Source organism: Lepagella muris (assembly GCF_004793975.1).
Taxonomy (GTDB): domain Bacteria; phylum Bacteroidota; class Bacteroidia; order Bacteroidales; family Muribaculaceae; genus Lepagella; species Lepagella muris.
Window position 1 is genome coordinate 1 of record NZ_SRYB01000013.1, and the last position, 115,343, is coordinate 115,343.

Sequence of the window (115,343 nt, forward strand, 5' to 3'; positions counted from 1 at the left end):
AGAGTACCAAGATCACGGAGAATGTTAGAAAATCTCTGTGCCCTTGGTGCTCTCAGCGGTTCAATATGCATGCAAGATAGATATTGATAGACTTTGTAGAATTGACTGTTTTTCTTGATATTATCATAATTATTTTAGTATAATAAAGTTTTTATAGACAAAATATAGGGTATGGTATTATTTTTTATTGTATCTTTGTTGAGAACAGCATATTTCGCATTGATGTAATATAATTGATGTAATATATGAGTAACGAAAAAACAGCACCACGATATTTTATACACAAATATTGGGGCAAGAAACCGGCTTCAGGTATTAGCCCTTTAATTGACAGATATTCTAATCCCGGAGACACTGTAATTGATCCATTTTCAGGGTATGGGGTGTTCTGTTGTGAAGCATATCTTAAAAATCGAAATGTAATAGTAAATGATCTTAATCCCATTGCAAATTTTATTGCCAGGAATTTATTTTCAAAAGATGTGAATCTTTCTAAAACAAAGAAGTTATGGGATGACATAAGAATAGAATTATCTTCGTATATAGAGGAATGGTACAGTATAACTATAGACAATGTGACTTATCTGCCGATTTCTGTTTTAAGAAGCAAGGAAGGATTGCCACTCCAATTTACATTTAAGGATGGGAGAAAGACATTAATTAAAGATATTCCGACAGATATTGCGCAGAAATTCTGTGAGTATGAAGATCACTATGAGGTGAAAGATTGGTATCCCGTAGTTACTCTGATTGAAAATTCAAGAATATCGGCGCATACTGACATGAAGGTTGAGGATCTTTTTACCAAGAGAACTCTTGCTTGTCATGCTAAACTGTTGTCTTTGATAGAAAAATATACTAATGGTTCGGTTAAAGACTTGTTCCTGATTGCATTTACAGCCAATTTAGCAAATTGTTCTAAGCTGGTGCCTCCAATAAAAAGTAGAGGTACTCTTTCACAAGGTGCATGGATGACAGGTTTCTATATAGGTGATACATATATTGAGAATAATGTTTTGCACTATTATGAAAATCGTATCAAAAAAGCAATTAAAGGGAAAGAGGATTATTTAAAAGCACTTTCAGGAGACTTGTTGACCGGGCATATACAATCAACTTACAGAATTACAAATTTTGATGCGAAAGATTTACATCTTCCGGATAATTCGGTAGACTATGTATTCACAGATCCTCCTTATGGTGATAGTGTGCCATATTTTGAGCAAAGTGTCATTTGGAATTCATGGCTTAGATTTTTGCCTGATTATAAGCAAGAGATAGTTATTTCGGATAGTAATCAACGTCAAAAAGATATTGATGCTTTTGAGAAAGATATAAATTCCGCTTTTTCGGAGATCCGAAGGATATTAAAAGATAACAAATTTTTCTCACTGACATTTCATTCTTTGTCCGGATTAGAATGGAAGGCAGTAAGCAATGCGTGTGTGTCTAATAATTTTAACGTTGTTGATTATGAGTGGTTGGAACAAAAAACGTATCCACCAAGACAACTCAATCGGGTTAAGTCGATAAAAGGGGATGTGCTTGTTACGTTTCGTAAGAATCCCGGTAAGGCACAACAGAATATTTGTGATGATAGGCAATTCACAAGTGTTGTCAGTGATTTTATAAAAGAGACGATTCAAAAAGGAATTACTGATACCAATGGAATAATGATGGCTATAATGGAATGGATACTGCGTAGGATGCTTGTCATTGGAAATGTAGATGTGTTTAAGATTTTAAATAAAGACTTCCAGCTTGAGGATAATGGTCAATGGGTAGTTAAACAAGTTTAATAGACTATAAATTTATTTGGAAATGACAAACTTTGAGAAGTGGGACAAGGAATTTCGTTCCCAAAATCTGTATGCCTTTAATAATAACGATAACGCGTTGTTATACCTGAAGGTTAGGGCGGTTTGCAGAGGTAAGCAAATCAAGCAATTTATTGATAGGAATGGTATTGTGCTGAACTCAACAAAAATTAATGATCAGTTTGTTGAATTGTTCTCAGTAATTGAGAGTATTCCAGATGGAATGGCTATGCTTGATGCCTATCTGCGTGACAGGAACAACGAGTGGTATCACACAATGGGTATTGATGAAGAAAAGTTGAAGAGCGGTTTGCGTCAGATAGATAGTTATGAATGGGGTGGTGATCAGGAAAATTCACTGGATCAATATCTCATAAGGAGATATGTCAAGGTAATAAGTGATTTTGATGAACTTAAATATAAGGCAGATGCGATTGCTGTAAATGCGTGGAAATTTGTTCAAACCAGTTGGTATAATAATTGGACATCATATCTGATTGAGTCAATGTTTAAAAGACACAATCGGGTTTTGTCAGCAGTTGGGGAGATTAAGAGTGTTGACTTTTTTATTGATAATAACCCTGTAGATTTGAAAGTCACCTATTTCCCGGAAGCATATATGCAGAATAAATTAAAGGAGATTTTAGGTAATTCGGAAATTACATGGCTTAAACGGCAAGCCAAGTCAGTCGGAATTATGCCGGATAAGAATCTTACGGATTCTAAGCAATATTCATTTCTCAAAGAGGAACTTGAAAATCATGGGCATTCGGAGATTGTAGGCTATTTGTCTGAAATAAGAAAGCAAATAGTTGATGATGCTCGAAAAAATCCTGAAAGTTTGGTAACATGGCTTTATGAGAATCAGAGTCCTCGGTTGTTTGGTGCAGAGAATCGCTTATTTGTTGTGCTCATTGATTTAATAAATATGAATCAGTCATGGAAAATGAAACGGGCTTTTTCATTGATAGAGCCAAGAATTAACCAATATCTTGATTCATTTAATGCTAAATCGTTGAAAAAGATAGATTTTACATTCAATAAAAAGAATTATGAAAGTCTGGCTGATATAATTTTTGTTGTAAAAGAATAATAATGAAGTTGTTTAAACTTGTTTCAACGATTGCTTAGAGTACCAAGATCACGGAGAATGTTAGAAAATCTCTGTGCCCTTGGTGCTCTCAGCGGTTCAATATGCATGAAGAAGTATAGCAGATGAATTGTGTGCATCGTGGTGGAATGTGGATAGGTTTAGGGTATATTGTCGGGAATTTATCATTATTTTATGCAGTTGGAGGGCGTTTTATATCAACATATTTTTGAAAGTTTGCTAACTTTGCAAAAGAAATAAGGAAAAATGAAAAATATACGCAATTTCTGCATTATCGCTCATATCGACCACGGCAAATCTACGCTTGCCGACCGACTTCTGGAGCGAACGAATACGGTAGCTTCCAAAGATATGGAGGCGCAGGTGCTTGACGACATGGATCTGGAGCGTGAGAGAGGTATCACTATCAAGAGTCATGCCATACAGATGGATTATGAACTCAATGGTGAGAAATACGTGCTTAACCTTATTGATACTCCGGGACACGTCGATTTCTCGTATGAGGTGTCGCGCTCTATCGCAGCTTGTGAAGGAGCACTGCTGATTGTGGACGCCTCACAAGGTATACAAGCGCAGACAATCTCCAACCTCTATATGGCTATCGACAACGATCTGGAGATCATTCCGGTGATCAATAAGTGTGACCTCGACAGTGCCAAGCCGGATGAGGTGGAAGATCAGATAGTGGATCTTCTTGGTTGCGACCGGGAGGAGATAATACGCGCCAGTGGCAAGACGGGCATGGGTATTGACGACGTACTGCAGGCTATCGTGGAGAGGGTGCCTGCACCCGAAGGTGATCCGGAGGCTCCCCTTCAGGCTCTGATCTTCGACTCGGTGTTCAACCCATTCCGCGGAATCATAGCATATTTCAAGATTGTCAACGGCACGTTGCGAACAAACGACTTCGTGAAGTTTGTGTCAACAGGTAAAGAGTATCATGCCGACGAAATCGGCGTGCTCAAACTCGATATGATGCCCAAGAAAGAATTGTCGGCAGGCAACGTGGGCTATATCATATCGGGAATAAAGACTTCGAAGGAGGTGAAGGTAGGCGATACCATTACCCATGTAAACCGTCCGTGCGAGTCAGCCATAGATGGTTTTGAGGAGGTGAAGCCTATGGTGTTTGCCGGAGTCTATCCCATTGAGACGGAAGATTTCGAGAATCTTCGTGCATCACTGGAGAAACTTCAGCTTAATGACGCGTCGCTCACGTTCCAGCCTGAATCATCGGCAGCTCTCGGATTCGGTTTCCGTTGCGGTTTCCTCGGGCTTCTTCACATGGAGATCATTCAGGAACGTCTCGGACGTGAGTTTGACATGGATGTCATCACTACGGTGCCCAACGTGTCGTATAAGGTATATGACAAGAAGGGGAACGTCACAGAGGTACACAATCCGTCGGGACTTCCGGAAGCTACCCTCATTGACCATATCGAGGAGCCATATATCCGCGCCACAATTATCACGCAGGCAGATTATATCGGTCCGATTATGACCCTGTGTCTTAGCAAGAGGGGAGAACTGGTGAAACAGGAATATATCTCCGGCAACCGTATGGAGATCACGTTTGACATGCCTCTCGGAGAGATTGTCATTGACTTCTACGATAAACTGAAGTCAATATCCAAGGGTTATGCTTCATTTGATTATCATCTGCATGATTTCCGTGAGTCAAAACTTGTGAAACTCGACATACTGTTGAATGGCGAGAGCGTGGATGCCTTGTCAACGCTCACTCATGCCGACAATGCTGTAAGGTTCGGGCGAAGGATGTGTGAGAAACTGAAGGAGCTGATACCGCGACAGCAGTTTGATATAGCCATACAGGCGGCAATCGGAGCAAAAATTATAGCGAGGGAGACAATCAAGGCAGTCCGTAAGGACGTGACAGCCAAGTGCTACGGAGGTGATATTTCCCGTAAGCGCAAACTGCTTGAGAAGCAGAAGGCGGGTAAGAAGCGCATGAAGCAGATCGGATCGGTGGAAGTGCCGCAGAAGGCATTTTTGGCAGTGCTTAAACTTGATTGAGGGTAGGAGTGTTTATAGTGTATAGTTTAAGGTTTATAGTTTATGGCTTAGGTTTATGGTTTAGGTTTTAAGGTTTATCAACCATCAACTATCAACCATAAACTATAAACCATATACCATCAACCATCAATAATCTGAAAATATGAATATAGGCGACAAGATGCCCGATCTTCTCGGGAAAGACAGCAACGGCAATGATGTGCGACTATCGTCGTTTCCTGCCGGAATGAAATTTATAATATATTTTTATCCGAAAGACAGCACTCCGGGGTGCACGGCAGAGGCTATCAACTTCCGCAACAATTACGATAATTTCCTACAGATGGGTTATCAGGTGATCGGCATAAGTAAGGATTCGGAGGCAAGTCATCAGCGTTTCGCTGAGAAACAGTGTCTGCCGTTCCCATTGGTTGCCGACACCGACACCTCGCTCTGTCAGGCTGCCGGAGTGTGGCGTCAGAAGAAGATGGCAGGTCGGGAATATATGGGCATTGTCCGAACCACGTTTGTGTGTGATCATGACGGCACAGTGACCGATGTCGTAGAGAAAGTCAAGACGAAACTTGCCGCCGAGCAGCTATTCGCTCTGCTTGACGGAAGGGGAGGCATCAATCCCGCGCCCTGATCCACCACTGCATTATCATCCCTGCCGGCACCCTTTATGAGACGGGGTCTTATTCCGGCGGGGATTTGCCATTTGAGAAACACACTCCGGGGAAACACCCCTTTCTTTAGGAACACACGTCTCCACGGAGATAAATTTATATCTGCTTATCTTAATCTTAATGGCGGCGGCGACGTCGCATGATTGCTATGTCAAACGTATTCTATACTGCGCGCAAAACAATAAAGAATCTTACGCAAGGGGGAAATGCCCTTCTCGTGGCGACCGGACTCGCGCTGCTGGTAGTCAATCTCCCATTCCTGCATGATTTCTATAATTCGCTCTGGACTCATGAACTTGCCCTTCAGGTGGGCAGTTTCAATCTCTTCAGTCATCATGGGCACCCTATGAGCATAATGGCGTTTATCAATGATGCACTTATGGCAGTATTTTTCTTCTCTGTCGGTCTTGAGATAAAGAGGGAGGTTCTGGTAGGCGAATTGTCGTCGTTCCGTCAGGCATTACTCCCGGTAGTGGCTGCTTTGGGTGGCATGGTGGTGCCTGTGGCAATATTTTTCCTTATCGGGCACGGCAGCGACTATATCGGAGGAGCCGCCATACCCATGGCGACCGATATAGCCTTCTCTCTTGGAGTGCTTGCTATGCTTGGCAACCGAGTGCCTATAAGCCTTAAGATATTTCTCACCACGCTTGCCGTAGTTGACGATATAGGGGGCATACTTGTCATTGCCATATTCTACAGCTCTGATATAAATTACTGGATGCTGCTTGGGGCTGGCGGTCTGCTTGCCATACTCGCCCTCGGTGGCAGAATGGCGATACAGAGCAAGGTGTTCTATCTCGGTATCGGTGCATTCATCTGGTTCCTTTTCCTTAATGCGGGTATTCATCCCACTATTGCCGGAGTTCTGATAGCTTTCTGTGTGCCGGCAAAGCCTGTGTATGCCCCCAAGAAATACGTTAAGACAATACGTAAGAATATCAGTCTGTTCAAGCAGGAGGATGAGGAGAAACTCACATCGCGCACCATACTGACGAAAGACCAGATGAACTGGCTGAAGGAGATAGAGTCGGCTTCCGATAAGGTTATATCCCCGCTTCAGGATATGGAGGATTCTCTGCATCCGGTGGTGAACTACATTATAGTACCGCTCTTTGCCTTTGCCAATGCCGGTATATATTTCGGCGACCTTAAGCTTTCCGCCCTGTTTGACGGTGTTGCGCCGGCCATCATCATAGGATTGGTGGTAGGCAAGTTCTTGGGCATATTCCTGTTTACGTGGTTTTGCATAAAATTGAAATGGGCACCGATGCCCGAGTCAAGCAATTTCCGTCAGCTTGCGGCAGTGTCTATGTTGGGCGGTATCGGTTTCACTGTGTCGCTCTTCATAGCCAACCTGTCGTTTGGCACGGGCGACCCATATATGAGCGCGATTCTTAACAATGCAAAACTGGGCATCCTTGTCGGCTCTTTTCTTGCCGGATTCCTTGGCTGGTTGCTTCTTTATCTCACTCTTCCAAAAGAGAATCGCACTCTGCCTGGAGATGGAGAGGAAGAAGATGATGGAAAATGACAGTCAAATGACGCCCGAGGGATAAAATTTTTCGCAAATATGCCAAATAATCAGAATTATTTCATAAATTTGCAAAAGAGAAAATGCAAATAAATTTCATAACTAACGACCTAACGATTTGAAACCATGATTGAATATCTGATGAATTTGGATACAGAGGTTTTTTTATTCCTGCATTCCGGGCAAAATGCGTTCTGGGATATTGCCATGAAAATGGCAAGCGGACGCCTCATCTGGGCAGGAATGTATCTTGTCATGATCTATGCTATGCTGCGCACGTTTGGCTGGCGCACAACGGTAGTCATGACCCTTATGGCAATTGTGGCGGTGGGTGCCGCCGACCAGATATGCGCGAGTGTGCTGCGTCCGATATTTGAGCGTCTTCGTCCATCAAATCTTGACAATCCACTTTCTGCGATGGTAAGGGTGGTTGATGGCTACAGGAGTGGAGCCTACGGATTTCCATCCTGTCATGCCGCCAATACGTTTGCCCTTGCCACTGTGATGTCGATGCTCTTTTTCCGCAGGCGGTTCACGTTCTTCATAATATTTTGGGCATTGCTCAATTGCTATTCGAGGATATATCTCGGTGTGCACTATCCGGGAGATCTTATGGCCGGCATAATAATAGGTATACTCTGCGGCATGATATTCTTCCTTGTCGGCAGACTGTGGATCAACTATTGGCCCGGATGCAAGATACCCGGAGCGCATGACCATGTGCGCAAGGTGGAGTTCAATGGAGGGTGGCCCATATATTATCGTCCGGTAGATCTTGTCATAATAGCCGGTGTGCTCACGATGATCTCGATTCTTATCTGCGCCGCTTCAATATTCGTCTGAAAAGATGCGATCTTCATAAGTGAAAAAATGGACGTCTGCCAATTGGCGGACGTCCTTCTTATTAACGGATCTGAATTAAAATGGAATGTTGTATGTGCTGAAGTTGCCGAAATTCAATGTGTCGGATATCCGGCAACTTCATTATTTAATCAGATTATGATTCTTTCAATAGAGATAGTCGCTGATCTGCTCGGGACGGAAGTTGCCGATGAAAGATGCGTGTTTCTCCACTTCTGCCTGACCGTACTTGACGTAAACTACGAGAGATTTGTGGAACTCCTCGTTTCTCTCGGCATCTTCAAGAAGGAGATAGCCCATGATGATATGTCCTGCCATCTCCACGAGGCGACGAGCCATGAAGTCGTGATACTTGGTGTCTTCCACGCCCATCACTGCCTGAACGGCATCAGCATACTGCTGAGTCATGAATACGAGAGTATTCTTGATTGCCTCATTTGCCGGACTAACCTCCTGTGCCTCAAATTCGCGAATCTTGTTGAGATAAGTGCCGGTGGTGACGTGGCGGATAGCCGCTACCACCTGAAGCTGAGTCGTGCCCTCATATATTGACGTGATACGTGCGTCGCGGTAGATGCGCTCGCAGGCATAATCCTTCATGAAACCTGAGCCACCGTGAATCTGGATACAGTCGTAGGCGTTCTGGTTGCAATATTCGGAAGTCATGCCCTTTGCAAGGGGAGTGAAGGCATCAGCCAGACGGCTGTAGTATTTCTGTTCCTTCTTCTCCTCAAGGGTAAGAGGACGCTCTTTTGCGATGTCGTCATAGATCTTATACATGTCGACAAAACGAGTGCAGGCATATAGAAGCGCACGCGAAGCGTCGAGCTTGGCTTTCATCACGGAGAGGATTTCAGCCACGGCGGGGAACTCGATGATTGCCTTGCCAAACTGCATACGCTCCTTGGCATATCCGAGAGCCTCACGATAGGCAGCTTCGCTGATACCGACCGACTGTGCGGCGATGCCGAGACGGGCACCGTTCATGAGTGCCATCACGTATTTGATAAGACCGAGACGGGTGCTGCCTACGAGTTCGGCAGGAGCATCCTTATATACGAGTTCGCAAGTGGGGCTACCCTTGATACCCATCTTGTTCTCGATACGGCGGACTGTGACGCCCCCGTTACGCTTGTCGTAGATGAACATGGAAAGACCGCGGCCATCCTTCGAGCCCTCCTCAGAGCGTGCAAGCACCAGGTGGATATCGCTGTCACCGTTGGTGATGAAGCGTTTCACGCCGTTGAGCACCCAAGAGCCGTCTTCCTTCTTGGAAGCCTTCAGCATTACCGACTGAAGGTCGGAGCCGGCATCAGGCTCGGTGAGGTCCATCGACATTGTCTCTCCCTCGCATACGCGGGTGATATATTTCATCTTCTGTTCCTCGTTGGCAAACTCATATATGGTCTCTGCGCAGTCCTGAAGACCCCAAAGGTTCTCAAATCCGGCATCAGCACGGCTCACCATGTCGGCAGCCATGATATAGGGGGTGATGGGGAAGTTGAGACCGCCGAGACGACGGGGCATCGACATGCCCATCAGCCCTGCCTTGCGGCAGGCATCGAGGTTGCGTGCAGTGCCGGAAGCATATTCCACGTGTCCGTTTTTCACTACCGGACCCTCATGGTCAACGTCCTCGGCATTCTCCGCGATAACGTTTGCACAGATGTCGCCCACGATTTCGAGCACACGGTCATAGCTGTCCATGGCATCCTCGAAATTCTGGGGAGCATAGTCATATTTGTCGGCGTCGGCAAAGTTTCTCTCTTTCAGATCCACGATCTTCTCCATCATCGGATGGTTGAGATAGTGTTTCAAAGAGTCGTTGTCATTATAGAAATTAGCCATTATTTTGAATTCTTTTTGTAATACTTGATAAGTTTAGGAAGAACGTCCTCAATCTTGCCTGTGATCACATAATCGGCGATTGTGTTGATCGGAGCGTTAGGATCGGAGTTGACGGAGATGATTATTGAGGAATCCTGCATTCCGGCTATGTGCTGGATCTGTCCGGATATGCCGCAAGCGATGTAGAGCTTCGGACGGACGGTGACGCCTGTCTGACCGATCTGACGGTCATGGTCAGCCCAGCCAGCATCCACGGCAGCACGGCTTGCGCCCACTTCTGCGCCGAGAGTGTCAGCGAGTTGCTGCAGGAGCTCGAAATTCTCCTTACTTCCCATGCCATAGCCGCCGGCAACGATGATGGGGCTTCCTTTGAGGTTCACCTTTGATTTCTCCACGTGGCGATCGATGATCTCAACCACGAAATCCTCAGGACGGGTGTAGGCGTTTACGTCCTTATTGATGATTTCTCCTTTATAGTTGGAGTCGACAGCCTCTTTCTTCATGACACCCTCACGGACAGTAGCCATCTGCGGACGGCAGTCAGGATTCACGATGGTGGCTACGATGTTGCCGCCGAAAGCCGGACGTATCTGATAAAGGAGATCCTTATATTCTTTGCCTGTCTTGACGTCGGTGTAGTCTCCGATCTCGAGAGAGGTGCAGTCAGCGGTCAGACCGCTGTGGAGAGCTGACGACACACGCGGACCGAGGTCACGACCGATTGAGGTCGCACCCATGAAAGCGATGCGCGGCTGTATCTCCTTGAAAAGGTTGATGAGGATAGATGAATGGGGGAGGGAGGTATATGGATAAAGACGAGAGTCTTCAAATTTGTAAACTGTGTCTACGCCGTATGGAAGGATCTGCTTTTCAATATCCTTCATATTGTCGCCGGCAACCACAGCCTCGAGTTTGATCCCGAGTTTGTTGGCGAGCTGACGTCCTTTGGTAAGAAGCTCCAAGCTAACGTCGGCGACTTTGCCGTCTTCATATTCGCAATAGACGATAAGATTATTTTTGTCTGCCATGAGTTCAGATGTTTTCTATTGTTGATTTTAGGAGAGCATAATCCGGAAATAATAAGGATCAGCCGATAGTGTGGTTAGCGATAAGGTCAACGATCAGAGCCTCCAGCTCCTCGTCGTTGTTTTCGATTCTGCGTGCTTCTTTAGCAGTGAACACTACATTCTCGATAGACTTCACCTTTGTGGGCGAGCCTGCGAGACCACACTGAGCGAGGTCAGCATCGACAGTGGCTGCATTCCATTCGCCGATTGAGAGATAAGGACGTTTCTCGATAAATTCCTTTTTAGCCTCATCGGCAGCCACTTCAGAAGGCACGGCTGCATATTTGAATTTCTGGAGTGCCTTAGCGTTGCGCGGACGGCAGTCAGGCGCAGAGTTGTTGACAGTAACTACGAGCGGCATCTTTGCCTTGACAGTCTCAACGCCGCTTTCAATGCGCCGCTTCACTACAACCTCGCCATTGTCGGCACTGATGATCTCCTCTGCGTAAGTGATCTGCGGGATTCCGAGTTTTTCGGCAATCTGCGGACCCACCTGTGCGGTGTCGCCGTCAATAGCCTGACGTCCGCCAATTATTATGTCGAAATTGCCGATCTTCCTTACTGCTGCGCTGAGAGCGTATGAAGTGGCGAGCGTGTCGCTTCCTGCGAATGCTCTGTCGGAAAGCACGACACCGCCGTCAGCACCACGGAACATTCCTTCGCGGATGATTTCAGCGGCACGTGCCGGACCCATTGTCAGGACAGTGACTTTACTTCCGGGGTAGAGGTCTTTCAATCTGAGTGCCTGCTCGAGAGCGTTGAGGTCTTCAGGATTGAAGATTGCCGGGAGGGCGGCACGATTGATGGTGCCGTCAGCCTTCATGGCGTCTTTCCCTACATTGCGGGTATCAGGTACTTGCTTTGCGAGTACAATGATATTTAAGCTCATATAGATGGAATTTATGGTTTGTTTTTGTTGTTTCGATATTAATTTACGTGGCAAAGTTACTAAAAAAAGTTTAAAAACACCTACAAACGGAGCTTTCTTGTTTGCAGATATGTTTGAAATATCATTAAATTTAACTAATTTTGTCGCGATAAAGCCACTTCGTGATGCGTGATTGATGGCTTTTTACAGACTAACCTTTTTAAGAAGTGAAAAAGATTTACCTATCATTGATGATGGCGTGTGCCTCTCTCGGCGTCTATGCCGACACGCTTGAAGATGCACGCAAATTCTTGGTCGAGGGGGATCATCAGCAGGCCAGGACTGTGCTCGACAAGGTTGTGGCTTCCAATCCTAAGAGTAAGAATTCCGCGCAATACATGTATATTCTCGGTGCTTGTGAGTTGGAGGATGGCAATTACGACAATGCCGAACGTCTTCTCACGGAAGCGAAGAAGAAGGGGGCGGCTGCCGCCAATCTGTATCTCGGGCGTCTCGCGTTTCTGAATTATGACTTCGAGACCGCCATGGATTTCTATGATGAGTTTAAGACCTACCAGGAGAAGACCAAGACTGTAGGCGCGGAGGCGGTCAAGGAGAGCGAACGTCAGCTCACTGCTGCCGAGAATGCCCTGGAGAGGGTGGAGCGTATTGTGGTGATTGACTCCATTGCGCTACCCGCAGATATATTCTTCAAATCGTATAAGCTTCCCCCCTCCGCCGGGAGATTGCTTCTTCCTTTCGAAATCCCATTTGAGGAGCATCAGGGGAAGGCGCGCATGGCGTTTGTCAACGAAGGGGGCGACTATATGATGTGGGGGGAGCCGGACAGTGTCGGCAACGTAAGGCTTGTGGAGAGTATACGCCTGCTTGACGGCACGTGGCATGAACCTGTTGAGACTCCCTCTTTGCTCAATAAGGGTGGATATGCAGATTTCCCTTTCATGATGTCGGACGGCGTGAGACTTTATTATGCCTCCACGGGATCTGACTCGATGGGGGGATATGATATATTCGTGGCATCACGCGACCCGCAGACCGGAGAGTATCTTCAGCCGCAGAACGTAGGCATGCCATTCAATTCCCCTTACGACGACTATATGCTTGCCATCGATGAGGAGAATGGAGTAGGCTGGTGGGCTACTGACCGCAACCGTCTTGGTGATAAGGTGACGGTATACGTCTACATACTCAATGACCTGCGAAAGAATTATGAGCCTGACAGCGAGAACCTCATAGAGATGGCGCGCCTGACCGATTATAAGGCAACGTGGAATGCTGAGGATGTGGCGCAGTATGAGGCTATCCTTGAGAAAATTTCAGCTATCGATCCCGACTATACGGAGAAAGAGGCGGATTTCAAGCTTCCGGTGGGGAATGGCAATTACTATACGCATTATTCCGATTTCAAGCACGGTGCGGCAAAGGATGCGATGAAGGCTTATCTTGCCGCCTCCCGCAATGTGGCTTCCACCGAGAGAAAGCTTGATGGGCTATACAAGCGTTATCCGGTGAACCATGCCGACAATGTGAAGCAGGAGATCCTGCGTCTTGAGTCGGAATTGGAAAAGCAGAGGAAAGATCTTATAAATAAAAGAAGCGACGTGTATCGTTTGGAAAAAATTACAAAATGATTTCGTTTATAATTGCATTGGGCGTCCTTGTGATCGGGTCGTATTTCTACGGTAGATTCGTAAGTAAGGTGTTTGGTGTCGATCCATCGAAACCGACACCGGTGAAAAGGATGGCAGACGGTGTGGACTATGTGGAATTGCCTACCTGGAAGATTTATCTGATTCAATTCCTGAACATAGCCGGACTCGGACCGATCTTTGGCGCAGTCATGGGCATTATGTTCGGACCTGCAGCTTTCCTTTGGATTGTATTCGGCACAATTTTCGGTGGTGCTGTCCATGATTTTCTCAGTGGGATGCTCTCCATCCGTCGCGACGGGGCATCACTGCCGGAACTGGTGGGTGAGCAGTTGGGCAACCGCATCAAGCAGGTGATGAGAGGTTTTGCCGTGCTGCTCATGATTCTTGTCGGTGCAGTCTTCGTCTACAATCCGGCAGACCTGCTTGCTATGCTCACTCCGGAGCATCTCGACAAGATGTTCTGGATAGTGGTGATATTTGCCTATTATATGGCAGCTACGCTGCTCCCTGTAGATAAACTTATCGGTAAGCTTTATCCATTGTTCGGTATCGCACTCCTCTTTATGGCAGTCGGCATATTGACGATGCTGTTTGTCAACGGGGGTGTGCCGGAGATGTGGGACGGATTCTATAACCACAAGCCGGATCCGGATTCAAACCCGATATTCCCCATGATGTTCGTCTCGATAGCTTGCGGCGCGATTTCCGGTTTCCATGCCACACAGTCGCCGATGATGGCTCGTTGCATCAGCAATGAAAAGCATGCGCGTATAGTGTTCTATGGTGCGATGGTGACGGAGGGAGTCGTTGCGCTGATATGGGCAGCCGCTGCGATAGCATGCACGGGAGGATACGATAATCTTCAGCAGACGCTTGCCGGCAGCACTCCGGCAGTGCTTGTCAACAATCTCTCCACCAGCTGGCTCGGCACGTTCGGCGGCATTCTCGCCATACTGGGAGTCATAGCAGCCCCCATCACATCGGGCGACACGGCATTGCGTAGCGCACGCCTGATGACGGCAGATTTCATGGGCGTGGAGCAGAAGAGCATAGTGAAACGTCTGATGGTGTCTATTCCTATATTCGTGCTGACGTTTATCATCATGCTGCTTCCCTACGAGGTGTTGTGGCGTTATTTCGCATGGTGCAATCAGGAGCTTTCAGTGTTCACGTTGTGGGCGTTGACTGTGTATCTTGCTGCAAGAAAGAAACTATATATTGTCACCCTTATCCCTGCGCTCTTCATGACCGCAGTCACCACCACCTATATATTCTTTGCTCCGGAGGGCTTCAGTGCGCTTACCACGGCGGCATGGGGTATGCCGGTGCCTTACGAGGTGGCGGTTGGAATAGGAGTTTTGGTCAGTGCGCTCTTCCTCGCCATATTCACTATGTGGCTGAGAGGGGCAGAGAGCCGTGAGCCGGTTATGGATTGAAAGATCTTTATTTATAGTTTATGGTTTATAGTTTAAGATTCATGGAAATCTATGAATCTTTCCACTCTATAAAAATTAAACGATAATACCCCATAAACCATAAACTATAACCAATAAACCGATTAAAGAAAAATATGCAGATAAGCATAAAGGATGTGGTTACTACCACAGACGCCTATAATTTTCACGCCCATTCGCAGTATTGCGATGGGCGTGACACTATGTCGGCGATAGCTGCCGCAGCGGCTGAAGCCGGCATGAAGTATTTCGCATTCACTCCACATTCCCCCGTGCCTATAGATTCTCCATGTAATATGGGAAAGGAGAAGATGGATGAATATATGGAGGAGGTGGATCGTCTGCACAGATTGTATTCTCCCGATATGGTGGTGCTCAAATCGCTTGAAATAGACTATCTTGGCGACGACTGGGGACCGCACATCGACTATTTCCAGCGGTTGCCCCTTGATTTCCGGTTGGGTTCGGTTCATTTCGTGCCCAATCAGGATGGAGTGCTTTTGGATTGCGACGGACGTTTCGAGCGGTTCGCACGTTATCTGAAGGAGGGTTATCGCGGCGACTTGCGCTACGTAGTGGAGAAATATTTCGAGCATGTGCTCCGTATGCTTGAACGCGGAGGTTTTGAATTGTTGGGACATTTCGACAAGATAGCCGGGAATGCGTCAATGGCAGACCCTGAGATAGAGCATCAGGGATGGTATGAGGCATTGGTGGATGATGTGATCAGCCATGCGAAGAGTTCAGACGTGGTTGTGGAGATCAACACCAAGGCATGGGACGACAAGGGACGTTTCTACCCGTCGGAACTATGGTGGCAGAAACTGAAAGACTCAGGCGTGGCGATAGCCATCGACAGCGATGCCCATTACGCCGAAAAAGTCACCGCCGGACGCCGTGACGCCTTCACCCGCTGGAACAACCTTAAATGACATCCGACTCCATTCAACCCCATGTCGCTGATTAAAAAATCCTTTGCAAGAGGAAAATAATTTGGTGGGATGGATTATTTTTATTAATTTTGCAGCGGTTTTCGCGGAATATGGTCTGAAATATTAGGATATTTGATGATTATATTGGTGAGGATCAAAACAATAACAATATATTAACAACGTAAAACGTATGAATACTTACGAAACCGTTTTCATTTTAACTCCCGTTTTGTCTGACGAACAGATGAAGGAAGCGGTAGAAAAGTTCAAAGACGTTCTTCAGCAGAATGGTGCTGAGGTAGTCAATGAAGAGGCATGGGGTCTCCGCAAACTTGCTTATCCCATCCAGAAGAAATCGACAGGCTTCTATTGCCTTCTTGAGTTTAACGGCGAGCCTACTATCGTCAAGAAACTTGAGACCGCATTCCGTCGCGATGAGCGCGTGATCCGTTTCCTTACATTCCGTCTTGACAAATATGCAAAGGAATACGCAGAGAAGCGTCGCAACTTGAGAGCAAAGAAAGCAAGTGAAACACCCGCTGAGGCAGTAGCAGCCGAGGCAGAAAATAAGGAGGCTTAATCATGGCAGCAAATAGCGAAATCCGTTATCTCACTCCCCTTTCAGTCGACACAAAGAAAAAGAAATATTGCCGTTTCAAACGCAGCGGTATCAAATATATCGACTATAAGGATCCCGAATTCCTTAAGAAATTCCTCAACGAGCAGGGCAAGATTCTTCCCCGTCGCATCACCGGCACATCTCTGAAGTTCCAGCGTCGTGTGGCACAGGCCGTAAAGCGTGCACGCCACCTCGCTCTTCTTCCCTACGTAGCCGACCTGATGAAATAATCATTCTTAAACCCGACAAAAATTACAAAGATGAAAGTCATACTTAAAGAAAACATAGCCGAACTCGGTTATAAGGACGATGTTGTCGAAGTGAAAGATGGTTATGGCCGCAATTACCTGATTCCGCAGGGGAAGGCTATCATCGCTTCCGCAGCAGCATTGAAACGTCTTGCAGAAGACCAGAAGCAGCGCGCTCACAAGATCGCTAAGATCAAGCAGGATGCCGAGGAGGCAGCAGCTGCTCTTGAGGGCGTTAAGCTCACTATCGGTGCTAAGACAAGTTCTACCGGCACTATCTTCGGTTCTGTCAACGCTCTTCAGATCGCTGAGGCTCTTGAGAAGCTCGGTCATAACGTTGACCGCAAGATCATCTTCCTCAAGGATCCTGTGAAAGAGGTTGGTGTTTACACCGCTACTATCAAGTTCCACAAGGAAGTTGTTAAGGAGATCGAGTTTGAGGTAGTATCTGAGTAATACTCCTGCCGCGCTCAAAAGCGAGGCGAAACAGATAACCGTCCGTCGCAATCATGCAAGCCGCATGTTTGCGACGGATTTTTTTTATGCGATTTTTGGAAAGTTGACGTAATTTTTATAACTTTACAATTGATAATATTTTATTAGTTAATGCTTAAAATAGGGGTCAATTGATAATATGATAGCAATTAATATATTCACGCCTCCGGAGATTGCGCAGCAGATATGTTCGCGTGTTAAGGCGCGTCGTCTTGAGATGAATCTGACGCAGGAGGGGTTGGCGTCAAGAGCCGGAGTTAAATATGCCACCTATCGGAGATTTGAACATACGGGGGAGATTTCATTGAAAGTGTTGCTGCGCATAGGATTTGCACTTGATGCGCTTTCCGATTTCGACGCGCTGTTCGCACGTCGTCAATATCAGTCGATAGATGAGGTTCTAAATGAAAGCAAGATTCGCAAACGCAAAAGAGGAAAAGAGAGATGAACAGTATAGGAAGGGTAGAGGTAATATACAAAGGAGCCCTCGTAGGCAGGCTTGCATTGTCAGATAAAGGTCAGTGTGTTTTTGAATATGATGGGAATTGGTTGAATTCCGGTTTTTCCATATCCCCATTTGAGCTGCCGTTGAAGACGGGAGCATTTCTTGGAAAACCATATACAGGATTCCGAGCATTGATTATTCCCATATATTCCGGGTGTGCTATGCATTGACTAAAGACATGGCGGATATGATGAAGGTGTATCGCCTGATGGTTTTTAATTATCTGATAGACAATAGAGATGATCATGCAAAGAACTTCTCTTTTGTCTATCATGGAGGGAAATGGCATTTTACGCCAGCCTACGACCTACTGCCCAGTGATGGCATCAACGGATACCGAACCACTTCCGTTAATAATAGTATCGATCCTACTGATGCGGATGTCATTATAGCCGCCGTGAAAGCCGGTATCGATAAAAACGAAGCAGAAAGAATATTCCGAGAGATGCAGACAATTGTCAGGAATGCCCGTATAACCGGAGACTGAAGCGGTATGCATTCGGCATGCGCGATTCTCAATACTAATGGTTCGGTAAACTTTCGCGTGAAGGTTCTACTAAATCTGGTCGGTGGAGTGTTATAAATAAAAAATTAACGAAGGCAAAAATGAAAACTGATAATATTGAATTGCTATTGTCAGAACTTGACAAGCAACAACTTGCAGACTTTATAAGGAAAGAGTGTGTAAATGATGTACAATTCCGGGAAAGATTCCTTGCTCTCGGAGCCGGAACATTGTTCAAGCCGAATCCGAATACATATACTTCCCGTGTGGAAGATTTGATAGAGGATTATGGCGGGCGAGACGGATATATAGAGTATCACGACACATTTGATTTCAATCGAGAAGTTTCCAGAATTTTTGATGAGGCTGACGAAGCGATAAAGAATCAACAATGGGAAGTGGTGATAGCTATTCTTACAGGAGTGGGAGCGGTAGGTGAAGATATTCTCAATTGTGGAGATGATAGTGCCGGTGAACTTGGGGCGATAGTAAGCGAATGCTTTGAAAAATGGCATCAACTTTGCGATAAGGAATCTTTGCCAAACGATATAAAAAATCAAATCTTTGAGTTGGCATTGCAGCGTTTCAACGAAAAGGATCTCAAAGGCTGGGACTGGTGGTGGGATTGGATTGAGATGGCTGTCCAGCTTGCCGATACCCCAGAAAAGAAAAGTCACGTTGTAAAAGCACTTGATGAAATCAAACCGGATGGAGACGACTGGAGTGCAAGATATAGTTCTCAGACTGCACAGAAATACAAACTTAAAATAATATCGAAGCAAAGCACTCCTGAAGAGCAACGTCAATTCATGTATGACAATGCAGGTAATCCGGATTTTCGCAAAAGGTTGTTACAGATGGCTTGGGATGAGGAGAACTATGATGAGGTGCTTCGTCTTGCAAATGAGGGTGTAAATCATGATGCCAAATGGACGGGACTTGTTTCTGACTGGCATAAATGGGAATATAAGGTTTACTGCAAGATTGGGAATAACGCCAATGCGATACAACTTGCCCGATATTTCTTCTTCAGAGGCTATGGATGGGAAGAAAAAGAATTTTCGAAGGAAAACATGTATTCTCAGATGAAAACTCTGACACCATGCGGTCAATGGGGAAAATACGTTGAAACTTTGATAAGCGAAGCCAACGGGAAGAAAGACTATATCCGTTTGTTATTCATTTACACGCAGGAGAAGATGTGGGACAAGTATATGGAATATCTTCGTAGGAATCCATACGTACGTAATATTGATGATGCGCCTGAGGAAGTGATTGCCTTGAATAAAGATGAGATAATCAGTATTTATACGGCTGCTGTCAGACATTATTTCAAGCAAGCATCCGATCGGAACTCATACAGGGAAGGAGTTGGTCTTTTGCGAAATTTGATCAAATATGGAGGAAAATCAGAGGCTGATAAAATAGTGATTGAGCAAAAATCCCGTACACCACGACGACCGGCATTAATAGATGAGCTTTCGAAGCTATGATTGCAAGATTCTCACAAGTTATTTTTTTGCGATTACTAAGGGGGAATGTCAAAAAAAATGACTAAATTTGCATTCAGCCTTTGGTGTGCCGTGTCGGGAAATTTCATTTTTCAGCTGTATGAGAAGAGAGGTCAATCCCGAGGATGGTGCCTAATGCAATAGAATAAGACAAAAACCACCTGTTTATAATAAAGATATATGAGGTTCAATATCGACGGAAAACTGTTTCAGCAGCAGCTTCAGGCAGTCAACAAAGTAATCAACGCAAAGAATGCACTCTCCATTCTCGACAACTTCTTGTTTGAACTTGAAGGAGACAAACTGACCATTACGGGTAGCGACCAGGAAAATATAGTGACAGCCCGAGTGGAGGTCATGGATTCCGACGGCGACGGCTCTGTGGCTGTCCCTGCAAAGAGCCTGCTTGAAATAACAAAAGAGATCAGCAACCAGCCGCTCACATTCAACTATAATGAATCTACAGGCGAGATTGAGGTGGAATTCCTCAACGGTAGCTTCCGGTTCATGGGAATCAATGCCGATGAATTTCCCAAGGGGGATGCGGCAGATGCCGATGCAATGGTGCTCACAATACCATCATCTGTGATACTGAAGGGTATTGAGAAAACTATCTATGCGGTGAGTACAGAGACAATCCGTCCGATGATGACCGGTATATATTGGGATATTCATGAAGGCGATATCACATTCGTGGCGAGCGACACCCACAAACTGGTGCGCTATATCAATATGGAGGTGAATCCCGGCATCGAGAGAGGTTTCATCATGCCTGCCAAACCCGCCAATATCCTTAAAGGTATCCTTGGTAAGGAGGAGAGCGACGTGGTGATGACCCTTGGCTCAAAAGGCGCGAAATTCGAGTTCGGTGCATATTCACTCACATGCCGATTCATAAAAGGTAACTATCCCAACTATAACCGCGTGATACCTACCTCCAATCCCTTCACTCTGACAATAGACCGTGAGGCATTCCTGAATGCCATGCGCCGTGTGGCAATCTTCGCAAGCAAGGCGTCGAACCTGGTAAAGATGGAGGTCAACCAGTCAGGCGTCAAGCTGGCTGCGCAGGATCTTGACTACGGCACGTCTGCACGTGAACAGATCATGTGTGAATATCAGGGCAATGATATGGTCATCGGCTTCAATGCACAGTTCACCGTGGAGATATTGAGTAACCTTGGTGGTGAATCTGTCGTGGTGCAGCTCTCTGATCCTGCACGTCCCGGCATTTTTGCCCCGCTTGAACAGGAGAAAAATCAGAATTTAGTGACAATCCAGATGCCTATGCAGGTGCTGGAATGAGAAACTATATATTGAAATGGAACAGACAAAAAAACTGAACCTTGAACGCCCGATAATATTCTTTGATCTTGAGACGACAGGCACCAATGTCACTCACGACAGAATCGTGGAAATGTCGTATATCAAGGTTTATCCCGACGGCACGAAAGAGGAACGCACCCGCCGCATCAATCCGGAGATGCCGATACCGGCGGCAAGCACCGCCATACATCATATCACGGATGCAGACGTGGCAGACGAGCCTACATTCCGTCAGATAGCAAAATCGCTGCTCACTATCTTCGAGGGTTGCGACATAGCGGGCTACAACAGTAATAAGTTTGATGTGCCTGTGCTTATGGAGGAATTCGGGCGTTGCGGCATAAACTTCGACATATCGGGTCGTCGGTTTATCGACGTCCAGAACATCTTCCACAAGATGGAGCAGCGCACTCTTGTCGCTGCCTATAAATTCTATTGCGGAGCCAACCTTGAGGATGCCCACAGTGCGCTTGCCGACACACAGGCAACGTATGAGGTGCTTCTCGGTCAGCTTGAACGCTATCCGGAGCTGGAGAACAACGTGGAATTTCTTGCAAAATTCTCCACGATAGGGAAGAACCTTGATCTTGCCGCACGCATAGTGCTTGACGACAACGACGTGCCCGTGTTCAACTTCGGTAAGCATAAGGGTAAGGCTGTGAAAGACGTGCTTCGTCGCGAACCGTCGTTCTTTGACTGGGTCATGCAGGGAGATTTCCCAAAGAATACGAAAGACGTGCTCATGCAGTTGAAATATAAATACACACAGGAACAACGCGAGAAGAATAAATAATGCTGAAAGGTAAACATATCGTTCTTGGCATATCGGGAGGTATAGCCGCCTATAAGTCGGCATATCTCCTGAGATTGCTCATAAAGAAAGGTGCGGAGGTGCAGGTGGTGATCACTCCCAATGGCAAGGAGTTTATCACGCCTGCCACGTTGGCAGCATTGAGCGGCAAACCGGTGGTGAGCGAATTTTTTGCCGCCAATACCGGCGAATGGCACAGTCATGTGGATCTCGGACTATGGGCGGATCTTATGATCGTTGCGCCTGCGACTGCCAGCACGATAGGCAAGATGGCCAACGGAATAGCCGACAATATGCTTATCACCACGTATCTTTCCGCAAAGGAGCAAGTGATGGTGGCTCCTGCTATGGATCTCGACATGTGGCGTCATCCGTCGACTCAGCGGAATGTCGCGGCATTGAAGAGAGACGGAGTGATAATCGTTGAGCCTGGAAGCGGAGAGCTGGCGAGCGGACTCTCCGGCAAAGGACGTATGGAGGAGCCGGAGATGATAGTGGAGGCAGCCGAACGCTATTTCAGTTCATGCCAAAGTCTGAAAGGGCAGAGGGTGCTTGTCACAGCCGGACCCACCTACGAGAATATTGATCCCGTGAGATTCATCGGTAATTATTCAAGTGGGAAGATGGGGTTTGCCATAGCCGAGGAATTTGCATCGCGTGGAGCGGAGGTCACTCTTGTAGCCGGTCCGGTAAGCCTGTCGCTGAAGGATGATAACGTCAGAAGAATCGACGTCACAAGTGCACGCGAGATGTGCGACGCATGTAAGAAGGTGGCGAAGGATGCAGACTACGTGGTGCTTGCAGCAGCTGTAGCCGACTATGCGCCTGAAACCGTGGCAGAGAAAAAGATAAAGCGCGAGGGCACCGACGGCATGATATTGCGTCTTGTGAAGAACCCCGATATCGCCGCCACCCTTGGGGAAGCGAAACACGAGGGACAGGTGCTTGTGGGCTTTGCCCTTGAGACTGACCATGAGGAGGAGAATGCGATTGGGAAACTGCGCAGAAAGAATCTTGACTGGATTGTGCTTAACTCGCTCCGCGACCCCGGGGCTGGTTTCATGAAAGATACTAATAAAGTGACGATACTCTCCTCGTCGGGAGAACGTATCTCATTCGGCACCAAGAGTAAGCGCGAAGTGGCTGCCGACATTGTAGACACAATCACTGCCAAGTCTTGACTATCCGATTATGAGGTTTATCAGTCAGTCGTTGAGGAGTGCAACTGTAATTGCAGCGTTCAGGAGAATGTTGGTGTCGGTAGTAATGATGATTGCCCTTGTGCCTTTCTGTGCAGCCCAGGAACTTAGATGCACTGTTGAGGTCAACAGCAGCGCGATCGAGGGCACAAGCAAAAGCGTATTCGAATCGCTACAGCAGAGCATTATCGAATATCTGAACGAGACGAAATGGACAAATGCCGTCTTCTCTCCAAATGAGAAGATAGAATGCAATTTCTTTCTTACCGTGAAGGAGTATGCCGACGACAAGATAAAAGGTGATATTCAGGTGCAGCTCATACGTCCGGTCTACAACAGCACCTATACCACGACGCTCCTCAATTTCAAGGATACGAAAGTGGAGTTTGACTATAGGGAGGGCGATCCGCTGATATTCAACGACAGCAGTTGGGAGAATAATCTCATCGGTCTGCTAAACTATTATGCCTATCTTTTTCTCGCACTTGACTTCGACAGCTTCTCTCCGAAAGGCGGACAGCCATACTTTGATAAGGCTGCGTCGGTGGTGCAGCTTGCGCAATCAAGCGGAGAGATAGGGTGGCGCACGTTTGAAGACACTAAGAACCGAAGTGCGGTACTAAGTTCATTCATGGATTCCAACACTTCGGCGATCCGCGACATGAGCTACCAATATTACCGCAAGGGGCTCGATGAGATGGCTACAAGTCCTGACAAGGGGCGGGCGGCAATCACTGAATCCCTTCAGGCAATAGCGGAGGTCTACAAGCATGCGCCTATGTCGGTGGCTCTCTCGATGTTTCGCGATGCTAAACTCGACGAGCTTGTCAATCTCTACTCCAAGGCACCCCAGTCGGAGCGGGAAAAGGTCTACGAATTGTTGCGGCCAATTTATCCCACCGATATGGAGCGGCTTGAAAAAATCAGGAAACCGGAGGAAAACAACTGATCCCCCATAAAGAATAGAAGATGCTTGAAAGTCTGATTATAAAGAATTACGCATTGATTGATGATCTGAATCTTAAGTTCACTCCCGGACTGACAATCGTGACGGGAGAGACGGGTGCGGGCAAATCAATCATGCTTGATGCCTTGTCGCTGCTTCTCGGAGAGAGGGCGGAGACAAAGGCTATATCCGACAAGAGCCGAAAATCAGTGATAGAGGCGACCTTCTCATCCCCCTCTCCGGAGTTGTCGAAACTTCTGACCGACAATGGTATCGAATGGAACAGTGCGGAATTGATAGCCCGACGGGAAATCTCTGCCTCCGGGCGTTCGCGTGCGTTTGTCAACGACACTCCTGTGACATTGCCCGTATTGTCGTCAATCACGTCGAATCTTATCGACATACATTCGCAACACAGCAACATGGTGTTGTCGCAATCCTCCAGCCATCTGTCGATAATAGATTCATTCGCCGGCGATGCTGAATTGCTGGGGCGTTACCGTAGGGAGTTTTCTGAATACGTCGCATTGCGCAGCAAGATAAAACGCATAAAGGAGCAGATAGCCAAGAATAAGGAGAATCGGGAGTTTATAGTCTTCCAGTTGGAGCAGCTTGACAAGCTCAAGCCCCGTAAGGGTGAGCTGCGGCAGGTGGAGCAGGAGTTTGATATGCTCAGCGATTCCGATCAGATCCGCGAGGATCTCGGCTACGCCTATAATTGCTTCGAGAGTGGCGACAGGAGTATAAACGCACTCCTTGCTGAAGCCACGGAGTCAATATTAAAGGTGAATCTCGACATATTCGGCGATAAAGTGGAGGAGGAGCTTGCGGAGCGTCTTGAAAATCTAAGGATAGAACTGAAGGATATCACCGAGACTGTCTATGACTATCTCGAGCGTGTGGATTCCGATCCGGGTCGTCTTGCGAAAGTGACGGCAAGGATGAACCAGATATACGATGCCATAAAGCGGTTCAAGGTGATGGATGAGGATGGTCTTGTGGCTCTCCATGCGGAGCTTAGGGGAAAACTTGACTCAATCGACAATGGCGATGGTGATCTCGAGGAGATGGAGAAGCAGGCACGCACGCTTGCCAAGGATCTGAAGACTCTTGCATTGGAACTTACCGGCATACGGCAGGAGGCATCCGTCCGGCTCAGCGAACTCATCACGGAGACTGCCCGTCCGCTCGGTCTGCAAAATCTGCGGTTCAGCGTCGCGCTGACGCAAGGGAAGCTGACTGCCGACGGTCAGGACACAGCCGATTTTATATGCAGCTTCAATAAGAACCATGAGATGCAGTCGATGGGGAAAGTGGCGTCCGGAGGTGAGCTGGCGCGTCTGATGCTTAGCCTTAAATCAATAATGGCAAAGTGCATGAACCTTCCGACGGTCATATTCGATGAGGTCGACACGGGAGTGTCGGGGGAGATCGCCGACAAGATGGGCGATATGATGCGCCGCATGGGAAGGGAGATGCAGGTGCTTGCGATAACGCATCTGCCGCAAGTGGCGTCAAAGGGCGACAGCCATTTCAAGGTGTATAAGACTGACAACGAGACGCGCACGGTGTCGCACGTCAGGATGCTCGACAAGGAGGAGCGTATCAGGGAACTCGCCGCTATGTTGTCGGGTAAGACAATCAACGATGCCGCACTCCTTAACGCACGCACTCTCCTTAAAAACGTAGGGAAAGAGCAAAAATAAAGAAAGATGGAAAAGAATGATTATATATTCGGCATACGTGCCATACTTGAGGCAATAGAATCAGGTAAAACCATTGACAAAGTATTGATCCGCCGGGATCTCGGAGGCGAACTTGCCAAGGAGCTCCTGGATAAGGTCAGGGAGTATGATATAGTCGTGCAGCGCGTTCCGCTTGAGCGACTCAACCGCATCACGATGAAGAATCATCAGGGAGCGATAGCACAGTTGTCGCCGGTGGGCTATCATCGTCTTGACAACATAATCCCGCAACTCTATGAGGATGGTAAGATTCCGTTTGCCCTCGTGCTCGACGGAGTGACCGATGCCCGCAATTTCGGAGCTATAGCGAGAAGCGCAGATTGTGCCGGAGTTGATTTCATAGTGGTGCCGGAGAGGGGTAGTGCCTCCGTGACGTCGGATGCAGTCAAGGCGTCGGCAGGGGCATTGTTCTATGTGCCGGTATGTCGTGAGCGCGACACGCTGACAGCAGTGAAGAAACTCAAGGAGAACGGCTATCTCGTGGTCGGAGCCTCGGAGAAGGGTGCGCAGAGCTATATAGATGCCGACTACACCGTGCCTGTGGCGATAGTCATGGGATCGGAAGATACCGGCATATCCCCGGAGGTGCTGCGCCAGTGCGACAGGCTTGCGGCAATACCTATCCTGGGTAACATCGGGTCGCTCAACGTGTCGGTGGCGGCAGGCGTGATTCTGTATGAGGCGGTGCGTCAGCGTTTGGCATCCGGATTTTCAAAACAATGACTATAAATTCGGAGATAATATAAACGGATTAAATATCAGAGAGATGTCGCGGATGGATGCGGATCGTAAGAAGGAATTTGGATAATAAATTTCAATTAAATTTGGTCAATCCATCCATTTAGGCTAATTTTGCAAAACGTAACGGCATATAATGTGTCGTCACCAAATAAATGAAAGAGCATAAAGAGTTATGATAAATCGTGTGTTGATAAGAATAAAGGTGGTGCAGCTGCTTTATTCCTACCTTTTGACAGATAACCGTTTCATGTTGGAATCACAGCCCACATCCCCGACCAAGGAGAAGAGATTCGCCTACAGTCTTTATCTGGATATGCTTGTGCTGATGATAAAGATTTCAGAAAGAATAGAGAAACGTGGCGGTTATTTACCGTTGCATGACACACGTTTCATAAAGAAACTGCTTGCAGACGATAAGATCAAATCCTTGCAGCAGAAATTCCGTAATGAGATATTCCCGTTTGAGCGTCTGGTGGAGCCGTTGGCTGAGCTTGTGAAAGAGAGCGGCATATATAAGAATTTCCAGAAGAAGGCAGACGATACGGAAGACGACACCGTATGGGAGAATATCTTCAATCTCATCATATCGGTCAATCCGGCGTTGAACAACGCTTTCACCACACGAGAGAATTTCACTCTGCGTGGCGTGGAGCGCATGAAGGGTATGATGGCTGAGACGTTTAAGAATTTCTACGCTTCACGCGACAATATCAGCGATGCCGTCAATACCCTTGCCTACAGCATGGACCGCGCCCGTGAGCTATATTTCCGTCTTCTCCTTCTCCCTGTGGAGCTTGTAAACCTGCGCGAGAATCAGATTGAGGATAACCGCAATAAGTTTGTGCCTACAGCTGAGGATCTTAATCCCAACATGCGTTTCGTGGAGAATGGTCTTGTGGCTGCCTTGCGTGAGGATCCCGACATGCTTGCCTACGTGGAGGAGAATGAACTGTCGTGGATGAAGGAAGATCCCCAGCTGCTTGAATCATTGCTGAAGGCTGTGATGCAGTCAGACATATACGATGAGTACATGCGTTTCCCTGCCACGGATTTCCATACCGATTGCGAGTTTTGGCGCGACATCATGAAGCATGTCATCCTCAATGATGAGAATTTCCTTGATGCACTTGAGACAAAATCGGTATTCTGGAACGATGACCTCGACATAATCAGCACGTTTGCGATAAAGACTATAAAGCGGTTCGAAGATGCACGTCCCGATGCCCATCCTGTCCTTCCGATGTATAAGGATGAGGAGGATGCCGCCTTTGGCAAGAAACTGTTTATGGATGTGGTTAAGAATAAGGACGTCTATCGCAGATATATCGATGACTCCGTGTCAAGCGATAAATGGGATACGGATCGTCTGGCATTCATGGATGTAGTCGTGACGATGACAGCCCTTTCGGAGATAATCAATTTCCCGAAGATTCCATTGGTGGTAAGTATCAACGAATATATCGAAATTGCCAAAAGCTACAGCACATCGAAGAGTGGCGCATTTGTCAACGGTCTGCTATATTCCATCACCAACAAACTGCGCGAGGAGGGTAAAATCCAGAAATAAGGGAGAGGCATAATAAAAATTCCCTTGTTGACTTGAAGTTTCGCCCCACTTCATTTGGAAAAGCGCGTAAAAGATGCTAACTTTGTAGCATTAACAAAACGTAACTAAAAGAAATAATAAAGAATGAATCTACTCAATTCTACACTTCTTCTTCAAGCACAGGCCCAAGGTGGAAGTCTCAGCGGAATCATCATGATTGTGGCGATGATAGCCATCTTCTATTTCTTCATGATCCGTCCGCAGTCAAAGAAGCAGAAAGAGATCAAGAAGGCCCGCGATGCCATGCAGAATGGCGACAAGGTAATCACAGCTGGTGGTATCCACGGGAAAATCAAAGATATTTCGGAAAACACGATCCTCATTGAGGTGGCTCCCGGCGTCAGCCTTAAGGTAGACAAGACATCTGTTTTTCCGGCATCAGAGAATTCCTCGGAAAAGAAGTGATAATAATCTGAAAAAGATAATGCCGGAGGCTGGGATTAAGCCGCCGGCAATTTTTTATATAGGGCGATGAGAATAAATCCGGAACAAATAAAGAATCGGTGGAGGCTCCTTAAGGCGTCGTCCGGGTTTCACAACGTGATGCTGTTTCTTGAGTTTGTTGCCGTCAGCGCGTTGTTCTGGCTTATCCTTGCGCTCAACGACAGCGCACAGAGCAATTTCAACGTAAGGCTCCAGTTGACCAACGTGCCCGACACGGTCACGTTCATATCGGATATCCCGGAGAAAGTCCATGTCAGCGTCCGCGACAAGGGCACGAACCTATGGCGCAACGGATTTATGCGTACACCCACGATGCAGATTAACTTCAAGGAATATGGCGACAACGGCGTGCTTCGTTTCACGAAAGGCGACGTGATGGCATCGTTGAAAAGCGTGTTCGGAGCGTCAGCGCAGATCACAGCCGTATCCCTCGACTCCCTCCGTCTGGTGTACACCACCAACCGGGGCAAACGTGTGCCGGTAGTGGTGGATGCCATTATTATGCCGGCATCGGGAAGCATCATGGAAGGGAATCTTAAGACGTCTCCAACTAACGTGCTTGTATATGGTGAGCAGTCGGTGCTCGATACGATACACAGGGTGGTGACGGAGAGACTTGATCTGAAGGATCTGTCGGAAACCACAACCATCGACGTTGATCTCAAGCGGGTGAAGGATGCACGTGTGCTCCCTTCGCAGGTGAAGGTCACGGTGCCTATAGAGCCGCTGGTCAAGAAAGAGGCATTGATAACGATCACTCCGGTCAACGTGCCGGAAGGGGAGAGTCTGTTGCTCTTCCCTTCAAAAGTGAAAGTGCAATACTATGTGGCTATGAGTCGGTTTAACGATGATGATGATCCTCTCATAGAACTTCAGACGGACTATAATGATATCCGCCAGACCGGTTCAACCCGATTGCCGGTAGAGATTGTCCGTCATCCCGACCGTTTTCTAAATATGTGTCTTCTCAGGGATAGTGTGGAATACACCATAGTCAAGAATTGATATTAAGGATCATGCGAGGCAAACGGCTTATAGGTATTACAGGCGGCATAGGCGCAGGAAAGAGTGTCGTGTCGCGGATATTGCGTCATAGAGGGTATCCCGTGTATGATTGCGATAGTGAGGCGAAACGCCTGATGGATACTGATGCGGAAGTCATTTCCGGATTGAAGTCGTTGCTCGGCGATTCGATATATTCTGCCGATGGGAAGCTCGACAGGGGTGAGATGTCGCGTAGGCTCTTCTCTGATGATGAGATAAGGCGTGGAGTTAATGGCATAGTTCATTCAGCTGTAAGAAGAGACCTTATGAGATGGACCGGGATGCAGCAGCGTTATCCGGCGTTTGTGGAATCTGCAATACTCTCCACCAGCCGGCTTGATGAGGATTGTGATGAGGTGTGGCTTGTAGATGCGCCGGAGGATGTCAGGATAAGACGGGTAAAGGAGAGGAATGGATTGGAAGAGGGTGCTATCCGCCGGAGAATTGCGAGTCAGTCGCAAGAGTTCGGTCAGCTCCCTAAGGAGCGTCTGTCGGTGCTTGACAATGGGGGAGAGGTGTCATTGCTCAGACAGATAGATTCATTGTTGGAGAAATATAAATAATATACAGCTCGCCGGATCCGATCTTTATGGATATGGCAACTGAAAATAAAGAATAGAAACAGATATGCTTAGAGAGATTTTAGCAATAACCGGAAAACCGGGCTTATTCCGTATTGTGTCGCACGGCAACAGAAATCTTATAGTGGAGGAACTGAAGTCAAAAAAACGTTTCGCCGCGCAGTCACGCGATAAGGTGGTGTCGCTCGGCGACATCGCAATGTATACAGATTCCGGCGACAAGCCGCTCGGAGAGATCCTTGATCTTGTATATGCTCGTAATGAAGGGAAGACAATCGATGTTAAGAAACTTATCTCAGATGGTGGTCTCCGTGCCGAATTTGAGGCAGTTATTCCGGATTTCGACAAGGAGCGTGTGTATGACAACGACATCAAGAAACTCTTCACATGGTATAATATCCTCGTAGAGGCAGGCATGACCAAATTCGCTGAAGAGGAGGAGAAAACTGAAGCAGCGGAGGATACCGAAAAGGCTGAGTAAACAGTATCGGAGTTATCCTACACCTCAAAATAAAAAAGTCAGAAGTCAGAGTGATTTTCTCTGCCTTCTGACTTTTTTAAGTTTATACAACTTTTATTAGTATCAATTGAATACTCCATAAATAAGCACAAGGATAATACCTATGGAAAGCATGACAGAAGATTCCATAGAGGCGAGACGTTGGCTTGCACGTAAAAACTTTATAGAGGCACTCCGGCAGCTGACCGGTTGCGGAGCCATTTCTCTGACTTCCTGATAATGGCTCAATTTTATCCATATCTTAATAATGGCTCCAATAATTAAGACGAGTAATCCGATTTCCAACATAATAAAAAACTTTTAAGAACGAAGTCATGCAACCTCAAACGAAGTCATACAACCTCAATTAAACAACATCATAAAATTGTAAGAAACCAATCCCCGACGAGTCAGCAATAATAGTGTAAGGATATACCAAAAACGCAAAATCCCCAAAATTTGTTCAAAACCTAACTTTTGCGCACATCCTGGCGAGATAGGAGCATTAGAGTTGTCCAAATTATCGTAAATATCCATATTTACACAAAAAGTATTGTTTTATGAGGATAAAATTCTTACATTTGCACATCCTCATCTACTATGCATATTTGCAAAATTGTAATGGAATAAAAGGGATCAACAATTAGTAAATCTGATTATGTATTCAATTTCAATAAAAGGATATAAGTCTTTTAAGGATATCACAGTACGCCTTAATCCAATCAATATTTTGATTGGATCGAATGGTGCGGGAAAGAGTAACTTTCTATCCCTATTTGAACTATTGGGTAATGCCTACGAAGGCTTTCTTGCAAGAAGCGTCGCTCAATCTGGAGGAGTGGACAAACTGCTTCATAATGGAAGGAAAGTTACTGACCGAATCTCTATTGAAACCAGGGATGGCAATACATCCTATGCCTTGGATTTGATGGAATCAGATGGCAAATTGATTGTGGAGAATGAAAGGTTGGGCTATGAGTTATCCCCGGAACAGTGGACCTATAATTGTATTGCGAATTATAAAAATGAGACTGCTTTAAGGGAATATCATGGAATGACAAGAGACGATTATATTAAGAAATATATGTCTCAGATTAAGAAATTTCATTTTCATGACACCGGACGTACATCTCCTTTTACGGGAGTATCAAATATAGTAAATGATTCCTACCTCTTATATTCCAAAGGTGATAACTTGGCAGCATTCCTGTATGGGATTATGAATAAGTATCCTATGGTTTATAAGCGTATAGTGCGTGTTATACAATCGGTTGCACCTTTCTTTCACGACTTTTATCTTATACCAAATGAAAGCGGAGACGTAAGGCTTCAATGGAGAGATAAATTTTCTGAGGTTATCTATGGACCAAATGATCTTTCTGATGGCACTATCAGATTTATAGCATTAACTGTGCTTTTCATGCAGCCAAATCTTCCCAAAGTAATTGTGATTGACGAACCCGAATTGGGATTGCATCCTGTTGCTATTGAGAAATTGGCAGGATTGATAAAGATGGCGGCAAACAGAGGTACGCAAGTGATTGCTGCTACTCAAAATGCCGAACTTATCAGTAATTTTCAACCATCAGATATACTTACAGTGGATCAGCGTGGTGGAATATCTCAAATAAAGCGTTTGGATGCCGACGAACTGAGCCAATGGCTTAACGACTATACTTTAGGCGATTTGTGGAAACAAAGAATCATGAAAGGAGGACAACCAATATGAAAAGATTGATTATAGTATGTGAGGGTCCTACGGAGAATGAATTTTGTTTGGAGATGCTTGCCCCGATATTGCTTAAATCGGATATATATGTGGAGGCTCCCCTAATAAAAAAATCCAATGGAGGAATTGTGCCATGGCAAGCCATAAAACGTCAGATTGAGACGCATCTTCATGAAGGAGATGCTAACGTCTCTATGCTTGTGGATTATTACGGAATCAAAGACAGTTACAATTTTCCTGGTTGGATAGAAAGTAAGGATATATTATCATTGACCGACAGATTTCAATTCTTATGCGACAGAATGAAAGCTGACATCTCCCCGGTTTTGGCTCCACGCTTTATCCCATATATGCAGATACATGAGTTTGAGAGTCTTCTATTTAGCGATATAAACGTATTCAAGGATAATTTTGATAAAAGCGAGATGAACTTCTCGATTCTTGAGGATGCCAATCGCGAATTTTCAAATCCCGAAGAAATTAATTCACGACCATCATTAGCTCCGTCAAAACGTCTGACCAAAGCAATACCGGGATATGATAAAGTGTTATATGGTAATTATATAGCAGTAGAAACCGGATTAAGCAGAATAATGGAGAAATGCCCATTATTCAGACAGTGGATTACATCTCTTACATCAATACAGAACTCCTGAGATTTAATATAAATTAAGTTCCAAAAATTGTAAATGTAATTGGAATATAAGAGACTATGATAAGCGATAGAGTAAAGAGAAACATATCGGCAATATGTATTGTAATAGGAACAGTATGTGTCATCAGCAGGGTATGGGAAGTCATAATCTCACCGAAATCCGGATCTGCATGGTTTGAACTAAGCGGCTCAATACTCATCCTATTCATTTGTATTGACAGCTACATCAATTACCGACGCCGCATTAAAAAAGAGAGCCACTGACTTTTACAGGGTCAGCGGCTCATCAATATCCCATATATTCACAATACGGTACAGCTATTAAGAGGGATTGTGTGGATGGGTTAGAGGCGGATGCGGCGGGGACCGTAGACGGAGTTGAAGAGTAGGTCGCCGTCGGGGAGGTATTGGATTATGGCGTGGGCTCCGTTGCCGAGATTGGTGTCGCCGAATATGACGCGGTGGCGCGTGGCTCCGCTTTCCCAGTCAAGTCCCGTGATTTCCCATCCGGTACCTTTGTTGTAGCTGTTGACGAATACCATGCCGGAGGCAGTGCTCATGCAAGGTATCATACTCGGTGAATTTATGTCGGCTCGTGTCCATAGTGTCTCCCAACGGTTGTTGGCGGTGTCCCATTGCAGCCGTTCCACACCGTATGCCGGCTCAAGTATCGGACCGACACTGAGCACTCCCGGAATCTTGTCGTTGATGGTCTCTTCCATCCTTCTGACGTTGTTCACGACGAATGCCCCGTAGCCGGCACAAACGACGGATTGCTCGGACTGTACCCATTCGGCACCATTCAGACCGCACGTGACTGTGCGGCTATCGGCAATACGGGGATTGGAGGGATCTGCCGGTTTTGAATCAGCCGGTATCTCATCACGCCAGAACGCCACTATCTTCATTTGCTTCGCGCCATCTGTAATGACCACCAACTTATCCTCATCATCACCGAACCCCATAAGTGTAGGGGTGGAACCGGTGCCATATCCCATTTTAATGGCAGGTGCCATCGGTCCGCCGTCATAGCTTGCCTGCCATGCTCCGTCGGCTTCATCACCGGAAAGTTTCGTGCCGGTCCATACGATTTTCTGCATCAAGCCTTTGCCGCTATCCTTTATGTTGTTGGTCGCTACGTATATGCCATTCTTATCATCCACGCATATTGAATTGCTAAGGTCTTGATCAGCAGGAAAGTCGTATGTGTCAATCACGTTTGTCAAGGTGCGGTCAACGATGCATATCGTGCGGCGACCTGCCACTACAAGGTAGCCGTCGTAAGTCATGCTTACTGCCATTAGTGTGAACGAGCCGTTGATCCATGGTGTCATGTCAAGTGACGCATCAATTTCAATACCCTCTTTGGGATTGGCGGCATTCTTCAGTTTAAAACGTAGGAGGGTGGTCACGGCATTTGCGTAGGCGTAGTTGTCTTTGTCGCACATCACGTAGTTGCCGCTCATCATGATTGTCTGTGGTACGGGACCGAGAATTGATTTCGCCACTTTCTCACATTCGTTGTATGAGGTGTATGGGGCAGTAAGGCGGTCAATCTCCTCAACGGTGCGCGGAGTCATTCCGGGAAGCGGACATTCAGCTACCTTTTCAAAGCCACCTCCGGCAATGTTGATATACGTCACCCTGTCGGTTGACATTCCCCACATGTAATTTGGATCCGGAGATGCGAGAGTCACAAGGTTGATCGGACCAGAGGCATATCCCGGAGCTTTTTTGAGGTCTACGGTTGTGGTTCCATCTTTGACGGCAAAGGGGAATACGTCAGTCTGTGCGGAATTGAAATGGGTCAGACTGTAATGTTCCTGTGCCAGCCACGGGTTACGAGCCGGAAGGGAATACTCCGGTGTTCTGTGGTTATCATCAGAAGTGTTGTCGTTTTTATCACAAGACTGCATGGTGACAACAACAGCACCAGCACACATTAATTTCCCGATATGATTTAACAACTCTGTCATGTAGGTTATGAAAAATATGAAATTTGAAATATGAAAGAAATGAATTGCAAATTTAGACATATTGTTTCATATATCATGTAAACAGGAGTCTATGGATGTGAATATCGGTCTGTCAGCGGTATGTAATCTCAAAAAAATATGTAACTTTGCGGGAGTAGTGCTTAGTAACTGAAGTTTCGCAAGCTGCACTTCAGTGGTTTAAAGTTTATAGTTTAAGGTTTAAGATTCACGAAAATCCACGAATCTTTTCATTATACAAAATTTAATGATTATAAACCATAAACCATAAACCATAAACCATAAACCATAAACTATAAACCTTAAATTAGTAATCTTTAAAAATAACAATAGATATGTTTAATGCGGTAAAATACAACGAGCGGACCTATGAAGGCTATCGAGGTGCAATTGAATTGCCACACTCTATAAGAACATATTTCGATGGTTTTGCTGACGAGTTCAATGATATCAGTAAGAAACAGAAACTCCTTGATCTCGGATATGTCCTTAAAAGAGGGTATGATCTTGCCGCTCAAATAAAGGCTTGTCTTTACGACCGCCCTCATATCGGAGAGTACGAGTTCAAGATGAGTCTTTTCGGACTTATAGAATATGTCGATAAAGACTATATGAAAGACAATGGCTATGACTACCTCATAGAGGACTACTGCATTGATTCACTCGTAGGAATCCTAAGCAATGTCCTTGATGACCATTACATTGAATATTCAGATTATACACACGAGCTGACATGAGAACAAACATTATTACCCTACAAGAACTGATGGCTAGAAGAAACGATGATTTCGATCGGGCTGTAGAATTGAACCGCGTAAAGATAGTATGACTATAAACAAACTAAACTATATTAAAATCTACTAATTAAGGAAATATGAGTAACGGATACTATTTATCTCAGCGAGACAAGCAACAGGCTCTTATCGGTTCGGATGTGTTCAGAAATGATAATGGTAATGGCAAGTTCATGGGAAAGAATTATCCTTTTGTTTTAGCAAAAGGGGAAAACAACTTGTTCCCGCCTGTAAACGAAGTAGAAAGATACTTTTCAGATAATCATATATCATGGTGGGGTGGTTACTCTCCGACAGGACACATTTTGTCTTCTCAGATGGCTTGCCTGAATCATTTATTCCCAATAATGAATGATAAGGATTCGGTTTTGGCAATCCTAAATGGGGTTCGGGATAATTTCAAGGAGGTGCTTCCAATAAGATGCGACAAAAATCCACAATATATAGCATTTGAAGTTGTAAGTTCAGCCGATCACTTGAATGAGGAGGCTTCAACCAGAGGTTCAAACTGCACATCTGTCGATGCGTTGATTCTTGCAGTTGATAAGAATGATAAAGTATGGCTGATTCCTATTGAATGGAAATACACTGAGCATTACGGCACTGAAGACAAGTCCGCAGGAAACAAGGGTGAGACACGTAAGGCAAGATACAATCAGTTAATTACTGATTCAAAGCAGTTGAAAACACTACCTGACTTTAAGATTTACTATCAAGAGCCTTTCTATCAATTAATGCGGCAGACCTTGTGGTCTGAACAGGTAGTGTTACATAAAGATATGGAGATACTTAAAGCTGATGACTATTTGCACATTCATGTGATACCGGATACTAATGTAGCATTGCTTCGTAATGATCATCGTTACCCATACAAAGTCTCTGGACTGGGTATGGAAGACACATGGCGTTATTGTCTGACAGATCAGTCTAAATATGAAATAATTGACCCGAAAAAGTTATTGTCTCCAATTATGTCGAAATATCCGGAACTTGCTGAATACCTTGAAACAAGATACTGGTGAATCGTAGTATATCTTATTGCCATAATATTATTTTGGAGGATGCAAGGGATTCCTGAATGTCGATGATCCGTTGGTTGGCGGAGCCGCGAAATAGGAGGTCGGGATCTTTTTGCGCCATGATGAAGGGACCTTCCACCACTACGTCAGCATTGCGGATTGTGTCGGTGAGGAGGGGAGTGGCAATTATCTCCTCCCATGTATAGCCGGTGTAGACCCATACGTTTCTGCCGTTTCTCTTTAGGGCGTCAATAAGAAATTTCGTTGATTTTGGATTACAAAGCGGGTCCCCACCCGATAAGGTAACGTTGAAATCCTCCTCCTCTACGATATCGAGAATCTTGGAAAGTGTTGTCGGTGTCCCTCCGGTTTTGTTCCAAGAGGATGGATTGTGGCAACCGGGGCAACGGTGATTGCATCCGGCAAGATAAATGGATGTGCGGAACCCCGGTCCGTCGACCGTGGTTCCGCGCATTATTGAGAGTACGTTGAAAACGATGTTGTCAGATTGTGGCATTTTGTCTGAGTTAGATTATTCATGCACCACACGGTCATTAAGCTCGGCAAGTTTGCCGGAGTTCCAACGGTCGGTAGTGCCGACGAGATAACCCGTGATACGCTGTATAGTCTCAAATTTCACTCCGCATTTCGGGCATACCGTCTGATTCTTGTCGGCATTCTCATAACCGCATTTCGGGCAATGGTTACGGTTGTGGTTGACAGAGCCGTATCCGATGTTATACTTATCCATCATATCGACGATCTGCATGATAGCCTCCTCATTATGAGTGGCATCACCGTCAATCTCCACATAGAAGATGTGTCCGCCGCGAGTGAGGTCATGATAGGGAGCCTCAATTTTGGCCTTGTGGCGCGGAGAGCAATGGTAATACACCGGCACATGGTTGGAGTTGGTGTAATAATCCTTGTCGGTAACGCCCGGTATCACGCCGAACACTTTCCTGTCAACTTTCGTGAATTTTCCGGAAAGACCCTCTGCCGGAGTTGCAAGGACGGAATAATTATGTCCGTACTTGTCGCAATAGCCGTTAACCTTGTCGCGGAAGAAGGTGACTATCTTCAGACCGAGTTGCTGTGCCTCGTCAGATTCACCGTGATGCTTGCCGATGAGGGCGATAAGACACTCTGCCAATCCGATGAACCCAATGCCGAGGGTGCCCTGATTTATCACCGGTTCGATAGTGTCGTTAGGTTTTAGCCCGTTTGCATGATTCCAAAGCACGCTCATCACGAGAGGGAATTGCTTTGCAAGGGCTGTCTTCTGGAACTGGAATCGTTCCTCAAGCTGTAGGGCAGTGATGTCAAGCACCTTCTCCAGTTTCTCAAAAAACTTGTTGATTCTCTCCTCCTGATTCTTAATATTCATCACCTCAATGGCTATGCGCACGATATTGACAGTGGTGAAAGAGAGGTTGCCTCGCCCTACGGAAGTCTTCTCGCCATATCTGTTCTCAAATACGCGTGTGCGGCATCCCATGGTTGCCACCTCATATTGATAGCGCAAAGGGTCGTCTTCTCTCCATAGCTCATGCTGATTATAGGATGCGTCAAGATTGAGGAAGTTGGGGAAGAAGCGGCGGGCAGTCACCTTGCAGGCCATTTTATATAGGTCGTAGTTAGGATCCTCTGGAAGATAGCTTACTCCACGTTTCTTTTTCCATATCTGTATGGGGAAGATTGCAGTCGCGCCATTCCCGACACCTTCGTAGGTGGAGTTGAGCATCTCACGTATCACGCAACGACCTTCGGCAGACGTATCGGTGCCGTAGTTTACGGAGGAGAAAACCACCTGGTTACCACCACGAGAATGTATCGTATTCATATTGTGGATGAAAGCCTCCATCGACTGATGCACTCTTCCTACAGTCTTGTTGATTGCATGTTGCAGATAGCGTTCATCCCCCTCCAGACCGTCAAGCGGTTTTTTAATATAATCTTTAAATTGTGCCTCCTTCAGGTGGGAGAGATCCTTATCGACGAGTTGCTGGAGATTGTCTACCTCCTCAATGAAACTTGCCCTTACGTAAGGGGCAAGATAGAAATCGAGAGCCGGGATAGCCTGTCCGCCGTGCATCTCATTCTGAGCCGTCTCGAGCGATATGCAGGCTATCACGCTTGCCGTCTCGATTCTCTTTGCCGGGCGCGATTCGCCATGACCTGCCACAAACCCGTTCTCCAGGATACGGTTGAGAGGGTGCTGCACGCAAGTGAGGCTCTTTGTTGGGTAATAATCCTTGTCGTGGATATGGATATAGTTGTTTTTTACCGCATTCTTTACAGTGTTGGAAAGAAGGTAGTCGTCAACGAACGGTTTGGTAGTTTCGGAAGCGAACTTCATCATCATACCGGCAGGAGAATCCGTGTTCATATTGGCATTCTCGCGGGTTATGTCGTTGTTCTTCGCTTCGATTATTTCCAGGAACATGTCGCGGGTCTTTGCCTGTCGGGCAATAGAACGTTGGTCGCGGTATGCGATATATTTCTTGGCTACATCCTTACGTGCGGATTTCATCAGTTCGAATTCCACGGAATCCTGAATCTGCTCCACAGTCATGCGATGCGAACCGTTCATTCCGATACGGTCGGTTATCTTTTGAATGAGACTTTCGTCCTCGCCACGTTCGGTGGCGATCATGGCCTTTCTTATGGCCGCCTTGATTTTGTCTTCATTATATCCGACAACCCTACCGTCGCGTTTCTCAACAATCTGTATCATAATTTTGGCAATTTGTTTGCGTGAAAATATCCGAGATAAAGCCTTTTTTTAAGACCGATGCAAAGGTATTGTAAAAATATTTCATCTGCAAATTTTATAATGAAAAGTTTTATTAAAATTTTTATTTTGGAAAACTTTTAAGAGTGGTTAAAAATATAAATATTTGATATATAATAAAATGAAAAATATTTTGGAAAACTTTTTGAAATTTGAAATAAAATATTATTGCGCAAAACCTTGCCGGAGATAATATTTATAGCGATGGATTGAAAGATTTTTTTGCATTTGTAAGTAATTTTTCAAAAATCTTGCGTTTATGTTATAGATAAAAAGGATAATATTGACAAAAGAAAGGAACTGATTAAATTTAGTTGAAGTCTACAGGTAAAACAATTTGTCAGGTTCTTGAAAAGAGAAATTAAACATCATGTCAAAAGTTACAAAAGAAATGGCCCTTGATTATCATGAGGAGGGCAAGCCGGGAAAGATCGAAATAGTGCCAACGAAGCCCTACGCTTCGCAACATGATCTTGCCCTTGCGTATTCACCGGGTGTGGCATATCCCTGTCTGGAGATTGAGAAAGATCCGGAGGATGCCTACCGCTACACCAACAGAGGTAATCTTGTGGGCGTCATAAGCAATGGCACTGCAGTGCTTGGTCTTGGCGACATAGGTGCGCTTGCTGGCAAACCTGTAATGGAGGGGAAGGCCCTTCTGTTTAAGATTTTTGCGGGCCTTGATGCGTTTGACATTGAGATAAACGAGAAGGATCCCGATAAGATCATAGAGATCGTCAAGGCTATCGCGCCCACGTTCGGCGGAATAAATCTTGAGGATATAAAGGCTCCCGAGTGCTTCAAGATAGAGACGCGTCTTAAAGAGGAATGTGATATTCCGGTGATGCATGATGACCAGCACGGCACGGCTATCATTTCCGGTGCCGGTCTGCTCAATGCCCTTCAGATACAGGGTAAGAAGATAGGAGATATACGTCTTGTTGTCAATGGTGCCGGTGCAGCTGCCATAAGTTGCACACGTCTTTACGTGGCATTGGGTGTCAATCCCAAAAATGTGGTGATGTGTGATTCAAAAGGCGTGATACGTGCTGACCGTGAGGGTCTCAACTCACAGAAGAGGGAGTTCGCCACCACACGTGATCTCCACACCTTGCAGGAGGCAATGAAGGATGCCGACGTATTCCTCGGTCTCAGCGTTGCTGATGTGGTCACTCCCGAGATGGTGCTCTCCATGGCTCCGCGTCCCATCGTGTTTGCCCTTGCCAATCCTAATCCGGAGATTGCCTACGACCTTGCCATGCAGACGCGTGACGATATCATCGTGGCAACAGGACGTAGCGATTATCCGAACCAGATCAACAACGTCATCGGCTTCCCGTATATATTCCGTGGCGCACTCGATTGCGGTGCGACTGCAATCAATGAGGCGATGAAGATTGCCGCTGTGCATGCCATTGCCGATCTTGCAAAGGAGCCGGTTCCGTCAGTGGTGGATGAGGCTTACGGCATGAACAATATCACTTTCGGACGTGAGTATATCCTTCCGAAGGCACTCGACCCGCGTCTTCTTCTCTGCGTGGCTCCGGCTGTTGCAAAGGCTGCCGCTCAGTCGGGTATAGCACGTCGCCCGATACCTGATTGGGCTGCTTACCAGACTAAGCTCCGCAATCTTATGGGTGACGATGGCAAGATGATGCGCCATATCTCTGATCTCGCAAAGCAGACGCCTAAGAGAGTGGTAATCTGCGAGGGCAACATGGATAATACGCTCCGTGCGGCAGTGCGTGTGGCTCAGGAGGGTGTATGCCGTCCTGTAGTGCTCGGCAATGAGGAGATGATTGAGAAGCGTGCCGCCCGTCTCGGTCTATCTCTCGATAAAGTTGAGATTGTCAATCCGCGTCATGACCGTGAGGCGGAGACCCGCGAACGCTATGCCAAGATTCTTGCAAGCAAGAAGGCACGTGAGGGCTTCACGTTCAACTTCGCACTTGACAAGATGTTTGAGCGTTCATATTTCGGCATGATGATGGTTGAGACAGGGGATGCCGATGCATGTCTTGCCTCCACATACTCTGCCGGAGAGGCTACTGCAAGCGATGTGGTTTCTATCATCGGACTCCAGGATGGCTACAGTCATTTTGCCACAATGCATATACTCAACACCCGTAAGGGCACATTCTTTATCGCCGACACGGCTGTGAATCCGGATGCAGATAAGGATGCACTTGTGGATATTGCCCGTCTTGCCGACCACACGGTGCGTTTCTTCGCACAGGAGCCGGTCATGGCGATGCTTTCCTACAGTAATTTCGGCTCGTCGCAGCATGAGGAGGCTACGATGGTCGCTGCTGCGGTGAAAGAGTTGCATGAGAAATATCCGTCGCTTATTGTGGATGGTGAGATGCAGGTGGAATATGCACTCGACACCAAATTGCGCGACGAGACGTATCCTTTTAATACCCTTAAGGGTAAATGCGTCAACACTCTTATCTTCCCTAACCTTACGGCTGCCAACTGCACCGGTAAGATGCTTCTATCAATGGGTATCGGCAGTATCGTCGGTCCGATACAGATGGGTTTGAAGAAACCTGTCTACTTCACCAACAGCAACGCCTCCGAACAGGAGATATGTGATCTTGTGGCAATCGCAGCTCTTGACGCCATCACTCTTGAGAGAAAGTGATAAGTAAGTATCGGCAACAACAAGTTGCGAAATAATGTAATGCTAAAAAGAGGATGTGTCAGTTTTTTTTGACACATCCTCTTTGTTAGTAAAATCACGTATAGGATAAACGAAATTACGGCTTGAGAAACGGCAGTTTCCTAAGCCCTTAGAAATTCATGACGTTGATGTATAATTGTCTATTTTCTCCAGAAAGCGGGGAAGAAGAGAAGGAGGATGGTGAATAGCTCAAGTCGCCCGACGAGCATCACGAAAGAGAGAAGCCATTTGCCGCCTGCCGGGATGAGGGAGAAATTGCCACCGAGCCCGGTGATGTCGGTTCCGAGTCCGGTGTTGGATATGGCTGAAAGCGCGACAAAGAAACTGTCTTTCAGCGGGAGCCCCATCAATACGAGAATGGAGCCGGCTACCATTATCACAATCACATAGACGAAAAGGAAAGCAAGTGTCTTGTTGACTACTGCCGAGGGGGTTCCTTTTCCGTTGATACATACGGTAGTGACGGCACTCGGATGCATTATCTTGTAGAACTCATTCTTTATGAATTTGAACAGCACAAGAAAGCGGTCGATTTTCGCACCACCCGATGTGCTGCCCGCACAAGCCCCCATCACCATCATGATTATGAGGATTATGACCGCCATCGACCCCCAATCATGGAAGTCGGGCTCGGTCAATCCGGTTGAGGTCAGAATCGATACCGCCTGAAAGAGTGGATCAATCGTGATGTCGTCGAGATGGTGGTATAATCCTTTGGCAATCACGTTCAGGGTGAGCGCGACATAGCAGATGAATATGATGAATATATACCATCTCAGCACGTCATTGCGGAATGCTGAACGGAATTTGCCACACACCATTTTATATATGAGAGAGAAATTCACGCCTCCCAGAAACATGAAGACAGTGAGCAGAATCTTTACGTAAGTGTCAGCCGCTTCGCTTATGGAGATATCGCTATTGGAGAATCCTCCGGTCGACATTGTGGAGAGTCCGTAGCAGATGGCATCAAATACTGACATTTCCGAGAATGTCAGAAGCACAATGAGCAGGGTAGTGAGGGATATATATACGAGCCACAGGCTCTGCGCCGTGAAACTGACGCGTGGTCGCAGCTTGTCATGGGTTATGCCTGTCACTTCCGCATTAAACAGCTGCATGCCTCCCTGATAGTTGAGCATCGGCACTACGGCAAGCGTGAAGAGGATTATTCCGAGACCTCCGATCCATTGCACGATACATCTCCACAGCAATATGGAATTGGGCACGCCTTCAAGAGTGTCGAGCACGGTGGCGCCTGTAGTGGTGAATCCGCTCATCGTCTCAAAAAAAGCATCGGTCACTCCGAGATGAGTGCCACACATCAGAAACGGTAGCATCCCGAAGAGCGATAGTATCACCCATATCAATCCGGTCAGCACGATTGCCTCACGTTTCCCCATCTCCCTGCTTTTGGGATGAAGACTCACCATGGAGATTCCGCAAGTGGCAGTGATGCCCATGCACACCAGAAACATGAATGCACTCTCCTCCCTATATATAAGTCCTGTCGCAAACGGTATAGTCATGAATGCCGTTTCGATAAGAAGAAGCCACCCGATCACGCGCAGCAGCATCCTTACGTTGAGATAGCCGGTATGTCGTTTGAAAGCCATGATCAGTTAAACCATTTTTCAATTTTACTGATGGTGCCGCTAAGACAGAACACGACGACAAAATCTCCCGGTTGCAGATGAGTGTTACCGCTGACGAGCATGCACTCATTATCCCTCACCATTGCGGCGAGAGTCATTCCGAAGGGGAGATGAAGATCCTTCACCGGTGCCTTTGCAATTTTCGCCCCATGTCGCACAGGCATTTCCGCCACTTCTGCATCTGCCAGGGCAAGACATTTCGCGTTGCTTTGGTCTGCATCAAGAAGAATCTTGAAAATATGGCTCGAAGCCAGTAGTTTCTTATTTATGATGGTGCCGATGTTCAGATTCTCCGCCTGACTGACAAACTGAAGGTTCTCCACGTCAGCGATGGTCTTGGGCACACCAAATTCCTTTGCTGAAAGACATGACAATATGTTGGTCTCCGAAAAATCGGTAAGGGCGAGAAACGCATCATACTGATATATGTTGTTCTCACGGAGCACCTCGATGTCGCGTCCGTCGCCATACACAATCTCGCAGTCGGGCAATGCTGTAGCCATGTATTCGCAATTATCCCTGTCGTTGTCAATTATCTTGATATGGAATTTATCATGAAAGCGTTTCGCGAAACGTCGCGCGATGCGGCTTCCACCCATTATGAGAGCCTTCTTGATCACGCGTTTCTTCTTGCCGCAGAGATCGCGCACAATCTGTATATAGGGTGGGGTGGTGATGAAATACACGATGTCGTCAAATTCCAGTTTGTCGTTACCGCCCGGGATGATAGTCTCATTGTTGCGTTTGATTGCCGCTACATGGAAATTATGTTCCCTTACGGGGAGGTCTTTCAGCTTGTAATTTATAAGAGGCGACTGGCTATGCAGCTTCACGCCGATAAGTAGAAGTCCTCCGCCATGAAGCTCTCCCCAATATCTTGCCCAATTATGAGCCAGCGACAGATTGATTTCATCAGCGGCAAGGTCTTCCGGATAAATAAGGAAGTCAGCTCCGATATCCTTCAGAATCTCACCGTTGTGGCTGTCAAGAAATTCAGAACTGTCAATTCTTGCCACAGTCTTCTTTGCCCCGAGTCTTTTCGCTATTGCGCACGACGTCAGATTGCGTGTCTCGTAGGGAGTCACGGCAATATACAGGTCGGTGTTGTCGACACCGACGTCGCGTAGCGTGTCGAACGAGGATGTCGATCCGTTCCAAGTCATCAGGTTGTAGTTGTCGTTGATTACGTCCAGCCTTGATTGGTCGCTGTCAAGCAGAATTATATCCTGATCCTCATTAGAGAGGAGCTTGGCAAGATGGGTCCCGACTTCACCGGCACCTGCAATTACAATCTTCATCAGCCCTTGGTGTTTGATGTGAGTTCTTTAGCTGCTGAGATGATCCCCTCAACGTCGTATCCGCATAAGTTCTTCAGTTGGTCTACAGTGCCCTGTGCGATCCATCTGTCAGGCACACCCAGCGATTTCACCTTAATTCCGGAGCCTATTTCGCGAATATGATGTTCCACAGTTTCGCCAAATCCCCCCTCAAGGGCACCATCCTCCACCGTTATGACAGCGTCATATCTTTGCGCCACATCGGAAAGAATCCCCATGTCGATGGGTTTCATCCATATCATGTCAAATATGTCAGTCTTGATCCCCTGGTCCTCAAGCAGTGAGGCTGCAGTCATGGCATCCTTAAGGACAGGACCAAGCGTCAGGATTGCTATTTTTGCATCGGCATGATCGGTGATTTTCCTACCTTTGCCTACTTCAAGAGTTTTCATCTCTGATTTCCAATCAGTGTGATATGCCCTGCCACGCGGATAACGTATGGCATAAGGTGAATTTATTGATAGAGAGGTGAACATAAGATTCCTCATGGTCTCCTCGTCGGCGGGAGATGATATTTTCATTCCCGGTATGCAATTGAGGTAGGCGAGATCAAACAATCCATGGTGGGTGACGCCATCCTCACCCACGAGTCCGGCACGGTCAATGCAGAAAGTGACAGGGAGTCCCTGAATCGCCACGTCATGGATGATATTGTCGTAAGCCCGCTGTAGAAATGATGAGTAGATTGCGACGAATGGCTTTTTGCCGGCAGCAGCCATGCCACCGGCAAAAGTGACGGCATGACCCTCGGAGATACCTACGTCGAAAGTGCGGTCGGGAAACGCCTCGGCAAGCTTCGACATTGACGTGCCGGATGGCATTGCCGCAGTTATGCCGGCGATTGATTTGTCCATTCCTGCAAGTTCCACGAGTGTCTCGCCGAATACGTCCTGCCAGAGCGGAGGGAGTATATCGGAAGAGACAGATATTTTCTTGCCTGTGGCAGGGTCGAATTTTCCGGGAGCGTGCCATGCGGCAGGGTCATCCTCGGCAGGTTTGTATCCTTTCCCCTTTATGGTGCATACGTGCAGCAGACGCGGTCCCTCCATATTCTTTATTTCCTTGAACACTTGCACGAGCTTGATTACGTCATGCCCGTCCATGGGTCCCAGGTATCGGATATTAAGACCTTCGAATATATTCTGCTTCTTTGACACCAACGACTTAATGGAATTGCTGAATCTGATTATTGCCCGCTTCCTTTGGTCGGTCAGAATCCCTTTCTTTCTGAAAAATCCCGCCATTTTGTTCCGGATACGGTTATATCCGGCGGAAGTGGTGAGGTCAGACAGATATGAATGCAACGCCCCGACATTCGGGTCGATACTCATATCGTTGTCGTTAAGCACGATCAGTAGATCATTCGGATGATTCGAGGCATTGTTCAGCCCTTCAAATGCAAGACCGCCGCTGATGGATGCGTCGCCGATCACTGCCACGGTCTTCCGGTTGCGGTTTTCGGGCGTCAGTTTGTCGGCGATAGCCATGCCGAGGGCGGCGGATATGGAATTTCCGGCATGTCCCGCCATAAATGTGTCGGCATCGCTTTCGAGAGGATTCGGGAATCCACTGATGCCGTTCAATGTGCGTTGCCCGGCGAAAGCGTCACGACGTCCGGTCAGTATCTTGTGGGCATACGCCTGATGCCCGACATCCCAGACAAGACGGTCGTAGGGAGTGTCATACACATAATGTAACGCCACGATAAGTTCCACCGCCCCCATGCTTGAAGCAAAATGCCCCGGATTAACAGACAGGCGGGAAATAAGGAATTCCCTTATCTCCCGGCACAATGCGGGGAGTTGCTCCACAGGGAGTTTGCGGAGGTCGGAAGGGGAGTTGATTTCAGACAGGAGAGGCATAGCAGCTCTTTCTTCGTTCTGTTCCATTATGAGTAGTCATTTATCCTGCCGGATATATTTTTTCCACAGAGGCACGAAAATGATAATGCCGGAAGCCACCACAAGAAACAGATTCTTGAAGTTGAATCCGCCCGACAGCAATAGCGTCAGGCTTAGCCATATCCATAGAAGAGCCAATACAGAAAAACCGGCTATCTTAACAGGTTGCATATAAATAATGAGAGACAAACATGAGATGATGATTGCCCGGCAAATTTGTGTCGCTTTGTAGACGCAGCGAGGTGAGAGTTGCCGGGGCGAGAGGTATGCTTGTCTATGCGAAATTAATTAAATTATTTTAAACATTCAAGAAACTATCAAGTAAAATTATTTGTATCCTTACAGATAATATAAAATGGGTGATGTATTTTATTGGATATTAGAGCATTGTGAATTGTGTTTAAGGATCGTGGTGGCATCAGTGTTGAAAATGCGGTGCGGCTGATGAAAAAAACGTTGTAAAAAAGGTGGTCTAAGGATAGGAAAAAATTTAATTTATCGTTATCTTTGCATTCTCAAAATAAGAATTATGAAAGCCTACGATACTTTCAACCCTAATATACCGGATGCGGAAGAAGTGATTCCTGCACCGACTTTGCCTCCTGTCTCGGAGGAACTTAGACAATCGGAGCCTAAGCGCAAGGAGAAAAAAGAGACTGTAAAAAGAGTTGTAAAGAAACCGGAGCCTAAGACGAAACGTGCGCCGGCAGAGCCTTTGGTGCCCAAAATAAAGCGATGGGTAGGGTCTCAGACTACCCGTTGGATTCTCGGTCTGTTTCTTGGATTCTTTGCCGTATATCTTGGCTTTTCATTCCTGTCATATTTCACGAGCTGCATAAAGGACCAATCGGAGATTAACAATACCCAGATAGGTCTTTCTGGCGATATCTCCAACGTCGGTGGAGAGGGGGGCGCACGCATAGCGGAGTTCCTGATTAATGAGAGTTTTGGTCTCGGTTCATTCGTGATAGTGCTTTGGCTTGTGGCAATGTCGCTGAAGCAGCTTGTGGGCAAACCGAGATTCAAATCGGTTGACTTCACAATAAAATCGATAGTGGCATTGGTGACGGTGTCGCTTATAATCGGATTGCTCACCATTGGATTCAATACTCAGGTGAACTGGGGAGGCTATCACGGCAGATACGTCAATGAATTTATCGTGCATTTCTTTGGCTGGACAGGAGCGATAATCCTATGTATGTTCCTTGTGGGCTGTTTCTTTGTGATATGTCTGAGGGATTTCATCAATTGGATATTACGCCTGAAGCGTGCCCGTGACGCTCGCCGTAAGGTGGAGGCGGAGAAACGTGCAATTCAGCGTGAGCGTGAGCGCGAGATAGAGGAGATGCGCCGTTATGAGGATGCTGATGCGGTGCCGGATGCTGTTGAGGAGATGGTGGAATCAGACGATGATGCGCAGGTGGTGTTCAACGGTGAGGAACCGGGGCTTTACAGCACATTGCCGGATTTTGATGATACCGAATATTCCATTGAGGATGATGCGCCTATCGTGTCGGAGCATTCCCCCAAGGAGCAGACACGGACGGAGGCAGTGACAGAAAACAGAACGTCATCGGTTGAGACAACTCCGGCTCCGGAACCTATAGTTACCCCCAATCCCGAACCGGTTGATGACAATCCTGATTTGGAGGAGGAAGAGGATGATATGATTGTCAATGTCAATTCCATATCCCAGGTGGAGACCCCGCATCTTCCCGATAATCATGGACTGCCGGGAGCTCATCCCTACAAGTTCCCGCCGTTTGAAATCCTTAGGGAGGGTGTGGTCAAGGTGAGTGTGGATGCGGAGGAGCAGTTGGAGAATAAGGAGAAGATTAAGAAGACGCTTCTTGATTTCGGCATACCTATCCTAAGCATTGAGGCTACAGTCGGTCCGACGGTTACGCTTTACGAGATAGTCCCGGATAAGGGCGTGCGTATCGCCAAGATAAGGAATCTTGTCGACGACATAGCATTGAGCCTTTCGGCGGAGGGCGTCAGAATCATCGCACCGATTCCCGGTAAGGGTACAGTCGGAATAGAGGTGGCAAACAAGGATCCGCAGACCGTGTCAATGCGCACCATAATCAAGTCGAAGGCATATCAGGAGACTAAATATAAGCTGCCTATAGCCATGGGCTCGACAATCTCCAACGATGTCTACATCGCGGATCTTGCCAAGATGCCCCACCTGCTTGTGGCGGGTGCTACAGGACAGGGTAAGTCGGTAGGTCTGAATGCCATAATCGCGTCTCTTCTCTACCGCAAGACTCCGGATGAACTTAAATTTGTGATGATCGACCCTAAGATGGTTGAGTTCAGCCTTTATGCCAAGATAGAGGCGCACTATCTTGCCAAGATTCCGGGTGCGGAAGATGCTATAATCACGGATATGGATAAGGTGGTGGCTACTCTCAGCTCGCTCTGCGTGGAGATGGACAACCGTTATCAGCTCCTAAAGGAGGCTCATGCACGAAATCTTATCGAGTATAACGACAAGATAAAGGCAGGGAAGCTGAATCCTCTGGAAGGACACCGTTTCTTCCCCTACATTGTGGTGGTGGTCGATGAGTTCAGCGATTTGATAATGACTGCCGGTAAAGAGGTGGAGATACCTATAGCGCGTCTTGCTCAGAAGGCACGTGCGGTAGGTATGCACGTGATAATAGCGACTCAGCGTCCCTCCACCAACGTCATCACCGGTATCATTAAGGCTAACTTCCCTGCGCGTATTGCCTTTAAGGTAAGTTCCGGCGTGGACAGTAAGACTATCCTTGACACCACCGGAGCCCAGCAGCTGATAGGCAGGGGCGACATGCTCATAAGCAACAGCAGCCCGATGGTGCGTGTGCAGTGTGCCTTCATCGACACTCCGGAGGTGGAGGAGATATGCGATTATATCGCACGTCAGCCCTACGGTCAAGGTGCCTACGAGTTGCCTGACCCTGTAGTGACCGGCTCGGAGAGTGAGGGTGGAGAGTCAGGTAATAATTTCGGCGATAAGGATGCCCTCTTCGAAGAGGTGGCGCGTCTGATAGTGTCGTCCAACACAGCCTCCACGTCATCCCTCCAGAGAAGATACTCTATCGGCTACAACCGTGCGGGCAAGATAATGGATCAGCTTGAGGCGGCAGGTATAGTCGGTCCGGCACACGGCGGTAAACCACGTTCTGTGCTTGTCGATGCTGTCACCTTGGAGTCGATATTGAATGGCTGATACTGTTGTATCGCTGTATCGCTGTATCGGTTGTATCGGTTGTATCGGTTGAAACAGCCGATACAGATGAAACAGATGAAACAAATGAAACAGATGAAACAGATGAAACAAAATAAGCTAAAAAATAGTCTATCCTGTCTCAGCTATGTGATGTTGGCTATATTGATAGCCGTAGGTGTCAATGCTTACGGAGCCACCACAAAGTTGACGGCGGAGCAGGTGGCTCAGAAGGCTGCCTCGGTAATAACCACCACCAAGGGACTGTCTGCCACGTTCAGCATAAATTCACAGGGGCGTGTCTCCAATGGTTCTGTCAAGAGTGCGGGTAATAAATTCGTGGTGTTGATGCCGGAAGTATCCACATGGTATAACGGCAAATCTCTCTATACCTATAATCCGCGCACGTCAGAGACCACCGTAACTATACCGACAGCGCAGGAACTTGCGGAATCTAATCCCTTGCTTTACGTCAGAAGCGGTGCAGCCGGTTTCACGTGCCGGTTCTCCACAGTGAAGCGTCAGGGGAAATACGTGGTGGATCTTCTTCCCAAGGATAAGAAATCCGGGTTAAAGAAATTGGTGTTCACAATCAACTCCACTACGTTCCAGATAGAGAAGATATTGGTGACTACAGCTTCCGGTAATGTGACGGTAGACGTCAAGACAATGAAAACCGGCATTACGATACCGGTGTCGGAGTTTGAATATCCCAGTAAGAAATACCCGCGTGCGGAGATTGTAGATCTCCGTTGACCGTGGATGGTGGGATATCGGAAGATATGGGGCAAATGAAGTTTAAACCATGTCATTGAAAAGAAAAAAATAGTTAACGTTGTTATATAAAGAGAATGGGGTTGCAGCATTCATCAGGCAACTTCCGTATTATATAATAAAAACATCTTAAGATATATATGTCAGAAGAAAAAACTCGAGTATTGATCATTGGGTCAGGACCTGCCGGCTATACGGCAGCATTGTATGCATCACGTGCTAATCTCCAACCGCTGCTGTTTGAGGGTGATCAACCCGGCGGACAGCTTACACAGACTACTGAGATTGAGAATTTCCCCGGTTATCCTGACGGAATACAGGGTCAGGAGATGATGGAACAGTTCCGTCAGCAGGCACTCCGGTTTGGAGCCGACGTCAGATCCCGTATGGTGGTGAAAGTGGATTTTTCACAGCGTCCGTTCCGTTGTGAGGATGAGCGCGGCGATGTGGTGTATGCCGATAGCGTGATTGTATGCACCGGCGCGTCAGCCAAATATCTCGGACTTCCCGATGAGGAGAAATACAGGGGGCTCGGAGTCAGTGCGTGTGCCACTTGCGACGGATTTTTCTATCGGAAGAAGAACGTGGCAGTTGTAGGCGGAGGCGATACGGCATGTGAGGAGGCTCTTTATCTGTCGACACTGGCAAAGAAGGTCTATCTGATCGTGCGTCGTGGAGTGCTCCGTGCATCTGACGTCATGCAGCGTCGTGTGAAGGAACGCGAGAATATAGAGATACTCTATCATTGCAACACGTTGGGTCTTTTCGGTGAAGACGGAGTTGAGGGCGCGCATATCGTAAGACATAAAGGCACTCCCGAGGAGGAGACATTCGACATAGCTATCGACGGCTTCTTCCTTGCAATCGGTCATCGTCCTAACACGGAGATCTTCAAGGGTCAGCTTGATATGGACGAAGAGGGATATATCAAGGTGGAGGGAGCCACTACCCACACAAACGTGGAGGGAGTCTTTGCGGCGGGCGATTGCGCGGATCCGCGTTATCGTCAGGCAGTGGCGGCAGCCGGCACAGGATGTCGCGCGGCTCTTGATGCGGAAAAATTCCTTATGGAGCAGGATTAACAGAGAATCAGGCTTCATGACAGAAGTCATTACAATTTCAAAGGAAGTCATTACAAATTCATTTCATAAGTAGAGAAATGACGATGGATAACAGTGAAAAGAAGCAGGCACTCGACAAGCGTTACCTCAGGATGGCAAGGATATGGAGTGAAAATTCCTATTGCACGCGCAGGAAGGTGGGGGCATTGCTCGTGAAAGACAAGATGATCATCTCCGATGGCTATAACGGCACACCTTCCGGATTCCCAAATATCTGTGAGGATGAGACGAACCATACCTATCCTTACGTGCTGCATGCAGAGGCGAATGCAATCACGAAAGTGGCGCGAAGCAACAATTCAAGTGCCGGCAGCACCCTCTACGTGACAGCGAGCCCGTGCATAGAATGCTCCAAGCTGATTATCCAGGCGGGTATAAGCCGGGTGGTCTTCTCGGAATTGTATAGAATGTCAGACGGTGTCGACCTTCTCCGCAAGGCGGGGGTTGAGATCGTCTATATACCCTGTGAGAATGAATAATAGAAGAAATATAGGACTTGTGGCGTTGCCCCTGCTGCTGACTGTGGGGCTTGCCGGCGGAGTGTTTATCGGTCAGTACATCACCCGGCGCACCCTGTCGCAAGAGGAGGAGAAACTCCGCACCGTGCTCCGGCTGATAGAGTCGGAGTATGTAGATGTCGTCGATATAGATTCGCTTGTGGAGGAGACAATGCCACAGCTCCTTAATTCGCTTGACCCACATTCCGCCTATATACCCTCCTCGGAGTTGACGGCGGTAAATGAAGATCTCCAGGGTTCGTTCAGTGGAGTCGGGGTGTCGTTCCAGATAGTAGGCGACACGGTCAATGTAGTGGAGGTGATACCCGGCGGACCGGCAGAGAAGGTCGGTATCCTGTCGGGCGACCGCATAATAAAGGCTGATGGGAAGTCGCTTACGGGAAAGGATATAGGGCAGGAGGATGTGTTCAAGACGTTGAAGGGAGAGAAAGGTTCGAAAGTGGTGCTTGAGATAAAGCGTCAAAGTTCGAAGCAGCCACTGACGTTTGACGTCATACGTGGAGACATACCGGTCAATTCCGTTGACTGCAAATATATGGTGGATGATGAGGTGGGCTATCTCCGCGTCACCAAATTTGCACGCAACACGTATATGGAATTCTTCAATGCCCTCAACGATCTGAAGGCAGAGGGGGCGAAGAAATTCATCATCGACCTTCGTGGCAACACCGGAGGCTTCATGGATCAGGCTATATATATGGCTAATGAGTTCCTCCCGGCAGGGCGTATGATAGTCTATACCAAGGGTCGCCGCCCGGAAAACGAGACGCTTGCGATGAGCGATGGCAGAGGTAGCTTCAAGGATGTGGAGATCACGGTGCTCACCAACGAGGGCTCTGCATCGGCATCGGAGATATTTGCCGGTGCCATACAGGATAATGACCGCGGATTGGTGGTGGGTCGCCGTTCATTCGGGAAAGGGCTTGTGCAGAACCAGACGGAATTGCCCGACAGCTCTGCGATACGCCTGACAGTGGCACGCTACTACACCCCGTCGGGACGCTCCATCCAGAAGGAATATCTGCGCGGCGACAAGGATAAGTATGACCTTGATATAATCGACAGATATTCACATGGCGAGTTCTATAATGCCGACAGCATAAAGCTTGACAAGAGCAAGATATTCACCACGTCAAACGGGCGCACGGTCTATGGCGGCGGAGGCATCATGCCTGATATCTTTGTGCCGGAAGACACCACGGGCTACACGTCATATTACGTCAACGTGATGAACAAGGGGTTGATACAGAAATTTGCCCTCTCTGTGGCTGATAAATACCGAAGCATGCTCGACGACGTTAAGAGCACCGACAGGCTACTGAAAGTGTTGCCTCGCGACAATACGCTGCTTGAGAACTTCGTAAGTTTTGCCGTCAAGAACGGCGTGCCGGCACGCTGGTACTACATAAATCAGTCAAGAGGCTTGCTTCTCAACCAGATAAAGGCAATGATCGCACGCGACGTGTTGGGCTATTCCTCGTTTATAGAATTGCTCAATCGCGACGACAAGGCAATGAATCGGGCTTACGATGCTCTTAAGAATGGAGAGTCGCCTGTCGACATACAATTGGAAAACAATGAAAAACACGATGAGAATGGAAAAGAATGAAATCAGAAGAAGGGTCAGGCATCTCAGAGGGATGCTGTCCGAAATAGAGCGAATGAAGGCTGCCGAAGAGGTATTCTCAAGAGTGGAGAAGACTACGGCGTTTATCATGGCAGACAGGATACTGATGTATCATTCTCTGCCGGATGAGGTCAACACCCGCGCCTTCCTCAGAAAATGGGCAGACAGGAAGAATTTCTATCTTCCGAGGGTGAATGGCGTGAATCTCGACATATTGCCGTATGATGAGTCACGTCTGGAGCTGGGTAGCTTCCATATAGAGGAGCCTACCGGGACGGATACTGTAGATCCTTCGGAAATAGAGCTTATAATAGTGCCGGCCGTGGCATACGACCGTAAAGGGAACCGTCTTGGACGTGGAAAGGGATTCTATGACCGTCTGCTTCAGTCGGCAAAAGCCACAACTATCGGAGTGGGCTATGGATTCCAGCTCGTGGATGAGGTACCGACAGAGCCGCATGACCAGGGCGTCGATATGGTCATAACAGAAAATGCCACCATAATCATCCGACATGGCTCTATATAACAGAGAAATAAAACTATCAGAAGCTATAATGTCTCATCCGAGTCTGTTGCCGGTGGTAGACCGACTGGGCATCAGACTCGGAGTGGGAGATGCCACCATTGGGGAGGTATGCGATGATCGTGGCATAGACCCCGATTTTTTCCTTTCAGTGATCAATACGTTTCTCGATGAGGAGTATTTCCCGGTCAATGCGCGGGGCACGTTCACGATAGAGAAGACAGTGGCGTATCTACGGAAAACGAATGCCTATTATCTGAGGGTGCAGCTTCCCAATATCGACCGCCATTTCAAGTCTCTTATCGACCGTAGCGGCGACGACAACAATCTTGACATGCTCCGCACGTTTTATCAGGACATGAGGATGCAGATGACCGAGTCGTTGAGATATGACGATGAGGTGCTTTTCCCGGCATTGAGCAGCGGACGGGTGGAGGTTTCAAGTGAATCTGCCGTGGCGGGCTACATGGAGGTGGAGGAGAAGCTGCATGATCTTCTATATTTCTTTGTGGAGCATCTGCGTGGTAACTATGATGCCAATCTCTGCACTGCCGTGGTGAGTGCCGTGTTCTCGCTTGAGCGCGACCTTTGTCAAAATAATCGCATACGTAGCCGCATACTGTTGCCATTGATTTCAGGAGCTACGGCATTTTAAGGATTAGATCTTCAAATCATGAACAGCAGGCAACGCATAGCTCTCATAGGACTTTCCACTTTGGAATCATTGGGAATAAGATCCATTTTACGTGATGGATGGGATGGGACTGCGGAGTATTTCCCATCGTTTGAAGAATTTTATCCGTTTTCGGAAAAGATGGCGGGGTATATTGTGGCTGCCGATATTTTTATCTACAACATGGATTTTTTCCTTCCCAGGAAAATGAAGACACTTATCGTTGCACGCAATGTTGCGAACTGTGCCGACCATTCCGGACTGCTGATGCTGTCTGCCAAATCAGATGAGGCGGAGATAAAGGGTAAACTGAAGGAATTTCTCGCTCCGCAGGATGATGGCGACGACACACGCGGAGATCTCTCGGCAAGGGAGATCGAAGTGCTAAGGCTGATAGCTGCCGGAAAGATAAATAAAGAGATAGCAGACGAACTCTGCATATCGGTCAATACCGTCATAACCCACAGAAAAAACTTGTCGTCAAAACTCGGAATAAAATCAGCGTCCGGATTATCACTATATGCAATGATGAACGGATTCATATAGCTATCATGATATAACATGCTGAAAAATGATATAACATGATATATCATGTTGCATCATGATACAACAAAAACAACAACGGAACAAAAAAACAACCAAAACCAAAATAACAACTAAATCTAACAATTATGGTAAGAAAAGTCTTAAGCATAGCAATGTTCCTCATCGGAGTGCTGTGCATGAGTGCCCAGATGCCACAGCTGACGCCTCTCCCGGTCAATCCGAAGGTGAAGCATGGCGTCTTGCCCAATGGCATGAGCTACTACATCATGCATAACGAGATGCCCAAGGAGAGGGCGAATTTCTATATCGCCCAGAAAGTTGGCTCCACACTTGAGGAGGAGAGCCAGCTCGGATTGGCACACTTCCTTGAGCACATGGCGTTCAACGGCACAACCAACTATCCAGGCAAGAACCTGCTGAATTATCTTCAGGGGAAAGGTATACGTTTCGGTGCCGACATCAATGCCTACACGGCATTTGATGAGACAGTATATAATATCAACAATGTGCCTACCACCGACAAGCCGCTTGTAGACAGCGTGCTCCTTGCCCTTCATGACTGGAGCGGCGAGATCCTTCTTGAAGAGGCTGAGATCGATGCCGAGCGTGGAGTGATCCAGGAGGAATGGCGTCAGCGCAACAATGCGCAGTTCCGTATGCTCATGTCGATTCTCCCTGAAATCTACAAGGAGTATCAGTATCAGCAGTCGCCTATCGGCAAGATGGAGGTGGTCATGAACTTCAAGCCGGAGGTGCTCCGCGCATACTATAAGAAATGGTATCGTCCGGATCAGCAGGGTATAGTCATCGTCGGTGATATTGATGCCGACGAGATGGAGAAAAAGGTGATCGATCTCTTTTCTAAAATACCGATGCCGGAGAATGCGGCAGAGCGCAAATATCCCACGGTAAGCGACAATGATGAGCCCATCTACGTATCTTTCACAGATCCTGAGCTTCCGCAGCCACGCACAACTATCACCTTCAAGTCGGAGAAAATCCCCTTTGAGATGCGCAACACCGTCGAGATGTATATGCAGTCAAGCCTGTTGCAGTCGCTGATTTCATCTCTCATCAACAACCGTCTTGAGGAATTTTCACATGATCCGTCATGCACGTATGCCGGTGCCGGTGTATATTTTGGTGATTTCTATGTGTCGAAGACTAAAGACTCGTTCAATATCGTGGTCATCCCCAAGAAAGGCACTCAGGCTGCTGTGGATGAGGTTATGAGAATCGTGACACGTGCCTGCAAGACAGGGTTCACCGAGTCGGAATACGACCGCGTGAAGGAGGAGGCTCTATCCCGTATGGAGAAGATCTACAATGAGCGCGATAAGACTGATAACGATGCGTTCGGCAATGAACTCTGCCGTCTCTTTATCGATAATGAACCGGCTCCCGGCATTGAGAAGGAGCTTGAGATCTGGAAGATGATGCTTCCGATGATTCCTCTTCAGGCAATCAATCAGGTTATTCAGCAGATCCTGACTCCCAACAATATGGTGGTGGTGACCACAGAACCCCAGAAGGAGGGCTTCGAGGTGGTGTCTGAAGACGTCATGATCAAGACTGTCAAGGATGCCATGAATGCTGAATATGAGGCATACGTGGATGAGACTATCACAGACCCTCTGATCGCTAATCTCCCGACTCCCGGCAAGATTGTTTCCGTAGAGGAGAACAATATCCTCGGTTTCAAGACCTATACGCTTTCAAACGGCGTGAAAGTAGTGGTGAAGTCTACAGATTTTGCAGGTGATGAGATCCTTATGGACGCATATCGTGAGGGTGGAAAGCGTTGCTTCGCAGAGTCTCAGGCTGCAAATCTCGCGCTTATTGGAGTGGCGTATGAAAAATCAAAGAAGGGACCTTTTGATGCCAAGACACTGACGAAGTATCTTTCCGGCAAACAGGTAAGTCTCGGCTTAGGCGTAAACACTTACACCGATATGCTTGAGGGATCATCTACAGTAAAGGATTTGAAGACGTTAATGGAACTTATCTATACATCCTTTACAAATATTTCAACAGATCAGAGTGCTTACGATGTCTCTCTTGAATCGCTTAGACTTGCGTTCGCCAACGACAATAATAACCCTCAGAAGATATTCTTCGGAGAGGTGTCGAAGACAAGATACGGCAATAATCCTATGATGAACCGGATCACCACCGAGACTCTTGACAAGGCTAACTATCCTGAGATGGTGGATATGATTCATCAGCTTCTCTCGAATGCCGGTGACTATACGTTTATTTTCGTAGGCAATATTGATGAGACTACATTCAAGCCTCTCATGGAGCAGTATCTTGCCACACTTCCTGCCGCTGCACCTCGCAAGGCAAAAGTGATTACTGAGATAAAGACCCAGAGAGGCGACGTGATCAACGACTTCAAGCAGCCTATGGGCACACCTTCAACTTGGGTATATGATCTTTACGGAGACTCCAACGTGCCCTACAACATGGAGAATTCCGTGCTTGTCAGCATGATGGGGGATATCCTTGACAATATCTATACCGAGACGCTCCGCGAGGAGGAGGGTGGCACGTATGGTGCTTCCGTGAATGCAACTATAAACCCGAACAACGGCGAATGGAATCTCATATATTTCTTCCAGACTAACAAAGACCAGCAGGATGCTCTCATCAAGCGTGCGCAGGATGAATACATGAAGCTGCTTAAAGATGGTGCTGATCCCGTGCAGTTCAACAAGGTGAAGGAAGCCATGATCAAGCAGGTGGAGATCAATATGGAGAAGAACAGCTACTGGATGAATGGAATCTTCTCTTATCTCCGTGGATATGATGATCTTACTAAAGAGAAGGCTACAATTGAGGGTATCACTCTTGACAAACTCAATTCATTCATGAAGACTGTCTACAACGGCAAAAACCGTATCCAGGTGATAATGGAGGGTGTTCAGGCTGAGTGATAGTGCAAACTTTGCAGATAATCCAATCAGCGATTATATCTAAATAATGCCGGGCAATATGTCCGGCATTATTTTTGCAATATCCCGATTCCTATGAAACGGAGTTCTTTTTATGAAATGGAATTGTAAATTTTCTCCGGATGTTTTCAGAAAAGGTAGAAAATAGCTAAATTCGCATTCAAATATAATTTTTACTACATGAATAAATTTATCTTAGGGTCAATTACGGCGATGTCGCTGATGGCATTTGCCGATGAGGTGCAAGGGGGACACGTCAATCCGTTGCTGCACGTATCCGATGCGCCTTTTCAAGCTATCCCGTTTGACAAAATCTCTACGGATGATTATGAGAATGCCATATTGGAGGGCATTCGCCTTCACAATGAGGAGCTTGACAAGATAGCAAATGCTACCGACGCGCCTACGTTTGAAAATACGGTAGCTCCCCTCGATCGCTCCGGACGCCTGCTTAATGAGGCAGTGCTTGCACTGGGTAATCTTGATGCGGCACTCGGCGACACCGTTCTAATGAACATCATGACAAAGATGACGCCGATCATATCCGAGCATTCCACCAACATCCTTCTTAATGAGAATCTTTGGAAAAGGGTGAAGCACGTCTATGAGAATGAGTCGGAGCGTGCGGACCTCTCTCCGGAAGCGCGTCGTCTCATATCGGAGACCTATAGAAGTTTTGCAGAGAGTGGTGCGGATCTTCAGGGAGATGACCGCGACAAGTATCGCCGTCTGAGCACCGAATTGTCAGACCTTAACGTGCGGTTCAGCCAGAATGTCACAAACGATATGGCGAGTCCCGAGCGTCGTCTGTGGGTGAAGGAGGAGGATACTGCCGGATTGCCCGAAAGTATAAAGAAAGCGGCACGTGAGGTGGCGAAAGAGGCATTGGAGGCGGAAGATAAGGAGGACGATGGGTCTCTCTATCTTTTCACTGTGTTTGCCCCTTCATATCGTCCGTTCATGACATACGCCGACAATAGGGAGTTGCGTGAGAAACTTTACAAACTTTATAATTCGCGCAACAACGGTGGAAAATACGACAATACGCAGATTCTTAAGGATATCGCCAACATACGCCTGGAGATAGCGCGTCTGATGGGTAAGAAGAATTTCGCGGAATATCATCTCCAGGGCACTATGGCGGCTACTCCGGCGGCTGTAAACGGTCTGCTTGAGCAGCTGAGGGAGAGCTACACTGAGCCGATGAAGCGCGAGATTGCCGAGGTGCAGGATTTCGCACGCAGCAAGGTGGGTGATGATTTTGTGCTGATGCCGTGGGACTACAGCTATTGGTCGGATAAGCTGAAGAATGAGCGTTATGCCTTCAATGATGAGGATATGAAGCCGTATTTCGAATTAGAGAACACCATTGGCGGAGTCTTCGGTCTTGCCACACGTCTTTATGGCTATACTTTCAAGGAGAATAAGGATATACCGGTTTATCACCCCGATGTGAAGGCTTTCGAGGTATATGAGCGCGACGGCAGTATACTTGGAGTGCTGTATGCCGATTTCTTCTATCGTGCAGGAAAATCTCCGGGCGCATGGATGACGGAGTTCCGCACTGAGACTAAGGATGATGCCGGCAATCGCACGCTCCCGCTCATATCCATAGTATGCAATTTCTCAAAACCGATAGGTGATGAACCTGTCCTGCTTACTCCCGATGAGGTGGAGACATTCCTTCACGAGTTTGGACATGCGCTTCATGGCTTGTCGGCACAGGCAACGTATGCCTCGTTGAGCGGTACCAATGTATATCATGATTTCGTTGAGCTGTTCTCGCAGTTTAATGAGAATTATCTGACGGAGAAAGAGTTTCTTGACGGTTTTGCCACCCATTACAAGACCGGTAAGAAGATGCCGAAGGATCTTCTGGATAAGTTCCTCCGTGCGCGTCAGTATGGCGCGGCGTATGCCTGTATGCGTCAGCTCGGATTCGGCTATCTTGATATGGCATACCATACGATAGAGGAGCCTTTGCGAGCAAGTATGGACGGGGAGGCGTTTGAGAAGAGGGCACAGGATCCGGTGCGTGTGTTTGATGCAGTGGAGGGTAGCGTTATATCCCCCTCGTTCGGGCACATCTTCTCCGGCGGCTATGCAGCCGGATATTACGGCTACAAATGGGCGGAAGTGCTGGATGCGGATGCCTTCGCAGCCTTCAAGGAGCATGGAATCTTTGATAAGACCACTGCTGACAAGTTCAAGAAAATGCTTCAGAGCGGCGGCACGGTCGATCCGATGGACCTCTATAAGGAATTCCGAGGAAAAGAGCCGACGGTAGATGCCCTCCTCATCCGCGACGGCATAAGCAAATAAAGAAGTTTTGACAATTTCAATACCTACAGAAAAGAGCAATGGGATCCGGCTTTATGTGCCGAATCCCATTACTTTTTCGTATAATATAAGAAATGGAAAAAGGCTGCGTAAATTTAAACACAGCTTCAAGTTTGCATTATATGAGATAAATACATAATTAGGTTATTATATATACAAGTTTGATTGCTAAATTTTATACGTCAGCATCAACTGGAAATTCATTTGCTTGCTCTCTATACGGGGGAAATATGTGTACGAACCATTATAAACTGAAAAATCATAATTTGTCGTTCGGGTGTATAAATTAATTTGACCTGAAAGGTAAAGCCGCTCCAATAAACGATATCCTACACGTACCTGAAAATGATTGAATCCAGAATTTGACCCGTCTCCCTGAATGTTAACCGGCGAACCTTCTGGGGTCAGCGACCAGTCGTAATAAGGATCATACCCATGCCATGTATATAGCTTGTAGAACTGGTCTTTTATATCCATCAACAGTCGGCCATTAAAGAGAGAGCAATTTAGACCGGCTTTGACTGAAAAACCTGATCCCCAATTGTAGTTGCGGTGATAATCACGATAGAAGTCCGTAAGAATACCTCCCAATATTACGGCATTGACATGGACAAATCCGTTCAGGACAACCCCGGTAGTTGGTTGGTATCGAGCCATCGTACCGGCACCAAGCGATGCCGGTGTGCCGAACTTATAAGGTACCACACATGGAGAAAGCTTGTTTGGACGATCAACCCTTTTTATAGTGTCGGAATCAAAAAAGTCAAAGTGCTGGTACATGCCGACCGACACGTTCAGATTCTTTTTGTCAAGTATCTCTTTTGACAACAGTCGGCCCACAATCTCGACACGGCTCAAAACAGGCTGAGTTTTGACAGCCTGCAACTCCAGGAAGAATGCGAACCAGTCATAGGGAGCTTTTGCATCCTCCGCATATCTGTCACCGTATTCAATGTCGATATCGGCAACCGCCCCGACTTTAGTCCCTCCGCCATTATTCATAGGTATTAGACAACGTCCTCCAAGCGAGACATCCACGCTTATTGGAGGAATGCCGAAACGCCTGCCGCTTGTCGTTCTCTTTTTCCATGCGTCACCGGTAACAATTCTGGTGAGTCCGCGCATAGGATTGACAAGGAAAGCGGCGAACTCCCTGCCGAAACGTTCACCTCCGGTGGCACGGTCATCGGTTATCATATCGGATGTGCGGTAGAGCACCTCACCTATGGCTGCACCTCCGATGGGAGTGGCAATAATGTCATTTGTCGACGGGTATTCACATTCCATGAACATCTCCCACATGGCGCTTCCACCTATGGCAAAAAGTTCCGACTGCCAGAAGTTGAAGCCATTTGACCTGCCGGCATTGAAAAAGAGCGAACCGTTATACGGATGGTCGAACATGTTGGTGTGCAGATGATCGTCGTCCCATTCAAAGCCATGTCTGAAGTTCTCCTTTATCGTGTTCCACGAGATATAGGCGTAATGGCCTTTCAACACATAGCGGTCAAAAGCCCATAACCCGATATTGAAGCCTACGGTCTCGGCTCCCGCCCGCCAGAAATTCTTTTTCTGATGGCGCACGACATCAACGCTGTCAGGCAAGGTTACCCGGCTAACAATCCTGCGGTCGCCAAAGCGCAATGCACCCGGCGAGTACACAGATCTGTATTCTTCTGATAATATTGTCTCCCCAGTTTCCATTATAGTGTCATTCTGTGCGCCGGCATACAATGCTGACATGTGCGTAAGGACACAAAAGATGAGTATGCGATAAAAGTTGTTCATGAGGTGGGTGTTTTATTGTTTCGGGAATGGTCCCACGATTTTCAATGCGTCGATCTCACTTTCCGCAGTGGTGTAGCAACCTAATATCCCGACACCTCCGCTTATGTTTGAATACACCTTGACCGGATCCGCGATCCCAAGATCTATCATGCCGCCTTGCAGACCCTTGTCGTTGGTACGGTTCATGAGAGCGCTGACCAGATAGTCGTAGTATGCCTTGGAGATAGCATGGAGCCGGAACCTGCGTTTCATCTGAGTCAGGTTCCATTGGAATGATCCCTTTGGCATCTGCACGATCTCTTTTACGGTGAGGGTATATCTTTCCCCGTCGATCCCTTTGTCTGAGAACGGGAGACCGTATGGGGAGTATGGCTCCCATCCGGGCAGTGTGGCATGCACTTGGTTAGCCAACTGCTGGAAGACAAGCTCATGCGTGAAGTCACGTTCTCCCATCATTATGTCCTTGCGGGGATCCACTGCGTCCCATTGCAGGAAATAGTAGTCTCCATCCCCAATTGGATCGGTAAACGTCACTCTATATGTGAACACGAAGTCACTGTTGGTGTAGATACTGACAGGTCCCTGACGTGACACCGTGACATCCTCTATCGACACGGAATGAGGCATGATGTCGGATGCGGTTATTGTCTTATCCATGAAGGTGGTGTGAAGACCAACCTCATCTCCGGGTCCTACCTTTACATCCGATATGTAGAGATTCCTTTCCGTATCATAAGTCATGCCCTCTTTCTTCTCGGAATTGACAATTATATCTATGTCAAGCCCCTTGACGTATGTACGGTCATTATGGATGTCGGAAAAGAAATATGTGCGTGTGGCCATGACCTGAACGGTTGAATCGGGAGTTACAAGGGAATTTAGAGTAAGGAGATTTTCCCCGTCCTCATCCCTGTAGCTGTCCATATCAACCTCATGATAACAGGATATGAGCAGCATCGGAAGAACCGATATTGATGCGTATATGGATTTATTTCGCATAATCAGAAAATATAGGTGTATGAGACAGAAGGTATGACAGGAATGAAACTCAAGGTCTTGAAAGCGCGGTGCCATCCGGACGGACGGTCTATCACATTATTCTCGTTGTCCTTCTTTATGGTTATCGCGTTCATACGGCAATAGGCGTTGTAGAGACTGAAATTCCAGATTCCGGAATTCCCGTTCTTATAAGTCTTGTGAATGCTCATGCCGAGGTCAAGACGGTGATAGGCGGGCATGCGGACATTGTTTCTTGAGGGATAATAATCTATGCCGTCGATTTCATTGCCATAACCCGGAGGTCCAACCGTAGGAGCATCCGGGAACTGACTGCCGGGGATGTCATAGTTATACATGGAGAGAGTGAGCCTGTTGCCTGTCATGTATGTCCAGCCGGCATTGAACTCTATACGGTCGTTGAGCTTGTAGTTTGCATTTATGTTTATCTTATGCCGGTTGTCGAATTTCGTCGGGAACTTCATTCCCTGATTCAACTCGTCAAACTTACGCCAGTTCCACATGAGTCCGTATCCTATGGATCCGGTGAACTTGCCCGCTTCTTTTGTGAGACTGAAATCCACGCCGTAGGACCATCCTTTTCCGGAGGTGAGTTTCTCCTCCCATGTGAGTCCAGGATTAAGCACCGACACGCCTTCACGGTATTCGAGCAGATTCCTCATATCCTTGTACCATCCTTCCACCGAAAAGTACATGCTGTGTGGAAGATTGCCGTATAATCCGATGGAATACTGGTCGCTCCGCAGAGGCTTGAAGGTGGCGATAACTGGTTGCCACAGGTCTGTCGGAAGATTTATGTAATTGTTCGATACCTGCTGAACATACTGGCTCATTCTCGCATAGCTTGCCTTGACGCTGAAATCCTTGCCCAACGCAACCTTCACCGAAGCGCGTGGCTCCAATGCCGTAAATGTCTTTGACTGTATGTTATAGGCAGAGAACCTTAACCCTAAATTGAGTGCCACAATATCATGGAAATTTAAAGTGTTGTCGGTATACGCCGAATATTCATTGGCTTTGGCATGCGGACTGTCGTTGCCGTCGGTTGAACCTTTGCCGTCGGAGAAGAACTCGTTGCGCAACCCCTCGGGAAGATAGTCGTGCCGCACGTATTCCACACCTGCCCTTGTCCGGAATACCTTGCTGAAATCTGCAATATAGTTCGCCCTCGCACCTAAATCAGCGATACTGTTTTCTGTCCGGCTTTTGTTGTAGCCGTATGTGTCCGGCTCGTCCATGTCGGTCTGGTATTCCCTCTCCTGTCGGTATGTGGAACTGTATCTTGAAAAATAGACCGAGGCATTGATAGTGCCGGGACCGATATGATAATCGAATGCTCCCAATATGCCCCAATTGCCCCAGGACAGGCGGTTGACATCCTCGTCAAAGAAGCGCGTGTCAGATTGCGTGTCATCCGGTATAGGTTTGCCGTCGGGACCAACGATGAAACTTTCATTTTCACCTTCGAATTCGCGGAGTCCAATTTTTAGATGGTCATGTCCGTAATATCCAACTATATATGCCGAGGCATTATAATTGAATTTATGGTCAATCCGCACGTTGAAGTCGGTGAAATCATATCCGGCAATGTGTTTCTTACCCTTTTTCTTCTCCACAGCGTTCATTATGGCCAATGTAGGGATAGAGATGACATCTATCCACGAGCGTCGGATGCCGACTGTGAATGCCGTCTTGTCTTTTATGACCGGTCCGGTGATAAAGGCATTTGCACTCAACAGCCCCAAAGTAAAACGACCATGAAATTTCTCGAAGTCGGAACGCTTCATCGCGACATCCGTGATCGAGGATATCCTGCCGCCATAACGCGACGGGAAAGCCGCCTTGTAGAAATCAACCCGGCTGACAGTCGGTACATTGAACGATGAGAATATACCTCCGAGATGGCTTACGTGATAGAGCGGCAGACCTTGATAAAGGAAAAGGTTCTGATCGTTGTCGCCACCCCTGACGAACAATCCTGTAAAGCCCTCCACACCTTGAGATACGCCAGGCAGAGTCTGTAGGGTTTTCACTATGTCTGGCTCGCCGAACATAACGGGAAGATTGGTGATCATCTTGTTGCTGAGTGAGACACGACCCATTTCCGCAGCTTTCAGATTACGGTCCGCGCCGTAGCCTCTCACCTCGACTTCTTTCAACTGATGTACGGCTCCGAGAGTATCCGCCGCTATGGAATCAGTCTGCGCAAACGAGGAAATGCCGCTTGACAACACAAGCGACATTGCAATGGCATATTTGCAAATATCATTCATTGTTTAGCAAAACGTAGGATCAAACCTTGGTTGGCATGATGAAGAAGAGGATCACCTGTGAACTCGGCATCATATTTGTATTCCACTCCTTTGATGTCAGTATCTCCCTTGAATCCCATGAGATCAGAGACAGTAGTAAACGAGGATGATTCTTTGGACGTGGGGAATCCATCAATCGTGACAATTGTGGTATAGGTCGGGTTAGAAGGATGCACGAACTGATCCGGATCTTTGTCCGGGCTCAGATTGGCATCCAACAGTTTGGACGATAGGGTGACCGAACGCACAGACGTCACATTCTTACCATCAAGTGTGACCGTCAGTTGACTCCCTGAATACACTCCGTCCCGGTAGCTGAAAGACTCAGTTACAGAATCAGGCTCATTGTGACAACTTGGAAATATTAGAAAAAGTATTCCTAGAAGGACAATAGACTGCGAAATAGAAAAAAATTTTTTCATTGGTTATGCTTTTGATATGTTACATTAATATAACATAATAACTAGCTAAATTGTATTTTTTTACAACTACTTAACAATCGTGTATGTATTTTGTTCAGAGAATCATCCTTATTGGGTAATATAAAATTCCTGAAGCTTGCTTTAAAAACAGTGGCTTGAACATGCTTCTTATTAACACGAGTTCGGGATAAAAAATCCTCATCAGATTGCCAATATACAGGCATAACATATCGGGCAGCCTTACACGACTGCCTGATTGTTTTTATATGATTATGATGCTTTATTGCCAGATTGCGAGTTGACCGTCAGATGGGTCAACCTCAAAGTCAAAATTGACTTCCGGTTTGACAGCGAAAAAGCAGTATGCGCCCATCGCAGCAAGCAGATTCATCAGGAAGTTGAGGATGTTGCGATGCCGGGTATGCACAAGCCGGGCAACATTCTTGAGCATATCGTTAATGGACTCGATTATACTCCTTTTGCGCAGCATGATTTTGTCATATAGAGGCATCAGCCGCTGCTTCATATTTGAACGGAGACCGGTCACTATATGGATGCCATCGTCGAATAGCTTTCCGAAAAGAGATTGGGAGATATATCCTTTGTCAGCATACAGTTTGCCGAAAAACTTGTCTGTAAGTACATCAAACACAGCTTCGTTGCGGTCATCCACGTTTGCCTTGGTCAGAACGAAGTTGACAATCTCGCCATTTTCGTTACATAGCAGATGCAACTTGAAGCCGACATACCACCCCATCGTGCTTTTCCCTTTTTCGGCTATACCTTGAAGATCTTCATGTTGAACTGGCGCTTGTTGTGGATGACAGGGATACATGTGCTGTCCACAAAACTTATGCCCGAACATTCTCCGAAACATGCGAGTCTAAGGAACATGGTCAGTGCCACAAAGCAGCGGGGCATGACTTCCACAAAGCGGTTATAAGAGAATGTTTGTGGGAAAAGATCCCGCCAATGCCGGCAGACGCATCAGAGATAGTAATGTTTGAAATTGCGGTAGCTGTTGAAGTGAAAACAGATCAGGATTGTGATGACTTCCGAATCGGACATCATGCACTTACGCTTACGTTTTGGAGTGTCTTTTGAGGCGGGTAGGGCGTTTTTTGACATCTCAACTTCAAATTCTTTGCAGAAATCGTCTGCAATACAAAAAAATTCACTAACTTTATCCTTGGTAATCATGATATATGGTTTATTGTTTTAGTATCTCTAAATTATTAAATATCAATGATATTGCCAAACGAAACGGCAACTTTTTCAAGCTGCCGTTTCAATTTTTTGAGGACTTCCTTATCCCGAACTCGCGTTATTAGGTCTTTGGAAAGAGGTGCGAAAATACATTCGTCAATCAGGAATGCCATCTAAAAAGTAACCATTTTGTCTTGAACGTTCCAGAACTTTACGAACTCTTTCTTTAGCCTTAGGGTCATACTGCACCCCACGCTGTTTTGCGGCTTCTGTCGCTAAACGATTAAAACGTTCGGCGGCTTCCCCTGTCAGCACAGGAATAACTATCTGAGGTAATGCCATAACGGTAAATGTTAATTGGTTGATATAAAAACGGATTTATAAATCCGTTTGTTGTATTTGTTTAGAACTTGTGTATGATTTTATAGAATTTCGATACACCATTCCCTGCGAGAAGAATGAAATCCTGATGTTTCTCAATTCCTCTCGGATCAAAGAAATTATATTTATAGCCCACTTTCAATTGGGGATTCTGCGCCATCGCTGCAAACACAACAGCAAATAGCATTATTACTAAATTTAACTTTTTCATTTTCTTAGAGATATTGAGATTGACAGCTTGTTTATAGGGCTACATAACTGAAAACGACAGAGGAAACATCCGGAAAGACGAGCGAAATTTAACAAGTTATTTTTTGAAGATTACTTAAAATAGGATTTATACTTTTATATTTACTCAATCAGCGACTTATCTGTAATCTGTTTCAAGGAAGTCAAGGGTTTTGTCAAACTTTATACCATCCTTAACGGTTATGCCAATACCTAAAGCTGTTGATAATCCTGCTTCCGGATTATCTTCAAACTTACGGAGAACTTTTAGCATAGTCATGCGGTCTGTTTTTTCGTAATTGTTTTCGTTCAAGACCGGTGTAATTTGTCGAGGAGTCATCTGCACTCCGGTTGCGCTGAAAACGTGTTGACCTGAATTTTCCGATGCTTCAAGAATCAACCCCGGCAGTCCAGATAATTTCCATGGACCATCCTGTATTGGAATTTCGGGAGAGAACCATGCTGTCCAATGGCGACCTCGCCAATCACAGGTAGCCATTGTACATTCGTATCCGAGAATATTTTTTGTTGAGTCGCTGATTTCCCAATTTTGTATACCATAAGGTTCTGTGAATCTGAACATCATGACATTTATGCCATCATAGACATCAGTTTCTCCTCTTTCTTTCGACTTGAAAATGTACATTGGTACTCTTCTCTGCGGCACACTTTTCATATTTCCGGAAGTGAATGCAGCCATCTTCATCTGATTGTAAATCTCTTTACCATCAGGTGTATATTCAAGAGAATCCACATATTCAGTTTCGGGATTGAAGAATTTTGAAGATACAGCATTGGCAAGCAGTATCATCTGATGGTTCTGCTCTTTGCCGGTTCGGTGAAAGTGCTTATAATTATAGCTGACTTCAATGTCAGCCTGTTCCTGAGCCACGGTGGTTATCACCGCGAAACAGATTGTAGTGAGGATTATTAACTTTTTCATTTTCTTAGAGATATTGAGATTGACAGCTTGCGTCCGCGTAACCAATCTAATTGTCACACTTGATTGTGATTGCCGGTTTCATTTTTCTGTATATTATTTGTAGTCGGTTTCTATATAGTCCACCACTTCAGCCGGAAGGTAATCCTTGTATTCTATCCCTTGGAAAACTATCACGTTGCTTCCTGCGGATTTTATATTGCGCGAAGGGTTGTCAAGACATTCCCGGCGCAATCTCCAGAAATCCCGTCGGTCTATTGCTTCCCAATTATCTTTGCCGTAAATATCCTTTACCGGCTTAGAAGTCTGCCGGATGCCGTCTGCCTCGAAAGTATATTGTCCCCCTTCACATTCAGCCGCAAGGATAATGCCGGGAAGTCCCGCAAGTTTCCAAGGTCCGTCCTGCACAGGTATCTCCGTGGCGAACCAAGCAGTCCAATTCCTTCCCCGAAAATCAGTGGTAGCCATCTGGCAATCATATCCCAGGATATTCCTGACCGAATCTTCTATTTCCCAATTTATCTTAGGAATAGATTCCACGATATGAAACCTTGTGGCACTCGCCACATCATAAGTGTGAAGCTGCCCCTTCTTAGAGAACTTAGTGATATAGAAAGAGCCGTCCACCCTCGGAATGTCTTTCTGTCTACCTGATTCCCAACATTCACGTTTGAATGTGTTGAAGGCCTCGAAACCCTCGGGTGTTGATTCAATCGAGTCAATCATTTCGGTACGTGGCGAATAGAATTTTGAATTATACCCGTCAGTGATGAGTATATAATCATTTGTCACATCCGCGACGGCACTTCTCATAGTTTGGACCGGATGTGAATATTTATAGCTTACCTCAATTTGTTGTCCAACTACCGCTGTGGTAATTCCTTGCGCTACGGAAGCCAAAATTGCGGTGGAAAATAAGGTCAGAGATAATAAGCGTTTCATATTAATTGGATTCATGATTCATTTGGAGTCAATTGTTTACGATTACTTGGGTTCCACGTGGATTGTGGCTTTGCCATTACCGCTTTTATCAATGGTTATGGTCTTAATCGCATCTGTCTTGATGTTGTTTATCTCCTCATGCGAGACAGGTATGCCATCAACTGTGAATACAAGCCGATTTAGAGACAGCTGCTTCCGGTTTGCAAGAGCCAACCTGTATGCTGTCCACATCACAATCAACGGGATCGACACTCCTAAAGTGTATTGGAAAAGAGAGGTTATCATTTTCCGGCTCCTTTTTTGTTATTCTCAATTTTCTTGTTATTCTCAATCATTTTGAGAAGGGAGCGTAACTCTTCATCATCAAGATGGTCCTCCACAAGATTGGATGCCAATGAAAAGGCACTTCCGAAGAAACGTTGCACAATCTTGCTGAGAACGCCACGACGATAGTCCGACTTGGAACAGGTGGCGAAATAGTTGAATCCGCCATATCGTCCCGGTTCGTGCCCTACATAGCCTTTGTGTTCGAGAGAGCGCACAAAAGTAGATAGAGTATTAACATGAGGTTTTGGTTCGGAGAAGTGAGCCAGTAATTCTTTCACCGCACAAGGTCCGTACTCCCATAGCAAGGTCAACGTTTCCTCCTCCTTGTCGGTTAGTTTTTCGAGTTCTTTTTTCATATAAACGAGATTTGTCGTTGGCAAAGTTAAAAAGAATTTATTATCCTTCCAAATTTTAAACGAGAAATATCGTCAAAAACGGGAATTCTTTTTGACCGGTTGAGGTAAAAACGTGAGAGGAATCTTCTCTTTTTTTGCTTTTTAGTTGGTCGAAATCGCTTCTGCTTATTTTGTTGAAAATATTTGAAAACATAAGGAGATGTAGGATTGTTTAGATTGTAAAGGTTTGGCATTAATGATTTGTGCTTTATCTGCGAATGTATTATTGTAATTCGTACATTTTAATTCACAAATCGGGATTCGCACATTGGGATATTGTGTGAATTTATAAATATCTTATTACTCAAAATGACTATGAGAAACGAAAGCAAGGTTGAATATGATGTTATTGTGATTGGTGGGGGTGCCACTGGTGCCGGCACGGCACGTGATTGTGCCATGCGTGGGTTGAAGACAATCCTGATAGAGAGGCTTGACTTCACGGCAGGCGCGACAGGCAGAAATCATGGTCTGCTTCATAGTGGTGCACGCTATGCCCACACCGACCCGGAGAGTGCTGCGGAATGTATCAAGGAGAATATGATACTACGTCGCATCGCCCGGCATTGTGTGGAGGAGACGGGTGGACTCTTTGTGACATTACCGGAAGATGGTCTTGATTATCAGGAGGCATTCGTGGCTGACTGCATTAAATGCGGTATAAACGCGGAGACACTTGACCCGAAGGATGCTCTGCGTCTCGAACCGTCGGTCAACCCCGATATAATCGGGGCGGTGAGAGTGCCGGACGGAGCGGTTGATCCCTTCCGTCTTACCACAGCCAATGTGCTTTCAGCCCGTATGCATGGTGCCGATGTCATGACCTATCAGGAGGTTGTGGGATTCATTAAGGAGGGCGACAGAATCTGCGGGGTGCGACTCAAAAGCCGTAAGAATGGTGAGGAATCGGAAGTGAGAGGAAGTGTGACGGTGAGTGCCTGCGGTATCTGGGGACACCACGTGGCGGAGCTTGCCGGAATCAAGGTCAACATGTATCCAGCCAAAGGATCACTGCTTATTTTCGGTCATAGGGTGAACAATATGGTGATCAACCGTTGCCGCAAGCCGGCAGATGCCGATATCCTTGTGCCGGGCGACACAATCTGCGTCATCGGCACCACCTCAACGCGTATCCCTTTTAATGAGATAGATAATATGGAGGTGACTCCGGCAGAGGTGGATCTGCTGCTTAGGGAGGGTATCAAACTCTCTCCGCGTCTGGCATATACCCGCATACTCAGGGCGTATGCCGGTGTGCGTCCGCTTGTCGCCGCCGACAACGACCCCACCGGAAGAAGTATCAGTCGAGGGATAGTATGCCTGGATCATGCCAAACGCGATGGGGTGGAGGGATTCATCACCATAACAGGAGGCAAGCTCATGACTTATCGTCTTATGGCGGAGGAGGCTACGGATATGGTATGCCGAAAGCTGAATGTCAACAAGAAATGCGAGACGGCAGAGGTGCCGTTGCCCGGTTCGGAATCGGATGCCAAGGATGAAGACCGACGTCAGCACATCATCGAGCTTAGCACAGAGCAGAAAGCAGCCGAGGGTAGGCATGGAAGCTGGTCGGGAAGGATAGAGTCTCGTTCGGATGCAGATGATGCTCTTGTATGTGAATGTGAGCAAGTGAGTGTGGCGGAGGTGAAATATGCCATGGAGGAGCTTCATGTGCATAATCTCATCAACTTGCGCAGACGCACGCGTCTCGGTATGGGCACGTGTCAGGGTAGTCTATGTGCTTGCCGTGGTGCCGGACTCCTTGATGCCCACGATAAATGCGCACAGAGAAGCCTGGATGACCTTGCCGGATTCATGAATGAACGTTGGCACGGCATGTTCCCCGTATGCTGGGGTGAGACTCTATGCGAGGTGCAATTCACGTCGTGGCTCTATCAGGGTGTTCTCGGACTTGATCATGAACCCCCACACCACGAGGAGGAGATTTCCAAATAATACTAAAGTTGTTGCCCGTTTTAAATTCATTGATATGAAATACGATAATATAATAATAGGAGGAGGTCTCAGTGGTCTTGTCTGTGGCATAGAGTCAGCGCGTAGCGGACGTAAGACAGCGATTGTGTCGGCAGGACAGAGTGCCCTTCATTTCTGGTCTGGCTCTTTTGAATTTCTTTGCAATGAGGATTCCCGGATAGTCATAGATCATCCGCTTGAACGAGCCGAACGGCTTGATGAGTCTCATCCTTACAGGAAGATAGGAGTGAGCAACGTTTCGAAACTTCTCGACAGGGTGTTGCCACTTCTCCGCGAGGCAGGGATAAAGGTGAACGGTTCGCTTGAAAGGAATCATTACAGACTGACTCCATTCGGCTATTCACGTCCGGCGTGGCTCACACTTGACGAATATCTCTCTTTCCAGTCACCTTCTGAACTGAAAGGTAAGAGGGCGGCGATAGTCAACATATACAGTTATCTTGACTTCTATCCCCGTTTCCTTGCATTGGGTCTTTCAAAACTCGACGTGGAATGTGTGACTGCATCGGTCAACGTGCCTCAGCTTGATATCCTGCGTAAGAGCACCACAGAGATGCGAGCCACCAACATGTCGCGCTTCCTTACAGATTCAGCCGTTGATGATCTTGCACGTGAGGTCAACCGTGTTTCATCGGATTGTGACATGGTGATCATGCCTGCGGTGCTCGGTATATTCGATGATGAACCGGTCAATCGTCTTCGCCGTGGTGTGGACCGTCCGGTGTTCTTTGTTGCCACTACGCCTGCATCCGTGCCGGGAGTGAGATGCCAGCTCAGTCTGCGTGACTATTTCACGTCGCTCGGCGGCACCTATATGCCCGGCGATACAGTCGTGGGGGGAGAGATCTCGGATGGCAGGATCCGTAAGATATACACCTCCAATTTCGGGTCGATTCCGTTGATTGCGGAGAACTACGTGATATGCACCGGGAGTTTCTTCGGACATGGGCTGATCGCCAACATGGATAAGATTTATGAGCCGGTGTTCGGACTTGACCTCAATGCGCCCGATGACCGCACTGAATGGTATGACAAGAATTTCTATGCGTCGCAGCCTTATATGGGTTACGGAGTGGTGACTGATGAGAAGTTCCGACCGATGAAAGAGGGTAAGGTGATTGAGAACCTGTATGCCACCGGGGCACTCCTCTCCGGCTTCAACGCACTGAAGGAGGGTAGCGGGGCTGGCATCACCCTTGCCACAGCCTTGCATGCGGCATCCTGCATAACGCGATGACGGGAGTGGATGAATCCATACAGAAGTTAACACAACGTCCTTAATATTACGACTATGATGACACTCCAACAGCAAAATATAAGCGATAATAATTTTGAATCGTGCATAAAATGTACGATCTGTACGGTATATTGTCCGGTGACGGCGGTCAATCCCGACTATCCCGGACCTAAGCAGGCAGGACCCGACGGGGAGAGATACCGTCTGAAGAAACCGCTGTTTTATGATGAGGCATTGAAATATTGTCTTAATTGCAAGCGGTGTGAGGTGGCTTGTCCCAATGATGTGAAGATAGGGGATATAATCCAGTCGGCACGTATCAAATATAGTGCCCACGGACCATCTCTGCGCGACACCATGCTTGCCAACACTGACTTCATGGGTAACATCGCCACGCGTATGGCTCCACTCGTCAATTTCACTCTCAAACTGAAACCGGTAAAACTGATCATGGATAAGGTGCTGAAGATTGACGACCACCGCACATTCCCGAAATACTCCTCGGAGCGGTTTGAATCATGGTATGGCAAGAAAGCCTCCGAGGTGGAGAAGCAATATCCGAAACAGGTGTCATATTTCCACGGTTGCTACGTCAATTATAATTACCCGCAACTTGGTAAAGATCTGCTTAAGGTGATGAATGCCGTGGGCTACGGCGTGCGCCTGCTTGATAAGGAGCGGTGCTGTGGTGTGGCGAAGATAGCCAACAAATGTATTGACGAGGCAATACGCGACGGCAACAACAATATCCGCGCCATAAGCGAAGCGGTGGAGCGGGGGGATGAGGTGCTTGCCACGTCATCTACATGCTGCTTCACGCTCAGGGATGAGTATGAGCATATCCTTCATCTCAACAACAGGGGGATAAGGGATCATATCATGCTCGGCACGCTCTTCCTATTCAATCTTATAGACAACGGTGATGTGAAGATAGCGTTCCGGAAAGACTATAGGAAGAGGATAGCCTACCATACACCATGCCACATGGAGAAACTGGGATGGACCGTATTCTCCACCTCCCTTATCAGGATGATACCCGGCGTGGAGTTCATAATGCTTGACTCGCATTGCTGCGGCATAGCCGGCACTTATGGTTTCAAGAAGGAGAACTATGCCTATTCCCAGGCAATCGGGGAGCCATTGTTCCGGCAGATAAAGGAGACGGGATGCGACTTTGTGGCAAGCGACTGTGAGACCTGCAAATGGCAGATTGAGATGTCGACCGGAGTCAGTGTCTTGAATCCGATATCCGTGATAGCCGATGCCATAGACTTCGAAGAGACGCGTCGTCTGAACGGCATATCCGGTCTGCCGGTAGTGGAGGAGTATTGAAGAAGATATAATGATAAGCTGGGAATATAGATATTAAAAATAAAAATCGACAGCCATGGAAAAGTATATTCTGTCATTGGATCAGGGCACCACAAGCAGCCGTGCCATAGTTTTTGACCATGAGGGCAACATCTGCTCGGTAGCGCAGCATGAGTTCCCACAGATATTCCCGAAAGCGGGGTGGGTGGAGCATGACCCTCATCAGATATGGGGATCGCAGGCGTCCGTAATAGCGGAGGCAATCTCACAGATAGGAATCAACGGACATAATATTGCTGCCATAGGAATCACCAATCAGCGAGAGACCACAATATTGTGGGATGCCGATACCGGTGAGCCTATCTACAACGCAATCGTGTGGCAAGACAGGCGCACGTCGGAATATTGCGATTCGCTCGTGGAAGCAGGATATGGAGAGATGATCAAGAACAAGACCGGACTGATCATCGATGCCTATTTCTCCGCCACGAAGATAAAATGGATTCTTGACAACGTGCCGGGGGCGCGGGAGAAGGCGGAGGCGGGGAAACTGCGGTTCGGCACCGTCGACACATGGCTGATCTCATGCCTTACAAGAAACAGTGCGCACGTCACCGACATAACGAATGCCTCACGGACGATGCTTTTCAATATCCATACTCTGCAATGGGATGAGGAACTTCTCCGTCTGTTTGACATTCCGGCATCGCTTCTGCCGGAGGTTAAGCCGAGCAGCTGCGTGATGGCATACACCACCACCACGATCTTCGCACACGCTGTGCCGATAGCCGGAGTGGCGGGAGACCAGCAGGCTGCCCTCTTCGGACAGATGTGCATAAAGCCGGGATCGGTTAAGAACACTTACGGCACCGGCTGCTTCATGCTGATGAATTCCGGCAACAAGCCTATACTCTCGAAGAACCGACTGCTCACCACGATAGCCTGGCAGATAGGCGATGAGGTCACGTATGCACTTGAGGGCTCGATTTTTGTAGGCGGTTCTGTAGTGCAATGGCTGCGCGACGGATTGAAGTGCATATCCAGCTCTTCCGAAGTGGAGAAGCTTGCCACATCTGTAGAGGATACTGACGGGGTGTATTTCGTGCCGGCACTTACGGGCATGGGTGCGCCATATTGGGATCAATACGCACGCGGACTTATCTCAGGCATATCGCGCGGTACGACCGTGGCACATATAGCACGTGCTGCGTTGGAGGGTATAGCATTTCAGGTGTACGACATTGTGTCGTCGATGGAGTTGGATTCCAATCTGAAGATTGTGGAGCTGAAGGTTGACGGTGGAGCCTCGCGCAACGACCTCCTGATGCAGTTCCAGAGTGATATCCTCAATACGGAAGTGCTTCGTCCGCAGGTTACGGAGACCACGGCATTGGGTGCCGCCTATTTTGCCGGACTTGCCGTAGGCTTCTGGGGGAGTGTGGATGAGATCAATGCCCAATGGCAGATACAGCATCGGTTTGCCCCTAAAGCATCGCCTGAATACGTGGCGGCAAAGCTTGACGGCTGGCATGATGCGGTGAAAAGATGTCTTACAAAATAGTGACACCACGTGCCACATAATCTGATTTATTATGGAAGAGCTTGTTGTGCCTGTATTTCTACAGTGCTTTTTTGAGTTCCTGGGGACGTATGTCATGATTCTGCTTGGGTGTGGGGTAGTGGCATGCACCACGCTGAAGTTTTCTAAAGGCTTCGGCTCCGGTTGGGTTGTCATAACGTTGGCATGGGGACTTGCCGTGATGTGCGGGGTCTTCATAGCCGGACCATACACTGGCGCGCATCTTAATCCGGCAGTCACCATTGGATTGGCAATGGCAGGCAAATTTCAGTGGGGTATGGTGGTGCCCTATATCATTTCTCAGATGATAGGAGCTTTCTTAGGCGGACTTACGGTGTATTACTTCTATAAGGATCATTTTGACGCCACGGAGGATAAGGATACCAAATTAGGAGTATTCGCCACCATCCCGGCTATAAAGAATCTGAAACGTAATCTGCTTTCGGAAGTGATCGGCACTTTTGTATTGATTCTTGTCATACTGTTTCTCGCGGAAGATGGCAACGTGTCGCAGGTGGGTCTCGGTTCAATCGGAGCCCTTCCCGTCGCTCTGCTTGTGGTGGTGATTGGCATGGCACTGGGGGGCACCACCGGCTATGCCATAAATCCGGCGCGCGACCTTGGACCGCGTCTCGTGCATGCCCTTCTCCCGATAAAGGGGAAGGGTGGCAGTCAATGGAAATACGCATGGGTGCCGATTGTCGGACCGATCCTTGGAGCCGCCTTTGCAGTGCTTGTCTTCTGGCTGTATAAGACGTGGTGCTGACGTCGGCATTCGATGAAGATGACCGATTACTTTACGCCACTGACAACACTATAAGGGGGGCTAAAAATAAAGTGCCGTATGAATCAGATTCATACGGCACTTGCTATTTAAAGTATAATCAATCCTTATTCACCGAGATAGCTCTTCAGCAGCTTGCTCTTCTGTCCTTTCAAGCGGCGGATAGCCTTCTCCTTGATCTGGCGCACACGTTCGCGTGTAAGGTCGAATTTCGCGCCGATTTCCTCCAGCGTCATTTCCGGGCAACCGATTCCGAAGAACATCTTCAGGATGTCGCGTTCGCGGTCATAAAGCTGTTTCAAAGCCCTGTCTACCTCTTTAGAAAGGCTCTCCTTATTAAGAGAGGAGTCAGCCATAGGGCTATCGTCGTTGGGAAGCACGTCAAGGAGGGAGTTATCCTCACCATCGACAAACGGAGCGTCTACCGAGATATGACGACCCGACACTTTCAGCGTGTCAGACACTTTATCAACGGGTAGCCCGAGACGATCGGCAAGCTCCTCCGGAGAGGGACGCCTTTCGTTTTCCTGCTCAAACTTTGAAAGCTCCTTGCTTATCTTGTTGAGGGAACCTACCTGGTTGAGAGGGAGACGGACGATACGGCTTTGCTCAGCGAGAGCCTGAAGAATTGATTGGCGGATCCACCATACTGCATAAGATATGAACTTGAAACCACGCGTCTCATCAAATTTCTGAGCCGCACGGATAAGACCAAGATTTCCCTCGTTGATAAGGTCGGGAAGACTTAGTCCCTGGTTCTGGTACTGTTTTGCCACTGACACTACAAAACGTAGGTTAGCTCTGGTAAGCTTTTCAAGAGCTGCATGGTCTCCCTTCTTTATTCTCTGAGCGAGTTCCACCTCTTCACTGACTGAAATCAGTTCCTCACGGCCAATTTCCTGCAGATATTTGTCGAGAGATGCGCTTTCGCGGTTGGTGATTGATTTTGTGATCTTTAGCTGTCTCATTGTCTCTTATTCCCTTCCAAAAAATAATGATGCTTCAGCGGATATTATTCCGCTGAGACAAAAGATTTGGCACAGATGCCTATGTTAGAACGTAATGAAATGGGGAATGTTGTGTGAATAAATTAAAAAAAATGCATTGCCGGCAATAAATTTTATTATTTTTTTTGCCGGCAATGCTGTTGAGTCTTATTTCCGGGTCTGTTTTGCGACCGGATGGCACATTACTCCTGCGTCAGATTCACTGCGTAGTAGTATTTCTTTCCGTTGGGATAGATGCCCGTGATGAACATCACTTTGTCGCTGTCGTCAGACTTCATTATGATGTTGTAGATCTGCTCCACATCGTCCGGAGAATCCACGGCACGACCGTTGATGTCGGTGATGATGAAGCCGTCCTTGATGCCAGCGTCACGGAATACGCCGTTCTTTACGCTTGCCACTTTCACGCCGCGAGAGATGCCGAGGTTGCGTTTCTGCTCCGCAGTCAGCTTCATGAACGCACACCCGATTTCAGAGAAGTCGCCTTTCGTAGTGATGGTGGTGTTGCCTTGGGTGTTGCGAAGGGTAGCGGATTTCACCTGTTTCTGGTTCTTGCGGTAGAAGGTGACGGAGATCTTGTCGCCCGGACGGAATTTGTTGAGCTGCTCCACAAGCTGTGCGAAGTTGTGCACGTCGGTGTCGTTGATAGCGGTGATCACGTCATCCTCTTGAAGCCCAAGTTCCTTAGCGGTGCTCCTGTCGGTCACGCTGTTGACGAGCAGACCCGCCTTTACGGCAGTTATATCCTTCTCCTTAGCCAATTTTGCGTCAAGCTCTGCCACTGTGCAACCGAGCACGGCTCTCTGCACTGTGCCATACTGACGTAGGTCGGTCATCACTTTCTTCACGATAGTTGTGGGGATTGCGAACGAGAAGCCCGAATAGCTGCCGGTGTTGGAATAGATGGCGGAATTCACGCCGATAAGCTCACCCTTAAGGTTGACGAGTGCGCCGCCGGAGTTGCCGGGGTTGAGTGCCGCGTCAGTCTGGATAAACGATTCGATGCCCATCTTTCCGTTTCTACCGTTGTTCTGGCTAAGGCTACGTGCCTTTGCACTGACGATACCGGCTGTCACGGTGGAATTGAATCCGAACGGGTTGCCCACAGCAAGAACCCATTCGCCGATTTTCACTTGCTCGCTGTCGCCAAAGGTGATGGGGGATAGTTTCTCGGCATCGATTTTTATGAGTGCAAGGTCGGTTGCCTCATCCGTGCCTATCACGCGAGCCTCGTATGTGGCATTGTCATTGAGAAGCACCTCCAGTTTGTCGGCACCGTCGATCACGTGGTTATTCGTCACGATATATCCGTCGTCAGAGATTATGACGCCCGAACCGAGACCGCTCTGCACAGGCTCGCTGTTGCGCTGCTGCTGACGTGGCTGCTGTTGGCGAGGTTGCTGCGGACCGAAGAAGAAATCAAACATACCGAACGGGTCGTAGCCGCCACCCTGATTTCCGTAAGGATTCTGCTGACGCTGCGTGGTGAAGCTCTTGATGCACACCACAGCATTGACTGTCTTTTCCGCCGCAACCGTGAAATCGGTGTCGAAAGATGCTCCCGATGCAGTACGTATAAACTGAGGAGCGTTGTTTTCTGCATGATTGTCGGCACATGCCGGTGAAACCAGGATTGCCAAGAGAGCCGCCATTGCGGGGATACTGTATCTCTTCATGTCTTTAAATATGTAAGGTTGGTTTATATTCATTAATTCATTATGGGAAACATCAGGCGTTGTGGAAAGCCGTCTGATTCCGTAGACAGTGTAAGGGTTGTCATTGAAACAGCGTATACATCGCCTACATATAGACAATGCAAAAATACTGCCATTATTACACACTCTCCCTTAAAATGGGTGCGATTTAAGTTAATTTAATAAAATGAAAAATCAAAATTTAAAATACGTAAATATTGTTTGAGAAATATGAAATATGAATTAATTTTGCAGTATGAATCGATTGCGGCAATGTGACAATTTTGGCGCGGTGAGAATAATGTCGTGTTACGGATAACTGAGTAATATATGAATATCAAGCGATACGGGATAGCCAATCTGATGTTGGGGGTGGCGTGCATGATGGTGCTGTCGTTCTCCACAGGCTGTTCATCATCAAAGAATGCAACGAAACGTCCGCCTGTGCAGGTGGAGAGAGCTGATGGCAACGGTAAATCCCGACAGAAGGGTAATTCCGGATTGAAGGGTAAGAGGAAGCGGATTGTAGACGAGGCGTTGACCTGGGTAGGCACTCCTTATAAATATGCCTCCAATAAGAAAGGGAAGGGCACGGATTGTTCCGGTCTGGTGATTACGGTCTATGAGGAGGTGGTCGGCAAGAAACTTCCGCGCAATTCAAGGGAACAGGCGGAATATTGCCGCAAACTTTCGGAGAGGAGTGTGAAGCCGGGCGATCTCGTTTTCTTCGCCACCGGACGTGATTCGAAAAAGATATCCCACGTGGGCATAATGATTGACGATACGCGCTTCGTACACGCCTCCACCAAGAAAGGCGTCATTATCTCCGACATGCTGACCGACTACTACCGCCGCACATTCCGTATGTATGGCAGAGTGCCGGAATAATCCCGGAGGCTGCGGTTGGTTTTGTGTCAGAATCTGACGCCGATGCCGAGCATCAGGTTTTGTGGATTCTTGAAATCGCCGAGACGGTAGCCCACATTGAGGTAGACGTGGCGCGTCAGGAACGTCTTCAAGGTGAGCGATTGGTAGAAACGGTTGTAGCCCACAGGATTGATGATCTCATATCCGATGCCGGCATTGACCGAGAAGATCGGCATTGTCAGTTCGGCATGTGCTGATATACCGAGGCTTATCTGTTTGCCTAACGGTGGGCGTTCAAATTTCAGATACTCATCGTGTGTGCCTTCCACCCAATAAGGTGCTATGCCGGCACTCTCGTCCCATTGAAGGTCGAGCGACGGAGCTACCGCCACCCATCTGTTGAGCTTACGCATGGGGGAGAACTGCATACCAACCACTCCGAACTTTCCGGGACACAGCTGTGCTTCCGCCGGATCTCCGACGCTTACCACGCTTTTGCGCCAAGCACCGTAGACCATCACGTCATACATCCATCTCCCCTTGTCGGCTTCCTCCTCCAATTGCTCATACCTGACGCTATTCTTCGGCTGAGGATTCAGTATATAGTCAAAGCCCACGGAGAGACCGACAGTGTTGACTCCGGCATTGGGCCAGGAGGTGTTGCCATTTGAGTAATGTGTCGCCTCTACGCCGAATGAGAGATCAAAATTCCTTGACAGGGCATACTTCAATTTGAATCCGAGTCCCATCATTGCGGTCACTGAGGTGCTGACAGCCGCATTATTGTCAGGCGTCTCCTCATCATAATGCTTCCAGCCGAAAGCCGCTCCGAAATTCCACTCATAATTAATCGAAAGTCTATCGGAGATATTGAATACCGGTGCGCCCTGGTAGACGTAGGCAGTCATGGGGGAACCAACCAGAGATTTTGCGAAGAAAGTGTTCCCACCGATTCCGATGCCCTGATACAACCCTTTATACAGGATTCCCTCTCTTGAACTTTCGTTGAATGAGAAACCGGCACGTATAGATCCGGCGATATTCTTGTTGATTGACTTGGATTCAGGATTATCACCATCAAGAAAAGAGTTGGTGGGAAGCACAAAAGATGCGGATGCCTTTGCGCCAACCCTCCATTCCGGCGATAGGGAGAACCACGACGGTAGGGAGTCAGTGTTCTCAGCATGGCAATATAGGGATGCCGCTGTCAGCAAAGATAGGGTGTAGATCAGTTTTCGCATGAGATTTCAATATCGTAGTCAATAGGTTGGAAAAGCTGGCATTTGCCGGATGCCGGATAAGTGAATTGAGAGTTGGGTTGCATGAATGTGGCGAGATACCTTACGTCTAACGTGGCATATCTTACGTATAATATCGAGGTGACAGTGGAATGGGCGGGCACATCGATATAAGCCACTTCATCCGGATTTACATTCTCGGAATGAAACTCAATGACATCACCGATGGTCACTTCTACATTGCTTGACTCAGACTCAATCCATTCACCGTTGGAATAGATCTGAACGGGGACAGTCCCGCGTATGCCGTTCTGCCAAAGTTCTTCCGGCTGAAGCAGAATCTTGGATTTGGCATAATTGTATGGATATATTCCGATTCTTTTTACTGAGTCGGTATTGTTGTTGACTTTTGAGCTCATCATCTTTAAAGTCTTGAATCCTGCTACCGGACGCACTATATCATATCCCAGGTGTTCTATCTCCATAGGCTTCCCCGGGGTCAGGTGGAAGGTAATGCTGAGGGATTGTTCTCCATATAGGAGGGTTGACCATACGGAGATTTCTGAATCGTAGGTGTTGTCTAATGCAGAGGCCTCCACCTTGTCACCCGATACCCGGAATTCAATTGAGAATCGTGGAGCGGCGTAGACTATCTTAGTAACGTCGTCGATGCTGTAGGATCCATACAAGATCTCCCCATCCTTATCATAATATATAGTTGAGGTGTAGGAGTCGATTTCATTGCCAAAAGAGAGACCTGACAATCCCTTCTTCTTGATTTTGAATGAATAAGAATCGCCACCGGGAGAGAGGGTGATGTCGGTCTCGATATCCTTCGGCAGAGGCTCCACGAAAATATCGCTGTTGCAGGCAGTGGATATGGTCAGGAGCATTATGCACAATATGTCGGTGAATAATAATCGCATCTTCACGGGTTGGTCAGATTTATTAGACAACTTCTTTTAATATCCGGCAAAGATATAAACGATTGCCATATAAAAAAAACGAGTGGGGATGTAATTGACATACCCACACGTTTTTTAAGATTTATTATGAATCGTCAGAGAATCGCTGCAATCTTGTTTTCGAGATCAGCGAGTTTTACGAGACCCACGCTGCGCTCTTTTAGCTCCCCATCCTTAAAGAAGAGGACAGTGGGGATATTGCGCACCCTGAATGTAGAGGCTACTTCATCGTTGTCGTCAATATTGAGCTTGCCGATGGTCACCTGTCCGGCATACTTCTCTGCGAGCTCCTCTACGATAGGACCGAGCTTGATGCAGGGACCGCACCAGGTAGCCCAGAAATCGATTACGACAGGGTTGCCTGATTCAATAGCCTCAAGGGCTGTCTGATCTGTGAATTCTAATGCCATTTTATAGTTCGTTTTAAGTTAAACGGATGAAGCCGTAAGGACTTCGTATGAAAATTTTCCCAAAAGTAGAAATTTTTACCGATATATGCAACATGGTTTGTGCAAAAAAACGGCAAAACTCAGTAAGCCCGCTCAAGAAGAGGTAGTCACCTTATATTTCACTCCCCAGTCGTCGAGGAAAGCGACGGTCTCTTTCGTGACGGAGAATTTCTTACGGGAATGCACGGAAATTATCTGTTTTGTTTCCTGATTGTATATGTCGATGAAGAGGTCGCCCGCACGTTTCCCGGCATTAAACTGTAGGAACTTGTTGAAAAATTCCTCCGTGCAGAATCTGTCGTCGAGATATACGGTCAAGGCATTCGCCATCTTCCCCTGAACGTTGTCGAGGTTCTGTATCTCCTCGATGTTCACGTCAAGACGATCCGGTTTAAATTTGCTTTGAGCCACGTTTACCTTCAGATATACGGCATCGCCCACTTGCAGACGGTTTTTGTAGAATTCGAAATTGTTGGCGAATAGCATGAAGTCTACGCTCCCGGTCATATCCTCTATGGTAATTACGCCGTATGGTCTTCCATTTCGCGCTATACGTTGGTTTATGCCTGTCACCATTCCCCCCATGGTCAGTTTCGCTCCCGCCACCTTCTTATCCTCAAAATCACCGCACGAGCAATTGCAGCCGTAGGTCAGTTCCATATAGTAGGGGTCAAGAGGATGGGCGGATAGGTAGATAGTGACGAGTTTCTTCTCCTCATCCAGAAGTTTGAGGCGGTTCCATGGAGTCACCTGTGGAATTGGCGGACGAGCCGTCTCGATAGGTTCAAAATCACCGAAAAGACTTGCCTGCATGGAGTTCTTGTCGTTCTGGATTGTCTGTCCATACTTCACAAGCATTTCGGTAAAAGATGTGTCGCCAACCGGTTCCACAAAAATCTCTCTCATATATCCGAGACTGTCGAACGCACCCGCCATGCCAAGGCTCTCTATGGATGAGCGGTTGCAACTGCTGAGATTCACGCGCTCCACAAAGTCGTAGATATCCTTATACGGACCATTCTCCCTTCGCTCGGCGATTATGGCATTTACGGCATTGCCGCCCACGCCCTTTATGGCTCCGAGTCCGAAGCGTATCTGTCCGGCTTTTGTGACGCCGAATTTCTCTATCGACTCGTTTATGTCGGGTCCCTTCACGTCGATGCCCATGCGTATGCACTCATCCATAATCTTCTTGAGCTTGTCGGCTGCACCGAGATTGCGGCTTAGCACGCCTGCCATATATTCGGCAGGATAGTTGGCTTTCAGATATGCGGTCTGGTATGCCACCCATGTGTAGCACGTGGCATGGCTCTTGTTGAATGCGTATGACGCGAATTTCTCCCAATCAGCCCATATCTTCTCCAGCACCTCAGCCTTGTGACCGTTCTTCTGACCCTCGTCCATAAACTTCACCTTCAGCTTTGCCATCTTGTCGATCTGCTTCTTACCCATAGCCTTACGGAGCATATCACTCTCGCCTCGGGTGAAGTTGGATAGAAGACGCGACAGAAGCATCACCTGCTCCTGATAGACCGTGATTCCGTAGGTCTCCTCAAGATATTTCTCCATGATTGGGATATCGTAGGAGATAGGTTCGTCGCCATGCTTACGCTTGATGAAGGAGGGGATATAGTCCATAGGACCCGGACGATAGAGGGCGTTCATGGCTATGAGGTCCTCGAATTTTGAGGGCTGGAGGTCGCGGAGAGAGTTCTGCATGCCGGCAGACTCAAACTGGAATGTGGAGGTTGTGCGTCCGTCGCAGTATAGCTTGAATGTCGGTGCGTCGTCAAGGGGGATATGCTCGATGTCGAGATCAAACCCACGAGTCTGTTTGATGTTGGCAAGAGCCTCCTTGATTATTGATAGGGTCTTCAGTCCAAGGAAGTCCATCTTTATTAGCCCGGTCTCCTCGATTACGCTACCCTCGTATTGCGTGGATATCACCTTCGATCCGTCGGCATCCGTAGCCACGGATATAGGCACCCAGTCGGTTATGTCGTCACGTCCGATGATGACGCCGCAGGCATGTATGCCAGTGCCGCGCACGTTCCCCTCGAGCTGTCCGGCATATTTCATCACCTCCCTTACGATGGGGTTCTCATTGTGGGTCTCCGCCTCAAATTCCTTGCAGTAGGCAAGGCAATTCTTGAAGTTGATCTTGGGAGCCTTACCATTGACCTCCGGCAGACGGTCAGGCACGAGCTTGGCAAGACGGTTTGATTCCGGAAGAGGAAGCTCCATCACTTTCGCCACGTCCTTTATGGCGGATTTAGTAGCCATAGTCTGATACGTGATGATATGTGCCACTTTCTCCGCTCCATATTTCTCTGTGACGTATTTCAGCACCACGTATCTCCCGTCGTCGTCGAAGTCAACGTCGATATCGGGTAGGGAGATACGGTCAGGGTTAAGAAAACGTTCGAAAAGAAGGTCATATTTGATGGGGTCGATCTGCGTTATACCCAGACAGTATGCCGCCGCGCTTCCGGCAGCCGAACCACGACCCGGACCCACACTGACGCCAAGTTGCTTCTTGGCGACATTGATGAAGTCTTGCACGATAAGGAAGTAGCCGGGGAAACCCATCGTCTTCATTATATACAGCTCAAATTTAAGACGCTCCTTTACATCGTCGGTGAGTGGATCACCATATCTCTCTTTCGCCCCTTCCCACGTCAGCTTCTCCAGATAATCAGCCTCGAATTTGATACGGTATAGCTTGTCGTATCCGCCAAGACGCTTTATCTTCTTGTCGGCATCCTCTTTTGAGAGCACAACATTCCCGTTCTCATCTTGGGTGAACTCATTGAAAAGATCCTCCTCGGTGAGACGCTGACGGTATTCCTCCTCGGTGCCGAACTCTTCAGGTATGGCGAAGTTGGGCATGATGGGACCGTGGTCGATGGAATAGAACTCGATTTTGTCAAGTATCTCGTTGGTGTTCTGTAGAGCCTGCGGCACGTCGGCGAAGATCTTGTTCATCTCCTCCGTTGATTTGAGCCATTCCTGCTTTGTGTAATGCAGGCGTGGCTCATTGAATCTTTTCTGCATCGATACGCAGATCAGTCGGTCGTGAGCCTCGGCATCATCCTCAAACGTGAAATGCACGTCGTTCGTGGCAATCACCTTTATGCCATGCTTCTCCGCCATCTTCAGCAGAAACTCATTGACTTTCTCTTCGAGAGGATATACATCGCGGTTGGAATTCTCCTTGAATGTCTGGTGGCGTTGCAGCTCGAGGTAATAGTCGTCGCCAAACGTCTCCTTATACCATAGTATCCTCTCTTCGGCAGACTGCAGGTCATCATGTATTATGAATTGCGGCACTTCCCCGCCCAGACAAGCGGAGCATACGATCAGCCCCTCGCGATGAAGGGCAAGCTGCTCACGGTCGGTACGTGGTTTGTAGTAGTAGCCGTCGGTCCATGCCTTGCTGACGAGCTTTATGAGGTTGTGGTAGCCTTGGCTATTCTTGGCAAGCACAATCAGATGGAAGCCATTGTCGCTCTTGTCCTTTCGGTCGGTCATTTTTTCACGGGCGACATACATCTCGCATCCGAGGATAGGTTTGAACTTCTCCTCATCGGGTTTCCCGGAGTTCTTTTTGTTGACATAGTTATAAAACTCCTTGATGCCGAACATGTTGCCGTGGTCGGTTAGGGCGATTCCGCGCATGCCGTCGCCGATAGCCTTATCGACGAGTTCGGGGATTGATGCCTTTCCGTCAAGCAGACTGTATTGTGAGTGAACGTGAAGATGAGTAAAAGGGATCATGTGATTTGTTATGGAGAAGTGAATTTTTTTACAAAGATAATTGAAAGAAATCAATAAGCGAGCGTGTCAGTGAAAAAATTTTTGTATGTCGATGCGGTTTCCGGTCATTGTCATCCCATTGCTTAATTATCTTTTTTCTTAGATACTGCGAATATCTTTTCAAGTTTGTTATTTATACGCCACTCTGATTCTTTGATATTGGAAGTGTCGCGTTTGTTAGTGTCTAAATTTACTTCATCCTTGAATATCGCTTTCATCCCGGTATTGAAATGGCGACCGAAACATGGATATTTCATTTTTATTTTAGCAAGAAATACCCCTTTAAGGCGAGATGTCCATACCCCCGTCTCGGAATTTCTGAAATACAGGTGATCCTCCGCAGCCCCGATAATGCCGGCGTTTGCCAATTCGTATAAGTCATTGGCAAGATTTTTGATTGTATCGAGGCGTTTCTCATCCGTGTCGATGCTTGCTCCCAGATGGGTTTTCAATAGTTTTTTATACCAACGCTCTTTATGTTTTTCCGACTTTATACCCAGACGGTAGCGAAGTTTGGCAATTTGGGATCCACCCAGTCTTGAGGTATCCCTTTTGAATACGTATAATTCCAGTCCATACTCCAAATCAGCCTTACCGACATATCTAAGGCGGTCGTTATTCCTTTTGAAACATTCCTTTATATCCTTGCTCCATACATATACCACGTCAGGTGTCAGCCGGTCGATGAGCGTGCGGAATGCGGGATAAGCTGCATCGTATGTGGCGGCATCCTTTGGCGTCATTTCCGTGTCATTATGGTAGAATTGCAGATAGTTGGTGAACGCTATCCGATTCCACAACGATGCCCGCTTTTCGCTGCCGAGATCGCCGGCACATTTCAGCATATAATACGTGAATATCTTATAGGATGGATACGAAGCATCTCTATCAATAAAAGAGGTGATTTCAATGATATTGCTGTTGCTCAGCCGATAATAAGCCTTATCCTCACGCGACGCATAGAAAGGGCAATCCTGATCTTTCTCCCAAATGGAGTCGGGATTCCTGCATACCGCAGTATGGGGGCAATCCTCGGTGCAGAAATGACATACTCCGACTGCAAGAGTCTTCAGTCCATAGAATCCCTCCTCATAACCGTCGCCTATCCACGGCTCAAAGAAATAAGGATTGTCATTACTGCCTTCCGGCGTCTGCGTCATATAAGAGTTGTTGAAATCATCCATAAGATTGGTATAAGATTAGATGCTTGCAAATTTAATGAAGATAATCGGAATAAAGAATACCTTAATTGGTTCAATCCGGTTCAAATGCAGTAAAAAACTAATGAAGAATTATATCTTTGTGTTCTCCGTGCTCTTCGTGGTTTAAAATGTATCGGGATAGCCATTTGAAAATAATTTTCTAAAAATACTGTATGCTTGGTTTTGTGTAATATTAAGTTGGATAGATAGTTAGCGTTAATAATCGGTCAATAAAGCGGGAATAAATTTTATTAAAGATTTATATAAGGATAATTGAATTAATTTTGCGCTTGAAAATAAAATCGTAATACAAATGGAAACAAACATACATCGGAAGGAGGAGGCGATTCAGTCTGTATGGCTGAAGATGGCGGAGGCAAACAGTGATGCAGAGTCGCTTTGCACTGACGGATTGCTTTTCCGCGGACCTATCAGTTATGCCGACGGATATTGGAGTCGGAAGAAAGGTGAGGAGGAGACCCTTTGGCGGAACGCTCCCCGCAAGCTTCTTATCCTCACGAAGGATCTCAACGATGATGAAGGATGGGATGTCCGTCAGGAGACGGGACGATATAATGAGATAGCATTCAGCTATGAACGCGCCATCTCATTCTATAAGAACCTACGTATGTGGAGCTATCTCATGCTGAAAGGTGAGATCGGTAATATCCCAAGTTTCAAGGATGCGCGCAACATGAATATCGTCGGACCCTTCTATGAGACAGCTCCGATAGCGAGGGTCAACTGCAAGAAACAGGTAGGGGGAGGGAGCATATCCGACACCCTGCTCATGCAATATCTTGAGACATACGCCGAGCCGCTTATGCAGCAGATCCGTCTCTACGATGCCGACATAATATATTGCTGCGGATTCTCCAACGACCGCAATATAATAATGGATTTCGTGTGGGCACACTACCTTACGGATCTTGAAAGCGTACCCAACACCGATGGTTGGTTCTACTATTCCCCGTCAACGGGAAAACTCGTGGTCAACAGCTATCATCCTTCAGCACGTATCGGCTATGAAGAGACCTATTACGGGTTGGCGGATGCATACGGAGAGACATTGAAATGGATTAAAGAGAAATACAATAAAACCTTTTGAATTATGCTCGTACCGTATTTTACAACCTGCAAGAAATGCGGAGAAATTTATATGATTCCGTCCGGCGGTGTTGTCTATCAGCCGCCTAAGCCGACACCATGCCCAAAGTGCCACACGGTAAATTCTCCGAATACCGGTTTGATGGGCTTGGCATTTAGGTTATTATTAAGAAAGATAATAGGGAAATGATAAAGAATATATTGACTGCGTTGGTAGTGCTATGTGCGTTTGCCTTATACGTGTATGGATTCTACCTGCTCTATACAAGAGTGGAGATGCCGATATGGGTGATAGTGATTATAGGGATTCCGGTCACAATAATCAATCTGTGGCTCTTGATTAAGATCTACGAGTTCTTCGATTGGTGATAACCATACACAACCCGTATTGTCGGCACGGTACCGTAGACAGTAAAAACGGCTCATGCCCGAGGGCAGAATGTAAATATTTTGTCAAAAAAATTGTGAATACCGATAAATCATATTAAATTTGCAACAGACACGATAGTGTGTTGAATTTAAAACCATTTATCATCAGTAGAAACGATAATCTGACAACATAAAATACATCATGCACATAAATTTTTAAAACATCAAGCACATGCATCAAGTACAGAAAATTGTGCATAAGATGTAATGACCTGATGAGCAAGATGTAATTACATATAGAACCCTCAAGACTGACAAGGATCTCGCTTAAATCTCGCAAATTTAAACCAAGAACTATCCGACTCAGGGCTTGCGTGTTCACACCCGTCATAGGGCGTGAGCCGTTATTCCCTATCCGAAGTTCAAGGCAATGCGAGAGCCCAAGCAGACGAATAGAGAATCCGGTTCTCGCCTTTTTTCGTTTGTATCCGGAGTCTTTTTATATGTAAAATTTGATACAAATATTTAAATTCCACAAATTGGATATTTGATTTAAATGAATTGCTAAAATTATTTAAGTCATAAATATCACAATATTTTTCACTCAATTAAAATTTTTAATTATGGCAAAGAACACGAAATTTAATCAGGACAAAGTGAAAGATGTACTTGAGACGACTGCGAAAGTCGCTACAGGAGTAGCATCAATAGTTGGCACTTTCGCAGCTTTGGCAGGCACTTTGAAAAAGAAGTAAGGAATTTGACAAATGTCAAAGGTATTCAGGATTACGCCGAAAAGGGTTAAGCGTGTGAATGGCACCGTGCTGACTCCGGATATGGAGGTGACGGTGACGACTGCCATCCACACTACGAATCCATTCTATAACGGTGCGAAGGAGGTCATAGCCCAATACGATCGTATGTTTGGCTTTGACTACAGGAAGGCCTGTTGCAGTCTGAATGATTTCAGCTACAAGGCACTCGACTGACCTCATATCATTGTGTTAGTCAACCACAGGGAGCGCAGAGAACACGGAGAATTTATAAAAACTCTGTGTCCCCCGTGCTCTTCGTGGTTTTTCTACCATACTCTCCGTGTTTTTTCAACCGCAGAGTGCGCGGAGGGCACGGAGATTTTGTAATATTGATTATCAAATTTGATAATTTGAAAAACTATTGTTAATTTTGCTTCGTTGTTAAACAGATATATTATTATATGATTGTCATCTTTGAACATGAATACTTGCGACAGCTTTATGAGGACGGAAAGTGCAAGGATAAGAAGCATCGATATCAACCTGATATTGTTAATCGTTATCAAAAAGCAGTACGTTTTTTGATAACTGCTTCATCACTGGAAGCTCTTTGGCCTATTCGTTCTCTAAACTACGAGGTGCTTTCAGGAGACAAGGCAGGACGATCTTCAATTAGAGTAAATGATAAATATCGAATAGAATTTACAGTTTCCAAGACTTTGGATGAGCCTTTAATTACTATATGTAATGTAGTGGAATTGTCTAACCATTATAAATGAATGCAGATGGATATAAAACTTGCGGGGATTGACCCTAATATGATTGCAAATAATCTGACCACAAGTAGACCGATTCATCCCGGAGAGATGATAAAGGATGAAATTGAGTATCGTGGTATATCTCAGAAGGATTTGGCTGCTGAGGTCGGTATTCCTGCCTCGGTGCTTAATGCTGTCCTTAACGGGAAAAGAGCCGTTACGACTGAATACGCGCTTCTTCTTGAAGCTGCCCTTGGTATTGAGGCTGATATATGGTTGAGGCAGCAGGCAGAATATAATAAACAGGTGGTGAAATCCGACCCTTCTTTCATGGAGAGGATAAACCGCATACGCAAAGTTGCAGCTTTCCTTTAGTGTCGGAAGATTTGAATAGGGAGATTTAGCGACGATGGAGAAGTATTGGAGGCAGAATGTGTTTTGGCGGTGCGTCGTGGTTGCGGTGGCGTTGGTCTGTACTGTGGCGGCGAGTGGAGCTGCGCGTGTTGTCGTGGTTGATTCCGCCACGAATAAGCCACTGCCGATGGCTTCGTTGTTTGATAGCAAGGGTAATGCTTTGGGCGTGTGCGACACAAAGGGCAGGTCAATGGCGATACCCTCGACGAGCTATCCCATCACGGTACGTTACCTTGGATTCAAAGAGCAGGTCGTGCCGGATGTCGGTCGTGACACCATCTACATGCAGGAGAGCGTCACTTCGCTGCCGGAAGTGGTCGTGCAGACACGTCATAATAAGGTGCTCCATCTGCTTGCCTACGTCAGGGAATACTCCACGATGTCAAGCTATTCCGACACCGTCTTCCTCTTTCGGGAAAAGATGGTGGATTATATGCTTGTGCCGGATAAGAGCGTGCGGTATAAGGGTTGGTCAAATCCGCGAATGCTCAAAAGCAAGTCATATTACCGTTTTACCAATAGTCAGGGTCTCGATAGCGTTAGCAACGTCAGCAATCATCATTTCTCTTGGTCTGATTGGATTGGAATCGCTTCGGCTGTCAAGTTGCCGACCGCATTGGAGGGCATGGTGCATGGTAGTGATACTGTCTATGGGAAATATAGTCCGACGGAAGTATGGACTAAGAAAGATGGTAGGGTGGGGGTATCGGTCAATGTGATGGCTGACACCACGAGTCGCAAATGGGTGCCGGATTTATCCGGATTCTTCAAGAACGGTCTTGATTTTGAGAAATTCATGATAGGTTTTAATTACGACAACGTGGTGGCGGATTCAGTGTCGGCAGAGGATCTCACGGGCTATTCATATTCCATAGAGTCAAGAGGACGTGGAAGAGACATGTTCCGGTTTAACAGGACAGACGAACCGTTTTTTGTGACCACATACGCAGAGATATATTTGGTTGACAAGGAATATATATCCCTGAAAGAGGCGAGGAAATGGGAGCATAATAGATTTGAGAAGTATGATAAGGGTATTGTTAAACCGGTAGAGGCACCGGCATTACAACCCTCAGTGCAGACATTGGTGGCACGTGTTGATAATATCGACATGAGCGGCATACGGCTTGATTTCGCGCCAGACAAGACTATGATATCGGAAAATTTCGGCAAACCGAAGAAATTTGATATAGGGACTTGTATCTTGTCTATTTTGAAAAACCTGACAGGTATCAGTGAATACAAATATCGCAAGAATGTGAAGAACAAATGGGATAAATTCCGTAAGGAGAAGACCACCGTCAATAAGATCCGCAAAAAAGAGTAATTTTTGATTAACCACCAAGAACGCAATTAGCTGCAAAATTATATTAACCACCAAGAACACAGAGAGCACGGAGTTTTTTATAAAATTCTCCGTGCTCTCCGCGTTCTTTGCGGTTTATTCACTACCGAGTCTGCGTTCCAAGTGGCAGTTTACTTCTTCACTTTCTGCATCAGGTGGCGTACTGCGCCTTCGAGCTGTGCATCGGTGCCGTTCTCCACGTCTCCCGGACGGTTATAGATGAGAATATCGGGGTTCAACTGGGTGTTCTCAAGGATTGTGCCATCTTCCGATACATTTGTAACCTGCGGTATGCCGAAGATAATCGTCGGATCAATCTGCGTCTCCCACCATACGGCAGTCATTGTGCCGGGTATCGGCGCACCGACCACTTCACCGATGCCGAGAGCCTGGTATGCGTAAGGCGAACCGTGTGCATCACTATAGTTTGATTCGTTGACGAGCATTACGGATGGTTTTGTCCACTGTGCAAACGGCTCATGACCGATCTCACGACCACGCGGTTTGAAAGTGACGTATTCCTTACCGTTGAGAAGTATTGCGAGGTCATTATGGAGCCAGCCACCACCGTTGTAGCGGGTATCTACCACTACGGCATCGCAGTTGCGGTATTTACCGAGCAGACGGTCGTAGACGGTCTGGAAGCTCTGGGTATCCATACCTCTTACATGCACGTAACCGATCTTACCGCCAGACAGGCTGTCGGCGAGCTGTTCGTTACGCTCCACCCAACGCTGGTATGCCATATTAGAGAGACTGCCGGAGTTGATCGGCTTGACAACCACGTATTCGGTCTTGCCATCCGCTTTCTTCACTTCAAGACGCACCTTCTCTCCGGTCTTACCTTCGAGGAGTGGGAAATAGTCGGTGTCGGCAAGTATCTTCTCGCCATCGATCGACATTATTATATCACCCACCTTGATATTGGCAGCCTTAGCGGCAAGCGGACCACGCGGGAAAATCTCAGCCACTTTCAGACCGTCGCCCGTATAGTTCTCATCGAAATAAGCACCGAGGTTGGCAGTGTTGAGGGATGCACCATTTCCGTAGTAGCGTCCACCGGTGTGTGAGGCATTCAGCTCGCCGAGAATCTCACTCAGAAGAGTGGCGAAGTCTCGGTTGTTGGAGATATAGGGGAGGAACTCGCGGTAGTGGGCGGTATAGTAGTCCCAATCTACACCGTGGAGATTCTCGTCATAGAATTTATCCTCCACTTGCTTTGCCATGTGGTCAAATATGTAGGCTCTCTCAAGAGAGGGCTTACGATCGTAAGGCGCATCAAAAGTGACATCTTTTGTGTCGGAAGATGCAAGGTTCACCTTCTTTATGCCGTTGTAAGACAATACAAACAGGTTCTCCCCCTTCTTGTCGGGATAGAGCGAACCGGCAGTGCCTTTGAGAAGCACTTTTGTCTCACCCTTCTTCAGGTCAACGACGTTCATGTTCCAACCCCCTTCGGTAGCAGCCGCTATATAATATAGCTTATCACCTTTGGGCGACAGGAAGTAATCGTAGATGTTGGATGAGCGGTCGGTGAGTCGGCGTGTGCGGTAGCGGCGGTTGGCAAGGTCGAGTTTTGTCTCCTTCTTGTCAGCCTTGGCATCCTTATCCTTCTTCCCTTTCTTGTCCTTCTTCTTTTTCTTGTCGTCCTTGCTGTCAGACTCATCCTTCTTGCTATCCTCCTCGGCTTTCTCGGCAAGCTTCATCTCCTCCTCCGAGAAGTTGAATTTCTCCCAAGCCTCATCATCAAGCACCATAAGGATTATATCCTCCTGATTGCCCCATGAGCCGTGTGCCTTCATGCCATATCTTCCTGTGGAGTAGGTGAGCGCCTTACCGTCGAGTGCCCATTTAGGACTATTGTCGGAATAACCGCTTTCTGTGAGGTCAACCACTTCCGATCCGTCGGCCTTCACAAGGGCGATATCGGTGTTGTTCCAGCCGCCATTACCTATATAGGATATCAGCAGCCAGTTGCTGTCAGGACTCCATGAGAATGGTATGTCGCCGTCAGAATAAGAATAGTTGAATTTGCCGTCGAGGGCTGTAGTCACTTTCTTTGTCTCAAGGTCGATCACTTTAAGCTCCGTGCGGTTCTCAAGGAAAGCCACCTTCTTGCCATCAGGGGAGAATTGCGGCTGCATTGCTGAAGTCTCGCACTTGTAGAGCGGCTCGATCACGATGTCGGTTGCGTATGCAAACTGTTTCTCCTTGTCGTTCTTGATCTTTGCGGTGAAGAGCTGCCAGATTCCGTCAACATCGCTGTCATATACTATGGTGCGACCATCGGGAGAGAAACTTGCGATGCGTTCCTGAGCCGGAGTATTGGTGATACGTTTTGTGGTCTTGTATTCAGTGTCGGTTACGTAGAGGTCGCCGCGTATTATGAAAGCCACCTCCTTACCTTCCGGAGAGACAGCGATGTCGGATGCACCGTAGCGTGCATAATTCTTCACGCGGTCGCTGTCATACTCATCGGCAGTGATGCGAATGTTGAGTTTCTGTGGCTGGGAGCCTGGTTTGAGAGTGTATATCTCACCATCCCAAGAGAACGCGAGCATACCGTTGTCGGAAGAGGATAGGGAGCGCACGGGATGTTTTGTGAAGTTGGTCAACTGTTTTGCCGACTTGTCGGTGGTGCTTGCCTGCCATACGTTGAGTGTGCCGTCTTTCTCACTGACGTAATAGAAGGTGTTCCCCTGTCCCCACACGGGCGACTGGTTGCCCCAGTTCTCGTTGGTCAGCTGTGAGAACTTCCCGTTGTCGTAAAGCCATACATCGGCGGTGCCTGAAGAACGCTCATGCTTTCTCAGCACGTCTTCCACGCCTTTCCGATCCTGATAGAGAAGTTCCCCCTTGGCATTGGCGTCGGCGGAGATCATCGGCTGGGAGAGGAAGAGACGCGGGCGCGGATTCTGCCTGTTGATGTTGATCTGATACACCTGCGTAGAGAACGGGGCACGAGCCGTGTTCATTCCCGGAAGATTGGAAGCGGAGAAGAGAAGTGTGGAATCATTGAGGAAAGTCAGAGGCTTCTCGTTGCCGCTGTTGGTGGTGAGACGGCGAGGCGTCCCGCCTTTGGCGGATGTGATGAAAATGTCGTCTGATCCTTCCCGGGTGCTTAGGAAGACGATCGATTTGCCATCTCTTGTCCATACGGGCACTCCGTCGTAGGCTTCGTTGGAAGTGATCTGGGTGGCTTCGCCACCTGCTACCGGCACCGTAAATATGTCGCCCTTATAAGTGAAGGCGACAGTCTTGCCGTCGGGTGAGATTGCTGCATCGCGTAGCCATTTCGGGGCATTGTCGGCGAGAGCAACCACCGGACAAGCTGCGAGCAACAGAGGGATAAATGAGGTTAGTTTCATAAAAGTTTTAATTTTTCATTACAAAAGTAGCTGATTTAATCGGAAATAACAAGACAAGTAAAAATTTTATAAAAAATTGGTTTAAATTTGTTGCAAAATACGATTGCCTGCGTATTGATGATAGATGAACGGAGAAAATTTCATATCAGCTTTCAAGAGAGTACGTCTCAGATTCCGGCTGCGGGGCAGCATATCGGGAGCCGGGGATGACACGGAGGATGCACTTCAGGATGCGTTCTGCCGGTTGTGGAGCCGGCGTGACGAGATTTCGGGAGCGGGTCATGCCGAGGGACTGATCACCACCACAGTACGCAATATCTGCATCGATGACGCCCGTCGTCGGCAGGCACATCCGCAGAGTGATATAGAGGAGGTCAGGGAGACCGGTACGCCACCGGATGACGACCGCGAATATGCCGATGAGCTATACCGGAAAATCGACAGGATAGCGGCGGAACGACTCTCGCAGCGCGATCGGGAGATTCTGTATCATCGGGAGAAGGATGGTTGGGAATATGATGAACTGGCAGAGATGTACGGACTTTCGGAAAGCAACGTAAGGATGATAATATCAAGAGCAAGAAAGACGCTTCGTTCAATTTACCTAAAAGAGAATGATAATGGATAAGGAATCATTACATAGACTGATAGAACGCTATTATGACGCCGACACCACGGCGCAGGAGGAGCGTATGCTTCTGAAGGCGGCATTGGAATCGGAGGGTAAAGATCCAATGGTGGATGAGGTGCTGGCAGTCATGGGTTATGCCCGGAGAAAACCCTCTCCGGAGATGGAGATGAAGGCTTCCATGAAGAGGGGCGGAGGTCGTCGTTCAGTATGGCTCCGTGTCGGGAGTGCCGCGGCATCGGTTGCGGCAGTAGTTGCTGTCGGATTCATGCTGATGAGGTCGCCGGGTGTAGGGGTGGAAGCTGCGGAATGTTACGCCTACGTTGACGGAATACGCATAGAGAACAGAAATGATGTGGCATCGCTTGTAAACCGCCAGCTCAGCGAACTGGCTAATGCGGAGGAGAGTGTGAACGAGGTAATCACGGAAGACTTTTCCGACATGAGTGAGGCTTTTAATTTTGATGAATTATGAGAAGGATAGTATTATGTATGGTGGTAGGGGTCGCGACGGTGTTTGCGGCTATGGCTCAGGAGGGGCTTAACGTGGCGGAATTCTTTTCTGACGCCTATACCGGTAATCCGAAGGTGACGTTGGTAAGCATGAGTTATGACAAGGTTGAGAAAAACGGAATGAGAAAATACCGTAGCATCTCGGTGGAAGACTCTCCGGAACTTGCCGATAAAATCGGGAGAGCCGTAAGCAAGGATGGTGCGTCGGCAGTATCGAAAGAGGTGTCATACCGCGAGGGTCAGCTTTACTTCGGTTTCTATTCCATGGGAGGGAAACGGTCGGCAAGAAGGTATCTCCTCTATCTCAATCGCCGCCCGAAGGGTAAGGAGAAGACCACTCTGATATTCATAGAGGGAAATCTCAGTGATGCAGAGGTGAAGAGGATGATAAATAAGTGATAACGTTAATAATTACTGATAAAACTATATCTGATAAAAAACTATATCGTATGGAAAATATTGTAACGACCATAATCATGATCCTTATCGTGGCATGTATGCCTGTTGTGTCGAAAGGTGAAGAACCGGTTGATACGGTCAAGGTGGTGAAAAAGGCTGATGAGGTGGTAGTGACCCGTAAGGGGACAGTGACCCGACTTGAGGCTACACGTATGGATTCGCTTCAGAATGGCAAGTACTATATCTATGAGGTGGATGTGCGCACATCTTCACCGGATGAGGAGTACGACCTTCCGGATTTGTGGGAGATGAAATTGCCGTTTCTTCCCAATGACTGTGATAACTGCAGCGGTCGCCGTTTGCGCCGTCAGTTGACGGGCTTCTCCCACGTATATTGGGGCTGGAGATTCAATTATAACGACCGCCGGGAGGTGAAGAACGGTTTCGAGGTCGGCGTAAGGGATCTTGTGGGAGTGCGTTGGGACCACGGACCGCAGACAGTAGGATTTTCTATCGGAGCAGGTTTTGGAATGATGCGTTTTCTTGCGCAGGATGGGTTCTGCTATGCCAAGCATGGGGATGCCCTCGTGTTCCGGAAGATTTCGGAAGGCATAAAGGTTGATAAGTCGCGTTTTGATGTCTGGCGGTTCCATATACCGGTGCTTCTTGACGTGCCTCTCGGCAAGGTGGGTAACTTTTCGATAGGTGGAGTTGCCAATCTCAATACGTATGCTTCAAGCAAAACTCAGACTATATCTGGCGATGAGAGGGAGAGCGTGAAATACAAGCATTTCCAACAGCGTCTGTTCACAGCCGACCTGTTTGCCTCGCTTACTATAGAGGGAATAGGTATCTATGCCACGTGGAGCCCTATGTCGGTGTTCGGCGCAGGTTTCGGACCGGAGTTAAAGGGATGGTCAATAGGCGTGGATCTGCTGACTTTCTGATCCATTATTCCAAACACCGGGGATCTAAAACCGGAGTCTACCGGATTTGAATAGCTTATAAATTTGTCTACTTCTTATTTAAAACGGAATTAAAATTATGAAATCAATAAGGATATTTACATTGGCAGCTCTCGCATCATTGACCATGCTGCTGCCGGAAACGTCATATTCACAGGAGGAGAAGCCCGATACCATACTGCATATCACCACGCCCTCCAAGGTAGTCGTGACGGAGAATGCATCGGGCAGCAAGGTAGAGGTGAGGTCGCTGACGGATGATGAGGAATTGATAGCCTCCGTATTCACGGGATATTCATCAGAATCATCGGTAAGCTCCAAAAGTCGGGAGGGTTTTCTCAACAGTTGGTGGTACAACCGTAATCTTCTGAATGTAGAAGAGAATCAAGGCTCTCATTGGGGAGTCTCGTTAGATGGCGTGTGCATCGGGCTTACCAATGCCCTCGACCAGACTCCGGAGGGTGGTCTTCAGTGGTCGAAATCTTTTGAGATAAGTTGGCTAAGTTGTCTCAACGTGTATTATGAGTTCAGTCGTTCAAGGATATCGCTCGGACTTGGCTTCGACTGGCGTAACTATAAGGTCACGACGTCGGGTAGGGCACTCGTGGCTAATGCCGACAAGGGTATCGGATGGGGCAACTATCCCGGTAATTCCGAAGGAAGATTCTCACGGTTAAAAGTGTTCAGCCTTCAGCTTCCGTTGCTATATGAGTGGGACGTGCCGAAATCCTCGCTGACGTTCAAGGCGGGTCCGATAATGAACTTCAATACGTATGCCTCCCTTAAAAGCGTATGGGATGATGAGGATGGGAACCGACATGAATCATTCACTAAGGAGATAGAGCCGCGTAGGTTTACGGTAGACTTCTTCGCATCCCTATCCTTCTGCAAGGCCATCGGTCTTTACGTGAGATATTCGCCGATGAAAGTGATGGACGCTCCGACCGGTCTGAATTTCCGCCCATTGACCGTAGGCGTCACATTGGGAATCTGATAAGGGCGTAATAATTTGACAAGATGAATATTTGTTGTTAAATTTGCATTGAGGAAAGATTGACTATCTCTTCTCAATGCAAATTTTTATAACATAATATCATGGGAATGAAAATCAGAAGATATTTGGTGGCAGGATTTATGGGCATCTCATTCAGCGTCATGGCGCAGCAGAACAGGATTGACATGATGCTGTGGGATAAGAATGTAGGAGCAGATCAGGCAAAGGCAATCGTAGAGAAGGCGGATTTCAACCGAGATCCGGCAATTACGGTCTATAAGGCGGCAAAACCTAATGGCAAGGCAATAATCATGTGCCCCGGCGGTGGTTACGGATGGGAAGCCACCGGACATGAAGGTCACGACATAGCTCATTGGCTCAATAATCAGGGCGTGACATACGTGGTGCTCAAATACCGTCTGCCGCAGGGGAATCATGAGATACCGTTGTCGGATGCAGAACAGGCAATACGGCTCGTGAGGGAGCATGCCGAGGAATGGGGCGTTGATCCGTCAAAGGTAGGCATAATGGGAGCTTCCGCAGGTGGACATCTGGCGTCAACCGTCGCCACCCACTACACAAGCGCGGCAACCCGTCCCGATTTCCAGATACTTTTCTATCCTGTGATCACAATGGACCCGTCATACACCCATGCCGGGTCAAGGACCAACCTACTTGGGGAGAACCCCTCTGCCGATCTACAGAACAGATTCAGCAACGAGTTGCAGGTCACGCCCGACACTCCCAAAGCCTTCCTAATACTGTCATCAGACGACGATATAGTTCCGGTAGCCAACAGCATAAACTACTATACCTCATTAGTCAGCAACAAAGTGCCCGTAGCCATGCATATTTATCCCAACGGTGGTCATGGCTACGGCTACAGCGAATGGTTCACCTACAAAGACCAATGGAAATCCGAATTGGAGAAATGGCTCCGCGAAGAAATCTGACCTACAAAGGCAGCAGAAATAATACGTAAGCTGATACATTGGAAATGATAAACGATTTCAAAATAATGTCGTATGAGTATAGAAATACAAAAACTAATCGGAGAAGCAACAGCCTACGACAAAAAACAAATGCTTGAGATCAAACGACCTAAAAGTTGGCTCAAAAGTGTGTCTGCTTTTGCGAATGGTGAAGGGGGTATGTTGATATTTGGTATTAGTGATGATAATCAAGTAGTCGGGCTTGATGATGCGGAAGGTGATGCCGAGAGAATCAGCGAGGAGATAAAAAACAAACTTGATCCGGTTCCGGCAGTCAATCTTGAATATAAGAAAGTTGATTGTAAGACGCTTGTCGTGTTGCATGTATATCCTGGACAAGAAACTCCTTATTATTATATTGGCGACAAACAACGTCTTGCATTTGTACGCATAGGCAATGAATCTGTCACTGCAGACCGTATTCAATTGAAGAACCTTGTTATGCGAGGTTCCGGAAGAACTTACGACAGTCTGCCATCAAATTACAAGTTCGGAGATATGGCATTTTCCAAACTAAAGTCTGTGCATTACAAAAGATTACAGCGTTCATTTGAAGATAATGAGTTTGTGTCATGGGGAATTATTGATGAGAATGGTAATCTGACGAATGCCGGCGCATTATTAGCTGATGAATCCCCTTTACGACAATCACGCATATTCTGTACCCGTTGGAATGGTCTGGACATGACAAATGGATTGGGGGAAGCGATAGATGACATTGAATTGGACGGTAGTATAATTGGTCAGTTACAGGATGCCGTATCTTTTGTCAGAAATAATTCGCAGAAGAAATGGAGGAAGAAGAATGATTATCGTGAGGAACTTCCCGATTATCCGGAGAGAGCAGTGACAGAAGCGATAGTGAATGCAATTATCCATCGAGATTATGTGCAAATGGGAAGTGAAATTCATATTGACATGTATGATAATAGGTTAGAAATATATTCTCCCGGAGGTATGATGGATGGAAGACTGATTCAGCAGTTGAATCCACTTACTGTTCCATCCAAAAGAAGGAATCCGTTATTGGCAGATTTCTTCAGTCGATTGGGACTTATGGAAAGGCGAGGAAGTGGAATGAAAAAGATAATAAACACTTATGAGCATTACGAACATCTTTTGGATTATCATGCACCGGAGTTTAACTCTAATGCTTCAGAGTTTCATGTGATACTGTGGAATCTGAATTATGACCATGATAGGGTGGAAATAAGTGAAGAGGGTAATGTGGAAGAGTTCGCGAATGACGGAAAAGAGTTCGCGAATGACGGAAAAGAGTTCGCGAATAAGGATGAACAGTTCGTAAAAGACAGAAAAGAGTTCTTGAGGGCGAGTCGCCAAATTTACAGTATTATATCAACGAATCCTCGGATAACTACTGCACAGATGGCAGAAAAACTAAAAATATCCCAACGTCAAGTTCAAAAAAATCTAAAACGCTTGCAAGATACAGGCAGGATTTCTCGTTCAGGAAGCCGTAAAAATAGTGAATGGAAGATTATAGATGAGGAATATGAGGGATTCTTTGATAGAATATAATTCGAAACGAAGTCTTAAATTCGGACGATTTTTTGAAGATTTCTAAATTCTTTGTACTTTTGCAGCGAAAAACAAAAGAGAAATGGATCTGAAAAAATTATCAGTAAGAACAGTGTCAGGGCTTATCTATGCCGGACTGATCATAGGGTGTATATTTTGGGGATTGACTCCGTTCAGCTGTCTGGCGACGGTATGTGCGTTGCTGGCAGTTTACGAGTTTGATAAGATTACGGAAAAGATGGGCTCCGGAGGTCCGCTGATCATGGGTCTTGATATGCTTGGTGTGGTCATGCTGGTATTTGGTCGGCTGTTTTATCCGTTGGTAATATGGGTGTTTATAATGCTGCTGCGTATGACGTTGCAGCTTTACATCAAGAGCACGACCCCTATAACGTCCATAGCGAAGTCCTTCATGTCGCAGATATATATCGGTCTGCCCTTAGGATTGATGGTGCTTCTCGCCGACGTGAGGCATCTCCACGCAGTGCTTGCCATCTTCATACTGATATGGCTAAACGATACGGGTGCATTTCTTGTGGGGAGCATGTTGGGACGTCATCGGCTGTTTGAGCGTATATCCCCGAAGAAATCGTGGGAAGGATTCTTCGGAGGTCTGGCATTCGACGTCATTGCATCAGTCCTGTTCGGTATCTATGCCTCCACCTTCTTCGGGTTGGAGATAAGCGTATATGGCTGGGTCGGTCTTGGGGTAGTGGTCTGCCTCTTCTCCACATGGGGAGATCTCGTGGAATCAATGCTTAAGCGCAGCCTGCATATAAAGGATTCAGGCTCACTGATCCCCGGTCATGGCGGCATACTTGACCGCATCGATTCATTGCTCTTTGTTATGCCGGCATGCGTAATCTATTTGATGATCCTATCAGAGATAGGACTCTGATTGAAAGATAATTGAAAAAAGGAATCCGGATTCAAAACCATTTTGAATCCGGATTTTCTATTTTAAATTCTGATAATTCTGACAATCCTGTCATTATTGGCAATTTGACAATAATGACATTAATTACAGAATCGGCATTATTTTACCCTGAACCAGTATCCGATTGTCGCGGAGATTGTCATCTGGTTTGAAGCACTGTAAGTATCCGTCCGTTTTGAGGGGAATACGTTGCCGAGTCCATAATAGAATCTGGCTTCAATGCATAGCGAGTTGCGTTTGTTTAGGTTGAACTCACCGCCTAACCCTGCTGAAATGCCATAGTCCAGTTTCTGAGTCGCATCCATTAGCATTTGCTCGTTCATGCGGTTGTTGTACGGGAAATCGGGGAGTGATGCCATCTGTTTCGGATCGAAATTCGCACTTGTGGATTCACCGAGGAACAACGCTACCTGTGGTCCGGCATTGAAGAAGAATTTGCCACGTCGTCCGAAATAGATGTGTGCCATCACCGGAAGTTCCACATAATTGAGCGTCCTGCTGTAGTTATATGGAGCCTCTTCAAAATTCTCGCTCCATCCACGCTGCACGAAATTAAGCTCTGCGAGAAGTCCGAAATGATCCTCCTCTACATATCTCACCATCACGCCGGCAGTCATACCCGGGTTGAATTTCTGACGGACGGATGGATTGAAAAATACCTCAGACAATGTTGCACCCCCCTTGACGCCGATAGCCACGTTTGAGCTGTAGTGGGTCTGCGCTACAGCTGATGCTGCCGACAACAGCATTGCGGATGCCAGCACCGACTTCATCCATTTGCCTGATGAAAGGGATATTATTGACTTTCCGAATCTCATTTCACTAATTCTTTATCAATAAATCCCCCCTTACGGAATTTGAGCAGGTAGCCTGTCGGATTGATGAATCCACCCCAGTTATTGACTCTGACAAGGTTTATATCGGTCTGAATGGTTGGGTCATCACTGCCGGAGAATCCACGGTTGAAGTCGCCTCCGTTTGCTGCAGTGGAGGGTATGAAGTATTTTGCCACGTCATACCCGCTTGCCGCGAAGTTGGGGAAGGATTTCACCGGATGTCCGCCATACATGTCGGAGAAGGAAGCATTAAACCTTGAGCCATGGGATGAGTCAGCATCAAACCATACTCTTGAAGGGATCAATACCTCGGCATCGGAGAAGCGGTCGCCGTAGGTGTCGGTAAGCATCACCCAGCTCGGACGTCCCACCAGGGTTATAGATGTGGCGGGATATTTCTCCCTCAGATTGTCTACAGAATGAAGGATATCCGAAATCTCCTCTTTCTTGTTGGAATAGGCATATATGAGGTAGGAATCAGTCTCGCCCAGTTCAGTATCGGAGAGGGCGGCAATACTTCTCTTTGTCACTTTATCAGACGAGTATTTTGGAAGAAGTATTTCCGCGATACCATCGTTGGCATCCTCATTACCTACTACGATTACCTTCCTACTGGAATATTCATCGTAGATTCTGTCGGCAAGATGCTGGTTAAAGAATGTTGACGGGGGGAGAATCTGCACCATTGAGGGATTGTCTTCAAACAGCTCGTTCTTCACATCGAATACGTTGACCACCTCGATATGGTTGGTGTTGCCATAGTCAGCAAGGAAAGCGGGGAAATTCTTGTCGGCAGTAGCCACGATAAGGTTCGGCTCAAAATCGTCAAGAGCATCTGTCACGCTTGTGGTGGCACCCCTTCCGTCAATAACCTTGAAATTGATCTTATAAGGGGAGTTCTTCAGCTCATCAATTGCGAGAAGGAACCCTCTTGTAAAGTCGACATCCTTTTTTGAAGTCGGTTCGTCGAGAATGGCAGCTACTTTCACCTCATTAAGGAGCTCTCGATCGGAATCGATGTTGTGGATAGAATCATACATCTCCTGTATCCCTTCCGACGACAATTCTCTGGGGTCTTGCGTCTCCACCACTTTCTCAACTTGCACGGTCTCCACGACAGGCACGTTTACAATGGTGTTTTTCTTGAGGTTGGTAGTGTTCTCGTTGGCATCGCGGAGAGTGGATTCATCCACGCCGGTCTTTTGAGAAATGGTTTCCCACGTCTCATTCTTTCCGACCTTATAGCTCTCAACGCTTGCAAGACGTTCCTCCTCGACCGTTTCGGTATGCACGTTCTTACTGTTGGAGTTTACTGCAATCCTCACAGTTTCGCCCGCCTTGAAATTCTTTTCCGACACGGCAGGGTTGGCAGAGAGTATATCTTCCACCGTCGTGTGGTATCTCTTGGCGAGGGAATAGAGAGTGTCGCCATGTTTCACCACATAATATAGATATTTGTCGGATACAGTTTCCGGCGATTGCTGGATTACGATTGTCTCACCCGCCTTGATACCATATCTTGCATTTGGGTAGGCCTCATATATCTGCTCAAGAGGCACGTTGTATTGGCGTGAGATACTATATACGGTCTCGCCTTTTCTCACGACGTGGCGGATGGGTTCGTAAGAGGTCTGTTCGGCAGAGTCGGCAGAGTCATTGCTGTCATTTCTGACAATATTGTCATTATTGTCAGAAACGACATTATTGACATTCCTGTCAGAATTGCCGCTATTGGTATTATTGCCGGAAACGGGAGCATCTACGGGATAATATAGACGCGATCCTTTTTTCATCTCGGAAGAGGCATTAGGATTCAGTTTGATCAGCTCGTTCAAATCCCAGCCATGTTGCTTTGCTATTCCATATATGGATTCCCCTTTTTTTATTTCGTGATAGAAATACTCTTTGCCGAGTATCTCTACTTTGGGAAGGTTTGGTTGGGCTGCAAAGATCGGTAATGCGACGGCAGCTATTCCCATCCAGGAGAAAATGCGGTAATTGGTCTTCATCTGATAAATTACATTGATTTTCCGATGCAGATATTCTCAACGGATAAATGTAACTGCAAAATTAGCAAAAAATTTAAAGAAGCCCACAACAGTCCGCCAAAAAATAGTTTTTTCCTCTTACATGCAAAATACTGAAAATAGACTCTGACGGACTTTTTGGGGTCGTCAGAAGTGTTAAAATACCTCTAAAATGACCATTTTAACACTTCTGACGGACTTTTTTTATCAGCTTCAATATTTTTTAACACTTTCCAAAGAGTCGATAAAAACACTCATATTTGTAGATGGATTGTCAGGCCAACGTAATTTGCTGGCATTTTCGGATGCCTTATTTGTATGTGTCATTAAAAATTTTGATTGGTCGTAACTGAATTGTCCTTTTTGGTAATTTGTCCACACTGTATCAGAAGATTTCAATTCCTTGACAATGGATGCAGAATCACATACTTTGCCAAATTTCTTAGAGTGAAGCATAAACCAAAGTTCGATACAGGGATTGGATAATATTAGCGTTCCTTGCATACATTTAAGCCGATGAACAATATCTTTTATATCTGCGTCATAGACGAAGAAAACCCTATAATCGTCATCCTTATCAAGTCCAAGTTCATATATATATTGGTCTACGAGTCGTTGGTTTATCTTATTCCCGCTCACTCTTGTCTTGATAACAACAGGAAGACGGTACCATAGTTTCAAGATTTCAACATATTCTCGTTCTGTTTCACCTTCACATATAACCAAGAAGACAGTACGAGGTTCTTTTTTCTTTGATATCTTACGCTTTCTCATGATTCAATGTGATTTCGGAGATGAGGGAACGAGCACTTCCAATATAAGGCACTCCATCAAAGCGTCCTTGAAGATAAGCCTGTCGAATGTCTTTGATTTTGTTTATTCCCACAAATTCAGCGAGTGAGACAAATTCTGAATTACCATCAGACTGTTTACTTACAAATACTATTTGCTCCGGTCTTAGCGAGTCGGTATCAATCAACAATGGATTGTGACTGGTAAAGACCATCTGTGCTGATTTGGACGACCTGACCAAATCAAGTATAAATTCAGCCAACCGCAGATGCAGCTTCAGGTCAAATTCATCTATAAAGAATGTGGCTCCGGCAGTAATCTTACGTAGGATGATAATCAATAGCGTCAGCAGACTCTTAGTACCGTCTGATTCCTCCTTTATAAAATCAAATGGCAGTTCGGGATTTTCCCGATGAAAACTTTGCAAAATAAGTTGACCAGACATATTTTCAGATAATGTTATATCAATTATGTCACTGTCACACACTTCAAGCCCCATGAGCAATAATTTCTTGTCGTTTTCAAATTCTGCTACAGATAAATTAGATAAATCAACAGATCCGCGTCCTACCATCATTTCATTAAGGAAGAATCGAAAAACTTTCTGAGCAATCTCCTTCTGCATTGAACTTGCCCTGCTCAAAAACAGTGTCTTCGGACCCGTGTTAGCCACTACTTCTGACGGACGTGGTATGACTCCCTTTTTGAAGTAGTATGAAGTGGTCTCAGTACGAGAGAATATTCTTGATTTTCGTTTATTGGGATAATAATATAGTTCTTCCGACGTTATGACCCCACCATATATCTCAAATGAATACTCATATTCAATACCATCAGTAACAAAGTCTATATAAAATTCGGAGGGCATATTTCCTCCAAACTTAAATGACACGTTGCCCAATTCATCCCCCTCATTATTGAGATGGGAAGTCAGGATGAGATTTCTGCAATAGTCCATTGCCTTGATTAGGTTTGACTTTCCGGCTGCATTACCACCGAACAATCCAATAATATTAACAAACTTATCTCCGTGAAAATCTATTAAGCTATTGGGTTGAGCGTTACGAGAATTACGTGAGTTCATATTTGCTGTGAAATCAATCACAACTTCATCTCTTAACGAATAGAAATTCTTGATACGTAAACTGAGAATCATAATAGTTCGTCTTTATTATTTCCGTAATTTTTATGATGGACTTTTTGTGGTTGTCATAAGTGTTAAAAAACTTTCTGAAAAATCGAGCATTTTAACACGTATAATCAAGTAATTCGAGTAAAATTACTCAATCATAATATTTTTTAACGTAATAACAATCTTATTTATTAGAGATTATTTCATAAAAATGAAGTGACCCCAAAAGTTTTTCGTATAACTTTTGAGGTCACTTTTAAGCGAGATAGATGTAGTTGACTTCAATTGAACTTAGGGGCGTCAGATTGAAGTTGCTGTTGTTATTTCTTCTTGGTCTCTTTCAGGAGCTCTTTGACGGCTGTCTCAAGCTGGGCGTCGTGACCTTTCACTACGTCGGCGGGAAGATTCTCCACCTTGATGTCCGGTTCGAGCTGAGTGTTCTCGAGGATTGTGCCGTCGGCAAGACGATAGGCTGTCACAGGGATACCGAATACCATGGAGGGATCCTGCATCGTGATCCAGTTCACGCTTGACATCGTTCCCGGCACAGGCATACCCACAAGCTTACCGAGATTCTTGAATTTATATACCCAAGGTGTGCCGTGTGCATTACTGTAGTTAGCCTCACCGGTGATCATGATTGTCGGCTTGTTCCATCGGCGTGATGGCATCTCAGCCGAATTTCTGCCATGATTCTCCTGAGTGAAGTATTTCTCGCCGCTGAAGAGCACTTCAATATCCTCATGCAGACGACCGCCACCATTCCAACGAGTATCGATCACGATACCATCGCGAGTATTGTACTCACCGAGAATCTTCGCATAGATTGTGCGGAAGCTGTCGTCGTTCATTGATTCTATATGTACGTATCCGAGACGTCCGTTGGAAAGACTGTCAACGATATGTTCGTTCCTCTTCACCCAACGTTCATACATAAGGTCGCTCATCTTGCCCGTTGTGATCGGGAGAACAACCTCCTCCCATTTCTCTCCGGTGGAAGGATTTGCGAATGCCACGAGAGTCTTCTTCTTGGCGGTGTTGTTGAGGAGGGAGGTCCAATCCTCACCCTTCTTGATTTTCTCGCCATTGATTGCCTCAACCATATCGCCTGCCTTAACGCGGGTAGTGGCTCTGTCAAACGGACCACCCTCAACAATCTCTTCAATCAGAAGACCATCCTTGTCGGAGGTGAGGTCGAATATCAAACCGAGAGAAGCTGTTGCCTCTTTTGCGGGACTGCTGTAGTATCTACCTCCGGAATGCGACACGTTGACCTCACCGAGAATCTCGCTGAGAAGAGCCTGGAAGTCATAGTTGTTGTTGATATGGGGGAGGAACTTGCGATAGTTGTCGACATACTCCTTCCAGTTGATAGGCATTTCGGGGAGAAGGAAACGTTCTTTAGCCTCGATAGCCATATATTCATACATTGCCTCACGCTCCTTGTAGGGATCGATCTTAACAGATCCGGAAGTGGTCACTGGTTTGATGCTGCCGGAAGAGGGTGTGAATTTCTTTACGGTGGAACCTACAAGATACATGCCTCCGTCAGCCGTGGTCTGTATCCCGGCGGGGGAGTTGCCCAATTTCTTCACGATTGATATGTCGCCCTTACGTAGATCCTTCTTCCAAAGATCGTAGCCATCCTCGAATGATGTGATGAAATAGAGAGTCTCGCCATCTTTCGACAATGTGAAGTCAACGAGAGAAGAGGAAGTGGGGGTCAGACGCACGATACGGTCCTGAATGCCTTCTCGGTCAATCTTGATATCCTTGCTTTCCTTATCCTCCTTTCCGGATTCCTTCTTATCCTTTGAATCTTTCTTATCTTTAGCATCCTTCTTCTTCGACTTGTCAGTGCTATCCTTCTTGTCGGCATCCTTCTTCTGCTGTTTCTCAATCTCTTTCAGCAGGGCGAAGTCCTCTTCCGACAGACGGTATTTGTCGTATGCCTCTTTTGTGAGGAACACCATGAAGACATCGGATTGAGATCCCCAAGATGCATGGTTTCTCATGCCATAGCGTTCGGAATCGAATATTACGGCAGTGCCGTCGCTGTTGAAACGTGGGTTCTGGTCGAAATATCCGGTATTGGTAAGATTGATAAACTCGGCATTATCCACGTTGATTATCGCAATGTCGTCATACGGCTCGTGCATCGGGTTCATAACTTCGAGAGTCACCCATTTGCTATCGGGACTCCATTCCACGCTGATGCTGCCGGAGCGAGAAGTGGCGATTCTGTCGTCGGAGAGCGTCTTTACCTTCTTTGTCTCCAGATCCATCACCTTCAGCTTGTTGCGGTCTTCTGTAAATACCATCTTTTTCCCGTCGGGAGAGATGGAGGGATGACTTCTCTCCACGCCGTCGTCGGGGAACAATGCAGTCTCCTCAATAAGTGTCGCATTGGAGAAATTGGGATCATCATCGCGTTTGATGGTAGCTTTGTAGATGTTGCTCTTGCCGTTGCGCAGAGAGCCATAATATAGGGATCGTCCGTCGCTTCCCCATGATATCCTTGATTCCACGCCGGGAGTATGGGTTATCTGTTTGGTGGAGGGGTATTCGGAAGAGGTCACAAACACCTCGCCTCTTACTGTGAATGCCACCTGTTTGCCGTCGGGGGAAACAACCGCCCCCTGCACCTTTGAGAAGGGTATCTCCTTTACGTCTTCAGAGAAGTCGTCGATTACCTCAATCGGAAGTTTCTTTGCCTTTCCTCCCGGTTGCATCGTGTAGATTTCGCCATTGAAAGTAAAAGCGAGCAAGCCGTCTTTAGCAGCACTGAGGAATCTCACCGGATGTTTCGTGAATGAGGTGAGTTTCTCCGGCGAGGCATTCTGTGCGATCGGTTGCTTGTAGATGTTGAACGATCCGCCGTCGCGTTCGCTCAGGAAATAGAAGCTGCTATTGTCAGGGGCAATCACCGGTTCGCGGTCTTCGCCGGCACGTGCAGTAAGGTTAGTGTATGATTTTGAAGATGGTTCATACATCCATATATCACGCGTCACGGAAGAGGTGTGGTGTTTTCTCCATTTGTCTTCCGAACCCTTAACATTCTCATAAAGGAAACTTCCGTCGGGGCGCATTGCCACGCTCACTGCCGGAGTTGAGAGTATCTGTACGGGACGCCCGCCCTCAGCCGGGACTGAATATAGCTCACTCTGCGATCTGTGTGGACCGGAGATGTTGACAGCCGGTTTCTGTATGTAGGCGGAGAAAATCACGTTCTTGCCGTCGGGGGAGAAGGCTTCCGGAGTCTCTGCCACGGAGTTGAACGTAAGACGGGTGGACTGTCCACCCTTTGAAGGGATAATGTAAATATCCTTGCCACCGTTCCGGTCAGAAGCGTATGCTATCTTGGTGCCGTCGGGCGACCATATCGGTGTGCTTTCATACGCCGCCGACGTAGTGAGTCGGGTGGCATTTCCTCCGGTTGAGGGCACTGTGAAAATATCCCCTTTATAGGAGAAAGCAATCGTTTTCCCATCAGGGGAAATCTTTACATCGCGCATCCACAACGGGCTTACCGCTGATGCAGAAAGGGATGCCATCAGGAGAGATGCGGGAATGATTAGTCTTTTCATGATTAATCAGTGTGAATTGTTAGAATAAGGCTTTGATGTTACACATCTTCGCCACAAAGATAAGAAAAATAATTTTAAGAAAATGATAAAATTGAGATAATTGTTATATTTCCTTGAAAATTTCAGGTAAAACTACCTGTCGTCTGTGGCATTATGATAATGCGAATCGCCCCGTGGCAAGCATGTATATGGATAGGCAGGCGAGAATAAGCATCACTCCCGACATTACCGACTCTCTTGTGGATATTATTTTATCCGTGGAGGAAGTGCCGTTCTGACGATGCTGGCGGCGTGCCATTATGAAAAATGGGAAACCGGCGGTGTAGAACATCGAGGTCATGACGAGGAGTGATAGCGAACCTGCCCAGATGGAGTATATGCAGTAGATGGTGGTGCCGGTCGCTATGACTATGATTGCCGGAAGTTTCTTGTTTCTTGACGTCCACACGCGGTTACAGAAGATTAGTTTCAGAAGATATAATCCGCAGCATAGGTAGCACGGGAGTATCATCATGGATGCGAGATTGACGGCAGCAAGATATACATCTTCGGCTGTGACCACGAGCAGCAGGCATAAGGTCATGGCTATGGAGGAAACTCTCATCCCGTATGCAGGCACACCATGCCTGTTGACCGACAGGAACTGACGGGGGAGTATCTTCACTACGGCTCCCTCGTAGGGTGTCTGCGCACACAGGAGCGTCCATGCCACAAAGCCCCCCGCTACGGAGAGGATTATTGCCGAGATCACAAACCATTTTGCCCATGGTCCGGCGCACACCTCCAGCGCGTATGCCAGCGAAGGGTTGGGGAGCGCAGCGAGTTCCGGTTGGGTCATGATTCCGAAGCACAGTGTGGTGACAAGGATGTAGAGCATCAGGGCGAGAAGAAATCCGGTGATTGTAGCTTTCCCCACGTCGGAATGTCTCTTTGCACGCGACGACATCATCACTGCCCCCTCAATACCGAGGAAGCTCCAGATGGTGACGAGCATACATGAGGAGACCTGTGCGCCTACGGATGGAAGTTCCGGATTCAGGTTTCCCCAGAAGTCAAGGGTGAACATGCCGACCTTCGCGCTGACGGCAAGGATAATGATGATGAAGATGATGCAGCTGAATTTAAGCACAGAGAGCAGGGTATTGATGTAGGAGGCGGATTGTATGCCACGTGTGACGATGTAGTACATCAGCCATATCAGCACTGAGCCGAATACCACTGTCTGCCATCCATGCTCGTTCAGCACGGGAAGAAACGCCCCTATGGAGTCATTCAGAAGTACTGCATACGTGACATTGCCCAAAATCACACACAACCAATAACCCCACGCCATGTTGAATCCCCACCAGTCGCCGAATCCCACCTGTGCATACTGATAGATTCCGGCGGTTAGGTCAGGACGTTTTTTAGCAAGAATCTTAAACGTGGATACGAGCATCCCTATACCGATGCCGGTGATTCCCCACGCGCATAGCACGCTTCCCAAAGCCGCCCCATGTGCCATATTCTGGGCGATATTGAAAATGCTTCCGCCAATCACCGATCCGAAGACTATAGCCACCAGTCTCCAGAGTCCTAATTTACCTTTCTCTTCCAATTTTTACCTGTTTACAATATTTGTTAAAAATCCGATACCACATAAACTCTGAATTATTAAACGGAGATATTTCCGGTTTGTTTTGTCATGAATGTCGGATACCGCTACGCTTTTGCATCTGCATCTTTATAGAAGGATGCTGAAGTCTTCACATGGTTGGCGATATGACGGCGTATTTCCGGAGGCGACACCACCTCTATGTGCCGACCATATCCGAGTATGACACGTTCCAATTCATGATTGGGAATTACGTTCAGCATTATCACGATGCTCCCGTCATTATTCTCCCTTATCAGTTGTTGGGAATGGTGTATAGGTTTGGTCAGTACGTATGGAGCCTGGTCGGAGTCGATTCTTATTGTAATCTCTTGGGGAGAGGAATCGATGTCGCGTGTCACCCCTACCATATCATCAAGATATTGCTCCGGCTCAAAGAATGTATTCTCCTTATAAGGAGTGCGGCTTGAACGCACCACCTTGAAAATCCTGTCAAGCGCGATGGTCTGTATATCGTGCTTTTTATGATTGTATCCCACGAGAAACCAGCGGTTGTTGTATTCCTTCAATAGGTAAGGGGAGATGAATAGGCAGGTTGGGCGTCGCGCCTTGAAAGATTGATAGATCACTTCAATGGCATCCTTTCT

General features: G+C 47.0%; 99 protein-coding genes and 1 pseudogene (1 of these 100 running past the window's edge). 64 read left to right on the forward strand and 36 right to left on the reverse strand.

Annotation, left to right across the window (positions count from 1 at the left end; translation table 11 throughout):
• Positions 1-245 precede the first annotated feature (245 nt).
• The 6 genes from E5331_RS09965 to E5331_RS09990 all read left to right on the forward strand — a co-directional run bounded on the left by E5331_RS09965 (position 246) and on the right by E5331_RS09990 (position 8,004).
• Positions 246-1,799: a DNA methyltransferase gene (locus E5331_RS09965; protein ID WP_123484709.1), complete on the forward strand. Its 1,554-nt coding sequence runs from the start codon at positions 246-248 to the stop codon at positions 1,797-1,799.
• A gap of 22 nt (positions 1,800-1,821) precedes the next feature.
• Positions 1,822-2,910, forward strand: coding sequence for a hypothetical protein (locus tag E5331_RS09970; protein WP_123484708.1), 1,089 nt, complete (start codon positions 1,822-1,824; stop codon positions 2,908-2,910).
• Between the two features lie 264 nt (positions 2,911-3,174).
• Complete coding sequence (lepA, locus tag E5331_RS09975) at positions 3,175-4,962, forward strand: translation elongation factor 4 (protein WP_135984599.1); 1,788 nt, start codon at positions 3,175-3,177, stop codon at positions 4,960-4,962.
• Between the two features lie 142 nt (positions 4,963-5,104).
• Entirely contained in the window at positions 5,105-5,587 is a 483-nt protein-coding gene (locus tag E5331_RS09980) for a peroxiredoxin (RefSeq protein WP_123483934.1), read from the forward strand.
• A 188-nt stretch (positions 5,588-5,775) separates the two neighbouring features.
• A complete protein-coding gene (gene nhaA, locus E5331_RS09985) occupies positions 5,776-7,161 on the forward strand; it encodes a Na+/H+ antiporter NhaA (RefSeq protein ID WP_123483998.1) in 1,386 nt (461 codons plus the stop codon).
• 126 nt (positions 7,162-7,287) lie between these two features.
• On the forward strand, positions 7,288-8,004 hold the full coding sequence (locus E5331_RS09990; RefSeq protein ID WP_123483935.1) for a phosphatase PAP2 family protein: 717 nt from the start codon (positions 7,288-7,290) through the stop codon (positions 8,002-8,004).
• Between the two features lie 165 nt (positions 8,005-8,169).
• Here the strand turns inward: E5331_RS09990 and E5331_RS09995 are convergent, their stop codons facing one another.
• Genes E5331_RS09995 through E5331_RS10005 form a run of 3 tightly spaced genes read right to left on the reverse strand, consistent with a single transcriptional unit; the run spans position 8,170 to position 11,826 of the window.
• Positions 8,170-9,870, reverse strand: coding sequence for an acyl-CoA dehydrogenase family protein (locus E5331_RS09995; RefSeq protein WP_123483936.1), 1,701 nt, complete (start codon positions 9,868-9,870; stop codon positions 8,170-8,172).
• Positions 9,870-10,898, reverse strand: a complete 1,029-nt coding sequence (locus E5331_RS10000; protein WP_123483937.1) for an electron transfer flavoprotein subunit alpha/FixB family protein — start codon at positions 10,896-10,898, stop codon at positions 9,870-9,872. Before E5331_RS10000 ends, E5331_RS09995 begins: the two co-directional genes overlap by 1 nt.
• Positions 10,899-10,956: 58 nt before the next feature.
• Positions 10,957-11,826, reverse strand: a complete 870-nt coding sequence (locus tag E5331_RS10005) for an electron transfer flavoprotein subunit beta/FixA family protein (RefSeq protein ID WP_123483938.1) — start codon at positions 11,824-11,826, stop codon at positions 10,957-10,959.
• Positions 11,827-12,032: 206 nt separating this feature from the next.
• Between E5331_RS10005 and E5331_RS10010 the strand changes: the two genes are divergently transcribed.
• From E5331_RS10010 to E5331_RS10120, 24 genes are all read left to right on the forward strand, one after another.
• Positions 12,033-13,457: a tetratricopeptide repeat protein gene (locus tag E5331_RS10010; protein ID WP_135984601.1), complete on the forward strand. Its 1,425-nt coding sequence runs from the start codon at positions 12,033-12,035 to the stop codon at positions 13,455-13,457.
• Positions 13,454-14,914, forward strand: a complete 1,461-nt coding sequence (locus tag E5331_RS10015; RefSeq protein WP_123483940.1) for a carbon starvation CstA family protein — start codon at positions 13,454-13,456, stop codon at positions 14,912-14,914. Before E5331_RS10010 ends, E5331_RS10015 begins: the two co-directional genes overlap by 4 nt.
• A 134-nt stretch (positions 14,915-15,048) precedes the next feature.
• Positions 15,049-15,864: a histidinol-phosphatase HisJ family protein gene (locus E5331_RS10020; protein ID WP_135984603.1), complete on the forward strand. Its 816-nt coding sequence runs from the start codon at positions 15,049-15,051 to the stop codon at positions 15,862-15,864.
• A gap of 190 nt (positions 15,865-16,054) precedes the next feature.
• The gene (gene rpsF, locus E5331_RS10025) at positions 16,055-16,444 is read left to right on the forward strand and encodes a 30S ribosomal protein S6 (RefSeq protein WP_123483942.1); all 390 of its coding nucleotides are present in this window, start codon (positions 16,055-16,057) and stop codon (positions 16,442-16,444) included.
• On the forward strand, positions 16,444-16,713 hold the full coding sequence (rpsR, locus tag E5331_RS10030) for a 30S ribosomal protein S18 (protein ID WP_169477625.1): 270 nt from the start codon (positions 16,444-16,446) through the stop codon (positions 16,711-16,713). Before rpsF ends, rpsR begins: the two co-directional genes overlap by 1 nt.
• A 30-nt stretch (positions 16,714-16,743) precedes the next feature.
• Positions 16,744-17,187: a 50S ribosomal protein L9 gene (gene rplI, locus E5331_RS10035; RefSeq protein ID WP_123483944.1), complete on the forward strand. Its 444-nt coding sequence runs from the start codon at positions 16,744-16,746 to the stop codon at positions 17,185-17,187.
• Between the two features lie 178 nt (positions 17,188-17,365).
• Positions 17,366-17,674 carry a helix-turn-helix domain-containing protein gene (locus tag E5331_RS10040; RefSeq protein WP_420813767.1) on the forward strand — a complete coding sequence of 103 codons (309 nt, stop codon included), beginning with the start codon at positions 17,366-17,368 and terminating at the stop codon, positions 17,672-17,674.
• A complete protein-coding gene (locus tag E5331_RS20690) occupies positions 17,671-17,901 on the forward strand; it encodes a HipA N-terminal domain-containing protein (RefSeq protein ID WP_275441159.1) in 231 nt (76 codons plus the stop codon). The genes E5331_RS10040 and E5331_RS20690 overlap by 4 nt, the downstream gene beginning before the upstream one ends.
• Positions 17,886-18,218 (forward strand): HipA domain-containing protein, encoded by a 333-nt coding sequence (locus E5331_RS20695; RefSeq protein ID WP_420813768.1) that lies wholly within the window; start codon positions 17,886-17,888, stop codon positions 18,216-18,218. Before E5331_RS20690 ends, E5331_RS20695 begins: the two co-directional genes overlap by 16 nt.
• Positions 18,219-18,337: 119 nt before the next feature.
• Complete coding sequence (locus E5331_RS10050; protein WP_123483946.1) at positions 18,338-19,729, forward strand: hypothetical protein; 1,392 nt, start codon at positions 18,338-18,340, stop codon at positions 19,727-19,729.
• 198 nt (positions 19,730-19,927) lie between these two features.
• A complete protein-coding gene (dnaN, locus tag E5331_RS10055) occupies positions 19,928-21,052 on the forward strand; it encodes a DNA polymerase III subunit beta (protein WP_123483947.1) in 1,125 nt (374 codons plus the stop codon).
• A 16-nt stretch (positions 21,053-21,068) separates the two neighbouring features.
• Positions 21,069-21,866, forward strand: coding sequence for a 3'-5' exonuclease (locus E5331_RS10060; protein WP_123483948.1), 798 nt, complete (start codon positions 21,069-21,071; stop codon positions 21,864-21,866).
• Positions 21,863-23,065 (forward strand): bifunctional phosphopantothenoylcysteine decarboxylase/phosphopantothenate--cysteine ligase CoaBC, encoded by a 1,203-nt coding sequence (coaBC, locus tag E5331_RS10065; protein WP_123483949.1) that lies wholly within the window; start codon positions 21,863-21,865, stop codon positions 23,063-23,065. Before E5331_RS10060 ends, coaBC begins: the two co-directional genes overlap by 4 nt.
• A gap of 10 nt (positions 23,066-23,075) precedes the next feature.
• On the forward strand, positions 23,076-24,032 hold the full coding sequence (gene porD, locus E5331_RS10070) for a type IX secretion system protein PorD (protein WP_275441161.1): 957 nt from the start codon (positions 23,076-23,078) through the stop codon (positions 24,030-24,032).
• A 20-nt stretch (positions 24,033-24,052) separates the two neighbouring features.
• Positions 24,053-25,735: a DNA repair protein RecN gene (recN, locus tag E5331_RS10075; protein WP_123483951.1), complete on the forward strand. Its 1,683-nt coding sequence runs from the start codon at positions 24,053-24,055 to the stop codon at positions 25,733-25,735.
• A 6-nt stretch (positions 25,736-25,741) separates the two neighbouring features.
• Positions 25,742-26,497 carry a 23S rRNA (guanosine(2251)-2'-O)-methyltransferase RlmB gene (rlmB, locus tag E5331_RS10080; RefSeq protein WP_123483952.1) on the forward strand — a complete coding sequence of 252 codons (756 nt, stop codon included), beginning with the start codon at positions 25,742-25,744 and terminating at the stop codon, positions 26,495-26,497.
• 202 nt (positions 26,498-26,699) lie between these two features.
• A complete protein-coding gene (locus E5331_RS10085; protein ID WP_168355201.1) occupies positions 26,700-28,082 on the forward strand; it encodes a transcription antitermination protein NusB in 1,383 nt (460 codons plus the stop codon).
• A 123-nt stretch (positions 28,083-28,205) separates the two neighbouring features.
• The gene (yajC, locus tag E5331_RS10090) at positions 28,206-28,526 is read left to right on the forward strand and encodes a preprotein translocase subunit YajC (protein WP_123483954.1); all 321 of its coding nucleotides are present in this window, start codon (positions 28,206-28,208) and stop codon (positions 28,524-28,526) included.
• Positions 28,527-28,592: 66 nt separating this feature from the next.
• The gene (locus tag E5331_RS10095; RefSeq protein ID WP_123483955.1) at positions 28,593-29,570 is read left to right on the forward strand and encodes a CdaR family protein; all 978 of its coding nucleotides are present in this window, start codon (positions 28,593-28,595) and stop codon (positions 29,568-29,570) included.
• Between the two features lie 11 nt (positions 29,571-29,581).
• A complete protein-coding gene (gene coaE, locus E5331_RS10100) occupies positions 29,582-30,172 on the forward strand; it encodes a dephospho-CoA kinase (protein WP_123483956.1) in 591 nt (196 codons plus the stop codon).
• Positions 30,173-30,236: 64 nt separating this feature from the next.
• The gene (locus tag E5331_RS10105; RefSeq protein ID WP_123483957.1) at positions 30,237-30,671 is read left to right on the forward strand and encodes a DUF5606 family protein; all 435 of its coding nucleotides are present in this window, start codon (positions 30,237-30,239) and stop codon (positions 30,669-30,671) included.
• 676 nt (positions 30,672-31,347) lie between these two features.
• Positions 31,348-32,418, forward strand: a complete 1,071-nt coding sequence (locus E5331_RS10110) for an AAA family ATPase (protein WP_123483958.1) — start codon at positions 31,348-31,350, stop codon at positions 32,416-32,418.
• On the forward strand, positions 32,415-33,074 hold the full coding sequence (locus tag E5331_RS10115; protein WP_123483959.1) for a DUF4276 family protein: 660 nt from the start codon (positions 32,415-32,417) through the stop codon (positions 33,072-33,074). The genes E5331_RS10110 and E5331_RS10115 overlap by 4 nt, the downstream gene beginning before the upstream one ends.
• Positions 33,075-33,130: 56 nt before the next feature.
• Positions 33,131-33,337 (forward strand): hypothetical protein, encoded by a 207-nt coding sequence (locus tag E5331_RS10120; RefSeq protein ID WP_135984605.1) that lies wholly within the window; start codon positions 33,131-33,133, stop codon positions 33,335-33,337.
• Between the two features lie 80 nt (positions 33,338-33,417).
• Here E5331_RS10120 and E5331_RS10125 read toward each other — a convergent pair whose 3' ends face one another.
• Positions 33,418-35,049, reverse strand: a complete 1,632-nt coding sequence (locus tag E5331_RS10125) for a hypothetical protein (protein WP_275441162.1) — start codon at positions 35,047-35,049, stop codon at positions 33,418-33,420.
• A 353-nt stretch (positions 35,050-35,402) separates the two neighbouring features.
• Between E5331_RS10125 and E5331_RS10130 the strand changes: the two genes are divergently transcribed.
• Together E5331_RS10130 and E5331_RS10135 are read left to right on the forward strand one after the other, a co-directional pair.
• On the forward strand, positions 35,403-35,804 hold the full coding sequence (locus tag E5331_RS10130; RefSeq protein WP_123483960.1) for a hypothetical protein: 402 nt from the start codon (positions 35,403-35,405) through the stop codon (positions 35,802-35,804).
• A 137-nt stretch (positions 35,805-35,941) separates the two neighbouring features.
• Positions 35,942-36,883, forward strand: a complete 942-nt coding sequence (locus tag E5331_RS10135; RefSeq protein WP_123483961.1) for a PGN_0703 family putative restriction endonuclease — start codon at positions 35,942-35,944, stop codon at positions 36,881-36,883.
• 13 nt (positions 36,884-36,896) lie between these two features.
• Here E5331_RS10135 and nrdG read toward each other — a convergent pair whose 3' ends face one another.
• A complete protein-coding gene (nrdG, locus tag E5331_RS10140; RefSeq protein WP_123483962.1) occupies positions 36,897-37,397 on the reverse strand; it encodes an anaerobic ribonucleoside-triphosphate reductase activating protein in 501 nt (166 codons plus the stop codon).
• Between the two features lie 15 nt (positions 37,398-37,412).
• Positions 37,413-39,617 carry an anaerobic ribonucleoside triphosphate reductase gene (locus tag E5331_RS10145; protein WP_123483963.1) on the reverse strand — a complete coding sequence of 735 codons (2,205 nt, stop codon included), beginning with the start codon at positions 39,615-39,617 and terminating at the stop codon, positions 37,413-37,415.
• Between the two features lie 427 nt (positions 39,618-40,044).
• On the opposite strand from E5331_RS10145, the gene E5331_RS10150 reads away from it, so the two are divergent.
• Positions 40,045-42,318: an NADP-dependent malic enzyme gene (locus E5331_RS10150; protein WP_123483964.1), complete on the forward strand. Its 2,274-nt coding sequence runs from the start codon at positions 40,045-40,047 to the stop codon at positions 42,316-42,318.
• Positions 42,319-42,497: 179 nt separating this feature from the next.
• On the opposite strand, the gene E5331_RS10155 is transcribed toward E5331_RS10150, so the two are convergent.
• Genes E5331_RS10155 through E5331_RS20370 form a run of 4 tightly spaced genes read right to left on the reverse strand, consistent with a single transcriptional unit; the run spans position 42,498 to position 47,421 of the window.
• The gene (locus E5331_RS10155; protein WP_123483965.1) at positions 42,498-43,973 is read right to left on the reverse strand and encodes a TrkH family potassium uptake protein; all 1,476 of its coding nucleotides are present in this window, start codon (positions 43,971-43,973) and stop codon (positions 42,498-42,500) included.
• A gap of 2 nt (positions 43,974-43,975) precedes the next feature.
• The gene (gene trkA / locus E5331_RS10160; RefSeq protein ID WP_123483966.1) at positions 43,976-45,310 is read right to left on the reverse strand and encodes a Trk system potassium transporter TrkA; all 1,335 of its coding nucleotides are present in this window, start codon (positions 45,308-45,310) and stop codon (positions 43,976-43,978) included.
• The gene (gene dxs, locus E5331_RS10165; protein ID WP_275441163.1) at positions 45,310-47,238 is read right to left on the reverse strand and encodes a 1-deoxy-D-xylulose-5-phosphate synthase; all 1,929 of its coding nucleotides are present in this window, start codon (positions 47,236-47,238) and stop codon (positions 45,310-45,312) included. The genes trkA and dxs overlap by 1 nt, the downstream gene beginning before the upstream one ends.
• A 9-nt stretch (positions 47,239-47,247) precedes the next feature.
• Complete coding sequence (locus tag E5331_RS20370) at positions 47,248-47,421, reverse strand: hypothetical protein (RefSeq protein ID WP_168355202.1); 174 nt, start codon at positions 47,419-47,421, stop codon at positions 47,248-47,250.
• A gap of 358 nt (positions 47,422-47,779) precedes the next feature.
• On the opposite strand from E5331_RS20370, the gene E5331_RS10170 reads away from it, so the two are divergent.
• The 10 genes from E5331_RS10170 to E5331_RS10215 all read left to right on the forward strand — a co-directional run bounded on the left by E5331_RS10170 (position 47,780) and on the right by E5331_RS10215 (position 61,522).
• Complete coding sequence (locus E5331_RS10170; protein WP_123483967.1) at positions 47,780-50,467, forward strand: DNA translocase FtsK; 2,688 nt, start codon at positions 47,780-47,782, stop codon at positions 50,465-50,467.
• Between the two features lie 66 nt (positions 50,468-50,533).
• Positions 50,534-51,220 (forward strand): outer membrane lipoprotein periplasmic chaperone LolA1, encoded by a 687-nt coding sequence (gene lolA1, locus E5331_RS10175; protein WP_135984607.1) that lies wholly within the window; start codon positions 50,534-50,536, stop codon positions 51,218-51,220.
• A gap of 158 nt (positions 51,221-51,378) precedes the next feature.
• On the forward strand, positions 51,379-52,320 hold the full coding sequence (gene trxB, locus E5331_RS10180) for a thioredoxin-disulfide reductase (RefSeq protein WP_123483969.1): 942 nt from the start codon (positions 51,379-51,381) through the stop codon (positions 52,318-52,320).
• Between the two features lie 83 nt (positions 52,321-52,403).
• On the forward strand, positions 52,404-52,838 hold the full coding sequence (locus E5331_RS10185) for a deoxycytidylate deaminase (RefSeq protein ID WP_123483970.1): 435 nt from the start codon (positions 52,404-52,406) through the stop codon (positions 52,836-52,838).
• A complete protein-coding gene (locus E5331_RS10190; protein WP_136013253.1) occupies positions 52,831-54,486 on the forward strand; it encodes a S41 family peptidase in 1,656 nt (551 codons plus the stop codon). The genes E5331_RS10185 and E5331_RS10190 overlap by 8 nt, the downstream gene beginning before the upstream one ends.
• A complete protein-coding gene (locus E5331_RS10195) occupies positions 54,473-55,030 on the forward strand; it encodes a 5-formyltetrahydrofolate cyclo-ligase (RefSeq protein WP_123483972.1) in 558 nt (185 codons plus the stop codon). The genes E5331_RS10190 and E5331_RS10195 overlap by 14 nt, the downstream gene beginning before the upstream one ends.
• Positions 55,017-55,682, forward strand: coding sequence for a helix-turn-helix transcriptional regulator (locus E5331_RS10200; protein WP_135984610.1), 666 nt, complete (start codon positions 55,017-55,019; stop codon positions 55,680-55,682). Before E5331_RS10195 ends, E5331_RS10200 begins: the two co-directional genes overlap by 14 nt.
• An 18-nt stretch (positions 55,683-55,700) precedes the next feature.
• Positions 55,701-56,246, forward strand: coding sequence for a LuxR C-terminal-related transcriptional regulator (locus E5331_RS10205; protein WP_135984612.1), 546 nt, complete (start codon positions 55,701-55,703; stop codon positions 56,244-56,246).
• 125 nt (positions 56,247-56,371) lie between these two features.
• Entirely contained in the window at positions 56,372-59,182 is a 2,811-nt protein-coding gene (locus E5331_RS10210) for a M16 family metallopeptidase (RefSeq protein ID WP_135984614.1), read from the forward strand.
• Between the two features lie 198 nt (positions 59,183-59,380).
• Positions 59,381-61,522, forward strand: coding sequence for a M3 family metallopeptidase (locus tag E5331_RS10215; protein ID WP_275441164.1), 2,142 nt, complete (start codon positions 59,381-59,383; stop codon positions 61,520-61,522).
• 186 nt (positions 61,523-61,708) lie between these two features.
• Here E5331_RS10215 and E5331_RS10220 read toward each other — a convergent pair whose 3' ends face one another.
• The 11 genes and pseudogenes from E5331_RS10220 to E5331_RS10270 form a co-directional block, all read right to left on the reverse strand.
• Positions 61,709-63,328: a DUF3943 domain-containing protein gene (locus E5331_RS10220; RefSeq protein ID WP_123483976.1), complete on the reverse strand. Its 1,620-nt coding sequence runs from the start codon at positions 63,326-63,328 to the stop codon at positions 61,709-61,711.
• A 12-nt stretch (positions 63,329-63,340) separates the two neighbouring features.
• Positions 63,341-64,327, reverse strand: a complete 987-nt coding sequence (locus E5331_RS10225; protein ID WP_168355203.1) for a DUF4249 domain-containing protein — start codon at positions 64,325-64,327, stop codon at positions 63,341-63,343.
• Positions 64,328-64,329: 2 nt separating this feature from the next.
• On the reverse strand, positions 64,330-66,618 hold the full coding sequence (locus tag E5331_RS10230) for a TonB-dependent receptor plug domain-containing protein (protein WP_135984616.1): 2,289 nt from the start codon (positions 66,616-66,618) through the stop codon (positions 64,330-64,332).
• The gene (locus E5331_RS10235; RefSeq protein WP_135984617.1) at positions 66,615-66,959 is read right to left on the reverse strand and encodes a hypothetical protein; all 345 of its coding nucleotides are present in this window, start codon (positions 66,957-66,959) and stop codon (positions 66,615-66,617) included. The genes E5331_RS10230 and E5331_RS10235 overlap by 4 nt, the downstream gene beginning before the upstream one ends.
• Positions 66,960-67,359: 400 nt before the next feature.
• Positions 67,360-68,279: pseudogene (locus tag E5331_RS10240) on the reverse strand (IS982 family transposase).
• Positions 68,280-68,441: 162 nt separating this feature from the next.
• Complete coding sequence (locus E5331_RS10245; protein WP_123483980.1) at positions 68,442-68,627, reverse strand: hypothetical protein; 186 nt, start codon at positions 68,625-68,627, stop codon at positions 68,442-68,444.
• Positions 68,628-68,688: 61 nt separating this feature from the next.
• A complete protein-coding gene (locus E5331_RS10250) occupies positions 68,689-68,877 on the reverse strand; it encodes a hypothetical protein (RefSeq protein ID WP_123483981.1) in 189 nt (62 codons plus the stop codon).
• 156 nt (positions 68,878-69,033) lie between these two features.
• Positions 69,034-69,837: a GLPGLI family protein gene (locus tag E5331_RS10255; RefSeq protein ID WP_135984619.1), complete on the reverse strand. Its 804-nt coding sequence runs from the start codon at positions 69,835-69,837 to the stop codon at positions 69,034-69,036.
• 93 nt (positions 69,838-69,930) lie between these two features.
• Positions 69,931-70,791 (reverse strand): GLPGLI family protein, encoded by an 861-nt coding sequence (locus E5331_RS10260; RefSeq protein WP_123483983.1) that lies wholly within the window; start codon positions 70,789-70,791, stop codon positions 69,931-69,933.
• Positions 70,792-70,818: 27 nt separating this feature from the next.
• Entirely contained in the window at positions 70,819-71,061 is a 243-nt protein-coding gene (locus E5331_RS10265; RefSeq protein WP_123483984.1) for a hypothetical protein, read from the reverse strand.
• Positions 71,058-71,459: a BlaI/MecI/CopY family transcriptional regulator gene (locus E5331_RS10270; protein ID WP_123483985.1), complete on the reverse strand. Its 402-nt coding sequence runs from the start codon at positions 71,457-71,459 to the stop codon at positions 71,058-71,060. The genes E5331_RS10265 and E5331_RS10270 overlap by 4 nt, the downstream gene beginning before the upstream one ends.
• Positions 71,460-71,813: 354 nt before the next feature.
• On the opposite strand from E5331_RS10270, the gene glpA reads away from it, so the two are divergent.
• The 5 genes from glpA to E5331_RS10295 are packed head-to-tail and all read left to right on the forward strand — an operon-like array spanning position 71,814 to position 78,389.
• Positions 71,814-73,457 (forward strand): anaerobic glycerol-3-phosphate dehydrogenase subunit A, encoded by a 1,644-nt coding sequence (gene glpA / locus E5331_RS10275; RefSeq protein WP_123483986.1) that lies wholly within the window; start codon positions 71,814-71,816, stop codon positions 73,455-73,457.
• Positions 73,458-73,491: 34 nt separating this feature from the next.
• Positions 73,492-74,733: a glycerol-3-phosphate dehydrogenase subunit GlpB gene (gene glpB / locus E5331_RS10280; protein ID WP_168355205.1), complete on the forward strand. Its 1,242-nt coding sequence runs from the start codon at positions 73,492-73,494 to the stop codon at positions 74,731-74,733.
• Positions 74,734-74,790: 57 nt separating this feature from the next.
• Positions 74,791-76,065, forward strand: coding sequence for an anaerobic glycerol-3-phosphate dehydrogenase subunit GlpC (gene glpC, locus E5331_RS10285; RefSeq protein WP_169477623.1), 1,275 nt, complete (start codon positions 74,791-74,793; stop codon positions 76,063-76,065).
• Positions 76,066-76,120: 55 nt separating this feature from the next.
• Positions 76,121-77,605 (forward strand): glycerol kinase GlpK, encoded by a 1,485-nt coding sequence (gene glpK / locus E5331_RS10290; protein ID WP_123483989.1) that lies wholly within the window; start codon positions 76,121-76,123, stop codon positions 77,603-77,605.
• A gap of 31 nt (positions 77,606-77,636) precedes the next feature.
• Complete coding sequence (locus E5331_RS10295; RefSeq protein ID WP_123483990.1) at positions 77,637-78,389, forward strand: MIP/aquaporin family protein; 753 nt, start codon at positions 77,637-77,639, stop codon at positions 78,387-78,389.
• A 125-nt stretch (positions 78,390-78,514) separates the two neighbouring features.
• On the opposite strand, the gene E5331_RS10300 is transcribed toward E5331_RS10295, so the two are convergent.
• Positions 78,515-79,375, reverse strand: a complete 861-nt coding sequence (locus tag E5331_RS10300; RefSeq protein ID WP_123483991.1) for a sigma-70 family RNA polymerase sigma factor — start codon at positions 79,373-79,375, stop codon at positions 78,515-78,517.
• Between the two features lie 221 nt (positions 79,376-79,596).
• Positions 79,597-81,090, reverse strand: coding sequence for a Do family serine endopeptidase (locus E5331_RS10305; RefSeq protein WP_123484002.1), 1,494 nt, complete (start codon positions 81,088-81,090; stop codon positions 79,597-79,599).
• Positions 81,091-81,438: 348 nt separating this feature from the next.
• Between E5331_RS10305 and E5331_RS10310 the strand changes: the two genes are divergently transcribed.
• On the forward strand, positions 81,439-81,996 hold the full coding sequence (locus tag E5331_RS10310) for a C40 family peptidase (RefSeq protein ID WP_123483992.1): 558 nt from the start codon (positions 81,439-81,441) through the stop codon (positions 81,994-81,996).
• 26 nt (positions 81,997-82,022) lie between these two features.
• Here the strand turns inward: E5331_RS10310 and E5331_RS10315 are convergent, their stop codons facing one another.
• The 5 genes from E5331_RS10315 to E5331_RS10335 form a co-directional block, all read right to left on the reverse strand.
• Positions 82,023-83,216, reverse strand: coding sequence for an acyloxyacyl hydrolase (locus E5331_RS10315; RefSeq protein WP_123483993.1), 1,194 nt, complete (start codon positions 83,214-83,216; stop codon positions 82,023-82,025).
• Positions 83,204-84,139, reverse strand: a complete 936-nt coding sequence (locus E5331_RS10320) for a hypothetical protein (protein WP_135984623.1) — start codon at positions 84,137-84,139, stop codon at positions 83,204-83,206. The genes E5331_RS10315 and E5331_RS10320 overlap by 13 nt, the downstream gene beginning before the upstream one ends.
• 134 nt (positions 84,140-84,273) lie before the next feature.
• The gene (gene trxA, locus E5331_RS10325) at positions 84,274-84,588 is read right to left on the reverse strand and encodes a thioredoxin (protein WP_123483995.1); all 315 of its coding nucleotides are present in this window, start codon (positions 84,586-84,588) and stop codon (positions 84,274-84,276) included.
• 132 nt (positions 84,589-84,720) lie between these two features.
• On the reverse strand, positions 84,721-88,404 hold the full coding sequence (dnaE, locus tag E5331_RS10330) for a DNA polymerase III subunit alpha (protein WP_123483996.1): 3,684 nt from the start codon (positions 88,402-88,404) through the stop codon (positions 84,721-84,723).
• 122 nt (positions 88,405-88,526) lie between these two features.
• Positions 88,527-89,627 (reverse strand): hypothetical protein, encoded by a 1,101-nt coding sequence (locus tag E5331_RS10335; protein WP_123483997.1) that lies wholly within the window; start codon positions 89,625-89,627, stop codon positions 88,527-88,529.
• 331 nt (positions 89,628-89,958) lie between these two features.
• Between E5331_RS10335 and E5331_RS10340 the strand changes: the two genes are divergently transcribed.
• From E5331_RS10340 to E5331_RS10365, 7 genes are all read left to right on the forward strand, one after another.
• Entirely contained in the window at positions 89,959-90,753 is a 795-nt protein-coding gene (locus E5331_RS10340) for a hypothetical protein (protein ID WP_123484834.1), read from the forward strand.
• A 185-nt stretch (positions 90,754-90,938) separates the two neighbouring features.
• The gene (locus E5331_RS10345) at positions 90,939-91,121 is read left to right on the forward strand and encodes a hypothetical protein (protein WP_123484835.1); all 183 of its coding nucleotides are present in this window, start codon (positions 90,939-90,941) and stop codon (positions 91,119-91,121) included.
• Positions 91,122-91,744: 623 nt separating this feature from the next.
• The gene (locus tag E5331_RS20700; RefSeq protein ID WP_275441165.1) at positions 91,745-91,876 is read left to right on the forward strand and encodes a hypothetical protein; all 132 of its coding nucleotides are present in this window, start codon (positions 91,745-91,747) and stop codon (positions 91,874-91,876) included.
• 12 nt (positions 91,877-91,888) lie between these two features.
• A complete protein-coding gene (locus E5331_RS10350; RefSeq protein WP_123484836.1) occupies positions 91,889-92,110 on the forward strand; it encodes a DUF6140 family protein in 222 nt (73 codons plus the stop codon).
• A 227-nt stretch (positions 92,111-92,337) separates the two neighbouring features.
• A complete protein-coding gene (locus tag E5331_RS10355; RefSeq protein ID WP_123481192.1) occupies positions 92,338-92,655 on the forward strand; it encodes a type II toxin-antitoxin system RelE/ParE family toxin in 318 nt (105 codons plus the stop codon).
• Positions 92,656-92,661: 6 nt separating this feature from the next.
• Entirely contained in the window at positions 92,662-93,009 is a 348-nt protein-coding gene (locus tag E5331_RS10360) for a HigA family addiction module antitoxin (protein ID WP_123481214.1), read from the forward strand.
• A gap of 34 nt (positions 93,010-93,043) precedes the next feature.
• Positions 93,044-94,375: a peptidase associated/transthyretin-like domain-containing protein gene (locus E5331_RS10365; protein WP_123481191.1), complete on the forward strand. Its 1,332-nt coding sequence runs from the start codon at positions 93,044-93,046 to the stop codon at positions 94,373-94,375.
• Between the two features lie 149 nt (positions 94,376-94,524).
• Here the strand turns inward: E5331_RS10365 and E5331_RS10370 are convergent, their stop codons facing one another.
• Entirely contained in the window at positions 94,525-97,761 is a 3,237-nt protein-coding gene (locus tag E5331_RS10370) for a S41 family peptidase (protein ID WP_123481190.1), read from the reverse strand.
• A 124-nt stretch (positions 97,762-97,885) separates the two neighbouring features.
• Here E5331_RS10370 and E5331_RS10375 point away from each other — a divergent pair, with 124 nt between their 5' ends.
• The 8 genes from E5331_RS10375 to E5331_RS10410 all read left to right on the forward strand — a co-directional run bounded on the left by E5331_RS10375 (position 97,886) and on the right by E5331_RS10410 (position 104,689).
• Positions 97,886-98,389 (forward strand): RNA polymerase sigma factor, encoded by a 504-nt coding sequence (locus E5331_RS10375; protein WP_123481189.1) that lies wholly within the window; start codon positions 97,886-97,888, stop codon positions 98,387-98,389.
• Positions 98,382-98,864 (forward strand): hypothetical protein, encoded by a 483-nt coding sequence (locus E5331_RS10380; RefSeq protein WP_135984626.1) that lies wholly within the window; start codon positions 98,382-98,384, stop codon positions 98,862-98,864. The genes E5331_RS10375 and E5331_RS10380 overlap by 8 nt, the downstream gene beginning before the upstream one ends.
• Positions 98,861-99,301, forward strand: a complete 441-nt coding sequence (locus tag E5331_RS10385; protein WP_135984628.1) for a DUF6108 family protein — start codon at positions 98,861-98,863, stop codon at positions 99,299-99,301. The genes E5331_RS10380 and E5331_RS10385 overlap by 4 nt, the downstream gene beginning before the upstream one ends.
• A 50-nt stretch (positions 99,302-99,351) precedes the next feature.
• Positions 99,352-100,248, forward strand: a complete 897-nt coding sequence (locus tag E5331_RS10390; RefSeq protein WP_123481186.1) for a hypothetical protein — start codon at positions 99,352-99,354, stop codon at positions 100,246-100,248.
• Between the two features lie 97 nt (positions 100,249-100,345).
• A complete protein-coding gene (locus tag E5331_RS10395; protein ID WP_123481185.1) occupies positions 100,346-101,260 on the forward strand; it encodes a hypothetical protein in 915 nt (304 codons plus the stop codon).
• 113 nt (positions 101,261-101,373) lie between these two features.
• On the forward strand, positions 101,374-102,213 hold the full coding sequence (locus E5331_RS10400) for an alpha/beta hydrolase (RefSeq protein WP_275441167.1): 840 nt from the start codon (positions 101,374-101,376) through the stop codon (positions 102,211-102,213).
• A gap of 72 nt (positions 102,214-102,285) precedes the next feature.
• Entirely contained in the window at positions 102,286-103,791 is a 1,506-nt protein-coding gene (locus tag E5331_RS10405) for an ATP-binding protein (protein ID WP_135984630.1), read from the forward strand.
• An 82-nt stretch (positions 103,792-103,873) separates the two neighbouring features.
• Entirely contained in the window at positions 103,874-104,689 is an 816-nt protein-coding gene (locus tag E5331_RS10410) for a phosphatidate cytidylyltransferase (protein WP_123481182.1), read from the forward strand.
• A 137-nt stretch (positions 104,690-104,826) separates the two neighbouring features.
• Here E5331_RS10410 and E5331_RS10415 read toward each other — a convergent pair whose 3' ends face one another.
• The 7 genes from E5331_RS10415 to E5331_RS10445 form a co-directional block, all read right to left on the reverse strand.
• The gene (locus tag E5331_RS10415; protein WP_123481181.1) at positions 104,827-105,546 is read right to left on the reverse strand and encodes a porin family protein; all 720 of its coding nucleotides are present in this window, start codon (positions 105,544-105,546) and stop codon (positions 104,827-104,829) included.
• Positions 105,543-107,573, reverse strand: a complete 2,031-nt coding sequence (locus E5331_RS10420; protein ID WP_123481180.1) for a LysM peptidoglycan-binding domain-containing protein — start codon at positions 107,571-107,573, stop codon at positions 105,543-105,545. The genes E5331_RS10415 and E5331_RS10420 overlap by 4 nt, the downstream gene beginning before the upstream one ends.
• 231 nt (positions 107,574-107,804) lie before the next feature.
• Positions 107,805-108,365, reverse strand: coding sequence for an RloB family protein (locus tag E5331_RS10425; RefSeq protein WP_123481179.1), 561 nt, complete (start codon positions 108,363-108,365; stop codon positions 107,805-107,807).
• Entirely contained in the window at positions 108,352-109,539 is a 1,188-nt protein-coding gene (locus E5331_RS10430; protein WP_123481178.1) for an AAA family ATPase, read from the reverse strand. Before E5331_RS10430 ends, E5331_RS10425 begins: the two co-directional genes overlap by 14 nt.
• A 296-nt stretch (positions 109,540-109,835) precedes the next feature.
• Positions 109,836-113,102 (reverse strand): S41 family peptidase, encoded by a 3,267-nt coding sequence (locus tag E5331_RS10435; RefSeq protein WP_123481177.1) that lies wholly within the window; start codon positions 113,100-113,102, stop codon positions 109,836-109,838.
• Between the two features lie 151 nt (positions 113,103-113,253).
• Entirely contained in the window at positions 113,254-114,699 is a 1,446-nt protein-coding gene (locus E5331_RS10440) for a basic amino acid/polyamine antiporter (RefSeq protein ID WP_123481176.1), read from the reverse strand.
• Positions 114,700-114,803: 104 nt separating this feature from the next.
• Positions 114,804-115,343, reverse strand: the 3' portion of a protein-coding gene (locus E5331_RS10445; protein WP_135984632.1) for a helix-turn-helix transcriptional regulator. The gene runs 486 nt beyond the window's last position; only the last 540 of its 1,026 coding nucleotides appear in the window; the start codon falls outside the window, past its right edge; it ends in the stop codon at positions 114,804-114,806.

Bases quoted from the DNA above. Each gene is read 5' to 3' on its own strand.
- E5331_RS09965 (WP_123484709.1), top strand. From the start codon at position 246: ATGAGTAACGAAAAAACAGCACCACGATATTTTATACACAAATATTGG.
- E5331_RS09970 (WP_123484708.1), top strand. From the start codon at position 1,822: ATGACAAACTTTGAGAAGTGGGACAAGGAATTTCGTTCCCAAAATCTG.
- lepA (WP_135984599.1), top strand. From the start codon at position 3,175: ATGAAAAATATACGCAATTTCTGCATTATCGCTCATATCGACCACGGC.
- E5331_RS09980 (WP_123483934.1), top strand. From the start codon at position 5,105: ATGAATATAGGCGACAAGATGCCCGATCTTCTCGGGAAAGACAGCAAC.
- nhaA (WP_123483998.1), top strand. From the start codon at position 5,776: ATGTCAAACGTATTCTATACTGCGCGCAAAACAATAAAGAATCTTACG.
- E5331_RS09990 (WP_123483935.1), top strand. From the start codon at position 7,288: ATGATTGAATATCTGATGAATTTGGATACAGAGGTTTTTTTATTCCTG.
- E5331_RS09995 (WP_123483936.1), bottom strand. From the start codon at position 9,870: ATGGCTAATTTCTATAATGACAACGACTCTTTGAAACACTATCTCAAC.
- E5331_RS10000 (WP_123483937.1), bottom strand. From the start codon at position 10,898: ATGGCAGACAAAAATAATCTTATCGTCTATTGCGAATATGAAGACGGC.
- E5331_RS10005 (WP_123483938.1), bottom strand. From the start codon at position 11,826: ATGAGCTTAAATATCATTGTACTCGCAAAGCAAGTACCTGATACCCGC.
- E5331_RS10015 (WP_123483940.1), top strand. From the start codon at position 13,454: ATGATTTCGTTTATAATTGCATTGGGCGTCCTTGTGATCGGGTCGTAT.
- E5331_RS10020 (WP_135984603.1), top strand. From the start codon at position 15,049: ATGCAGATAAGCATAAAGGATGTGGTTACTACCACAGACGCCTATAAT.
- rpsF (WP_123483942.1), top strand. From the start codon at position 16,055: ATGAATACTTACGAAACCGTTTTCATTTTAACTCCCGTTTTGTCTGAC.
- rplI (WP_123483944.1), top strand. From the start codon at position 16,744: ATGAAAGTCATACTTAAAGAAAACATAGCCGAACTCGGTTATAAGGAC.
- E5331_RS10040 (WP_420813767.1), top strand. From the start codon at position 17,366: ATGATAGCAATTAATATATTCACGCCTCCGGAGATTGCGCAGCAGATA.
- E5331_RS20690 (WP_275441159.1), top strand. From the start codon at position 17,671: ATGAACAGTATAGGAAGGGTAGAGGTAATATACAAAGGAGCCCTCGTA.
- E5331_RS10050 (WP_123483946.1), top strand. From the start codon at position 18,338: ATGAAAACTGATAATATTGAATTGCTATTGTCAGAACTTGACAAGCAA.
- dnaN (WP_123483947.1), top strand. From the start codon at position 19,928: ATGAGGTTCAATATCGACGGAAAACTGTTTCAGCAGCAGCTTCAGGCA.
- E5331_RS10060 (WP_123483948.1), top strand. From the start codon at position 21,069: ATGGAACAGACAAAAAAACTGAACCTTGAACGCCCGATAATATTCTTT.
- porD (WP_275441161.1), top strand. From the start codon at position 23,076: ATGAGGTTTATCAGTCAGTCGTTGAGGAGTGCAACTGTAATTGCAGCG.
- recN (WP_123483951.1), top strand. From the start codon at position 24,053: ATGCTTGAAAGTCTGATTATAAAGAATTACGCATTGATTGATGATCTG.
- rlmB (WP_123483952.1), top strand. From the start codon at position 25,742: ATGGAAAAGAATGATTATATATTCGGCATACGTGCCATACTTGAGGCA.
- yajC (WP_123483954.1), top strand. From the start codon at position 28,206: ATGAATCTACTCAATTCTACACTTCTTCTTCAAGCACAGGCCCAAGGT.
- E5331_RS10095 (WP_123483955.1), top strand. From the start codon at position 28,593: ATGAGAATAAATCCGGAACAAATAAAGAATCGGTGGAGGCTCCTTAAG.
- coaE (WP_123483956.1), top strand. From the start codon at position 29,582: ATGCGAGGCAAACGGCTTATAGGTATTACAGGCGGCATAGGCGCAGGA.
- E5331_RS10105 (WP_123483957.1), top strand. From the start codon at position 30,237: ATGCTTAGAGAGATTTTAGCAATAACCGGAAAACCGGGCTTATTCCGT.
- E5331_RS10110 (WP_123483958.1), top strand. From the start codon at position 31,348: ATGTATTCAATTTCAATAAAAGGATATAAGTCTTTTAAGGATATCACA.
- E5331_RS10115 (WP_123483959.1), top strand. From the start codon at position 32,415: ATGAAAAGATTGATTATAGTATGTGAGGGTCCTACGGAGAATGAATTT.
- E5331_RS10120 (WP_135984605.1), top strand. From the start codon at position 33,131: ATGATAAGCGATAGAGTAAAGAGAAACATATCGGCAATATGTATTGTA.
- E5331_RS10125 (WP_275441162.1), bottom strand. From the start codon at position 35,049: ATGACAGAGTTGTTAAATCATATCGGGAAATTAATGTGTGCTGGTGCT.
- E5331_RS10130 (WP_123483960.1), top strand. From the start codon at position 35,403: ATGTTTAATGCGGTAAAATACAACGAGCGGACCTATGAAGGCTATCGA.
- E5331_RS10135 (WP_123483961.1), top strand. From the start codon at position 35,942: ATGAGTAACGGATACTATTTATCTCAGCGAGACAAGCAACAGGCTCTT.
- nrdG (WP_123483962.1), bottom strand. From the start codon at position 37,397: ATGCCACAATCTGACAACATCGTTTTCAACGTACTCTCAATAATGCGC.
- E5331_RS10145 (WP_123483963.1), bottom strand. From the start codon at position 39,617: ATGATACAGATTGTTGAGAAACGCGACGGTAGGGTTGTCGGATATAAT.
- E5331_RS10150 (WP_123483964.1), top strand. From the start codon at position 40,045: ATGTCAAAAGTTACAAAAGAAATGGCCCTTGATTATCATGAGGAGGGC.
- E5331_RS10155 (WP_123483965.1), bottom strand. From the start codon at position 43,973: ATGGCTTTCAAACGACATACCGGCTATCTCAACGTAAGGATGCTGCTG.
- trkA (WP_123483966.1), bottom strand. From the start codon at position 45,310: ATGAAGATTGTAATTGCAGGTGCCGGTGAAGTCGGGACCCATCTTGCC.
- dxs (WP_275441163.1), bottom strand. From the start codon at position 47,238: ATGGAACAGAACGAAGAAAGAGCTGCTATGCCTCTCCTGTCTGAAATC.
- E5331_RS20370 (WP_168355202.1), bottom strand. From the start codon at position 47,421: ATGCAACCTGTTAAGATAGCCGGTTTTTCTGTATTGGCTCTTCTATGG.
- E5331_RS10170 (WP_123483967.1), top strand. From the start codon at position 47,780: ATGAAAGCCTACGATACTTTCAACCCTAATATACCGGATGCGGAAGAA.
- lolA1 (WP_135984607.1), top strand. From the start codon at position 50,534: ATGAAACAGATGAAACAAATGAAACAGATGAAACAGATGAAACAAAAT.
- trxB (WP_123483969.1), top strand. From the start codon at position 51,379: ATGTCAGAAGAAAAAACTCGAGTATTGATCATTGGGTCAGGACCTGCC.
- E5331_RS10185 (WP_123483970.1), top strand. From the start codon at position 52,404: ATGGATAACAGTGAAAAGAAGCAGGCACTCGACAAGCGTTACCTCAGG.
- E5331_RS10190 (WP_136013253.1), top strand. From the start codon at position 52,831: ATGAATAATAGAAGAAATATAGGACTTGTGGCGTTGCCCCTGCTGCTG.
- E5331_RS10195 (WP_123483972.1), top strand. From the start codon at position 54,473: ATGGAAAAGAATGAAATCAGAAGAAGGGTCAGGCATCTCAGAGGGATG.
- E5331_RS10200 (WP_135984610.1), top strand. From the start codon at position 55,017: ATGGCTCTATATAACAGAGAAATAAAACTATCAGAAGCTATAATGTCT.
- E5331_RS10205 (WP_135984612.1), top strand. From the start codon at position 55,701: ATGAACAGCAGGCAACGCATAGCTCTCATAGGACTTTCCACTTTGGAA.
- E5331_RS10210 (WP_135984614.1), top strand. From the start codon at position 56,372: ATGGTAAGAAAAGTCTTAAGCATAGCAATGTTCCTCATCGGAGTGCTG.
- E5331_RS10215 (WP_275441164.1), top strand. From the start codon at position 59,381: ATGAATAAATTTATCTTAGGGTCAATTACGGCGATGTCGCTGATGGCA.
- E5331_RS10220 (WP_123483976.1), bottom strand. From the start codon at position 63,328: ATGAACAACTTTTATCGCATACTCATCTTTTGTGTCCTTACGCACATG.
- E5331_RS10225 (WP_168355203.1), bottom strand. From the start codon at position 64,327: ATGCGAAATAAATCCATATACGCATCAATATCGGTTCTTCCGATGCTG.
- E5331_RS10230 (WP_135984616.1), bottom strand. From the start codon at position 66,618: ATGAATGATATTTGCAAATATGCCATTGCAATGTCGCTTGTGTTGTCA.
- E5331_RS10245 (WP_123483980.1), bottom strand. From the start codon at position 68,627: ATGGCATTACCTCAGATAGTTATTCCTGTGCTGACAGGGGAAGCCGCC.
- E5331_RS10250 (WP_123483981.1), bottom strand. From the start codon at position 68,877: ATGAAAAAGTTAAATTTAGTAATAATGCTATTTGCTGTTGTGTTTGCA.
- E5331_RS10255 (WP_135984619.1), bottom strand. From the start codon at position 69,837: ATGAAAAAGTTAATAATCCTCACTACAATCTGTTTCGCGGTGATAACC.
- E5331_RS10260 (WP_123483983.1), bottom strand. From the start codon at position 70,791: ATGAATCCAATTAATATGAAACGCTTATTATCTCTGACCTTATTTTCC.
- E5331_RS10265 (WP_123483984.1), bottom strand. From the start codon at position 71,061: ATGATAACCTCTCTTTTCCAATACACTTTAGGAGTGTCGATCCCGTTG.
- E5331_RS10270 (WP_123483985.1), bottom strand. From the start codon at position 71,459: ATGAAAAAAGAACTCGAAAAACTAACCGACAAGGAGGAGGAAACGTTG.
- glpA (WP_123483986.1), top strand. From the start codon at position 71,814: ATGAGAAACGAAAGCAAGGTTGAATATGATGTTATTGTGATTGGTGGG.
- glpB (WP_168355205.1), top strand. From the start codon at position 73,492: ATGAAATACGATAATATAATAATAGGAGGAGGTCTCAGTGGTCTTGTC.
- glpC (WP_169477623.1), top strand. From the start codon at position 74,791: ATGACACTCCAACAGCAAAATATAAGCGATAATAATTTTGAATCGTGC.
- glpK (WP_123483989.1), top strand. From the start codon at position 76,121: ATGGAAAAGTATATTCTGTCATTGGATCAGGGCACCACAAGCAGCCGT.
- E5331_RS10295 (WP_123483990.1), top strand. From the start codon at position 77,637: ATGGAAGAGCTTGTTGTGCCTGTATTTCTACAGTGCTTTTTTGAGTTC.
- E5331_RS10300 (WP_123483991.1), bottom strand. From the start codon at position 79,375: ATGAGACAGCTAAAGATCACAAAATCAATCACCAACCGCGAAAGCGCA.
- E5331_RS10305 (WP_123484002.1), bottom strand. From the start codon at position 81,090: ATGAAGAGATACAGTATCCCCGCAATGGCGGCTCTCTTGGCAATCCTG.
- E5331_RS10310 (WP_123483992.1), top strand. From the start codon at position 81,439: ATGAATATCAAGCGATACGGGATAGCCAATCTGATGTTGGGGGTGGCG.
- E5331_RS10315 (WP_123483993.1), bottom strand. From the start codon at position 83,216: ATGCGAAAACTGATCTACACCCTATCTTTGCTGACAGCGGCATCCCTA.
- E5331_RS10320 (WP_135984623.1), bottom strand. From the start codon at position 84,139: ATGCGATTATTATTCACCGACATATTGTGCATAATGCTCCTGACCATA.
- trxA (WP_123483995.1), bottom strand. From the start codon at position 84,588: ATGGCATTAGAATTCACAGATCAGACAGCCCTTGAGGCTATTGAATCA.
- dnaE (WP_123483996.1), bottom strand. From the start codon at position 88,404: ATGATCCCTTTTACTCATCTTCACGTTCACTCACAATACAGTCTGCTT.
- E5331_RS10335 (WP_123483997.1), bottom strand. From the start codon at position 89,627: ATGGATGATTTCAACAACTCTTATATGACGCAGACGCCGGAAGGCAGT.
- E5331_RS10340 (WP_123484834.1), top strand. From the start codon at position 89,959: ATGGAAACAAACATACATCGGAAGGAGGAGGCGATTCAGTCTGTATGG.
- E5331_RS10345 (WP_123484835.1), top strand. From the start codon at position 90,939: ATGATAAAGAATATATTGACTGCGTTGGTAGTGCTATGTGCGTTTGCC.
- E5331_RS20700 (WP_275441165.1), top strand. From the start codon at position 91,745: ATGGCAAAGAACACGAAATTTAATCAGGACAAAGTGAAAGATGTACTT.
- E5331_RS10350 (WP_123484836.1), top strand. From the start codon at position 91,889: ATGTCAAAGGTATTCAGGATTACGCCGAAAAGGGTTAAGCGTGTGAAT.
- E5331_RS10355 (WP_123481192.1), top strand. From the start codon at position 92,338: ATGATTGTCATCTTTGAACATGAATACTTGCGACAGCTTTATGAGGAC.
- E5331_RS10360 (WP_123481214.1), top strand. From the start codon at position 92,662: ATGGATATAAAACTTGCGGGGATTGACCCTAATATGATTGCAAATAAT.
- E5331_RS10365 (WP_123481191.1), top strand. From the start codon at position 93,044: ATGGAGAAGTATTGGAGGCAGAATGTGTTTTGGCGGTGCGTCGTGGTT.
- E5331_RS10370 (WP_123481190.1), bottom strand. From the start codon at position 97,761: ATGAAACTAACCTCATTTATCCCTCTGTTGCTCGCAGCTTGTCCGGTG.
- E5331_RS10375 (WP_123481189.1), top strand. From the start codon at position 97,886: ATGAACGGAGAAAATTTCATATCAGCTTTCAAGAGAGTACGTCTCAGA.
- E5331_RS10380 (WP_135984626.1), top strand. From the start codon at position 98,382: ATGGATAAGGAATCATTACATAGACTGATAGAACGCTATTATGACGCC.
- E5331_RS10385 (WP_135984628.1), top strand. From the start codon at position 98,861: ATGAGAAGGATAGTATTATGTATGGTGGTAGGGGTCGCGACGGTGTTT.
- E5331_RS10390 (WP_123481186.1), top strand. From the start codon at position 99,352: ATGGAAAATATTGTAACGACCATAATCATGATCCTTATCGTGGCATGT.
- E5331_RS10395 (WP_123481185.1), top strand. From the start codon at position 100,346: ATGAAATCAATAAGGATATTTACATTGGCAGCTCTCGCATCATTGACC.
- E5331_RS10405 (WP_135984630.1), top strand. From the start codon at position 102,286: ATGAGTATAGAAATACAAAAACTAATCGGAGAAGCAACAGCCTACGAC.
- E5331_RS10410 (WP_123481182.1), top strand. From the start codon at position 103,874: ATGGATCTGAAAAAATTATCAGTAAGAACAGTGTCAGGGCTTATCTAT.
- E5331_RS10415 (WP_123481181.1), bottom strand. From the start codon at position 105,546: ATGAGATTCGGAAAGTCAATAATATCCCTTTCATCAGGCAAATGGATG.
- E5331_RS10420 (WP_123481180.1), bottom strand. From the start codon at position 107,573: ATGAAGACCAATTACCGCATTTTCTCCTGGATGGGAATAGCTGCCGTC.
- E5331_RS10425 (WP_123481179.1), bottom strand. From the start codon at position 108,365: ATGAGAAAGCGTAAGATATCAAAGAAAAAAGAACCTCGTACTGTCTTC.
- E5331_RS10430 (WP_123481178.1), bottom strand. From the start codon at position 109,539: ATGATTCTCAGTTTACGTATCAAGAATTTCTATTCGTTAAGAGATGAA.
- E5331_RS10435 (WP_123481177.1), bottom strand. From the start codon at position 113,102: ATGAAAAGACTAATCATTCCCGCATCTCTCCTGATGGCATCCCTTTCT.